The sequence below is a fragment of the uncultured Ramlibacter sp. genome (assembly GCF_936925435.1).
GTDB lineage: Bacteria > Pseudomonadota > Gammaproteobacteria > Burkholderiales > Burkholderiaceae_C > Ramlibacter.
This window is the reverse complement of the sequence record NZ_CAKZHQ010000002.1, coordinates 55,257-163,203: the sequence shown is the minus strand read 5'-3', so window position 1 is coordinate 163,203 and position 107,947 is coordinate 55,257. Positions and strand designations below refer to the sequence as shown.

Below are 107,947 nucleotides of genomic sequence, written 5' to 3'. Positions count from 1 at the left end.
CCGTGTCCACATCGGCGGCGCTGAGGCGGTGGTCGCCGACTTCGGCCGCCTCAAAGGCCATTGCGGCTTCATCGCCATGGTGCCGCAGTGGGAGTTCCTGGACTTCCTGCGCGATGAAGCTGAGCTATATCCCGGTTTTCGCCTGCTGCTGCAGGCCCAGGCGCTGAGCCTGATCGAGGACCAGGGCCGCGTCACCGGCCTGCGCGCGGGCACGCCGCAAGGCGCTCTGGAAGTGCATGCCGACCTGGTGATCGGCGCCGATGGCCGCCGCTCCACCCTGCGTGAAGCGGCCGGCCTGCAGGTGCGGGACCTGGGCGCGCCCATCGATGTTCTGTGGATGCGCGTGCCCAGGCTGGCCGGCGACCCGCAGGGCAGCGGCGGGCGCATTGGCACCGGCCGCTTCCTGGCCACCATAGACCGCGGCAGCTACTGGCAGTGCGCCTACGTCATCCACAAGGGCGGCATCGAGTCGGTGCGCTCGCGCGGCATCGAGGCCTTGCGCGGCGACCTGGTGGAGCTGATGCTGCTGGCCAGCCGGGAAGCGTCGGCCATGCCCTGGCAGCTCAAGCTGTTGGGCTGGTTCCCGGCCCTGCGCGCCTTGCCGGCCTATGCGGTCGGCGTGGGTGTGCGGCCCGAGCATGTGCGCTCGCCACTGGCCGCGCCGCGCCGCGTGCCCGCAACGGGCTAGGCTTTTTCCACCGGCCGCGCCGGATCGCTGCACCACTCGCTCCAGCTGCCGGCATACAGGGCCGTGGGGCCCAGGCCGGCGACTTCCATGGCGATCAGGTTGGGCAGGGCGCTGACCCCGCTGCCGCACTGGTGGACCACGCCGGCCGCATCGCGCCCGGCCAGCAACTGCTCGAACTCCGCCTTCAGTTGCGCGGCCGGCTTGAACTTGCCGTCGGCGCCGATGTTCTGGCCGAAGGGCCGGTTCAAGGCGCCGGGGATGTGGCCGGCCACCGGGTCCAGCGGCTCGACTTCACCGCGGTAGCGCGGCGTGGCGCGGGCGTCGACCACGGTCTGGGCCTGGCTGGCCAGGCCGGCCAGCACCGTCTGCGTGGTCGCCAGCGTGCGCAATGCGCGGCCCAGGGCGAAGTTGGACTGGAAATGCGAGGCTTGCACGCGGTCGGTCACGGCGCCGCCGGCGGCCTGCCAGGCCTGCAGGCCGCCATCGAGCACGGCCACCGCCTCGTGGCCGGCCCACTTGAGCATCCACCACAGGCGGCCGCAGTAATTGGCGCCCTGGCGGTCGTAGACCACGGCCTGCATGCCGTTGGCAAAGCCCACGCTGGACAGCCACACGGCGAACTTCTCGCGGCTGGGCAGGGGATGGCGGCCGCCTGAGGCGGCGTCGGCATGCGGATGGTGTTTGCCGTCGGCGCCGACCAGGCCCTTGTCGCTCAGCGCGCTGTCCAGATTGGCGTAGACCGCGCCGGGAATGTGGGCCTGGCGGTACTGCTGCTCGCCGGCGGCCGGGTTCATCAGGTCGAAGCTGCAGTCGAAGACCATCAGCGGCTGGCCGGCCGATTGCAAGGCCAGGAGCTGTTCGGGGGTGATCAGGGTGGTGTACATCGGTGGTGCCGTCCTTGCCCCGGATTATGTTGCGGCCGGCGGGCCCTTGCCTGTCTCAGTGGTCTTCGGCCGGCGCGCTCGGGGCCGCTTTCGTGCGCAGCACGGTGGCGGCAATGCCGCTGGCGCAGATCAGCGCCATGCCGGCCCAGCCCAGCGGCGGGATCTGGTCGCCAAACAGCAGCACGCTGTAGACGACGCCAAAGACGATGCCCGAGTACTGCAGGTTGGCCACGACCAGGGTGGCGCCGTGGCTGTAGGCGCGGGTCATGCACAGCTGGCCCAGGGCGGCCAGCAGGCCGATCGGCGCCAGCCACAGGGCGTGCTGCCAGTCCCAGGCCGAGAAGCCGGTCAGCAAGGTGGCCACCGCGCCGGCCACCGCTGAGCCCAGGGCGAAATAAAAGACGGTGCGCAGCTCGGGCTCGCCCAGCTTGCCCAGGGCCATGACCTGCATGTAGGCGAAGGCGGCCGTCAGCCCCGAGAGCAGGCCCACCACGCCGGCGAAGACCTGGTTCTGCTCGATGGTGGGCCGCAGCATCATCACCACGCCGGCAAAGCCGGCCAGCACCGTCAGCACCAGCGGCCCCTGCTGCAAGGCCTGGGCCGTGCCGGTGCGCGGGTTCCAGGCGATCAGCGCGCCGCCGATCAGGAAGGCCGCGACCCAGACGCTGCTCATGTAGTTGAGCGTCATGGCGGTGGCCAGCGGCAGGCCGGCAATCGCATAGAACCAGGCGCCCAGCGAGATCACGCCGACCAGGCTGCGCCAGGCATGCATGCCGGGGTAGGCGGTGGCCAGGGAGACGCGGCGCGAGCGGGCCAGGGCCCAGATGAAGGCCACGCCGATCAGGCCGCGGTAGAAGACCAGCTCGGAGCTGCTGAACCAGGTCGAGGCGTACTTGACGCACACGGCCATGGTGGAGAACAGGAATGCCCCCAGCAGCATCCAGAGGGCTTGCATCGGGGAGTCAGGGCTCGAGGCTGGTGCCGATGGTGCCGCGGTACCACTCGTGGAAGTGCTGCATGCCGTCTTCCATCGGGCTCTGGTAAGGTCCGGTCTCGTTGTCGCCGCGCTGCAGCAGGGCCTTGCGGCCGGCGTCCATGCGCTCGGCGATCTCGTCGTCCTCCACGCAGGTCTCCATGTAGGCAGCCTGCTGGGCTTCAACGAAACCGCGCTCGAAGGCCGCGATCTCCTCGGGGTAGTAGAACTCCACCATGTTCATGGTCTTGTCCGGGCCCACCGGGTGCAGGGTGGACACCGTCAGCACGTGGGGATACCACTCCACCATGATGTGCGGGTAGTAGGTCAGCCAGATCGCGCCGTACTTGGGCGGCTCGCCGCCGCGGTACTGCAGCAGCTCCTTGTGCCAGCGCTCGTAGACCGGGCTGCCGGCCCGGCCCAGGCGGTTGGCCACGCCCACGGTCTGCACCGAGTAGTTGTCCTTGAACTCCCACTGCAGGTCCTCGCAGCTGACGAAGCCCGACAGGCCCGGGTGGAAGGCGCCGACGTGGTAGTCCTCCAGGTAGACCTCGATGAAGGTCTTCCAGTTGTAGTTGCACTCGTGCATCTCGACGCGGTCCAGCACCATGCCGCCGAAGTCGAGATCGGCGCGCGGGCCCATGCCGGCCAGGTCGGCGGCCACATCACGACCGTTCTTTTCAAAGAGCAGCCCGTTCCATTCCTGCAGCGGGTAGTTGCGCAGGTTCAGGCAGGGGTCCTGGGCGAAATGCGGCGCACCCAGCAGGGCGCCGGCGGGCGCACCGTTGCCGGCGCTGTAAGTCCAGCGGTGCAGCGGGCACACCACATTGCCGCCGGCCGCCTGGGTCGAGCCGCGGCCCTTGAGGATCACGGCCTGGCGATGGCGGCAGACGTTGCTGATCAACTCCACGCCCTGGGGCGTGCGCAGCAAGGCGCGGCCCTCACCCTCCTGGGGCAGGGCGTGGTAGTCGCCGACGTCGGGGACCGAGAGTGCGTGCCCCACATAACGGGGCCCACCCTGGAAGATGGTGGCCATCTCGCGCTGGAAGAGCGCCTCGTCGAAGTAACTGGAAACTGGTAGTTGGCTTGCGGCCTGCTGCAGTTGAAGACTTAAATCAGACATGAACCTGACCTAGAGACTCCCCCTATGAAGGGGCAGGGTAAGCGCTTGATCTGGGACAGGCGCGGGAAAGGAAAGGGATTGTACCCTTGAGGTCAGCTGGGGTCGGGGGCAGGCTATGCAAGCGCGGGCGGGCCTAAAATCGGCGTTTTCCCCCACGAATTCACATGCCCAAGGCCATTCCGGCGACAGCGCCGATCAAGACTCCCGCCAGCTACGAAGCGGCCCTGGAGGAACTGGACCAGCTGGTCGGCGTCATCGAGTCGGGCCAGCTGCCGCTGGAGCAACTTCTGGCCGGCTACCAGCGCGGCGCGCAACTGCTGGCCTTTTGCCGCGACCGGCTGGCGGCGGTGGAAAACCAGATCAAGGTGCTGGACGAAGGCACGCTCAAGCCGTGGACGCAGGAGTGACCGTGCCCCAATTCGACCTGGGCGCCTGGAGCGCCGCGCGGCTTGCGCTGGTGGAGCAATGCCTGTCTGGCTGGGTGGTGGACGATGCGCCGGCCGGCCTGGGCGATGCCATGCGCTATGCGGTGCTCGATGGCGGCAAGCGGCTGCGGCCGCTGCTGGTGCTGGCCGCCAGCGAGGCTTTGCGCGGCAACGAGCACGCGGCGATGCGCGCCGCCTGCGCGGCCGAACTGATTCACGCCTATTCGCTGGTGCACGACGACATGCCCTGCATGGACAACGACGTGCTGCGCCGGGGCAAGCCCACGGTCCACGTCAAGTTCGGCCAGGCCCAGGCCCTGCTGGCTGGCGATGCCCTGCAGGCCCTGGCCTTCGAGTTGCTGGCACCCGACGACGACAAGGTGCCGGCAGCGATCCAGGCGGCGTTGTGCCGCCTGCTGGCGCGTGCGGCCGGCCATGAAGGCATGGCCGGCGGCCAGGCGATCGACCTGGCCAGCGTGGGCCTGCCGTTGGACGAAGGCCAGCTGCGCGAGATGCACAAGCGCAAGACCGGTGCGCTGCTGCAAGGCAGCGTGCTGATGGGCGCGGCTTGTGGCGGTGCCACCGGCCAGGCGCGTGACGCGCTGGCGCAGTACGGCGCGGCGATCGGCCTGGCCTTCCAGGTGGTGGACGACATTCTCGACGTCACGGCAGATTCGGCCACGCTGGGCAAGACCGCCGGCAAGGATGCGGCCCAGGACAAGCCGACCTATGTGTCGCTGCTGGGGCTGGAACGATCGCGCGCGCACGCGCAGGAACTGCTGGCGCTGGCGCTGGCCGCGCTGGAGGCCAGCGGCCTGCCGGACACGCGGGCCCTGCAGGCGCTGGCCCGCATGGTGGTGAACAGGGACAACTGAAGTATGGCCAGTCTGCTTGAATCGATCAATGAACCGGCGCAGCTGCGGCAGCTGCAGCGCACCGAACTGCCACAGCTGGCCGAGGAACTGCGCGCTTGGCTGTTGGACAGCGTCTCGCGCACCGGCGGCCACCTCAGCTCCAACCTGGGTACGGTGGAGCTGACCATCGCGCTGCATTACGTGTTCAACACGCCGCACGACCGGCTGGTCTGGGACGTGGGCCACCAGACCTATCCGCACAAGATCCTGACCGGCCGGCGCGAGCGCATGGCCAGCCTGCGCCAGTTGGGCGGCCTGTCGGGCTTCCCGCAGCGCAGCGAGAGCGAGTACGACAGCTTCGGCACGGCGCATTCGTCCACCAGCATCTCGGCGGCGCTGGGCATGGCGATGGCGGCGCGGCAAAAGGGCGAGGACCGCAAGGCCGTGGCCATCATCGGCGACGGCGCAATGACCGCCGGCATGGCCTTCGAGGCGCTGAACAACGCCGGTGTGGCCGACTGCAACCTGCTGGTCATCCTCAACGACAACGACATGTCGATCAGCCCGCCGGTGGGCGCGCTCAACCGCTACCTGGCCCAGCTGATGAGTGGCCAGTTCTACGCCGCCGCCAAAAGCGTGGGCAAGAACGTGCTGAAGGTGGCGCCGCCCCTGTTCGAACTGGCCAAGCGTTTCGAGGAGGGCGCCAAGGGCATGGTGGTGCCGGCCACGCTGTTCGAGAAGTTCGGCTTCAACTACATCGGCCCGATCGACGGCCACGACCTGAACTCGCTGGTGCCCACGCTGGAGAATATCCGCCACCTCAAGGGCCCGCAGTTCCTGCATGTGGTGACCAAGAAGGGCCAGGGCTACAAGCTGGCCGAGGCCGACCCGGTGGCCTACCACGGCCCCGGCAAGTTCGACCCGGCCGTAGGCATCACCAAGCCGGCCACGCCGCCCAAGACGACCTTCACCCAGGTGTTCGGCCAGTGGCTGTGCGACATGGCTGAACAGGACCCCCGGCTGGTGGGCATCACGCCGGCCATGCGCGAAGGCTCGGGCATGGTCGAATTCGAGAAGCGCTTCCCCGGGCGCTACCACGACGTGGGCATCGCTGAACAGCATGCCGTGACCTTCGCCGCCGGCCTGGCCTGCGAAGGCCTCAAGCCGGTGCTGGCGATCTATTCAACCTTCCTGCAGCGCGGTTACGACCAGCTGGTGCACGACGTGGCGCTGCAGAACCTGCCTGTGGTGTTCGCGCTGGACCGCGCCGGCCTGGTGGGCGCCGACGGCGCCACCCATGCGGGCGCCTATGACATCGCCTACCTGCGCTGCATCCCCAACATGAGCGTGGCCTGCCCGGCCGACGAGAACGAGTGCCGCAAGCTGCTGACCACGGCTTTCGAGCAGGACCATCCGGTGGCGGTGCGCTACCCGCGTGGCGCCGGCGCCGGCGTCGCCACCGACACTGGCCTGGCATCGCTGCCGTTTGGCAAGGGCGAGGTGCGGCTGGAGGGCAAGGGTGTGGCCATCCTCGCCTTCGGCACCCTGCTGCAGCCGGCGCTGGAAGCGGCAGCGCGTCTTGGCGCCACGGTGGTCAACATGCGCTGGGTCAAGCCGCTGGACACCGCGCTGCTGCTCGATGTGGCGGAGCGCCATGAGGCGCTGGTGACGCTGGAAGAGGGCGCCGTGATGGGCGGCGCGGGCGGCGCGGTGGCCGAGGCCCTGCATGCGGCCGGCGTGCTCAAGCCCCTGCTGCAACTGGGCCTGCGCGACGAGTTCATCGAGCACGGCGATCCGGCCAAGCTGCTGGCGCTGCAAGGCCTGGATGCCCCAGGCATCGAGCACGCGATCCGCACGCGTTTTGCCGGCCTCGTCGAGCGCGTTGTGCCCAGCCTGAAGGTCGTGGGCTGAGGCTTCATTCCTGAAGATTTTCTGACGACGCGCTGAGTACGAAAGTCCTGAGTGTTTTCCTCAAGGGAAAACCCCTGAATACCAAAGTGATGGCCTTCCTAGAATGGGCGGCAGATTGGTTCAACACTTAAGTTGTCTCGAATCGAACGTCCTCATTCTTTTCTCCAAATAACAAGGAGCGCCTTCATGGATCGTCGATCACTCATCAAAAACGCAGGCATCGCCGGGGTGCTGGCTGCCGGCATGGCCCCCGCCGTGCACGCGCAAGCGGCCATCCGCTGGCGCCTGGCATCGAGCTTCCCCAAGTCGCTGGACACCATCTTCGGCGGCGCCGTCACCTTCGCCGAGAAGGTCAAGGCCATGTCGGGCGGCAAGTTCGAGATCTCCGTCCATGCGGCCGGCGAGCTGATGCCCGCTTTCGGCGTGGTCGACGGCGTGCAGCAGGGCTCGGTCGAGTGCGCCCACACCGCCCCGTACTACTTCTTCGGCAAGGACGAGTGTTTCGCCCTGGGCTGCGCCATCCCCTTTGGCCTGAACAGCCGCCAGATGACGGCCTGGATGTTCGAGGGCAACGGCCTGAAGCTGATGCGCGAGTTCTACGCCAAGTACAACATCATCAACTTCCCGGCCGGCAACACCGGCTCGCAGATGGGTGGCTGGTACCGCAAGGAAATCAAGTCCCTCAAGGACATCAAGGGCATGAAGATGCGCATCGGCGGCTTCGGCGGCAAGGTGCTCGAGCGCATCGGCGGCGTGCCGCAGAACATCCCGGGCGGCGAAATCTACCCGGCGCTGGAAAAAGGCACGATCGACGCCGCCGAATGGGTGGGCCCGTACGACGACCAGAAGCTGGGCTTCAACAAGGTCGCGCCGTTCTACTACTACCCCGGCTGGTGGGAAGGTGGCCCGCAGCTGGACGTCTTCATCAACGACAAGGCCTTCAATGCGCTGTCGTCCGAGAACAAGGCCATCGTGCAGGCCGCGGCCGCCGAAGCCCACGTGGTGATGCAGGCCCGCTATGACGCGCTCAACCCGAACGCGCTCAAGCAGCTGGTCGGCGCAGGCACCAAGCTGCGGCCCTTCCCCAACGATGTGCTGAGCGCCGCCTTCAAGGCCGCCGGCGAGGTCTACGAGGAGCTCAACGCCAAGAACGAGAACTGGAAGAAGATCTACGCCGACTTCTCCAAGTTCCGCGCCGACCAGAACCTGTGGTTCCGCTTCACCGAAATGGGCTTTGACCGCTTCATGCAGGCCCAGAAGCTGTAAACAGCTTCCCGCCTTGCCGCAAACGCGCCTTCGGGCGCGTTTTGCATTGGGCGGCCACCTGCGCCTGTGTCAGTCGGCTGAAAGGCTTGGCGCGGCCGGCGCGGCATGCTGATGGCCCAAGGAGACAAAGAGCATGGACCGCCGTTCGATTCTGCGGCACGCCGGCATGGCCGGCGTCCTGGCCAGCGCCGCCGCGCCTGCCGTCCATGCGCAGGCCGCCGTCCGCTGGCGCCTGGCCTCGAGCTTCCCCAAATCGCTGGACACCATCTACGGCGCCGCCGAGGTCTTTGCCCAGAAGGTGCGCGAGCTGTCCTCGGGCCGCTTCGAGATCTCGGTGCATGCGGCCGGCGAACTGGTGCCCGCCTTCGACGTGGTCGACGCCGTGCAGAAGGGCCGGCTGGAGGCGGCCCACACGGCGGCCTACTATTTCTCCGGCAAGGACGAGACCTTCGCCATCGGCGGTGCCATCCCCTTCGGCCTGAACAGCCGGCAGATGAGCGCCTGGACCTTCGAGGGCAACGGCCTGAAGCTGATGCGCGAGTTCTACGCGCGCTACAACATCGTCAATTTCGCCTGCGGCAACACCGGCGCGCAGATGGGCGGCTGGATGCGCAGCGAGATCCGCAGCGCGCGCGACCTGGGCGGCCTGAAGTTCCGTGTCGGTGGATTCGCCGGCCAGGTGCTCGAGCGCATGGGCGTGGTGGCGCAGAACATCCCGGGCGGCGACATCTACCCGGCGCTGGAAAAGGGCACGATCGATGCGGCCGAATGGATAGGCCCCTACGACGACCTGAAACTGGGCCTGAACAAGGTGGCGCCCTATTACTACTACCCCGGCTGGTGGGAGGGCGGGCTGCAGCTGGACCTGTACATCCACCGGCGCGCCTACGAGGCGCTGCCGGCCGACTACAAGGGCATCGTCGAGACCGCCAGCGCCTATGCCCACGTGGTCACGCAGGCCCGCTACGACGTGAAGAACCCCGGCGCGCTCAAGCAGCTGGTGGCCGGTGGCGCCAGGCTGCGGCCCTTTCCGCCCGACGTGATGGCCGAGGCTTTCCGCCATGCCATGGCCTTGTACGCGGAGCTGGGCGTGCGCAACCCGAGCTGGCGCAAGGTCTACAGCGACTACGCGCGCTTTCGCTCTGACCAGAACCTGTGGTTCCGTTTTACCGAGGCCACCTTCGACCGCTTCATGCAGTCGCAAAAACTGTAATCGAAAGCAAACAGACAGGCCCGGCGCGCAGGCAGCGGCGCATGCTTTAGCGTTTCAGCGCTTCGTCTTAAGTACAAGCCCAGATGCGGATTGCCAGGGTCCTGCAAGCATTCGCTGTCGGGCCACAGCATCATCCACGCTTCCAAAACCATAACGGAGTCTTTCATCCATGGATCGTCGTTCCATCATCAAGAATACCGGCATCGCCGGCATTCTGGCCACCGGCATCGCCCCGGCCGTGCAAGCCCAGCAGGCCATCCGCTGGCGCATGGCATCGAGCTTCCCCAAGGCGCTGGACACCATCTATGGCGGCGGTGAGGTCTTCGCCAAGGCCGTCAAGGCCATGTCGGGCGGCAAGTTCGAGATCTCCGTCCATGCAGCCGGCGAGCTGATGCCCGCTTTCGGCGTGGTCGACGGCGTGCAGCAGGGCTCGATCGAGATGGCCCACACCGTGGGCTACTACTTCTTCGGCAAGAACGAGTGCTTCGCGCTGGGCGCAGCCATCCCGTTCGGCATGAACACCCGCCAGACCAACGCCTGGATGATGCACGGCAACGGCCGCAAGCTGATGAACGAGTTCTACGCCGGCTACAACATGGTCAGCCTGGCCGCCGGCAACACCGGCGCCCAGATGGGCGGCTGGTTCCGCAAGGAGATCAAGACCGTGGCCGACTTGAAGGGCCTGAAGTTCCGCGTCGGCGGCTTCGCCGGCAAGGTGCTGGAAAAACTCGGCGTGGTGCCGCAGAACCTGCCGGGTGGTGAGCTCTACGCCGCGCTGGAAAAGGGCACGATCGATGCCGCCGAATGGGTGGGTCCGTACGACGACCAGAAGCTGGGCTTCAACAAGGTCGCTCCCCACTACTACTACCCCGGCTGGTGGGAAGGTGGCCCGGAAGTGTCGGCCTACATCAACAAGGCAGCCTGGGACGGCCTGTCGCCCGAGAACAAGGCCATCCTGGAAGCCGCGTCGGCCCTGGCCACGCTGGACATGACCGCCAAGTACGACCAGCTCAATCCGACGGCCCTCAAGCAGCTGGTGGGCGCCAAGACCAAGGTCCTGCCTTTCAGCAAGGACATCCTGGACGCCTCGTTCAAGGCCGCCATGCAGACCTACAACGAGCTGGACACCAAGAACGCGGCCTGGAAGAAGATCTACGCCGACTACCGCACCTTCCAGAAGGACCAGATCCTGTGGGCGCGTTTCTGCGAGTCGCAATTCGACCGCTACATGCAAACCGTCAAGCTGTACTGAGCGTCCTGCGCTCCGCAAAAAAAGCCCCGCGCCGCGGGGCTTTTTTCATGCGCTCAACGCACCCCTTCGACGGGAGTCTTGATGGGTTCTCGCTGTCCGCCCGCCAGCCGCTCGGCCGTGCTCGGGACCAGCAGCATCTCGTGGGGGAAGCCGGCCGCAACGGTGCTCACGGCACTCAATCTCGCAAGCTGCTCCACCGACAGCGCCAGGTCGGCGGCCGCAAGGTTGTCCTCGAGCTGCTTCAAGGACTTCGGCCCGAGGATGGGAATGATGTCCTGTGCGCCCACCCAGGCGAGCGCAACCCGCCCCTGGTTCGTCTCCAGCTGCGCGGCCACCTTGTCCAACTCGTCGAGGATGGCGGCCTTCTGGGCACTGTCTTCCTGGTGAATCAGGAAGCCAAGTTGGGTGGCCCGGCCTTGCTCGCCACGGCGGTACTTGCCGGTGAGCAGGCCACCGCCCAGCGGTGACCATGCGACCGTCCCGAGTCCGTACGCGCGTGCCATGGGCATCAGCTCGCGGTCTGGTGTCCGCGCCACGAGGCTGTACTCGATCTGTTGCCCGGCAATCGGGAGCGTACCGCGAAGCTCGGCCAGCGTGGCCGCACGCGACGCCCGCCAGGCAGGAAAGTCCGAGAGCCCGGCGTACAGAATCTTTCCGGCGCGCGCCAGGTCATCGAGGCCTCGCACGATTTCGTCGATGGGCGTCACGCCATCAGGCATGTGGACCCACAGCAGGTCGATGCGATCGGTTCGCAAGCGCTTGAGGCTGCCCTCCACCGAGCGGCGCATGTTGAGCCGGCTGTTGCCGGTGACCAGCAGTCCGCCGGCCTGGTCTTGGCCCATCGTGTACTTCGTGGCCAGCACAAGGTGGTCGCGTCGTGCGCCGATGAACTCACCGAGCAGGGTTTCAGACTGCCCCGCCTGGTACTGGTCGGCCGTGTCAATGAAGTTGCCGCCTGCTTCGAGGTAGCACTCGAACATGCGGCGTGCTTCATCTGGCTCAGCGCCGTAACCCCAGGCCGTGCCGAAATTGCCGGTTCCCAAAGCGAGGGAGGACACGCGCAGCCCTGTGTGGCGACCGAATACCTGGTAGCGCATGCCGAGCTCCTTGGTGGTTGGAAGCTCAGGCTACCTGCCAATCACAAGTCGAAAACCTCTATTGGGTGCCAGGTTTGGCTATCCCTTTGGTCTCACGCGCATGGCGCATGCGATGCCCCGCGCCTCAGGCCAGGCGGCGCAGCCAGAGCAGGGACAGCAGGCCCGCTGCCAGCGTGAGCAGGGCCGAGCCCATGGCCAGCAGGCCGGTCAGCTCGGTCTCGCGCGCCTGCACCTGCAGGCGTGAGCCCAGGTTCTCGTAGACGCTGCGCAGCTTCTCCGCCGTGCCGGCGTGGAAGTACTCGCCGCCGGTCATGCGCGCGACCTCGCGCAGCGTGGGTTCGTCCAGTCGCAGGTAGATGGGCATGCCCTCGGCCGGGGTGTGCTCGCCCTCGATGGTTCCCAGTCCGACGACGTCGACGCGCACGCCGCGGTCGGCCGCCATCTTGGCTGCCTCCAGCGTGTCGATGCCGGTGGTGCGGCGGCCGTCGCTGAGCAAGATGATGGCGGCCGAGGTGTAAGAGGCTGGTGGCACCGGCGTGATCTGCCTGGGTGGCGGCTTGTCCTTGTCGTCCAGGCTGCGGCCCTGGCGCTTGCCGCCGAAAGTCATCTCGCCCACGTCGATGCCGTGGTCGGGAAACAGTTCGGCCAGGCACAGGGCGATGGCGTTGCCCACGGCTGTGCCCATCTGCATCTGGAAGCCGTCGATGGCCTCTACCAGGGCTGCGCGGTCCAGCGTCGCGCGCTGCGCCACCTGGCTGCTGCCGGCGAAGGTGATCAGGCCGACCTCGACGTTGCGCGGCAGGTCGCGCAGGAACAGCTTGGCTGCCTCCTGCGCGGCCACCAGGCGGGTGGGCTTGACGTCGCTGACGCGCATGCTCAGGGACACGTCCATGGCCAGCAGGACCGAGGAGCGGGCCCAGGGCAGTGGCACCCGGGCCACCGGGCGCGCCGCGGCGAACAACAGTGCCGAGCAGGCCAGCAGCAGCAGGGCCGGTGGAACGTGGCGCCGCCAGTGGCGACCGGCCGCTGCGGCGCGGACAACGCCCAGGCTGCTGTAGCGCACGGCCAGCTTGCCGCGGCGGCGCAGCAGCCAGACGTAGAGGGCCGGCAGCAGGGGCAGGGCCAGCATCAGCCAGAGGAACTTAGGCCAGACGAAAAACATCGGGATGCCAGGCGGGGCACGGTTTTCCCCGCAGTGCAGCAATATCCTGCCTGTGAAGCAGCGGCTTGGCAACCGCGCCGGTTCAGGCAGCGCCGGTGGACGCAGGGTCAGCCGGCTTGGCTGGGATGGCCTCGGTCCAGGAGGCGACGTCCTGGCCGGTCATGGTGCTGGCCGGCGTGAGGCGTCCGTCCACGTAGCCCAGCTTGGTCACGTCGTGCAGGTACTGCTCGCGCGAGAGCAGGGTGCCGGCGCAGACATGCGGGTCCTGCGCCGGCGGGCTGCGCGTTTCATCGGCCAGCCTGCCAGTGAGCGTGGCCATCACCCAGGCGGGGATGCGGTGCCGCTCGCCCGGGTAGATGTAGCCGAACAGGGTCAGGTGGGCCAGCAGAACGCGCCAGTGCGGCCCGAAGCGCTCCAGCAGCTGCGCCCAGTCCAGGCGCTCGGCGGTGGCCTGCAGCAGATGGGCGATGTCGCCGCCGTCATAGCGCTCGCGTTCCATGATGAAGGCCTTGGACAGCAGGCCGTCTTCGGCATTGGCGATGCGCACCGGCACGCCCAGCACATCGGCCTGGAAGTTGCCCTGGAACCAGCGTTCGTCCACCGGCGTCAGGCCGTTGCCGGAGTTGAAGATCAGATCGATGAACTCCCGGCCGTGGTAGACCTTGGCCAGCCAGTGGGGGTAGCTCATCTCGGTGCGCCAGCCGCGCCCCTGCATCAGCCGGGCGATGCGCTCGTAGTCCTGGCGCCGGATGAACAGGTCCAGGTCCTTGGTCGGGCGGCGGATGCCGGTGTAGCAGGCATGGGCAAAGGCCCCGCCCACCAGAAAGGGAATCTGCGCCTCGTTCAGGGCGCGCAGGGCCTGCCGGTAGAAGTCGGCGGTCAGCGGATCGACTTCTTCTTCCAGCGAGGGGGCAAGGGCGGTGGGCGGCGTCATGCATACAGGCTAGGGGCGGCTGGGCGCCGTGCGGTCGGGCCGACTGCCCCATCGCGCGTCGGCAAAGGCCTACAGCTCTTGCGGGAGCACTCCGATGGCACTGGTGCGCGCAATCGCCCACGATGGACCCCTGATCCGACCGGCTTCCATGTCCAGCCCCAAATCCCCCACCCATGTCCGCTTCGCCGCTGTTGGCGATATCCATGTCAACAAGGACTCCGCCGGCACGCTGCGCGGCTTTTTCGCGCAGGCCGCGGAGGCCGCCGACGCCTTGCTGTTGTGCGGCGATCTGACCGACTACGGCACGGCCGAGGAGGCGAAGATCCTGGCCGAGGAACTGGCTGCGGTGGCGGTGCCCGTCGTCGCGGTGCTGGGCAACCATGACTACGAATCGGGAACGCCCGAGGCGGTGGTCGAGGCGCTGGTCAAAGTCGGTGTGCGCGTGCTCGACGGCGAGGCCTGCGAGATCGAGGGCGTGGGCATCGCCGGCGTCAAGGGCTTTGCCGGCGGCTTTGGCCGCGGCTCGCTGGGTGCCTGGGGCGAGCCGGCGATCAAGCTGTTCGTGCAGGAGGCGCTGAACGAAGCGATGAAGCTGGAGTCCGCGCTGGCCAAGCTGCGCACGCCCCGGCGGATCGCACTGCTGCACTACTCGCCCATCGCGGGCACGGTGCAGGGTGAGCCGGTGGAGATCTTTCCCTTCCTGGGCAGCAGCCGGCTGGAAGAGCCGCTGTTGCGCTACCCGGTGGACGCGGTGTTCCATGGTCATGCGCACCGCGGCACGTTGCAGGCCCGCACCATCAACGGCGTGCCGGTCTACAACGTTGCCAAGCCCCTCTTGCAGCGCAGCCGGCCGGATGCGCCCCCGTTCTTCCTTTATGAGTTGCCGCGCGAGAGCGCGCAGTCGACGCTCAGCGAAATCCCCGAAACGCCTTGAGCTCGGCGACCAGGCGCTCGAACTCGACCAGCATCACCGGGTCGGCGGCATAGAAGACGGCGAACTTGCCCAGCAGGGTGCGCACGTACAGGCGCGGGGCGATCAGCCAGTCCAGGCCCTTGACGCGGATGATCTTGCCGTAGGCCAGCTCGCGCAGTTCCATCTTCTTGTCCCAGATCCAGGTCTGCGACAGGCCCTGGCTGTCCAGCCGCGTCACGCTGCGCACGGCGCACCACCATGTGTAGAGCATCATGGCCAGCGCGGCCATGAACCAGCTGAACACGCCGGGCAACGAGCCGCCCAGCCACAGCCGCACGAACCATGCGACGCTGCCAAAGACCACGGCCGTGACCAGCAGTTTGAAGGGCAGGGAGAAGGCCGGCCCCTGCAGCGGCATGCCCAGGGGCAGTTCGAAGCGAAAGGGCGGCGGGCCGGCGGGCTCGATCACTTCTTGGCTGCGTCTTTGTCAGGGGTGGGGTTGAACAACTCGTCCATCTTCTTTTGTTCGTCGTCCGACTTCTTCTGCTCGTCGTCCGCCGAGGGCTCGGCGCCGGGAATGCCCGGCGTGGCGGGCGGCGAGAGGTTGTCCACCGGCAGCTCGATCTGCACCTTGTCGATGTCGACCTTCTCTTCCTTGTCGAGGAAGGCGGTGACCGTCTCCGGCACGAAGATGACGATGGCCACCAGCACCAGCTGCATGATCACCCAGGGGATGGAGCCCAGGTAGATGTCGTTGGACAGCACCGGCTTGTCGATGCGCTTTTCCTTGTACAGCGTGTCGGCGATGCCGCGCAGGTAGAACAGCGCGAAGCCGAAGGGCGGGTGCATGAAGCTGGTTTGCATGTTCACGCACAGCAGCACGCCGAACCACACCAGGTCGATGCCCATCTTGTCGGCCACCGGGCCGAGCATCGGCAGGATGATGAAGGCGATCTCGAAGAAGTCCAGGAAGAAGGCCAGGAAGAAGATGAAGATGTTGACGACGACCAGGAAGCCGGTCTGGCCACCGGGCAGGCCGGTGAGCAGGTGCTCGACCCACTTGGCGCCGTCCACGCCCTGGAAGACCATGGAGAACACGCGCGAGCCGATCAGGATGAACACCACCATGGCCGTCAGGCGCATGGTGCTGACCATGGCTTCCCAGACCAGCGGGCGGTTCAGGCGCTTGTGGATGGCGGCCAGGATCAGCGCGCCCACGCAGCCCATGGCGCCGGCTTCGGTCGGCGTGCAGATGGCGGTGTTGATGAAGGGCAGGCCGCCCATGGAGCCGAGCACGGCGAAGATCAGCACGGCCGAAGGGATGATGCCGCGCAGGCATTTCAGCCACAGCTTGGCGCCGGACATGGTGCGCGCCGACTTGGGCACGCCCGGCACGTGGTGCGGCTTGATCCAGCTGAGCGCAAAGGTGTAGAGCGCGAAGATCAGCACCTGCAGGATGGAGGGGCCCCAGGCGCCCTTGTACATGTCGCCCACCGAGCGGCCCAGCTGGTCGGCCATGACCACCAGCACCAGGGACGGCGGAACCAGCTGGGTGATGGTGCCCGAGGCGGCCAGCACGCCGGTGGCGTAACGCATGTTGTAGCCGTAGCGGATCATCACCGGCAGCGAGATCAGCGCCATGGCGATCACCTGGCCGGCCACGGTGCCGGTGATGGCGCCCAGGATGAAGCCCACGATGATGACCGAGTAGCCCAGGCCGCCGCGCACCGGGCCGAACAGCTGGCCCATGGAGTCGAGCATGTCCTCGGCCAGGCCGCACTTCTCCAGGATGGCGCCCATGAAGGTGAAGAAGGGGATGGCCAGCAGCAGGTCGTTGGACAGGATGCCGAAGACGTTGATCGGCAGGTTGGCCATGAAGCTGGCCGGAAACCAGCCCATCTCGATGGCGAAGAAGCCGCTGGCCAGGCCCAGGGCGGCCAGCGAGAACGCGACCGGGAAGCCGATCAGCATCACGAAGATGAGCGCCCCGAACATGAAGGGGGCGAAGTTTTCCATTTGCATGGTGTGGGTCCGTCTATCTGGTGTTCTTGTTGTTCTTTATTGCACTGGCGCTTCGTAGTGCGTGTCCATCTGGTAAGTGCCCTGCAGGTAGCAGATGCGCTTGACGATCTCGGACAGGCCTTGCAGGAACATCAGGCCAAAGCCCAGCGGCAGCATCAGCATGGCGGGCCAGCGGATCAGGCCGCCGGCGTTGCTGGACATCTCGTTCATCACGAACATCTTGACCAGCAGCGGCCAGCTCAGGTAGGCCAGCAGGGCCATCACCGGCAGCAGGAAGAAGATCAGGCCGAACAGGTCGACGTAGACCGGGGCGTTGCCTTTGAGCTTGCCGTAGATCAGGTCGACGCGCACGTGCTCGTTCAGGCGCAGCACGACGGGCGCGCCCAGCATCACCACGGCGGCGAACAGGTACCACTGGATCTCGAGCCAGCCGTTGGAGCTGATGTCCAGGGTATAGCGGATGAAGGCGTTGCCCGCCGAGATCAGGGCCGCGGCCAGAACGGCCAGCGCGGCGACCCAGCCGAGCCGCTCGCTGATCCAGTCGACGCCCAGAGAGAGTTTGAGGAGTGCTGACACTGCTTGCTCCGTGTTTTCTTGAGAAAAGGACAGCGCGCTCTTTGACGCGCTTAAGCCCTAAATACTAACCCGCTGGCGCTGAAAGAAGCCTGACGGAGCCCGAGCGGGTTTTCCCGTAGCCACGTGGGCGGCGCCGGGCGGGGGTGAATAATAGGCCATGACCTTCCTCAGCCCCGAGGCTTTGCCGGCGGCGATCGACCAGCCGCAGATGCGCCGTGCCGGGCGGGAACTGCTGTCGCTGGCGCTGATGGATGCGCGCAACCACAGCCTGCACCTGCTGGGGTGCTTCGAGGAGGCCATGGCAGGCGCGTCCGCGCTGGCCGTGCCGCAGCGGGCCGACCTGGAGCTGCCGGTCTGGCTGGGCGGCCACGTCGCCTGGTTCGCCGAATACTGGATCAGCCGCAACCCGCAGCGCGCGCTGGGCCCGGCCTGCCCGGCCGACCCGGTGCGGCTGGCCTCCATCGATCCCATGGCCGACAGCTGGTTCAATCCGCTGCTGGCCCCGCACGCGGCGCGCTGGCAGCTGGCCTTGCCCGACATGCAGGCGGTGCGCGCCTACCTGCTGGAGACCCACGAGAGCGTGCTGGAACTGCTGGACAAGACGCCCGAGGACGACAGCGCCCTGCATTTTTTCCGCGCCGCGCTGTTCCACGAAGACCTGCGAGGCGAGCAGTTGCTGGCCCAGGCCCAGGCGCTGGGCCTGTCGGTGCGGCTGGCGCTGCCACCTGGCAGCGCGCCGCGCGAGCCGGTGCTGGTGCCGGCGGGCCGCTGGCTGCTGGGCATGGCCGAGAGCGGCTTTGCCTTTGACATCGAGCAGCCGGCGCACGAGGTCGAAGTGCCTGAGTTCGAGATCGACGCGCAGCCGGTGAGCTGGGCGCGGTACGTGGAGTTTGTCGACGACGGCGGCTACGACCGCCAGGAGCTCTGGCAGCCGGCGGGCTGGGCCTGGTTGCAGGTCGAGGCGCAGGGTGAGGGCCGGCGCGGCCCGCGCCATGTGGAGCAGATCGGCGTGGCCAGCGGCGCCGTGCTGCAGACGCATTTCGGCAAGTCCACCCGCATGGCCGGCACGCAGGCCGCCATGCACCTGAGCTGGTGGGAAGCCGATGCCTGGGCCCGCTGGGCCGGCCGGCGCCTGCCCACCGAGGTGGAGTGGGAGATGGCGGCGCACCAGGCGGGCCGGCGCGGCTTTCGCTGGGGCGATGTGCGTGAATGGACGGCCAGCACGCTGCGGCCCTGGCCCGGCTTCACGCCGGCTGCCTGGACGCTGGGCAGCGACCTCGAAGCCCAGCCCCACTTCGGTGTGGCGCGGGTGCAGCGCGGCGCTTCCTTTGCCGCCCGGGCCCGCATGAAGTCGCCGCGCCTGCGCCGCTTCGCCCTGCCCGAACGCGACGACGGCTTCGTCGGCTTTCGCAGCTGCGCGCTCTGAGCGCTCCTGATTTGCTAGCGGCTGAGGGCCATTGGGCGGGGGCTAGCGGGCTTTTTTGGCCTTGGGCCGGGCGAACTTCCACCACGGCAGCTGCTGGCTCAGGCTGAGCACCTGGCCGCTGTGCTCGGGCCGGTAGCCGGGCAGGGTGGCCAGTTGCGTCTGCCACCCGGCACTGCGCAGCAGCATGAGCAGGGCCTGCGTGGCCGGCTGCTCCAGCGCCGACTTCAGGCAGACCAGCCAGTAGTCCTCTTCCAGCAGGGGCACGAAGTCCAGGGCGCGGCCGCGCGCCGCTGCCTCGATGGCCAGGCCGGCATCGCCGGCGCCCGAGGCGATGGCCTGGGCCACCGCCGCATGCGAAGGCTCGCTGCTGTCCCAGCCTTGCAGGGCGGTGGGCTGCAACTGGGCCTGGGCCAGCAGCTCCTGGGCCAGCAGGCGGGTGCCCGTGCCCAGCGCGCGGTTGACATAGCGGGCCTTGCTGCGCGCCACGTCGGCCAGGCTGGCCAGGCCCAGGGGGTTGCCCGGCGCCACCAGCAGGCCCTGTCTGCGGCGGGCAAAGCCGATGATCTTGTGCAGGCCGGGCTGCAGCAGCGGCTGGTAGGTCTGCTGGGCCAGGGTGCCGGCCAGCGGCGAGGGCGGCGTGTGAAAACCCGCCATCGCGCAGCGCCCTTCGTTGAGCGCGCTGATGGCGTCGACGCTGCCGGTGAAGCGGATGTCCAGGTGCAGGCGCGACTGGGCGGCGTGCTCGCGCAGCAAGACCAGGGCGTCGTCGTGGCTGGCGTAGAAATTGAGCACATGGGCCTGGTCGTCGAAGGCCACGGCGAAGGCACGCTCCAGGTCGGCGTGCAAGGCCTCGATCTGCGGCGCGAGGCGGGCCTGGGCCTGGCGCTCGGCCCACAGCAGCTTCTGGCCGAACTCCGACAGGCGCGCGCGCTGGCCTTTCTCCCAGACGATGAGCTCGCGGCCCAGCTCGGCCTCCCAGCGTTTGAGCTCGCCCCAGACATGGCGGTAGGACTGGCCGACGGCCTTGGCGGCCGCCGAGATCGAGCCTTCTTCCTCGACCGCGTGCAGCAGGTCCATCAGCGCATTGCGGATCGCCGCGCCCGCCTGGCGGCGGCTGGACAGGGCATAGGACAGTTCGATCTTGTGCACGGTGCCCAAGTATCCAGCATGGCGCGCAGGCCGCTTCAGGGGCGCGGCCCACCTATGCAATGCGCTTCTTAGCTCGCCATCCCCGATGCGCCCATGCTGCGCCGCACCTAGCATCGCTGCCTGCATGAACACCTTTTCCGACAGCGCCGCGACGGCGCTGCAATTGATTGCGGGCGCAGATCCAGTGCTGCTGTCCATCGTCAGCCGCTCGCTGGCCGTCAGCGCCACGGCCTGCCTCCTGGCCTGCGGCGCCGGCATGCTGCTGGGCGCCTGGCTGGGCGTGGCCCGCTTTGCCGGCCGCGGCGCCGTGCTCACCGTGCTCAACACCTTGCTGGCCGTGCCTTCGGTGGTGGTCGGCCTGGTGGTCTACCTGCTGCTGTCACGCTCCGGGCCGCTGGGCTTTCTGGGCTGGCTGTTCGCCTTCCCGGCCATGGTGCTGGCCCAGGCCATCCTGGTGCTGCCGGTGGCCGCGGCCCTGACCCGCCAGGTGGTGGAGGACACGGACCGCGCCCACGGCGAGCAGCTGCGCTCGCTGGGTGCCGGCACCTTGCTGCGCGGCCTGCTGCTGGCCTGGGACGAACGCTATGCCCTGCTCACCGTGCTGATCGCCTGCTTCGGCCGTGCCATCTCCGAGGTGGGCGCGGTGATGATCGTCGGCGGCAACATCGACGGCTTCACCCGTGTGATGACCACGGCCATCGCGCTGGAGACCAGCAAGGGCGACCTGCCGCTGGCCCTGGCGCTGGGCATCGTGCTGCTGGGCGTGGTGCTGGTGCTCAATGCGCTGATCGCGGCCGTGCGGCGCTGGCGCGCCGGCGCCAGTGAGCAGCCGCTGCTGGTGGGGGCTGCGGGATGAGCGGCCAGATGCAGCTCAAGGCGGTGGACGTGCGTTTTGGCGCCGTTGCGGCGCTGACCGGCGTGGAGCTGCGCATCGCCGCCGGCGAGCGGGTGGCACTGATCGGCGCCAACGGCAGCGGCAAGAGCACGCTGTTGCGCGTGCTGCACGGCCTGGTCGCGCCCAGCCGCGGCTCGGTGCTGCGCGACAGCGCCATGCGCCAGGCCATGCTGTTCCAGCGGCCCTTCGTGCTGCGCACCAGCGCCCTGAACAACGTGGCCCTGGGGCTGTGGATCCGCGGCATGCGCTGGCGTGCGGCGCGCGAGCGGGCCCTGCTGGCGCTGGGCCGGGTCGGCCTGGGCGAGACGGCGCTGCGCAACGCGCGCGCGCTGTCGGGCGGCCAGCAGCAGCGCCTGGCGCTGGCGCGGGCCTGGAGCCTCAAGCCCGACATGCTGCTGTTGGACGAGCCCACGTCCAGCCTGGACCCGCATGCCAAGCGCGAGGTCGAGGCGCTGATGGCGGAGTTTGCGCAGACCGGCATGACCCTGGTCTTTGCCAGCCACAACCTGGGCCAGGTCAAGCGCCTGGCCACCCGCGTGGTCTACCTGGAGCACGGCCGCGTGCTGGCCGACCTGCCGGTGCAGGAATTTTTCAACGGGCCTCGCCTGGGCGAAACCTCGCGCGAGGCCGATCTGTTCGTCAAAGGGGAATCCGCATGAAGTTCAAGCCAGGTGCCAAGGTGTTTGGGGCTGCAGCCCGCATGGGATGGGCGCTGCTCGCTAGCAGTTTGATAGCGTCCACGGCCTGGAGCCAGTCCATCACCATGGCCTCGACCACTTCCACCGAGCAGTCTGGCCTGTTCGGCCTGCTGATCCCCGAGTTCAAGAAGGCCACAGGCATCGACACCAAGGTGGTGGCCGTGGGCACGGGCCAGGCCATCGACATGGCGCGCCGCGGCGATGCCGACGTGCTGTTCGTGCACGACACCGTGGCCGAGGAAAAATTCGTCGCCGAGGGCGGCAGCGTCAAGCGCTACCCGGTGATGTACAACGACTTCGTGCTGGTCGGCCCGAAGAACGATCCGGCCGGCACCAGGGGCAAGGACATCGTCGAGGCCTTGAAGAAGATTTCGGCCGCCAACGCGCCCTTCATCTCGCGCGGCGACAAGAGCGGCACGCATGCGGCCGAACTGCGCTACTGGACCCAGGCCGGCGTGGCCGACAAGAAGGGCGCGGGCTACAAGGAATGCGGCTGCGGCATGGGGCCGGCGCTGAACATCGGCGCATCGTCCAACGCCTATGTGCTGGCCGACCGCGGCACCTGGCTGAGCTTCAAGAACCGGGCCGACCTGGCCGTGCTGGTGGAAGGCGACGCCAGGCTGTTCAACCAGTACGGCGTGATGGTGGTCAACCCCGCCAAGTACCCGCACCTCAAGGCCGCCGAAGCGCAAAAGTTCGTCGACTGGATCGTCTCGCCGGCTGGCCAGGCCGTGGTTGCCAGCTACAAGATCAGCGGCGAACAGCTGTTCTTCCCCAACGCCAACAAGTGAGCCGCCGGTGCGCGCGTTCTTGCTGCTGGCGGGGCTGCTTGTGACGGCCGGTGCGGCGCAGGCGCAGGCCGTGCAGGTATACGCAGCGGGCAGCCTGCGCGAGGCGCTGACCGAGGTGGCCAGGCAGTACGAGGCGCAGAGCGGCCAGAAAGTGCAGCTGACCTTCGGCGCTTCCGGCCTGCTGCGTGAGCGCATCGAAAAAGGCGAGCCCGCCCAGGTCTTCGCTTCCGCCGATACCGACCACCCGCAGCGCCTGGCCCGCTCCGGCGGCTGGCAGGCGCCGCAGGTCTTCGCGCGCAACCAGATGTGCGCCCTGGCCGCGCCCACGCTGCGCGCCACACCCGAGACCTTGCTCGACACGCTGCTGCAGCCCGCGGTGCGTGTGGGCACGTCAACGCCCAAGGCCGACCCATCGGGCGATTACGCCTGGGCGCTGTTTCGCCGCGCGGAAGCGCTGCGCCCCGGCGCGTACGCAGCGCTGGATGCCAAGGCCCTCAAGCTCAGTGGCGGAGCGGATTCGCCGCAACCGCCGGCCGGCCGCGGCACCTATGCCTGGCTGATGGACGAGGGCAGGGCCGATGTCTTCCTGACCTATTGCACAGGCGCCGTGTCGGCCCAGCGCGAAGTGCCGCGCCTGCAGATCGTCCAGGTGCCGGTCGACCTGCAAGTGGCGGCCAGCTACGGCCTGACCGCACGCCAGGGCGATGCGCAGGCCGCGCAACTGGCGCAGTACATTCTCTCGCCGCCGGCCCAGGCCGTGCTGCGCCGCGTGGGTTTCGGTGCACCCTGAGGCCGCGATGATTTCCCGCGCCATCGCTTGCTTCTTGCTGGCCTTGTGCGTGGCGCTGCCGACCGCCGCGCAGGAGGCGCTGTTGCAGGTCACAGGCGCGGTGCAAAAGCCGCTGTCCTTGTCGCGCGCCGACCTGCAGGCCTTGCAACGGCGTGACTACAGCGAGCAGCGCAGCATCACGCAGGATGGCAAGCAGGTGCAGCTGGCCATCCGCTACCAGGGCGTTCCGCTGAAAGAACTGCTGGACCGCGCCGTCCTCACGCCCGACCGCCATGCCATCCGCAAGGCCGTGGTCTTGTTGACCGCCAGGGACGGCTACCAGGCCAGCTTCTCCTGGGGCGAGCTGTACAACAGCGGCCTGGGCGACGGCGTGGTCGTGGTGCTGCGCCAGGGCGAGAGCGAGCTGCTGGACTCCGAAGGCCTGCCCTCGCTGCGCTCGCTGCAAGACCTGCGGCCCGGTCCGCGCCATGTGCGCTGGCTCACGCGCATCGAGGTGCTGCTGCCGGACTCGCGCTGAGTGGCGTATTGCTCTGGGGTCTGCCCCGGGCCTCGTGGATGGCTTCGGTGATTTGCACCGCGCAGCCTGCCGCCAGGGTGAAGCCCAAGGCGCCATGGCCCACGTTCAGGAAGGCATTGGCAACCCGGGATTGCCGGACCACAGGCAGGGAGTCCGGTGTGGCGGGACGCAGGCCGGCCCAGGCGCCGGGCGCGTTGAAATCGCACAGCCCTGGATAGATGGTCTCCACAGTCCGCTGGATCTGCGCAAGCCGACGCGCCGGAATCTTCAGGTCCATGCGCCCCAACTCGGCGAACGCCGCGACGCGCAACTTGCCGCCCAAAGGGGCGAGGACCGTTTTCCTGGCCAGATCGGTGACGCTGGTGACAGGTGCGCGCTGGCCTGGATGCATCCCCAAAGTCAGGCTGAAGCCCTTGATGGGCTCAATCAGGAGTGACTCACCCAGTTGCCGGGCCAGCTGCGGCGCATCAATTCCCGTGGCCAGAACGAAGGCGTCTGCCGTGATCTCACCGGCGCTCGTGTGCAGACACACGACCCGCTGGTTCTCGATGACAAAGCTGCTTGCCGTGGTCGACCATTGCATCCGGATGCCGCGGGTGCTTGCGGTATGGAGCAGCGCATTGCAATAGGCACGTGGATCGGCTGCGCACTCACTGGGAGTCCAGACGCCGCCGACAAAGCCCGGATATGACGCGAGCGCCGGTTCCAGCGAGACGCAGGCATCCCGCGTCAGCAGCGTTTGCTCGGCACCACGCCCCGACTGCAGCTGGATCTGCCTGGCCTGGCTTGCAAGACTTTCGGCGTTAGGACAGAGAACCAGCTTGCCGTTGCGCTGGACTGCAAAATCCAGCCCATCTTCGGCCATCCATCGCTCGTTTGTCATCCGGCTCAGCGAAGCGCTTGCCAGCAAGGCCAGAGAGCCTCGGCGAGAGCGCTCCGGCGCGCAACTGCGCAAGAACGAAGCGATCCATTTCCATTGGCTGACACTCGGACGAAGGCGCAGTCCCAGAGGCGATTGGGGGTCCAGCAGCATCTTCGGGATGGACTTGAACGTGGCCGGATTGGCCAGGGGCTCGACGTAGCTGTAGCTCAACTGGGCGCCATTGGCGAAGCTCGCACCCGATGCGGGCTGCGGCGCGGAGTCCAGCAGCAGGACCTCGTGGCCAACGCGGGCCAACTGGTAGGCGCTCGCGCAGCCAACCACGCCTGCACCGATGACACAGACTTTCATGCTTGTGGCCTCAGACGCTGACCGGCGTGGGAGTTCAGCACATCGCCCTGCCACATCGCAATCAGGCCGTTGACGATGACCGCGTCGATGCCGATGGCCGGGTTGGTGGGATTTTCATAAGTCGATCCTTCACGGATGCGGTCCGGGTCGAAAACCACAAGGTCGGCCGCGTTCCCTTCCTTCAGCAGGCCCCGTCCGGTCAGGCCGTAGCGTTGCGCTGGCAAACCGGTCATCTTGTGCACAGCCGCTTCCAGCGCAAACAGCTTGCGCTCGCGGCTGTAGTGCCCCAGGACCCTGGGAAACGTGCCCCACAAGCGAGGATGCGGCCGCTGGTCATGGGGCAGGCCATCGGAGCCGATCATCGTGGCTGGATGGGACAGCACCCGCTCCACATCCTGCTGCGACATGGAGAAATAGATCGCGCCGCCGGGCATGAGCTTGGCTGCGGCTTCCTCCAGACCGATGCCCCACTCCTGCGCGAGTGACTTCAGCGTGCGGCCGCTCGCCAGGGGATGGGGGCTGCTCCAGGTGATCAGGACGTTGCCGGTGCGCGCTGCCTTTTGCGCGTCCAGCATCGTCGATGATGCTTCGTAGGGATAGCAGTCCAGGCAGACGTCCTGCGTGGAAGCGGCTGCATCGATCATCCGCAGCGTGTCCTGCGTGCGTCCGTGGTTGGCGGACCCCATGACCTTGTGGTGTGAAATCACCAGCCGGGCCTGGCTCCGCGCACCAACGAACAGCGCTTCTTGCAGCGCCGGGACGACAGCGTCCGCTTCGTCGCGGATGTGCATCGCGAGAATTGCATTGCGCCCCTTGAGCGCCGCGCAGACGCCCAGCAACTCCTCGGTGTTGGCGGCCCGGGCCGGCGGGTAGTACACCCCCGTGGACAGGCCAAAGGCGCCGGCCGCCAGCGCAGCTTCCACTTCCCCGCGCATCGCACGGGTCTCGCCTTCGGAAGCACTGCGCGTCAGGTCCGGAACATGTTTGATCCGGATGCTGATGTGCCCGACCAGGGGAACGACGTTGACGCAGGGCCTGGCTTCGTCGATGGCGCGGGCATAGTCGGCAAAACGGCTGAACCGGTAGGCGTCCTTGCCCAGGATGTCCAGCGGTGCCGGGGGGCTGTCTGTCGCCAGCGGGGGCAGGCTGATGCCGCAGTTGCCCGTGACCACAGTGCAGACGCCTTGCGACAGTTTGGGCTGAGCAAGGGTTTGCCTGAGCACCTGCACGTCATCGTGCGAATGGCTGTCGATGAAACCCGGGCAGACCACCCTGCCGTCGATCTGCAGGATGCGGTCCGCACGGCCTTCGCCAGGCGGCGTGATGGCGGCAATCCGGCCTTGCTCCACGACGACGTCTGCGGCAAAACGCACGGCCCCCGAACCATCGATGACCTCGCCGCCGCGCAGCACGAAGCTGCCAGGCCCATGTTCTGGATTGCTCATTCGACTTTGGCGCCCGAGCGCTTGATCACTTCCGCCCAACGCGGGGTTTCCATCATGGCCATGGTCATCAGCAGGTTGGCAGGGGATGCCATGGTCTCGAAGGCCATGGTGGCGTACTTGGCGCGCACGGCAGGCATGGCCAGGATCCGGTTGATCTCGACGTTCAGGCGGGTCACGATCTCGCCGGGAAGTCCCTTCGGGCCGACGATGCCGCCCCAGGCTGTGGTTTCGTAGCCCGGCACCCCGCTTTCCTGGATGGTCGGCAACTGGGGCAGGAGCGGCGCCCGGCGGGCGCCGCTGACGCCCAGCGCCTTGACGCGCCCGTCCTTGATGTGGGGCGCAATCGACGAGAGGTTGTCGAACATCAGGTCGATCTGGCCGCCCATCAGATCCTGGATCGCCTGCGGACTGCCGCGGTATGGGACGTGGGTGATAAAGGTGCCGGTCAGGCTTTTGAACAGCTCTCCCCCGAGGTGGCCGGTCGTGCCGTTGCCGGCAGACCCCATGGTCAGTTGCCCCGGCCGGGCCTTGGCGTAGGCGATGAGTTCCCTGACGTTGGCGACGGGAAGGTCTTTGCGCACGACAAGGGCGTTCTGCACCGTGCCAAGCAGCGCGACGCTTGTCAGCGCGTTCGGGTCGTAGGGGAGTTTGGCGTAGAGCGACTTGTTGATCGCCAGGGTGACGACATTGCCGTAGCCCAGCGTGTAGCCGTCGGGCGCGGCGCGGGCCACCTCGCTCATGCCGATGGCGCCGCCAGCGCCTGCCTTGTTGTCGATCACCACGGGCTGGCCCAAAGCCGTTGCGAGTTCGATGCCCATCACCCGGCAAATCGCATCGGGCGCGCCGCCAGCCGCCGAGGGAACCACCAGGCGGATGGGCCGCGCCGGGTATCCCGTGGCGGGCGTGGCCTGCGCCCATGCCAGGCGCGCGCTGCTGGCAACAGCACAGGCCGCAGCAATTCCACGCAGGACAAGACGGCGCTGGGCCGCGACACTGGCATCAATTGAACTCATGCTTTACTCCGGTCACAATCAGGTAGGAGCCGCAATGTAGGAGTGCCGACAGCAAGGTGGCAAGCGAATTGTTTTATTGCAAGCATTAATCGTGCTCATGACATGACCCCTCTTCCTTCGTTGATGGCGCTGCGCTGCTTCGACCTGAGCGCAAGCCACGCAAGCTTTACCAAAGCTGCATTGGAGGCCAACCTCACACAGGGTGCGGTGAGCCATCAGATCCTGGGGCTGGAGGCGCTGCTGGGCACCAGCCTCTTTGTGCGCAAGCGGGCAGGGCTGCAGCTGACGCCCGCCGGGCGCGCCTACTGGGTCGAGGTTGCAACCGCCCTGAGACAGCTGGAACGGGCGACACAGAACCTGGTTCTGAACAAGGGCGTCGGCGGCGTCTTGAACCTGTGTGTGGCTTCGAGCTTTGCCACCTACTGGCTGATGCCGCGGCTGGCCGGGTTTGTCAGCGCCCACCCGGAGATCACGCTGAACCTCTCGACCCACATCGGGCCGGTCGACTTTGCGACATCGCCGCACGATGGGGCCATCGAGTTCTGTGAAGGCGCACAACCCGGTCTTTGCGCCCGGCGGATTCTTCCGCTGGAGCTGCGGCCCTACTGCGCCGCGGGCCTGGCGCCCAAAGCGCGGCGCACCCCTGCGGGGCGCCTGGCCCTGTCCAAGGCGCAACTGACGAAGCTGCTCTGTGGTGCGCCCTTGATCCAGCACAGCACCGTGCCGCTCGCATGGGAGCGCTGGTTGCAGGAAGCGGGGCTGGATCTGGCGATGCCGTCGCTGCACCTGTCTGCGGGGCCGCGCTACGACCTGCTCTCGATGGCTCTCAACGGCGCCATCGCCGGGCTGGGGATTGCCTTGCTGCCCGACTACGTCGCTGCCGGCGCCGTGGAGGCGGGCCAGATTGTGGGTGTCTGTGATCTGGCGTGGACTTCGCAAAAGGCTTACTACCTGCGCTATCCGCAGTGGAAGTCCGAGCTGGTGGCGCTCAGCCGCTTTCAGCAATGGATCGAAGGGGTGCGGTGATGGATGCAGCGTGGAGGCCGCCATCGTGCCAGCAGGCCTGGACCGGCAGCGCCGCAGTCAGAATCTGTTCATGAGCGCTCTGCGTTTCACTGCAAAGATGGAGATCCGCGGCATCAATCCCTATGTGTTGGTGAGCGCCGCGCGCGCACGCAAGCTGCAACCCGATTGGCGCAAGCCCATGCCGGTGCTGGTGCGCATCGACGGCCAGCCGCGCGAGGCCTGGCGCATCAACATGATGCCGGCCGGCGACGGCAGCTTCTATCTCTATTTGAGCGAGGTTGTGCGCAAGGCGTCGGGCACTGTCGTCGGTGATCGCGTGGCGGTGGAAGTGGAATTCGACGCGGACTACCAGGGCGGCCCGGCAGGCGCGGGGCCTGCGTGGTTCCTCAAGGCCTTGAAAGCAAGCCCCGCCGCCAAGGCCCACTGGCAGGCCCTGCCGCCCAGCCGGCAAAAGGAAGTGCTGCGCAACATGGCCAAGCTCAAAACCGATGCGGCGCAGCAGCGCAACCTGGAGAAAGCCTTGCATGTGCTGTCCGGAAAGCCGGGGCGGTTTTTGGCACGGGAGTGGAGGGATGGGCGCTAGCCTGAAGTGGCAGTAGACCTCGCTTGCGGCGGACAGCATCCCGTGCGACTGGCGGGTCCCACGCGGACATGGTGAGCCCATGTCGTCACGCATATTCCATGCGCCCTGCAGGCCCAAAACGGCCCGCAAGCCGCGCGGATTCTTCCTGGCCGCAGTTTTGAAGTCACTTGGCATCTGGCCCCCGTCCATTGGCCTTGAGATGCTGTTGAAAAGATAGCGTCACGGCCCCCCGAAAGGGCGCGCAAGATCGGCGGCCGGCGCATGCGGCACGCGGCGCGCTCCTACGCCGCGCTCTGGCGGGCCGGCCTACCGTAGATCAATCGGGTCCAGCGTGTGCCGGCCCGCCCGACCAGCAAGGAGCCCCCAATGAACAAGATCCGCCTCGCGGCGCTGGCCGGCGCCATCGCAACGCTCACCGCCTGCGCCAGCGTGCCACCCGCCACCGACACCAGCACGGCCGGCGCGTCGCCCACCGCCCATGTGTGGAACGGCGGCGTCTGGAACAGCATGATCGGCTACAACGGCCCGTCCAATTCCATGGACGCCGGCGGCGGCCCCAACTAAAGGTCCGCCCGCCGCGTCGGCGCCGCGGCGGTTCAACCGGCGGTGGCGTCCAGGTCCTTGCGGATGGTTTCGCGGTCCCGGTGTTCGTGCCGGTCCAGTTTGCCCATGGTGTGGTCCAGCAGGTGGATCAGCCGCTGGGTGGCGCCGCGAAAGGCCTCGTCCTGCGTCAGGCCATGGTGGTTCACGGCCACCGGCTCTCGGCCGGTGATGCGCGCTTCGATCATGCACAGCGTGTCGGCCGCCCCCTTCTTGCCGCTGTTCTGGTCGCTCAACTGCACTTCGATGCGGGTGATGTCCTGGCGGAACCGGCTCAGTGTCTCGTTGAGGTAGTCGCCGGCCCAGCGCTCCAGCGATTCCTTGTTGTCGATGCCATTGCTTGTGTTGACCTGTACTTGCATGGAACTCCTTGGATGCAGCTGCCCAGTGTCGTTGGGCGACACCGGTTTTGGCTGTAGGACAATGGCCCAGGCCATGTCAGACAAGGAACAGCGATGAGCGTTTTGGAATGCATTGAGATTGAAACCGCCCCCAACCCCCGGTCCACCGTGATCGTGCTGCACGGCCTGGGCGCCGACGGCAACGACTTCGTGCCGATCGCCCGGGAACTGCAGCTCGACGCCGTGGGACCGGTGCGCTTCGTCTTCCCGCATGCGCCGGTGATGCCGGTGACCATCAACAATGGCCACCAGATGCGGGCCTGGTACGACATCCTGGGCTTCGACCGCGGCAGCCGCGAGGACGAAGCCGGGCTGCGCAAGTCGCAGGCCGCCGTGGAGCAGCTGATCGCCGGGCAGCAGGCGCGCGGCATTCCCGCATCGCGCATCGTGCTGGCCGGTTTTTCGCAAGGCTGTGCCATGTCGCTGCTCACCGGGCTGCGCTACAGCGAGCCGCTGGCCGGCATCGCCGGCCTGTCAGGCTACCTGCCGCTGGCCTTGCAGACGGCGGCCGAGCGCAGCCAGGCCAATGCAGCCACGCCCATCTTCCTGGCCCATGGCAGCGAGGACAACGTGGTGCTGATCGACCGTGCCCGGGCCTCGCTGCAGATGCTGCAGCAACTGGGCTATGGCGTTGAATGGGGCGAGTATCCGATGGGGCACTCGGTTTGCATGGAGGAGGTCGCCGACCTCAACCGCTGGCTGCTCAAGGTGCTGGCGCCGGCCTGACGCGGGCAAAGGCCAGCAAGAGGTTGTTGGCAGGCATGGCTAGGCGCACCGTGCGCTGCAGGCCGGCCAGGCCTGCCTGCTGCTCCACATCCGCCATGCGTCGGATGCCCCAGGCGGGGTCGCGCTCGCGCAGGCTGGCATCGAAGGCCAGGTTGCTGGGAGCGGGCGCCACGCCGTCTTCCCAGTAGGGACCATAGGTGAGCAGCAAGCCGCCCGGCGCGAGCACCCGCGCCGCGCCCTGCATCAAGCCGGCGCAGCTGGCCCAGGGCGAGATGTGCAGCATGTTGGCGCAAAAGACGGCGTCGAAGGCCTGGCCTTCCACCGGCCAGGGCCCAGACGCAACGTCCAGCTGCAGCGGTGCCAGCACATTGCCCACGCCGGCCTGCGCGCACCAGGCCGCGATGGACGCCAGCATTGTGGGGTCGGCGTCGCTGGGCTGCCAGCTCCAGCCGGGCAGGGCGGCCGCGAACCAGGCCACATGCTGGCCGGTGCCACTGGCGATTTCCAGTGCCTGGCCGCGTGCCGGCAGCAGTTGCCGCAGCGCCTGGGCGATGGGCTCCCGGTTGCGCTCGGCGGCGCCGCTGTGGCGGGCGTGCAAAGGCCCTACTTGGTCTTGATCTTGCCGCGCGGGATCACCGCGGTCTGCGGCGGCGGCGTTGGCCGGTCCGAGCTCACCTCCTTGGGAGGGGTGTTGTCCTTCTTGGGCTTTTTTGCCATCTTGTTGCTGCGCTGGTCGCCTTTTGCCATGGTTTTCTCCGCGAGAATGCGGCCTGCCGAACGGCAGGCCCAGGCGGCGATGTTAACTCTGCCGTCGGCCCTTGCCGAGCGCAGCAAGGCCCCGGCGGGTACAATGTGAGGTCGCACGCGTCTTGACGGACCCCTCTCACGGTCCGGTCCCCTGGCCAGCTGTCGGCCTCGATGACCCCGGACGCGCGTCCTGGACCTTCGCAAGAGGCCATGCCACCAGGACGCAGCGCATCGGCGCCAGAGCTTGCCGATTTCCCTTTTGCAGACAACGCGGCCAGCAATGGCGCTGCCGCACGAGACCAGATGAACCAAGACAATCCCAAACTGACCGTGGGCAAATACCTGATCACGCCCCTGGTCAAGCTGATGGAGGACGGGTGGTATGCCACCTCCGTGTCCATTCGCTCCGGCGTCGGCAGCGGCACGCATGACCGCGTGCTGCGCCTGACCCAGCTGTTCCGCGACCGTCTCGCGGCCATTCACTACGCAACCGGCGAAGGCCTGCAATGGGTCGGCAACAAGCCGGCCGCAGCCTCCGGGCTTGCGCTGTAAACACAGGAGAACCCATGGCGAAAGAAGAGCTGATCGAAATGAAGGGGCACGTCGATGAAGTGCTGCCCGACTCGCGTTTCCGCGTGACGCTGGAAAACGGCCACCAGGTGATCGCCTATACCGGCGGCAAGATGCGCAAGCACCACATCCGCATCATCGCCGGCGACAACGTGTCGCTGGAGATGTCGCCGTACGACCTGACCAAGGGCCGCATCACCTTCCGCCATATCGCGGGACGACCCGGTCCGGCGCCGCGGCGCTGACCCACAAAAAAGCCGGCACATGCCGGCTTTTTTATTGGGTGCGCGGCCGGTGGATCAGACTTCGCCGCCGAACTTTTTGATCAGGTTGGCGATGTACTTGTCGACCAGTTTCTCGAACTCGCCCTCGACCACCGGCGCCACCACCATCTTCATGAGAGCCGGCAACGGCAGCGTGAGCTCACCGTCGATCTGCAGCACCAGGGCGGTGGAGGTCTTGTTGTCGGTGATCTTCCAGCTGCCGCCCACCAGGGCGTTGCCGACACCGGGCACCGGCTTCCAGACCACCGTGCCCTTGGCCTTGTTGCTGCTGTACTTGCTGGCGTAGACGGTCTGGATGTTCACCTGGGCGGTGCCCACCTTCTCCATCTCCAACTGGTAGGCGCCATCGCCCAGGTCGGTGAGCTTGTCCACCTTGGGAAAGTGCGACACCGACGCCGGCACGTCCGACAGCAGCGCGAACACGTCGGCCGCTTTGGCCCTGACTTCCAGCTCGTAACCCAGGTCGATGTTGACGGTCACGGTCATGTGGTGTCTCCTGGTCTTCGGTGGTGGCGGGTGGCGCGATTCTGCCACCCGCGCCCCGCGGCGCTCAGGCAGTTTTGCGGCTGGCGGCGAAGCTGGCGGCGCGCTGCACCGCCGTGGCGGCGACCCGCGCCAGCACGTCGACTGCGGCATCGGCACCGGTGGACGATGCCTGCACGCCCTGGCGGTACAGGTTGCTCAACACCTGGTGCGCGTTGGCGGCGTTGCGGCGGGTCTCGGGCGACAGCCTGGGGCTGGCCTGCTCGAACGAGCGCTGCCAGCCGGCATCGGCCAGTTCGCCCAGGCGCTCGCCGCCGCTGCGGCAGACCCCGATGGCACCATGGGCGGCGCTGCTCAAGGCTTCGATGGTGGAGGCGGCGGCGGAGGAAAATTCGCTGGCTTGCATGGTCTTCCTTCAGAGGGGGGTGGGGCCATTGTGCGCAAGCTTTGCGCGTTTGGGCCAGGCCGAGGGCCCTAATGGGGCGCTGCCAGCGGGTTTTGCGCAAAGGTGTTAACTTTCGCCCCCAGAATCCCCGAAACGACCGGCGCCAGAACATCCCATGAGCAACCTGCAAGTCGCGCCCGCCGCCTTGAATCCCAGCCGCCTGCAAGCCATCCGACGCGGCATCGAAAAGGAAAGCCTGCGCGCGACAGCCGCCGGCGAACTGGCCCTGACGCCCCACCCCCTGGCTTTGGGTTCGGCATTGACGCACCCGAACATCACCACCGATTACAGCGAGTCGCAGCTGGAGCTGATCACCGGCGTGCATGCGTCGGCCGAGACCTGCCTGGAAGAGCTGCTGCAGGTGCACCAGTTCACCGCCCGCTCGCTGGGCGAGGAAATGCTGTGGGTCAGTTCCATGCCCAGCAACCTGCCGGCCGACGAGACCATTCCGATCGGCCGTTACGGGTCCTCCAACGTGGGCCGCGCCAAGAGCGTCTACCGCATGGGGCTGGCGCACCGCTATGGCCGGCGCATGCAGACCATCTCGGGCATCCACTACAACTGGTCGCTGCCCGAGGTGAGCAGCGAGCAGTACTTCGCGCTGATCCGCAACTTCCGCCGCCACGCTTTCTTGCTGCTGTACCTGTTCGGCGCCTCGCCGGCAACCTGTTCCTCCTTCGTGGCCGGGCGCACGCACGAGCTCCAGCAGCTGTCGGCCGGCACCATGTACATGCCGCACGGCACTTCGCTGCGCATGGGCCGGCTGGGCTACCAGAGCGACGCCCAGGCCAGCCTGGCAGTCAGCTACAACGGGCTGGACGGCTATGCCGCCTCGCTGCACGAGGCACTGACCCGTCCCTATGCGGCCTATGAGGCGGTGGGCGTGCGCAACCCGGGTGGCGACTACAACCAACTGGCCACCAGCCTGCTGCAGATCGAGAACGAGTTCTACGGCACCATCCGCCCCAAGCGCGTGATCAAGCCCGGCGAGCGGCCGCTGCATGCGCTGCGCGAGCGCGGCGTGGAGTACGTGGAAGTGCGGCTGATGGACCTGGACCCCTTCGTGCCCATCGGCATCAAGGCGCAGACCATCCGTTTCCTGGACATCTTCCTGCTGCACTGTCTCCTGGCCGACAGCCCACCGGACACGCCGCAGGAAATCGCCCGCATGGGGCGCAACCAGCACAAGACCGCCGCATACGGGCGCGAGCCGGGCCTGCGCCTGGAGCGTGGCGACGGCGAGGTGGGCCTCACGGCCTGGGGGGCTGAGCTGCTGCAGGCCTTCGCACCGGTGGCCGCTGCGCTGGACGCGGCGCACCAGACCAGCGACTACAGCGATGCGCTGCGCGGCGCCCAGGCCCTGCTGGACGAGCCCGACCTCCTGCCCTCGGCCCGGGTGCTGGCCGTGATGGCAAGGGACTTCGACAACTCCTTCCGCGAGTTCGGCATCGCGCAGTCGACGCAGACCCGCGCCAAGCTGCTGTCCCTGCCCATGGGCGCCGGCCAGCAGGCCCGGTTTGCGGCCATGAGCGCCCAGTCGATCGCCGACCAGAAGGAGATCGAGGCCGGCGACACCATGCCTTTCGAGATCTACCGTCAGCAGTACATCGCGCCCGAGCGGCTGGGGCTGTCGCGCGCTGCCGTGGCTCCAGCATTGGCTGCTGTCTAACGGAGCTTCGCGCGGTTCTCCTACAGCGTGGCCGCGGCCGCGGCGCGACAGTTCCGCTTGTCTTTATTCCAAGGATTCCCTATGTCTTGTGTTCTTCTGGTGCAACGCACCATCGCCATCGCCGCCGCGGTGTTGCTGGCTGCCGGCCCGGCGCTGGCTGAGAAGGGTGGCAATGGCAATGGCAATGGCAATGGCAAAGGCCACGACAAGCAGGGCAAGGCGGACAAGCACGCCAGCCACGATGTGAAGCAGGGCGCGTTCTTCAACGACCATGACCGGAATGTGGCCCGCACTTATTACGTCCAGGCTTACCCGCAGGGCAAGAGCTGCCCGCCCGGCCTGGCCAAGAAAAACAATGGTTGCCTGCCGCCCGGCCAGGCCAAGAAGTGGGCGATGGGCCAGCCGTTGGCGCACGACGTGGTCTGGTACTCGGTGCCTCAGCCGGTGCTGGTGCAACTGCAGCCCGTGCCGGTGGGTTACCGCTATGTGCGGGTGGGCAACGACATCCTCTTGCTGTCACCGCAGTCGGCGCTTGTTGTCGACGTGATCGCGGGCCTCTTCGGTTAAGCGCCGGCCGCCCGGCGCAGTTGCTAACCTGCGGGGCGATGAGCGTTCCCGCCCACCTTTCCCGCCGCAGCTTTCTGTGCCAGTCCCTGGCGGCCGCCGGGTTGCTGGCCGGGGCACCGGCGGCGCTGCTGGCCGTACCGCCGCTGCAGGTGGCCAACGTGACCGGCCTCTACACCGTCCAGGTGGCGCGCATCGCCGTGCCCACCAGCGTCATGGAGCTGGCTGCCCAGACCATCGCCTGGCGCGGCCAGGTGGCGGTGGGTGGCGGTCGCTACAGCATGGGCGGCCAGGTGGCCATCGAAGGCGGCCTGCACGTCGACATGCGCCGCATGAATGCACTGTTGTGGGTCCGGCCGGCGCAGCGCATGGTGCGGGTCCAGGCCGGCATGCGCTGGCGCGACCTGCAGGACGTTCTCGATCCGCTGGGCCTGGCCGTCGAGACCATGCAAAGCTATTCCAATTTCAGCATCGGCGGCTCGGTGTCGGTCAACGCCCATGGCCGCTATGTCGGCAATGGGCCGGTGGGTAACTCCGTCACTGCGCTGCAACTGATGCTGGTCGATGGCTCCCTGGTCGAGGCGACACCGCACAACAATACCGAATTGTTCCGTGCCGCTATCGGTGGCTACGGCGCCCTGGCCGTGATCACCGAGGTGGAGCTGCGGCTGGCGCGCAACGAGAAGATCGAGCGCCGGGTGGACCGGATGCCATTGCAGGACTATCTGGCCTTCTTCGACGCGCAAGTCGCCGCCGACAGCGCCGCGATTTTGCACAACGCCGACCTGGCGCCACCGCTTTTCGATGCGCCGGTCGCAGTCACCTGGCGCCGCTCGGACAAGGCGCTGACCGAGCCGGCCCGCCTGGTGCCGCGTGGCGTGGACTATGCGAAGGAGCGCACCGCGTTGTGGGCCATGACCGAATTGCCCAAGGGCAGCAAGCTGCGCCAGGCGGTGGTTGATCCCCTGGTGTACGGCAAGCAGGCCGTGGTCTGGCGAAACCACGAGGCCAGCCTGGATGTGGCGCAGCTGGAGCCGCGGTCACGGCGCCAGTCCACCTATGTGCTGCAGGAGTACTTCATCCCGCGGCGGCGCTTCGAAAGCTTCGCGCGCCAGATGGGTCCATTGCTGCAGCGGCGCCAGGTCGAGGCGGTCAATGTCTCGGTCCGGCATTCGCCGGCCGATGCGGTGGCCTTGCTGCCCTGGGCCCGGGAAGAGGTGTTCTCCTTTGTCCTGTACTACAAGCAACGCACGGACGATGCCGCCATGGCGGCAGTGGGCGAGTGGACCCGCGAGCTGGTCGAGCTGGCCCTGCTGCACGAAGGCCGTTACTACCTGCCGTACCAGATGCATGCCAGCAGGGAGCAGTTCGACCGTGCCTATCCCGAGGCCGCTGGGCTGCGCGCTCTCAAGCAGCGGGTCGACCCGGCCGGCAAGTTCTCCAACTCGCTCTGGCGCAAATACCTCTGAGGCTCAGGCCACGCGCGTGTGCTGCAGCGAGAAGTAGAAGGTGGCGCCTTCGCCAGGCCGGCCTTCGGCCCAGACGCGGCCGCCATGCCGCTCGACGATGCGCTTGACGATGGCCAGGCCCACGCCCGTGCCCTCGAAGCCGGCCGAGCCCGGCAGCCGCTGGAACGGGCCAAACAGCTTGTCGGCGGTATCGGGGTCGAAGCCCGTACCGTTGTCACGGACGCTGAACACGCACTCGGCCCCTTCGGTGCGGCAGCCGATGCGGATGTCCGGCACCGCCTGCCTGGCGCTGAACTTCACCGCATTGGAGACCAGGTTGGCCCACACCTGGCGGATGGTCGCGGCGTCGGCCGGCACCTGCGGCAGCGCCTCGATGACGATGCCCGGCGGCGAGCCCAGGGACTGGACGACGTCGCGCACCATGGCCTGCATGTCGACGCTCTCGTAGTCCAGGCCGCCGCGGCCGGAGCGGGCGAGCTTGAGCAAACCGTCGATCATCAGGCCCATGGAGCGCGTGTTCTGCACGATGCGCTGGGTGTAGGAGCTGGCCTTGTCCGCGTCGCCGGCGTTCACGGCCGCTTGCGCCAGCTGGGCGAAGCCGTTGACCGACATCAGCGGCGCGCGCAGGTCGTGCGCCACCGAGTAGCTGAAGGCGCCCAGCGCCTCGTTGGTGGCCTGCAGGTCTTCGGTGCGGCGGCGGATGCGCGTCTCCAGCAGCTCGTTGGCCAGCTGCAGGTCGCGCCTGGCCTCGTTGCGCGCCGTCACGTTGCGCAGGTGCGACTGCACCAGGATCTGTCCCTGCTGGCGCACCGAGCTGCCGGCGTGCTCGACCTCCAGCCGCTTGCCGTCGCTGCTGCGCATGACCAGCTCGACCGGGTCGGTGGTGCCTGGCTCGTCGCGCAGCTTCTCCAGCCTTGCGGCCAGCAGGTCGCGCGACGATCCCGGCTCGGCCAGGCCACGCAGCGTCAGGCCTTCCAGTGAGGCGTTCTGCGCCAGGCCGAACATGCGGCGAAAGCCCGGGTTGGCATAGACGATGCGCCCGACCTGTTGCACCAGGATGCCGTCGGGCGACAGTTCCACCAGGCTGCGGTGGCGCTCCTCGCTGTCGCGCAGCTCCTGCTCGATGCTCGGGATGCGGTCGAGCATGTCGTTGAAGCTGGCCGCCACCTCGGCGATCTCGCGCGGCCCGGCCACGGGCGCGCGATGGTGGAACTGGCCGCGGGCGACCTGCTCTGCGGTCTCGGTGAGTGCGCGCATCGGCAGGCTGATGCGACGGCCCACCAGCAGCACCAGCAGGCCCGACAGGCCCAGCACACCGATGGCCATCAAGCCCAGCTGCCAGGCCCGGCTGCGGGCCTGGGCGTAGACGGCCTCCAACGGCGCACCGGCAGCAGCGAACCAGCTTGTGCCGGGAATGGCCCGGAAGGAATACAGCCGTTCGATGCCATCCGGTCCGTGGGCAGTGGCCTGGCTGGCCTGGTGCTTCAGTGCGTGGCGGATGATGATGTTGTCGGGGAAGCGCTTGCCGACGAACTGTTCCTCGCCGGCGGACCGCGCCAGCACGTAGCCCCGGCTGTCGAAGATCAGGGCCACGGCGCCATCAGGCAGGTCCCTGCGCACGAGCGTGCGCAGGGCGCTCAGGCGCATCACCATCTGCACCGATCCGGCCAGCGCGCCGTTCGCATCCAGCAATGGGAACGCCCTGGGCACGGTGAGCTCTTCGCCATCGAGGTAGGTCTGCGGCGGTCCAATCACGTTGGTCTTGTTGCCGGCCAGGAGGGGCCAGTCGGCCTGCGCCAGCGGCGCCGGCGCGCCTGCCGGCTGATGGCCGCGGCAGACCAGTTGGCCCTTGGCGCCGGTGGTGACGATGTCCAGCAGGCCGGGCCGCACCGCCAGCGAGTCCTCAAACAGTCCCGTGCATCTGGCCGGATCGAGCTGCCTCAACGCGGGCCGGCGTGCCAGCATGGTGGCGGCACGGGCTTGCTCCGCCATGACGGTGTCTGTGTCCCTTGCCAGGTCATCGGCGGTGGACTGGATCAGGCGCTCGGCCATCTTCGCCTCATGCGCTGTGGCACGGTAGAGGCCCCAGCCGAGCAGGACGATCAGTGGCGCCGCCGAGGCCAGTACGAGCAGGGTCAGCATCGCGTTCATCGACAGCGTGTGGCGGCCGCGCAGCTTGGCGGTCGGAAACAGCGTTCGCCGGCGTCGGGGAGAAGGCGGGTCGGACTCGCTGGTATCGGTCGTTGCGGGCATGTTCCTGGGCCGGCGCCGACGCAGGGGTCGGCAAGGCCAGGGAATGATAAGTCACGGCATGGCGCAGGCCGATGCCGGTCCGGTGCCCGGCTTCAGCGCAGGCCGGCCGGCTCGGTGCTGGCGAACGCGGCGGTCGGGGCGGCGGTCGAAGCGCGGTCGGCATCGGCCTGGGCGAACAGGCGCTCGAGTTCGGCCCGGGCATCGCTGTCCGGGGCCGCCGCGGCTGTGGCCGGGACAGGCTCCACGGGCCTGTCGTGCGGCGTCGTGCTCCACAGCAGGGGATTGGGCATGTCGGGACAGGCCGATTCATCGCTCAGTGAGAACTGCCAGGACAGGCCGGAAAACCAGTTCAGCGCGGTCGGATCGAACACCGCGATGCGCTGGCGCAAACTGTTCTGGAAGGCCACGCTGTACGTCAGCAGACGCGGGTCCCAATGCCGCACCAGCAGGCGCAGGTGCATGCCCGGTTCGCGGCCGCCGCCGCTGGTGGCCAGCATCTCGGCGCCGATCCAGGTACTGGGAATGCCATGCTTGATGAGGGTGTCGCGCAGCACCACGCGCAGCAACTCCTTGCGCGTCGCCGATGGCGATGTCGCGGGCGCCTGCGATGGCCGCGCGTTCGGCGGCGGGGACGCGCCAGAGGCGGCGGAATGCGGCGTGCCAAACAGGCGGCTCATCAAGCTCATGAAGAATCCCCTTGCCCTGTCCCTGGGCGGTCTTATTGATTTTCTGGCAATTGCGGCGCAATAGTAACAAGAAGTTTCATATTTGCCTTCACCTCAATGGATGAGGAGTTAAGTGCTCAATTTCCGACCCGCGCCGTTCCCTGGCCAGGCGCTACACTTGGAGATGTTTAGCCCTCAAGCCCCCGTCAAATGGTCTTGAGTTGCTATTAAAAGAGTAGCAAATCCAATACCAAGGCGCCCATGCCCACCTCCTCCCCCCTTTTTGAAGTGCTGCCGCGCGACCTCTCGGCCTACCGCCAGGGCAACACCGGTGTCGACTATGTGCACCGCTTCGAGTCCGGCAAACCCGGCCCGCACGTGCTGGTCAATGCGCTCACGCACGGCAACGAGATCTGCGGCATGGTGGCGGCCACCCATATCCTGGACAGCGGTGTGCGGCCCAAGATCGGCACGCTGACGGTGAGCTTCGCCAACGTTGCGGCCTACGAGTCCTTCGACATCGAAGACCCCTTCAAGAGCCGCCAACTGGTGCACAACCTCAACCGCGTCTGGGGTGCCGAACAGCTCGAAGGCACTGAAGACAGCCCGGAGCTACAGCGCGCGCGTCTGCTGCGGCCGGTTGTCAGCGCTGCCGACCACATCCTGGACATCCACTCGACCTCGCAGGACGTCGTGCCCTTCTGGGTCTACCCGGCCTTTTCGCGCAATGCCCAGGTGGCGCTGGCCATCGGCCGCCCGCCGGTGCACCTGGTCATGCCCAATGGCCTGGGCTCGGGGACGCCGCTGGTGCAGCACGGCCGCCACGGCCTGGCCGACAGCGGCGCCGGCGCGGCCATGGTGGTCGAGTGCGGCCAGCATTTCCTGCAGTCGGCCGCTGACCTGGCGACCCGCGTGGCGCTGGACTTCATCGCCCACTTCGGCCTGATCGATGCCGACCCGGCCCGGCCGGCGCCGGGCCCGCAGCGCCGCTTCGAGTTGCTCGAGACCCACGTGATCCAGTCGCTGGACTTCCGCTTCGCGCGGCCGGTGGTCGGTTTCGAGACCTTCGCCAAGGGCGAGCTGATCGCGGTGAACGGCCCGGAGGAAATCCGCGCGCCAGTGGACGACTGCACCATCTTCATGCCCTCACAGAGCGTGGTGATCGGCAAGGAAGCGGTCTACCTGACCAAGCCCCTGGCCAACTGATTTTCAAAAAGACGGAGACTTTCCAATGGCTTTGGATTTCAAGGGCCGGGTGGCCATCGTCACCGGCGCGGGCGGCGGCTTGGGCCGGCAGCACGCATTGGCGCTGGCGGCACGCGGCGCGAAGGTACTGGTCAACGACCTGGGCGGCGGCCGGGACGGCTCGGGCGCTTCGGTGTCGGCCGCGCAAGCGGTGGTGGACGAGATCCGTGCCGCCGGCGGCCAGGCCATCGCCAATGGCGCTTCGGTCACAGACTTCGATGCCGTGCAGGCCATGGTGCGCCAGGCCGTGGATGCCTGGGGCCAGGTCGACATCCTGGTGAACAACGCCGGCATCCTGCGCGACAAGAGCTTTGCCAAGATGGACATCGCCGACTTCCGCCTGGTGCTGGACGTCCACCTGATGGGCGCCGTGCACTGCTGCAAGGCCGTCTGGCCGCTGATGCAGGAGCGCAAGTACGGCCGCATCGTCATGACCACATCGTCCAGCGGCCTGTACGGCAACTTCGGCCAGAGCAATTACGGCGCCGCCAAGATGGCCCTGGTCGGCCTGATGCAGACCCTGGCGATCGAGGGCGACAAGCACGGCATCCGCGTCAACTGCCTGGCGCCCACGGCGGCCACGCGCATGACCGAAGATCTGTTCCCGCCCGACATGCTGCAGGCCTTCGGCCCCGCTGCGGTCGTGCCCGCCATGCTGGTGCTGGCCAGCGAGGGCGCGCCCACGCGCACCACGCTGTGCGCCGGCGCCGGCGGCTTTGAAGCAGCCCATATCACGCTGACGCAGGGCGCCTTCATCGGCAGCGGGCCCGATGCCGACGAGCAGCTGGCTGCGCAGCTGGCGCAGGTGAGCGACCGCGTCGCCGAGCAGGTGCCCGGCAGCGGCGCCAGCCAGGGCAGCAATGAGCTGCGGCTGGCGCGCTCTGCGTGAAGAGAGCCCCCACGCGATCCCGCTACACCAGCCGCACGATCTTCTTCTTGCGCCAGACCAGCTGGTAGTAGGCGCCCTGCAGCACCAGCATGGCGACGAAGGTGATGGGGTAGGCCATCCATACGCCGTTGAGTCCGAAGTGGCCGCTCAGCAGCCAGGCCGAGGGCACTTCGATGGCGGCAATGCAGAAGATCGAGATCGCGGTGGGCACCAGCACCGTGCCGCTGGAGCGCATCACGCCGCCCAGCACCGAGGCGAAGCCGAACACCACGCTGCTCCACAGCATGATGTGCAGCAGGGTCTGCGCCAGCTCGAGCACCGGCGCGCTGGTGACGAAGGCGGAGATCAGGTGGCGCGAGAACAGGTAGCCCACCACCACCAGGGTGCCGGTGAGCACCAGGTTCATCTTCAGGCCGGTGCGCGTGATCGCGTCCAGCCGCTCAGGGTGGCCGGCGCCGATGGCCTGCGCGCCCAGGATGGAGGCGGTGATGGCGATCGACAGGGCCGGGAACTGCACGTAGTTGACCACCTGGTTGACCGCGCCATAGGCAGCCGTGGCGTCCGAGCCGAAGCCGTTGACCAGGGACAGCAGCACGATCTCGGCCAGCGAGATGACGATCATCTGCACCCCGGTGGGCAGGCCGATCCTGACCACCAGCTTGAGGATGGCCGGGTTGATGCGCAGCGCGCGCAGCAGTTCGCGGTCCGGCGCCAGTGCGTGGCCCCGGCGCAGCGTGCTCCAGGCCAGGAAGGCCAGGGCGGCGGCGAAGGCAATGATGGCCGCCACCGCGGCGCTGGTCACGCCCAGCTGCGGCAGGCCGAGCCAGCCGCGGATGAAGGCCGGCGTCAGCAGGCAGGAGATGGCGGTGGACAGCAGCAGCGCATACAGCGGCGTCAGCGTGTCGCCCACGCCGCGCAGCAGCTGCGTCACCAGGATGAACACCAGCAGACCCGGCATCGCCAGCATCATGGCGCGGGCGTAGCCGATGGCAATGGGCAGCACGTCCGCTGGCGTGCCCAGCGCGCGCAGCAGGGCCTCGGTGAAGGTGCCGCCGAACAGGGCCACCAGCAGGCCCAGACCCAGGCCCAGCGCGATGGCTGTGCCGGCAATCGCCTTGACCTTGTGCAGCTCGCGCGCGCCCCAGGCCTGGCCGATCAGCACCGAGGCGCCGGCGCCGATGCCGATCACCAGCGAGATGAAGAAAAAGACGATGGGGAACATGCCCGAGACCGCGGCCAGCGCCTGCGTGCCCAGCATCTGGCCGACGAAGACGTTGTTGATGGTGCCCGACAGGGCCTGCAGGATGTTGGCCAGCACCATGGGCACGAGAAAGGTCAGGAAGTTGCGCCAGAGCGGGCGCGCGGGTGGCGCAGCGGTGGTGGTTGTGGTGGTTGCGGTCATTGTGTTGTTGTGGTTTTCGGGAAGTCGTTCTGTTCAGCCTGCGAAAGCTGGGGCGGCGAGCTGGCGGGCATAGGCCTGGACGTCGGCGGGCCATGGCGCGGTGATGGCGGCGAAGCTCTCGCCCTTGCCGCCGAACAGCGCGCGCAGCGCTTCCTCGAAGCCGGGCAGGTTGCCTGCGATGGCGCTGAGGAAGCGGTAGCTGCGCTCCTGCGCGGCGCGCACGCTGTCCTGCGCAGCGCTGGTCCTGCGCGCTTCATCGATGAGTTTGCGCAAGGCCACCGAGGCGCCGCCTGGCTGCAGGGCCAGCCATTCCCAGTGGCGCGGCAGCAGGGTCACCTCCCTCGCCACCACCCCCAGTTGGGGGCGGCCCCGGCCGCGTGTGGCCGGGGCTGGCGCGGCGGCCTCGGGCGCGGGGCCTGCGGTGCTGTGTTGCTCAGCCCGTTGCGCCACTTCGTCTGGCGTGCCACGCAGGTCGAGCTCGGCCGTGCGGGCGCTGGCGTCGTCGAAGACCAGCAGCGGCGCATGGCCGGGGTCCTGCTGGACTGCCTGCGCCACGGCGCGCGCCACCTCGGCAAGCGAGCCGGTGGCCAGCCGGCGGCTGCCCAGGAAGGCGGTGTACGTGGAATCCATCCGGGCGATTATTACCCGGATGAAAATTGGATGTCAATAAAGCCCGGGTAAAAATCAGGCGGCGTGGCGGTCCGTCACGTCGACACCGTCGACAAAGATGCCCGTGACCTGGCCCTGTGAGTCCTTGATGGGCTGGTAGACGAAGTCCAGCGAACGTTCCACCGTCGGGCCGCCAGCCCCCTGCTGCAGCAAGAACTTGCTGCCCGTCGTGGTGTAGGCCTTGCCGCTGCGGTAGACCTCGTCGAGCAGCGCCACATAGCCCTGCTCGCTGGCTTCGGGCAGGACCTCGGCCACGGTCTTGCCCACCACCTGCCGGTTGCCCACCAGTTGCAGGTAGGCCGGGTTGGCCAGGTCGAAGCGGTGCTCGGGCCCGCGCAGCATGGCCATGAAGGAGGGCGCCTGCTCGAACAGCTGGGCCAACTGCTCGCGCTCCAGCGCCAGCCGCCGTGAGGCCTGCACGGTCTGCGTGGTCTCGGTGCACACCACCAGCACGCCGCCGACGCCGGTGGGCGCCAGCGGATCGTCGATGGGGCTGTAGCTGTAGGTCCAGTAGACGTCTTCGCGCCGGCCGTTGCGCGTGATGGGCACCAGGGCGTTCTCATGCCAGGTCGAGCCGCGACCGCTCATCACCTGCTCGATCTGCGGGCCGATGATGTGCCAGATCTCGTCCCAGCAGGCCCGGCCTTCCTGGCCCAGCGCGCCAGGGTGGCGCTCCGGCCCGATCGAGAGGCGGTAGGCGTCGTTGTAGAACTGGACCAGCCGCGGGCCCCACCAGATGAACATGGGGTGGCCGCTGGACAGCAGCAGCCGCACGGCGGTCTTCAGGCTTTGCGGCCAGTTGCGCGGCTCGCCGATGGGCGAGAGCCGCCAGTCGCGGATGCGCATCAGCGCACCCATTTCGCCGCCGCCGGCCAGGAAGTCCAGCGGGCGCAGGGGGGACAAGGTTGCCATGGTGGATTGGATGAATGCCTACCCCCATGGTAGCCGGGCAATGCGCCTGCGTGGCGCGTTGCCCGGCGGACTCAGTGCGCCGGGGCCAGGCGGAACACGCTGACGGTTTCGACCAGGCTGCCGGCCTGCTGCTGCAGCGAGCCGGTGGCCGCTGCGGCTTCCTCGACCAGGGCGGCGTTTTGCTGGGTGACCTGGTCCATCTGGGTAATGGCCTCGCTGACCTGATGGATGCCTTCGCTCTGCTCCTGGCTGGCCGTGGTGATGCTGGCGATGATGGCCGAGACGCGCTGGATGCCCTCGACGATCTCGCCCATGGTACGACCGGCCTCGTCCACCTGGTTGCTGCCGGTCTGGACCTTGTCCACGCTGTCGGTGATCAGTTCCTTGATCTCGCGCGCCGCCGCAGCGGAGCGCTGGGCCAGGCTGCGCACTTCGCTGGCAACAACCGCAAAGCCGCGGCCTTGTTCGCCGGCGCGCGCTGCTTCGACAGCAGCGTTGAGCGCCAGGATGTTGGTCTGGAAGGCGATGCCGTCGATCACGCCAATGATGTCGGCGATCTTGCGCGAGGAGGCATTGATCGATCCCATGGTGCCGACCACCTGCGAGACCATGTTGCCGCCGCGGCTGGCGATGTCGCAGGCGGAGGTGGCCAGCGTGCTGGCCTCGCGGGCGTTGTCGGCGTTCTTGCGCACCGTCGCCGTCAGCTGCGTCATGGAGGCGGCGGTCTGCTGCAACGAGCTGGCTTGCTGTTCAGTGCGGGACGACAGGTCCAGGTTGCCGCTGGCGATCTCGCCCGAAGCGGTGGCGATGGTGTCGGTGGCCTGGCGCACGTTGCCCACCACATGGGCCAGGCTCAGGCGCATAGCCTCGATGGCGCGGGTGATCACGCCCAGCTCGTCGCGGCGAGTGGAGGCGAACGCCTGGGTGAAGTCGCCCTTGCCCATGGCCTCCACCTTGACGCTGAGCGCGCTCAGCGGCTGCATGGTGCGGCGGATGCTGATGATCAGGCCGGCACCCAGCAGCACGGCGACTGCGGCGATCACGCCGGCCAGCCAGGCCAGCTGACGGACCAGGCCGGCCATGGCTTCGGCGCGGGGCATCTCGGCCACCACCAGCCAACCGGTGGAGGTGATCTTGGCCACCGAGGCGAAATGGCGCTTGCCGTCGGCGCTCAGCACCGCGGGGGCGTCTTCCAGCCAGAAGTTGTCGGCACCGGCCAGGCGCGTGGCCCAGTCGGCGGCCTGCGCGGCCGGCAGCACGTCGGCCAGCTTCTTGCCCGCCGCGCTGGGATGCAGCACCAGGGTGGCGGCCGCCGGCTCGCTGCCGGTTTGCACCACGTACAGGCCGCCGGTGTCGAAGACGCGGCTGCTGCTGACCGTCTCGGCAAAGAGCGCTTGTTGCTTGGAGATGTCCAGGCCGATGTAGAGCACGCCCACAACCTTGCCGGCCTGGTTGCGCACCGGGTCGTACAGGGTCATGAAGGGCTTGCCGAACAGGGTGACGCGGCCGACATAGCGCTTGCCGGCGCTCAGCGCGGCGTAGGCCGGGCTCTTGCGGTCCAGCAGCGTGCCGATGGCGCGCTCGCCGTTTTCCTTCTTCACCGAGGTGGTGACGCGGCGGAAGTCTTCGCCCTGGGCGACAAACACCGTGGCATTGCCGCCGGGGAAGTCGCGCGAGAAGCTGTCCACTTCCGCCAGTTTTTCATTGATGCGGCCGCCATTGCTGCTCAGGATGCCCTCGGCCGGGTCGGTCAGTTCCAGGGTGGCTGCGAACTGGGCACGGAAGAGGCCATAGGCGCTTTCGGCGAACTGGCGCATCGAGATGTCGAACACGTCCATCGACTGGGCGACCGCCTGGGCCTTGGCATTGGCGTACAGGGCGGCGCTGCGCTGCTGGGCGGCCGCGGAGATGACATAGAACACACCGACCAGCGCCAAGGTCACCACCAGGATGGCTGCACTGGCGCGAATGGTCATGGCGCGGGCCATTGGGACAAAACCCGGGCCTGCGGGCTTGGTGGAAGAGGTGGTGGACATGGAAACTCCTGCGCTGACAAACGGCGAGGTCGGAAAAACCCGGCCTGCACAGCCATTTCGGCAGGAAAAGCACCGACTTGAGGCGTTTTCCCGGGTTTACCCGGGATTGGGGTGGCGCCTCAGGGGCCGCGCGCGGCCAGTTGGGCCTTGAGTTGCAGGATTTCGCGGCGCGCGGTGACCCGCTCGGTGTCGTCGCGCACGCACAGGGTCAGGCCCTGTTCCGACGGCCAGATCTTCATCTGCAGCCAGATCGACAGCGGCGGGTAGAACTTGTTGAATTCCAGGGCCGTGCCGTCGCGCACCGCGTCCTGGCATTTCTGCAGGAAGCGCCCACTGGCCGTCTCGGGGAACTCGGTCAACAGGCAGCGGCCGATCAGCTCGCTGCGCTCGCGCCGCAGGATGCGCGCCGCCTCGGGATTGAGGTAGAGGAAGCACCATTCGTCGTCCAGCAGGATGTAGCCGTCGGCCATCGCTTCGAGCGTCTGGGTGAGACGCTCGGCCGCGCGGCGGGCCTCGTCGGCGACAGCGCGGAAACGGCTGATGTCCTGGATCGCGCCGCGCACATGGGTCACCCGGCCCGCGGCGTCGCACTCGGCCTCGCCGATGGCCCGGATCCAGACCTCACGCCCGCGGGCGGTGATCAGCTGCAGTTCCAGGTCGAAGGGCTGGCCCTGGCGGGCGCAGGCATCGAAGGCCTCGACCAGCAGGTCCTGCGAGGCGGGGGTGTAGAAGCTCAGGGCATCCGTGCCGCTGGGCTGGTAGTCCGCCGCCACCTCGTGGATGGCCTTGACCTCGTCGGACCAGACCCAGCTGGCGCCGGCCAGCTCCACCGACCAGGCGCCCAGCCGGCCGGCGGCGGCCGCCATGCGCAGCAGGGCCTGGGTTTCCTTGGCCTGCTGTTCCGACAGCCAGCTGTCGGAAACGCCGCCGTTGGCGCCCAGGTAGCCCCGGTAGGTCACGCCGGTGGTGAAGGCGGCGCCGGCTGCGGGCTCGCCTTCGGCACCGCGTTGGTGCCAGAGCCGGCGCCAGGCCCCAGCCACTGTGTCGCCGGGCCCGGGGGAGGACCGCAGATCGAAGGCATTTGCATGGCTCATGTGGTGTTTTCCTCTGTGTCCTGCGCCGATGGCGCAAAAACGAGCATCAAACGTGCCAGTGGCCCGTGTGCAATGTCACGCGAGCGATCGCTCCCTTAGGAAGGCGCTCCCAGGGTGAAGTAGAAGACCGCGCCTTCATCCGCGTGCGACTGGGCCCAGACCCGGCCGCCATGGCGGCTGACGATGCGCTGCACCGTGGCCAGGCCCACGCCTGTGCCGGGGAATTCCGTGCTCTTGTGCAGGCGCTGGAAGGCACCGAACAGCTTGTCGGCGTAAGCCATGTCGAAACCCGCGCCGTTGTCGCGCACCCAGTAGGCCGTTTCGCCATTGCTTGCGGTGTCGCGGCCGAACCCGATGCGCGCGCGCGGCTGGCGGGCGCTGAACTTCCAGGCGTTGCCCAGCAGGTTGGCCAGCACCTGGCGCAGCAGGTGGGTGTCGCCCTGGGCCACCACGCCCGGCTCGATCTCCACAGCCACCTCGCGCTGCGGCTCGCGCTCGCGCAGGGTCGCCAGCAGCGAGGCAGCCATGGCACTGAGGTCGACCTCTTCGCGCCGCAGGTCGGCGCGCGAGATCTGCGCCATCGCCAGCATGGAGTCGATCAGCTCGCTCATGTGCCGGGTGGCGGCGCGGATGCGGTCCAGGTAATGGCGGCCCGCGTCGCCTTCGGGGCCCGGCGGCCATTTGCCGCGCAGCAGATTGCTGAAGCCGTCAATGGTGCTCAGCGGCGAGCGCAGGTCATGCGAGACAGCATAGGAAAAGGACTCCAGCTCCTTGTTGGCGGCCTGCAGCTGCGCCGTGCGCTCGCGCACCCGGCCTTCCAGCGCCGCGTTGAGCTGGCGGATCTCCTCCTCGGCGCGCTGCAGATTGGCGTTGGCCTGTTGCTGGCGGTACAGCGAGGTCTCCAGCCGGCGCACTGTCATCGCGCTGGCCAGGGTGATCACGGCGTCGACGAAGCAGAAGTTCAGCGTGATGACGACCCACTTGAGCAGCGGCATGCCTCCCATGCCCGGGACCTGCATGTCCGCGTCGCTCAGGTAACCCACCGTCAGCAGGGTCACGCCGTTGAGGACCAGGGCCGCGATCGCCGGGCGCAGGCCCAGAAGCAGCGAGACCATGATGGGGAGGGCCATCAGGTAGATCAGGCTGACCGGCCCGACATGCAGGATGAAAAAGCTGCCCAGCAGATAGATGGCCGTGACCAGGCCGATCGAGCGCAGCCGGTAGGACCAGCCGTTATGGCTCCACAGGACGTAGACGGCGGCCAGCGCCAGCACGTCGGCCAACACCATGCCATAGCGACCTTCGCGGGTGGCGGCGTAGATGCTGACCAGGCCGACCGCGATGCCGACGAAGAACGCCGCCCGCAAGATGGTGTCCAGGAAGCGCTCGCGCCATTGCGCCATGTCTTCCTGGTGGACCTCAATGGCAGGACGGATGGATGGATACGGCTGGGACTGGGACTCTCCGGATGGCATGTCCGCAGCCTACAGCGCGCCAGCCTCGCAGGCAACGTCGCGTTTCGCGGTCAACCCGACAAATTGCCTGCGCTCAAGGCGGCGGCTGTGCGATAAATCCAACTTCCAGGCCCTGGCGTGTGACCGTGATGGCGCCGGGCTGCAGGCCCAGGCTGTCGGCCAGCGCCAGATCCTGCGGCCTCAATGTGTGCAAGACCAGCTCACCCACCGCCTGGCGCAGGACCTGCGGCAAGGCCGCTTGCAGCATCGCCAGGCCCTGCGCAGGCAGGCCCGGCAGGTCCAGGGCGCGCAGTTCCAGCTGGTGGGCCCGCAGGCTGCGGTCGCTGGCCTCGTAGCGCAGGCCGAACTCCAGCGCGAACCTTCCGTCGTAAGCGCGCTGCAACGCAGCACCGCTGGCGCCGAAAGACACGTCGGCTCCGAGCCGGTTGCGCTCTGGCAACAGGCTCAGCACTGGTGTGCGCAGTTCCAGTTCGAGCGCAGCACCGAACGAGCGGCGCAGCGGGAACCGCGCCGACAGTGCCTGCTGCAGCTGGCCGGCCGAGATGCGGTGGATGGGCACGCCGCCCGCGGAATGGGCGCAGCTTGCCACGGCCAGCGCAGCGCCCGCGCCCAGCGCGCGCAGCAGCCTGCGCCTGCCACCGTGCATGGGGTGCCCGGACTCAGTCCCGGGCTGGACGGATCTTGCCTTCCTTGACGTAGCGGTCGTAGTCGTCCCGCGGGATGGCGGTGGAGCCCAGGCTGCCGTCCTCGTCGGTCCAGCCCAGGGTGGCGCTCTCCGCGGTCAGTTCGATCTCCACCGGGCCGTCGGGAATGGGCAGCATGGCGCCGTCGCCGACGCGAAAACACACGTCGCCACGGATGAGGGCTTGCTGGGTCATGGCGCTGCTCCTGGAATGATGGAAGAGTTCATTGCACCTGCTGTGGCACGCTGTGGCTGTCAGCCAACTGCCCGTGCGCCTGCCGGAGCACGCGTCGGGCGGTACCATCTGAGCCCAAGGAAACAGATCGATGCGCAAACTCATCTTCATCAGCCTGCTGGCGGCCCTGTTGGGCGGCTGCACCATCACCTCGGAAGGCGTCTTCCGTACCTCCCCCGAGGACATGGGTGCCAGCCCCTACGGCCCCTGGATCGACGGCGGCGGACCGCGCGGGGCCTCGGGCGGCGGACCCTCCTGAGGCAGCAGCCCGGCGTGGGATGGGGTATCGTCGCGGCCACATGAGCGATGCCATCCTGTCCATCACCGGCCTGTCCAAGACCTACGCCAGTGGCTTCAGTGCCCTGCAGCAGGTCGACCTGCAGATCCGCCGCGGCGAGATCTTCGCCCTGCTGGGCCCCAACGGCGCCGGCAAGACGACCCTGATCAGCATCGTCTGCGGCATCGTCAACGCCAGTGCCGGCCAGGTCACGGTGGACGGCCACGACATCCGCGCCGACTACCGGGCGGCGCGCTCGCTGATCGGCCTGGTGCCGCAGGAACTGACCACCGACGCCTTCGAGACGGTGTGGAACACCACCTCATTCAGCCGCGGCCTGTTCGGCAAGCCGGCCGACCCGGCGCACATCGAGCGGGTGCTGCGCGACCTGTCGCTGTGGGACAAGAAGGACAGCCAGATCCGCGCGCTCTCGGGCGGCATGAAGCGGCGCCTGCTGATCGCCAAGGCCCTGTCGCACGAGCCCAGGCTGCTGTTCCTGGACGAGCCCACGGCCGGCGTCGACGTGACGCTGCGCCAGGAGATGTGGGCGCTGGTGCGTAAGCTGCGCGACACCGGGGTGACAGTCATCCTCACCACCCACTACATCGAAGAGGCCGAGGAGATGGCCGACCGCATCGGCGTCATCAGCAAGGGCCGCATCATCCTGGTGGAGGACAAGACCGAGCTGATGCGCAAGCTGGGCACCAAGCAGCTCACGCTGCAGCTGGCCCAGCCGCTGCAGGCGCTGCCGGCGGCGCTGTCGGACCTGCCCCTGGCCCTGGGCGCCGGCGGCAACGAGCTGACCTACACCTACGACGCCAACAGCGAGCACTCGGGCATCGCCGACCTGCTGCAGCGCCTGGACGCGGCCGGCCTGGCCTTCAAGGACCTCAAGACCAGCCAGAGCTCGCTGGAAGACATCTTCGTCAGCCTGGTGCGCGAGAAAGAAGCCTGAGCCATGAACCTGCACGCCGTCCGCGCCATCTACCTGTTCGAGATGGCCCGCAGCTTCCGCACCCTGGTGCAGAGCATCGTCTCACCGGTGGTCTCGACCTCGCTGTACTTCGTGGTGTTCGGCTCGGCCATCGGCTCGCGCATCCCCGAGGTGGGCGGCGTCAGCTACGGCGCCTTCATCGTGCCCGGCCTGGTGATGCTGGCGCTGCTGACGCAGAGCATCAGCAACGCCTCCTTCGGCATCTACTTTCCCAAGTTCACCGGCACCATCTACGAGCTGCTGTCGGCGCCCGTCTCCACGCTGGAGATCGTCATCGCCTATGTGGGTGCGGCGGCCACCAAGTCCATCCTGCTGGGACTGATCATCCTGGCCACCGCGGCGCTGTTCGTGCCGCTGCAGATCCAGCATCCGGGCTTCATGTTGCTGTTCCTGCTGCTGACCTCGCTGACCTTCAGCCTGCTGGGCTTCATCATCGGCATCTGGGCCGACGGCTTCGAGAAGCTGCAGTTCATCCCCACGCTGATCATCACGCCGCTGACCTTCCTGGGCGGCACCTTCTATTCGATCGACATGCTGCCGGCCTTCTGGCAGAAGGTCAGCCTGTTCAACCCGGTGGTCTACCTGGTCAGCGGCTTCCGCTGGAGCTTTTATGGCGTGTCGGACGTGGGCGTGGCGCTCAGCCTGGGCATGACCCTGCTGTTCATGGCCCTGTGCCTGGGTGGCGTGGTCTGGATCTTCAGGACCGGTTACCGGCTGAAAAGCTGAAAAGCTTGGTCTTGCGCACCGGCAGGGTGAAGTCGCAGGTCGGGTAGTCGACGCAGCCCCAGAAGGTGCGGCCGCGCCGGCGGGCGCGCCGCTCCACCATCTTGCGGCCGCAGTTGGCGCAGCTGGGGCGCCAATAGTCGCCCTCGTAGGCGACCTCCAGCAGCGCCTTTTTCTGCGAGGGCGTGCGCTGCGAGATCAGGGCCAGCAGGCCCAGGCTGTCCATCGCGCTGATGCCGTGCGCCTTGGCGAACTCGCGTGCGTCGGCGCTGAAGCTGCCGGTGGTGGCGAAGCTGGCGCGCAGCAGCTTGTTGCTGGTCATCAGCAGGTGCAGCGCGCGCAGTTCCTGGACATCCACCTGGCGCCCCGGCCAGTGGCGGCAACGCACCAGGCCGGCCGGCGCCTGGCCATGGCGGACCGACAGCCAGATGTCGGCGCCGCCTTCGGGCCCCTGCAGCTCGGTGCGGGTCTCGAAGCCGCCCTGGGCGAACAGGGCGGCGCAGACCGCCTCGAAGCGGCGCCATTCGATGTCGCGCAGGACCTGGCCGTTCCAGACCACGGCCGGCGGCGCCAGATCGCGGTTGGAGGGCTGCTCCATCGGTTCGCCCATGTGCGAGTCCATCTGCGAGGCGAACATGCTGGTGTTGCCCATCTGGGTGGAGTCCATGCGGGACACGCCGGGTTTGCCGCGCCGCACGCGGATGGCCACGGCCGCCACCAGCAGCAGCATGCCGCCGGCCACCAGCCACTGCACCGGGCCGCGCAGCGCTTGTGCCGGCGGAAACAGCGAAGCCAGCGCCAGCACGGCGCCCAGGCCCAGAAAGGAGGCGGCCATGCCCATCAGCTGCCGGGCGGGGTCTTGTCGTCTGCGTGGCTTGCGGTGTCCAGCCATGTCTGTTGAGTCTCCCAATGCCCGCCATTAGAGCAACGCCAGCCGCGCGGGGCAAGCGCGCCGCCTAGAATCCGGGTCCAGCAAGGAGCAAGATGGCGATTCAGTGGTTTCCCGGGCACATGCACCTCACGCGCAAGGCGATCACCGAGCGCGTCAAGGAGATTGACGTCGTCATCGAGGTGCTGGACGCGCGCCTGCCCGGCTCCAGCGCCAACCCGCTGCTGGCCGGCATGACCGGCCACAAGCCCACGCTGAAGATCCTCAACAAGCAGGACATGGCCGATCCGGCCCGCACGCAGCAGTGGCTGGCGCACTACAACGCCCAACCCGGCACCCGCGCCATCGCCCTGCAGGCCAGCAATGCCGCCGCCGTGGCGCCGCTGGCAGCTGCCTGCCACGAGCTGGCCCCCGGGCGCGGCGGCCTGGCCAAGCCCATGCGGGTGCTGATCTGCGGCGTGCCCAACGTGGGCAAATCGACCCTGATCAACGCCTTGTCCAACAAGCGCCACGCCAAAACCGGGGATGAGGCCGGCGTCACCAAGATGGAACAGCGCATCACGCTGGCCGACGACTTCTACCTCTACGACACGCCCGGCCTGCTGTGGCCGCGCATCATCGTCCGGCAAAGCGGCTTCCTGCTGGCGGCCAGCGGCGCCATCGGCCGCAACGCCTTCGACGAGGAGGAGGTGGCGCTGGAGCTGCTGGACATCCTGCGCCAGGACTACCCGGGCCAGGTCCAGGCCCGCTACAAGCTCGAGGGCGTGGCGGCCATGAAGGACGAGGAAGTGCTGGAGGCGATTGGCCGCAAGCGCGGCGCCCTGCTGGGCAAGGGCAAGATCAACACCCAGAAGGTCGCCGAGATCGTCCTGACCGAGTACCGCGGCGCCATCCTGGGCCGCATCACCCTGGAGACGCCCGAGCAGTTCGCCCTGTGGCTGGCGCAGGGCCAGGAGCTGGACGCCGAGCGGCTGGCCAAAAAGGAAGCCAGGGAGACGGCCAAGGGCAAGGGCAGGGGGAAAGGCAAAATAGCGCCATGACCGACGCCACCGCCACCCCTTCTCCCGCCAAGCCCGAACTGCCCGACCACCTGTCGATCGACCCGCGCAGCCCGCACCATGTCGCGGCCATCTTCGAGCACGACATCGGCATCCGCTTCAATGGCAAGGAGCGTTTCGACGTCGAGGAATACTGCGTCAGCGAGCGCTGGATCAAGGTGCCGGCCGGCAAGACGGTGGACCGCAAGGGCCAGCCCCTGATGCTCAAGCTCAAGGGCGAGGTCCAGGTCTTCTACAAGTAGGGCGCTGCGGCCGCAGGCGGTGGCCAGGCCGCCGGCCATGGAGCGGCCATTGCGCGGGAGGGGGTGAAACCGTCGCTCGACGACATGGTTGTCATATTTCCTTCGCAGAATCCTCTGCCATTCCCCACGAAACGCAGAGGACACCATGGCCAAGGACTTTTCCACAATGGAGGACAGCAACCGCTCGTCCAATCCCTCCATCCACGAGATTTCCAGCCCTGCGCGGCGCACGCTTCTCAAGGGCGGCCTGGGCACGGCCCTGGGCGGCCTGCTGGCCCCGCTGGCTGCCACGCTGCCAGGCTGCGCCGCCACCGGCGGCACAGGCCCGTTGCTGGGCTTCAAGAGCGTGCCCCTGTCCACGGCCGACCGGCTGGCCGTGCCCGAGGGCTACATCGCCGAGGTGATCGCCGCCTGGGGCGAGCCGGTGGGCCTGTCGGGGGAGAGCCCGGCCTTCAAGGAGGACGGCTCCAATACGGCCGCCGAGCAGGAAGCCCAGATGGGCATGCACCATGACGGCATCCATTTCTTCGCCCAGGACGGCAGCAAGAGCGGCCTGCTGGTGATGAACCATGAGTACGTGGACGACGGCTTGCTGCACCGCGACGGCCTCAAGACCTGGAGCGCTGAGAAAGTGCGCAAGGCCCAGGCCGCCCATGGCGTCTCGGTCATCGAGGTGGCCGACAAGGGCGGCAAGTGGGAGGTGGTGCGCCCCTCGCCCTGGGCACGCCGCATCACATCGCGCACGCCCATGGAATTCAGCGGCCCGGCGGCGGGCCACGCCCTGCTGCGCACCGCCGCCGACGCAACCGGGCGGCGTCCGCTGGGCACGCTGAACAACTGCGCCAGCGGCATCACGCCCTGGGGCACCTACCTGACCTGCGAAGAGAACTTCATCTTCTATTTCAACGGGCCCGAGCAGCCCAATGCGCACGAGCGCCGCTGGGGCCTGCGCAAGAACGGCGCGGGCTACCGCTGGCACGAGCACGACGAGCGCTTCGATGCGGTCAAACATCCCAACGAACCCAACCGCTTCGGCTGGATCGTGGAGGTCGACCCCTTCAACCCCAGTTCCACGCCCATCAAGCGCACGGCCCTGGGCCGGGCCGCCCACGAGGGCGCCACGGTGGCCGTGACGCGCGACGGCCATGCGGTCGTGTATTCCGGCGAGGACGCGCGCTTCGAGTACATCTACAAGTTCGTCAGCCGCGACAAGATCAAGCCCGGTGGCGGTCGCGCAAACGCCGACTTGCTGGACCACGGCACGCTGTATGTGGCGAAGTTCGACGCCGGCGGCGCCGGCCGGTGGATCGCGTTGACGCACGGCCAGGGGCCGCTGACAGCCGCCAACGGCTTTGCCGACCAGGGCGAGGTTCTGGTCAAGACGCGCCAGGCCAGCGACCTGCTGGGCGCCACCAAGATGGACCGACCCGAATGGATCGCGGTGGACAAGCAGGGCTGGGTCTACTGCACCTTGACCAACAACTCCGAGCGCGGCGCCGCCAACCGGCCCGGCACCGACGCGCCCAACCCGCGCGCCGACAACAGCATGGGCCACATCATCCGCTGGAAGGATGCGGGCGACTTCGACGCCACCAGCTTCCAGTGGAACCACTTCGTGCTGGCCGGCGACCCGGCCAATGCGCGGGCCGAGGCCAGGGGCAATGTCAAGGGCGACGCCTTCGGCTGCCCCGACGGCCTGTGGGTGGACGGCCGCGGCGTGCTGTGGATCCAGACCGACATGTCGACCTCGGCGATGGGCAAGGGCGACCTGGCCAAACTGGGCAACAACGCCATGCTGGCGGCCGATGTGCACACCGGCGAAACGCGGCGCTTCCTGGTCGGGCCTTCGGGCTGCGAGGTGACGGGCGTGACCGGCACGCCGGACGGGCGCACGCTGTTCGTCAACATCCAGCATCCGGGCGAAAGTCCGTCGGAAAAAAGCGATCCCGACCAGCCGCGGCGCTATTCGAACTGGCCCGACTTCCGCCCCGCCGGCCGGCCGCGTTCGGCCACCGTGGTGGTGCGCAAGGCCGACGGCGGCGTGATCGGAACCTGATCAGGCTTTCTCCCAGAACGGGCGCGCGGCAGCCAGCCGCTGCAGCGTCTTGCGGCAGGCCTTGGCTTGGGCCGGCCTGCGCTCCTGCAACCAGTGCACGGCAAACAGGGCGTCCGGATCGCTTTGCGCGAGTTCTTCGAACAGGCCCTGGGCCATGATCTCGTCGTTGAACTGCCCCAGGGCATCCTGCGCGGGCTTGATCCGCGCCATGGAGCGCCGCACGGCGCCGGCCGGGTACAGGGGCGCGGCAAATTCACCCAGGTAGCGCAGGCGCTTGAGGCGCTTGCGCACGCGGTGTTGGCGGTCCTGGTCCAGCTTGGGGAAGCGTTTGCCGTCTTGCGTGACCTGCTCGTGCAGCTCGCGCAGGTGGCTGCGCACGGTCTTGCGCACGCGCCCGCCTGCCGCACTGCGTTCCTGCTGCGCGCGCAGGATCAGGCCCAGCACGGCGTCCTGGAAGGCATCGGCGCGCACCAGGTCGGCCGGGTCGGCCCCTTCTTGGAATGCGCGCGGGATGCGCAGCGGCTTGCCGCCTGCGGCCTCGACCAGGGGCGCGACGGCCTGCAGCACATGGCTGCGATCGCGGCGCTCCCCCAGGGCGCGGAACACCTCGAGCAGGATGGGTTCCCGGCGTGCGCGCTCCCCGGCGAACCCGGGTAGTTCGCGCAGCGCCGTGCGCAGCCGGCGGATGCCGACACGCAACTGGTGGACATGTTCCTCCGACTGGCTGCCCGCCGCGATTTCACCTGCATTGCCGACGACCTGGTCCATGCAGGCATCGAGCACGGCGGCCGCGAATTCACCCATGCCGGGCTTGTCCGGCAAGCGCGGGGCACTGGCGCCCACGGCCGGCCCGTACAGTTCGCCCGCCACAAGCAGATGGCCGCGCGCGGCCTTGCTCGCGGTGGACAGGCACAGGCGCCATCGGCTGCGCCATTGGCGCGCCAGCACCAGCAGGTCCTGCATGCTGCCTTCCACCAGTTCCAGTTCCAGCTCCCGGATGGGGCGGCTGCAGCCCGCGGCCAGCACCTGTCCCTCGTCCAGGGCCAGTTCCACGACGGAGCGGCCGGCGTGCACGCGCACCGCATGCCTGCGGACCTTGACCTCGAACGCAGGCGGCAGCGCTGGCCAGGCGGCGTCCTGGTCCAGGCCCAGGGCTTGGCGCAGGGCCTCGCGTGCCGCCCTCGGCGTATGGCGCCCTGGATCGAGCACCGGCGGCTTGCCCCTGCGCACCGGCCCCAGCGGCACTTCGTCTTCGACCCGCTCAAACACCTGGCCGCCCGGCGCCTTCAGTGTCTGCACCCAGTGGCCGTGCTCGCGGCGCAGCCGCAGACTGAGCTTGGCGCGCGCCAGTAAGCCGTCGGCCGTGTCGTGGTAGATCGCGTGCAGGTCGGCAGCTTGCGCGCCCGCGGCCTTCATCTCCTTGCGCAAGCCGTCCCATGCGGCTGCGGGAACCTCGAACTTGAGCTCGCGCTCCGCGCCAGCCACGTCCTGCCCCTTGCTGGTGTTGCGTTGACCTTTTGCCATCGGTTTGCCTTTTCGTCGCGAAAGCGTCGCACAAATGCCCTACCGTGCCGCATGCGCCACGGTGAACGTTTCAACACAGCCAGCCATCTGCTGGGCCTGGCCGTGTCCGCAGCCGGCTCGGCGGTGCTGTTGCCGTGGGCCTTCCAGCATGCGGATGCGACGGCGTTCCTGGGCATCGCGCTGTTCGCATCGGCCACGCTCCTGCTGTATGCCAGCTCCATCGCTTTCCACAGCACCCACGGGCGGGCTCGCGCCATCCTGGAGCGGCTGGACCACGGCGCCATCTTCGTCCTGATCGCGGGCAGCTACACGCCCTTTGCCCTGGCGTCGCCGCGCCACGGGGTCCACCTGGGCCTGCTGGCCCTGTTGTGGCTGGCGGCCCTGGCCATCGCCGGCAGGGCCCTGGCAAGGCCTGCCGCGCCCGACCTGAGGAACTATGTGGTTCTGGGTTGGCTCGCTGTCGCTGCCGCGATTCCCGTTGCCTTGCGCGCCGGCACAGGCGCCATCACGCTGCTGCTGCTGGGCGCGCTGGTCTACAGCGGCGGGACGCTGTTCTACCGCAACCGCATGGGCTGGCGGCATGCGCATGGTTGCTGGCACCTGTGTGTGCTGGGTGGAACGGCTGCGCACTTCGCTGCCGTGAGCCATCTGGTCAAAATGCCATGACATAGGTGAAAAAGGCTCGCAGCCCCCGGAAAATGGACCTGGGCAGCTATCGAAAAATGAGCGTTCGCCGGCTCTCCCTGTGTCAGGCCTGCCCCAGGCTAGCCGCATTCAGCCCTCGCGTGGCCTCACTGTGACAAAGCGTTAGCCGGCCCTGCGACGGCCGCCAGCAGCCACTGCCGGAAAGCCTGCATGGCGGGCGACACCGGCCGCGATTGGAGCCGCGTCAGCCAGTAGCGGCCGGCAGCCACTTCCAGCGCAAAGGGCTGGGCCAGTCGCTCGTGGCGCAGATCGGCCGCGACCATGGCCGCCGGCAGCAAGGCCACGCCGGCGCCCTGCATGGCGGCTGCCGCCATGGCCAGCGACGAGTCGAACACCGGGCCGCGCAGCAGCGGCGGCGCCGCCACGCCCGCGGCCTCGAACCAGCGCGTCCATTCATCGGCGCGGTAGGAGCGCAGCAGGGGCTCGCCCAGCAGGTCGGCCGGCGCGCGCAGGCGCCGTGCCAGCGCCGGCGCACACACGGGCGACAGCGGCGCCGCCTGCAAGGCATCGGCTTGCGTGCCGTGCCAGGCGCCGTCGCCGAAGCGGATGGCGTAGTCCAGGCCTTCGCCGGCCAGGTCGACGCGGTTGTTGTTGGTCAGCAGGCGCAGGTCGATGAAAGGGTGCTCGCGCCCGAAGGCCTCCAGCCGCGGCATCAGCCAGCCCACGGCGAAGGTGCCCACCGCCGCCACCGTCAGCGGCTCGCGGTAGCGCCCGCCCTGGAACTGGCCCAGCACCGCGGCCATGCGGCCGAAGGCATCGGCCAGCGCGGGCAGCAGGGCCTGGCCTTCGTCGGTCAGGGCCAGGCCGCGCGGCAGGCGGCGAAACAGCGGCGTGCCCAGGCGCTCTTCCAGGTTCTTGACCTGGGCGCTGACGGCGGTCTGGGTGACGTTCAGTTCGATGGCCGCGCGGGTGAAGCTCAGGTGGCGGGCCGACACCTCGAAAGCGCGCAAGGCGTTCAAAGGCAGATGCATGGCCCATATTTTCTGTGGTTTCACCTTCGAAATCGCCGTTTGTACCGGCAACAAGGGGTTGCTATCGTTCGCCCGCTTTCACAACAACCGCACAGGAGAAATCAGGCAATGAACCGACGCAGCCTCATGCAAACCATCGTTTACGCCATCGCCGCCGGCAGCCCGCTGGCCGGGCTGGCCCAGCAGAAAAACTGGCAGGCCATCGAGGCCGGCGTGGGCGGGCGCCTGGGCGTGGCCGTGCTCGACACGGCCACCGGCCGCCTGGAGGGCCACAAGCTGGACGAGCGCTTTCCCATGTGCAGCACCTTCAAGTGGCTGGCCGCCGCCCACGTGCTGCAGCGTGTCGACCAGGGCCAGGAGCGGCTGGACAGGCGCATCCGCTACGGCCGCGAGGTGCTGCTGCCGCATTCGCCCATCACCGAAAAACATGTGGACGAGGGCATGAGCCTGGCCGGTCTGTGCGAGGCCACCGTCACCATCAGCGACAACGCCGCCGGCAACCTCATCCTGCAAAGCTTGGGCGGCCCCGAAGGCCTGACACGCTACGCCCGCAGCCTGGGCGACACGGTGACGCGGCTGGACCGCACCGAGCCCACGCTCAACGAAGCCAGGCCCGGTGACCCGCGCGACACCACCAGCCCGCGCGCCATGGTGCAACTGCTGCGCGCCACCATGGTCGGCGACGCGCTGTCGCCCACCAGCCGGGCCCAGCTGGTGCAGTGGATGGAAGCGACCAGCACCAACGGCGCGCGCCTGAAGGCCGGCCTGCCCGCCGGCTGGCGGCTGGGCAGCAAGACCGGGACGGGTGGGCGCGGCTCGACCAACGACGTGGGCGTCTACTGGCCGCCCGGCCGCGCGCCCATCGTGGTGGCGGTCTACCTCACGCAGTGCGAGGCGCCGGCGGCGGCGCGCGAAGCCGCCATCGCCGCCGTGGCCAGGACTGTCTTTGGCGGCTAGGCTCAGTCAGGCTGCTGCCACTGCGGGTTCCAGGCGATGGTCGCGGTAGAAGGCGACGGCGCGCTCCAGGTCGTCCACGCCCAGAGTGATGAGGGTGATGTGGGGTTTCATCAAGGCATCACTCCTTCACGCGGCCGTGCATCAGCAGCGTGTCGCCATCGCCATTGGCATACAGCAGTTCCAGCTTGCCGTCGCCCAGGAAGCGCGCGGTCCACTCGGCCACGAAAGCGGCTTCCAGGTGCTGGGTCTCGATGCGGAATGTGGTTTCGTCCACCCAGCGGCCGCGGCGCGCCCACAGCTTGTCATTCGCGCGGGTGGACTCCACATAGCGGCCGTCCAGTCCCATGGGGCCGCCCCGTGTGCTCTGGCCTGTGAATGCCTTGCTGTCGGCCTGCAGCAGGCGATAGGAGGGCTGGGATGCGCCCAGGTCCAGGGCGAACTCGCGGTAGCCCCAGGCGTTGGGTTCCAGCACATGGCTGCGGCGCGACTGCGCCAGGGCGGCGGGGGACGGTGTCTGCGACGACGGGTCGGCCCGCAGGGCAAAGCGCTGCATGGCCTGGGCCAGCTGCGCCTGGGCGGCGGAGTCTTCAGGCAAGGCTGCATCGCTCTTGACGGCATGCAACAGGTGGTTGCGCACCAACTCGCCGGCGCGTGGGCCGCGTGTGGTGTCGGCGGTCTTGCTGGTGAGGACCAGCATCATGTCCTGCTTGGGCAGCAGCACGATGGCCTGGTTGTGGCGTCCCAGGGCGGCGGCAAAGGGCACGGTGGTGTCCAGCCACCACAGGCTGCGGTAGGGCGGCGGTCCGGGCGGGGGCGCGCCCTCATTGAGCAGCGCTTCGGTCCAGCCAGCAGGCAGCAGCTGCTTGCCCTCCCACTGGCCACGCCGCAGGTGCAGCAGGCCGATGCGCGCCATGTCGCGCGGTGCCAGAAAGAGCGAGCTCTCGCCCACGCTGTGGCCCTGGCGGTCCGCAATCCAGCGGAAGTCGTTAATGCCCAGCGTCTTGAACAGGCCGCCGCGCGCGTAGTCCGCCGCGTTCGCACCGGTGCTGCGGCTGAGCACCACCGACAGCAGGTGCGGCGCGGCGCCGCTGTACAGAAAGCTCTCGCCCGGCGCCGCCACCGGCAGCGCCAGGATGTAGCCGGCCATGTCGGGTGCGCTCCACATCTTCACCGCGTCGGACTGCGCGTCGTAAGGCGTTTCTCGCCACTGGATGCCGGCGCGCATGTCCAGCAGGTGGCGCAGGGTCAGTGCCTCCTGGCCCGGGCCGTTGGCCGGGTGCTGGGGAAAGAAGGACAGCACTTTCTGCTGGTCGGAGGCCAGCTTGCCTTCTTGCAGGGCCGTGCCCACCAGGGTGGCGACCACGCTCTTGGTCACCGAGCGCAGGTCGTGCCGCAATCCTGCACGGAAGGGCGCGGCATAGGCTTCGGCCACGATGCGGCCGTGGCGCACGACCAGGACGCTGTCGGTGTTGAAGGCCGGCGTGGCCAGGTAATCGAACAGGCCGGCCAGCGCGCCCGGGTCCAGGCCCTGCGATTCCGGCGTGGCCGTGCTCCATTGCGTGGTCGGCCACGGTGTGGGGGCCGGCTGCGCGTGCCCCGCCAAGGAGCTGAGGATGAGGGCGCAGGCAAGGAGCGGGTGGCGCATCGGCGGATTGTGACGTGCCGCGGCCGCTGGCGGCGTTCTCAGAGGGGAATTCGCCCCTGGCCCGCGTCCATCGCGCGTCAATTGCTATGAAATCAGTAGCGAACTAGCGCACCTCGCAGTCGACGGCGGAGCTTTTGTTGCCGATGCCGGTGCCGGTGTTTGGTGAACTTCCGCCGGTCGCGGTGAACGTCGGCGGCAGGGTGAGCATCACGAAGGGATTGATGGGGACGATGACGGGAAGGCGGATGGGCGAGGGGGTGTAGCCGAACTGGCCGGCGTTGAAGCTCATGCTGCCCGCCTGGTTGGTGAGGTTGAGCATCCCGTCTTGCACGAACACGTGGAGCCCCGAAGGCCGGAACCCCGGGCCCGGCGACGGAGCGACCAATTGCGCCACCTGCCAGAGCGCGGCCTCGGTGGCGACATCGGTCACCGGGCCGGCCAGGGCCGCCATGGCCGCGCGCGCATAGGCGCGCTGCGCGACGGCGGCGCCGGGGTCAGGCACAAAGCTCACGTCGAAGGTCGCCGCCGTCGCCGTCAGACGGTTGTCGCCCGCTTCCAGTTCCAGCGGGACGCCCGGCGCCGCGGTCATCCGCACCTGGCCCTGCAACAGCACCAGCTTGCCGGCCTGCAGGCGCAGCCGCGTGTCCGGGCCCAGCAGGGCTTCGCCGCCGCCGGCCAGCGCGACGCGCATGTAAGTGGCGGGCTCGGTGGACAGGGTGTCGCCCTGTTCCACGGTGGACCGCGCGGCCAGCACCTTGACGGCGCCGCCGGCGCGCGCCGCCAGCACGAAGCCACTGAGTTGTTCCACCTGGCCGGCCGCGGGCGCGGCGTGGGCGGGCAGGGCAGCGCCGCACAGGGCGGCGACGAGAACGGTCAATGCAAAGGGATGGTGTTTCATGGTGGTCCTCAGTTGCAGTACATCTTCTTGGCGACGTCTTCTTTTTTGACGTCGCTCTTTTGGGTCACCAAGTCGCCCTTCTTCTCGACTGTCTTGCCTTCCTTGGCTGTGGCGGGGGACGATATTTTCTCGGCGGAGCCGGTGCCGACGCCGGGTGTCGCGTTGCTGCCGGAGGTGGCGGTGGTATTGATGATGTTCACGGTGCTGTTGAGGGCTTGCGCCACGGGCTCATTGGAACCGGCTTGCCCGCCCTGCGCTGCCGCAGCAGCGGCTTCGGCGGCCGCCTTGACCGCGGCCTCCATAGCCGCCTTGACCGCGGCCTCCATGGCCGCTCTGGCCGCTGTTTCCGCTGCAGCCAAGGCCGCGGCCTTGGCTGCAGCTTCGGTTGCCGCCTTCTCCGCCGCGGCCCTCGCGGCAGCCTCCGCGGCAGCCCTCAAAGCCGCGTCCGCCGCAGCCTTGGCCGCAGCCTCCGCAGCCGCCCTTGCAGCCGCTTGCGCGGCAGCCTGCGCCACCGCCTGTGCAGCAGCTTCTGCAGCCGCCTGGGCGGCAGCCGCTGCGGCTGCCGCCGCTGCGTCTGCCGCCGCCTGTTGTTCCAGCACATGGGTGCAGCCCGCCGTGGCGGGGGTGACCCGGCACACGGCCAGCGACGGCAGCACCACCGTGCATCCCGCGAGGGCCGGAGTCGTGACGCACTGCGCGATGCTTGGCAGCACGGCGGTGCAGCCCGGCGTTGCAGGTGCGGCGATGCAAGCGCCCAGCGTGGGCGGCGGCAGCACGACCGAGCAGCCGGGCGTGGCGGGGGCCGCCTGGCAGGCCAGCAGCGTCGGCAGCACGGCGCCGCAACCGGCCAGGCCGGCGGTGGCGATGCAGTCGGCCAGCGAGGGGCGCAGCACCACGTCCTGCACGGTGACGCGGCCGCTGGTGGACGACACGATGGAATTGTTCGTCATCGTGGTGTTGGCCTTCAGCGTCACATCGCCGCTGGTGGACGACACGATGGCATTGTTGGTCATCGTGGTGTCTGCCTTCAGGACGACTTCGCCCGCGGCCGAAGTGACATCGGACCGGATGGTCAGGCTGCCTGCCTGCACGTCGATGGGACCGGTGCCGGTGGCGGTGATGCCGCCTTCGCCGGGCAGGCTGCCGATATTCACGCCCGCGGCGCGGAACTTGAAGCCGTTGGCGCCGCCGGAGGAGCCGGCCACCTGGAAGACGTTGTTGTCAGCGTGGCGCAGATCGACCGAGCCGGTGGTCGCATGCGCCGCCAGCGAATACACCGAGAAAGCCGCGGTCTGCACGATGTCGCCGGTGGCGGTGCGCAAAATGAGCTCGCTGTAGTTCAGGCTGGAGATGCGGGCTTTGAGCTGGATGCCGGCGCTGGCGCTGAGCGTCAGCCTCTTCTCCTCCGGGATCATCACCGGGCTGAGGACGTAGATGATGCCGGCGCCGGTGGCGTTGGTGTTTGCGGTGTTGACCGTCACAGCGGCGTTCGTGGCCAGCGCGGAAGCGAGGGTGCTCACCAGCAACAGCGAATCGCGTTCCGTCTCCACGGGGCCGAATTGACCGGGGTCGAATGCCTCGGTGCCGACGGAGCCTTCCATGCCGGCACCGGTGGCAGTGGCCTGGTCGGCGGCGATGTAGATGTTGGTCGGGTCCAGCAGCAGCTGGCCGGGGCGGCCCTGGGGGGCGCGCGTGTCGACCAGGCCCTGCATGTCCAGCGTGCGGCCCGAGACTTCGACGAAGCCGCCGTCGCCCGAGGCGGCGCCGCCGCGGGCGCTGATGCTGCCGTGCATGCGGGTGCCGCCGTCCGACCAGGCGATGACCTTGCCGCCGTCGCCGCTGTCGATGGCATCGGCCTTGATGCTGGCCTCGCTGCCGACGCGCAATTGCTGCGCGTTGGCGATGGCCGGGTTGCCGCCCTGGTAGTCGCCGCCCGCCAGCACCGTGCCGCCGCCGCTGCGACCGCTGGCATCAACCTGGGCGTTGCCGCGCAGGGCCACGCGCTCGCCCAGCAGGTGGATGCTGCCGCCCTTGCTGTCGCCGGTGGCACTGGTCTTGCTGCCCGCTTCCAGCAGCAGGTCGCCGCTGGCCTTGAAAACGATCTTGCCGCCGGCACCGAGCACGGCGCTGTCGGCGTTGACCAGGCCGCGCTGGCTGACCAGGCCGCCATAGATGCCGACATTGCCGCCGCCGGCCACGATCTGCCCCAGGTTCAGGGCCTGGTCCTGCGGCGCGCTGACCACCACGTGCAGGTCGGGGTTGGACGAGTCCGCCAGCCGCACGCTGCGGCCGGCCGCCAGCACCACCTCGCCGCCGGGCGCATGGAGCAGGCCGCTGTTGTCGACCTGGGGCGCGATCAGCAGGATGCGCCCGCCCTGGGGCGTGCGGATCTCGCCCTGGCTGGCGACACGGCCTTCGCTGCCGTTGCCGCTGAAGTTGAGCCGGCCGGCCAGGAAGTCGGCGTTCGTCATCGCCAGGCTCGATGCCACCAGGCCGTTGACGTCCACCCGCGAGCCGGCGCCGAACAGCACGCCGTTGGGATTGAGCAGGAAGACCTTGCCGTTGGACTGCAGCGAGCCCAGGATGAGCGATGGGTCCTGCCCGGTGACGCGGTTGAGTACGCTGCTGGCGGCGCTTTGCTGGTTGAAGCGCGCGGTCTCGCCGGCCCCCACCGAAAAGCCCTGCCAGTGGAGGATGGCGCCCGGTGTGTTGGTGATGGTCAGGACGTTGCCGGCGCGCTGGACGCTGGCCTGGCCGTGGACCACCGTGGGCGCGGTCGGCAGCTGCGCCAGGGCGGCGCCGCTGCAGGCCAGGGCGATGGCAGCGATCGTGCGGCGCAGCGTGAGGGCGTTGCTTGTGTGCATGGTGTGTGCCTTGTCCATCTCAGTACGAAAGGGCCAGGCCCACGTGGAGCCGGGTGTCGCCGTTGGCGCGGTAGCCGCCGCCGTTGAGCACGCGGCCCAGGTCGACCTGCAAGCTGGCGTGGCGGTGGGCCAGACGCAGGCCCAGGCCCAGGCTGGAGATCGTGGTGCGCTCGTCTTCGCCGGGCTGCACGTTGTTGCGCGAGACCGTGGCCCCGTCGGCGAAGGCCAGCGCCCGGCATTGCAGCGCCGTCACGGCCGTGGCCGCGCACCAGTTGGGCGTCTGCACTTCCACGCTGGCAAAAGCGCCGCTGTCGCCGGCAATCTCGCGCTCGGTGAAGCCGCGCACCGAACCGGCGCCGCCGGCGCCGAACTGTTCGCCCGCCACCAGGGCGTCGCGGCTGGTCTGGCCGTTGCCGCGCACCAGCAGCTGCCATTGCTGCGGCAACTGGCGCTGGTAGAGGCCGCCCAGGCGCAGCAGCTTGTAGCTGGAGGTGGCGCCTATGCGCTGCGCGGCGAAGTCGGCGTCGCGCCCGCCGGAGCCGCCGGGCAGGTTGACCACGCCGGTCAGCTGGAAGTTGGCGAAGGCCTCGGCCAGGGGCAGCTCGGCGGCCCAGCCCAGCGACAGCGGATGCAGGGTGACATCGCCGCCCAGCTGGGTGCCGCTGTAACCGATGTCGTTGAGGTAGTTGCGGTGGTCGATGCCCAGCGTGAGCGCCGACGCCACGTCGCCCCACTGCGGCATGGTGTGGTTGTAGCGGGTGCCGAAGGTGGAGCCCTTGCCGCTGACCAGCAGGTTGAGCACGCCGGCGGTGACCGAGCCCGAATCCACGTCGGAATGGCTGGCGAAGAAGTCCATCGAGTCGCCCAGCGCGTACAGCGGCAGGTGGTAGCCCGCGGCGTAGACGCTGACCTGCGAGGGCTTTTCGACCGAGGTGCCGTACTGCAGGCTGGCCACGTGGTCACGGCCGAACAGGTTGGCGTGCTGGACCAGGGCGTTGATGCGGGTGCGGCCGGTGTCCGGGGTGCCGGTGTTGTCGGCGGTCAGGCCCAGGCGCCAGGGCTTTTCGTCGCGCACGCGCAGCGTGGCGTCGATGGTGCCGGCCGCCTCGCCGTCGGCCAGGGCCATGGTGACCTGCTTGGCGGGGTTGGTGTTGGCGATTTTCAGGCTGGCCGAGATGTCGCGCACATTGGGCACCGTGCCCTCGCGCAGGGCGGGCAGGCTGGCGCGGATGTTGGTGGTGTCGAAGTTCTCGTTGCCTTCGACCCGCACCGCGCCGATGCGCGCCTCGGTCACCTGCAGGCGCACCACGTCTTTGTCGAGCTCCTGCTCGGGCAGGCTGACCACCACGGCGTTGTAGCCGCGCTTGCGGTAGGCCGCCTGCAGGGCCTCTACAGCGCGGCGCACATCAGCAAAGCCTTGCCTGGTGCCGGTGTAGGGCGCCAGCAGGCTCAGAACCTCGGCGGCGCCCAGCAGGCTGTTGCCTTCCACAGCAAAGCTGTTGATGGCAAAGCGTGGGCCGGCATCGGTGGCCTGGGCGTGGGCACTGCCAACGGCGAATGCGCAATTGATAGCAAGGCCCAGGGCGAGAAGCTGTGCAGGCAGGCCTGGAGCGGCAGCGGGGTGCTGTCCATGGCGCTTGGAAAGGGTCATGTCGGTCCGACGTTGGGACGTCGCCGAGATGGTTACGCCATGTAAGCCGTTATACACAGCGACATGTGCATGGCAAGCGTTACGAAGTCACAAAAAGAATTACGCCAAAGGATAGAGCGGCTTTGGGGCGATCCGTTGTTTGCTGCCCACGGCGCCCTGTGGGCCAGCGCCTAGAAGCGGTAGCTGGTGAAGATGGAGAGCGTGGCCTGGCTCGCATCCTGGGTGATCGGGCTGCGGGCAGCGTCGCCTTGCAGCCTGGAGAACACGACCCGGCCGCCCAGGCCGAACTGGGGCGTGATGCCATAGTTGGCGCCCAGGGCCAGGCGCCAGGAATTGAGCCCGCCCTCGGGGTGGTATTGCGGCCGGCCGGAGCTTGCGCTCTGTTCGGCGTCGATGCCGAAGAAGGTCTGCTGGCGGTTGCGGTCGGCCAGGGTGAAGCCGGGCGCGGCGCTGACCCAGAAGCGGCTGCTCACGTGGTAGCGGCCTTCCAGGTCGACCAGGGCGAAGGTCCCATGGCCGTTGCCGCCCACATCGGTGGTAACTGCCGCCCTGGCGGTGAACCAGTCCTTGGCGTAACTGCCGAACAACGCCAGCTGCGCGGTGTTGTCGATGTCGCCCAGGCCAGCCAGCCGCGCGTCGTCGGACTCCTCACGCGGCTTGGCAAAGCCGCTGCCCCCGGCAATGCCGAAGCGCCAGGTCGGCGTGTCCACGAAATTGAAGCCGGCGCCGAAGGGCACGCCGGCATTGGGCAGCGCCCCGAAGAACCAGGGGCCCTTGCTGGCGATGAACAGCGGGGCCACCCGCGTCTTTTGCGAGTCGCTGCCCGGGTAGTCGGGCTGGCTGACCACGCCCAGGCCGACGTTGAAGTTCCAGGCGTCTTTGGCCGGTTCGGTCTGGGCATGGACGGGCGCGGCCGTTGCCAGCAAGGCCGCGAGGGGGGCGAGAAGACGAAAGAGTTGGGTCATTTACTGCGCTCAATGGTTGGAGCGCCATCGTGCCTGAATCCGGACGGCCGTTGGGGCAAGCGGGGCGCACTCCCTGGTTTTCCTGGTGGCGAATCTGGCTCCTCAGAACTGGGTAGATAGGGGCTTCGGTGCGGCGAAGGATGCCAGCGGTGCCTTAGGATGGCCGCAACAAGGGGAGCCAATGGCCGGACGCAGAAAACAGGGCGAGACGAAAGACTTGATGGACCTGGTGGCCACGCTGCCGTGGTGGGGGGGTGTCGCGTTGGCCGTTGTCGGCTACCTGGTGCTGCACCAGTTTGCCGTGCTGCCCACGCCCAGCGCGCAGCCCGGGCAGATGGCCGGCTTTGCAGGCCGGACCTTGCTGGCCACGTTTGCGTACTTCTTTCAGTACTTTTTCCCGTTGATGTGCCTGCTGGGCGCGCTGGTGTCTTTCCTCAAGCGCCGCAAACGCGCGGGTCTGGTCGATCAGGTGACACAAGGCAAAGGCCCGGAGATGCTCAATGGCATGTCCTGGCGCGAGTTCGAGCTGCTGGTGGGCGAAGCCTTCCGCCTGCAGGGCTATGCGGTGCGCGAGCAGGGCGGTAGCGGCGCGGACGGTGGGGTCGACCTTGTGCTGCAAAAGGACAGGGAAACCTACCTCGTTCAATGCAAGCAATGGAAGGCGTTCAAGGTGAGTGTGCAAACCGTGCGCGAGTTGTACGGTGTGATGGCAGCGCAAGGGGCGGCTGGGGGATTCGTCATCACCTCCGGCCGCTTCACGTCCGAGGCGGTGGAATGGGCGGAAGGCCGCAACATCGAGCTGATGGACGGCGACCAGCTGTTCGCTCTGATCCAGCAAGCAAAAGCTTCGCGCACGGGCGAGCCCACACATGCGGCCACCGCGGAGCCGGCCTGTCCTGTGTGCCAGCACGCCATGGTGCGCAGGAAAGCCGGTAAGGGCGCCAATGCGGGTGCGCAGTTCTGGGGCTGCTCGCAGTTTCCCGCTTGTCGCGGGACACGCTGAATCGCCCTATGCACCGCGTCCTCTTCATTTGCAGCCGCAATCGCCTGCGCAGTCCGACAGCCGAACAAATCTTCTCGGGCCGCAACGGCATCGAGACAGACTCCGGTGGGCTGGCGCCGGACGCTGATTCGCCGGTGACGCCGGACCAGGTGCAGTGGGCTGACGTGATCTTTGTGATGGAAAAATCGCACAAGGCCAGGCTGGGCAAGCGATTCCGTGCGCAGCTGAACGGCAAGCGCATGGTCTGCCTGGACATTCCCGACAACTACACCTTCATGCAGCCTGAACTTGTGGCACTGCTGGAGAAGAAGGTGGCGCCGCATCTGCGCTGAAACGCTGGGAAGGCCGCAGAGGCTGTCCAGGGACTTTTTTAAGCTGAATCGGCCTCTAGCCCCCGAAAAATGGGCCTGAGATGCTATAAAAATGGAAGCGTATCGGCCTGCCAGGCCTTCTTCATGGTGATCAGCGCATAGTCTTTGGCATAGCCGTCGATGCGTCCGCACTCGGTATACCCCTGCTTGGCGTAGAAGCCGGGGGCCTGCCATTCAAAGGTCTCCAGCGCTGCGCCGATGGCGCCCACGCCGCGCGCGTCGTGCTCTGCCTGCGCAAGCAGGCGCGAGCCCAGGCCCTGACCGCGGGCGGCATCGGCCACCCACAGCACCTCAACCCGCAGCCAGCGCAGGAACACGAAGCCGCGCAGCCCACCCAGCAATTGCCCATCAGCGCCTTTGGCGTTGAGGCGGATGGGGTGTGCTTGCGGGTACTCCCCGACAAACCGGTAGTTGAATTCGCGCAGCTGCTGGCCGAGGACGCCGGAGCGGACTTCCTCCTCGGTGGCGGCAACGATCAGGGGCAGTTCGGACGGCATGGGCGCGCAGCTTACTCCGGCGGCGGCCAGCGGGTGAGGGCGGCAGTCAAGCCCGGCTGATGGCGCAACGTGTCGGCGCCGGCTGACACTGTTGGCAAGCGTTTGGGCCTACGGTGGCACAACCCCAACCCAAGGACCTGCCATGCAAGAAAAATCTTCCGACCCCCATCCCTTGAGCGACCTGGCCTACGACTGGATCACGCTGATGCAGAACAAGGCCCAGGCCCTGCTGGCCTACGACCAGTACATCAAGGACGCCGAAGCCGCGGGCTCGCCCGAATGCGCAGCGTTCTTTCGCAAGGTGCACGACACCGACAAGGCCCAACTGGCCGAAGCCAAGGAGCATTTGGTGAAGGTGCTGCAGGGGAAGATGGGCAAGTAGTTGCCTCTAAACGGCTGGTGCGGCACCCCAGGGCGCTTTTGAGAGAGGAATCGGCCGCTAGCCCCCGGCCAATGGACCTGTGGCGCTATGAAAAGTGAAGCGCCACGGGTGTGGCGCAGGCTCAGGTCGGCGCCAGCGCGATGAAGTCTTCGCGCAACTTCTCATACGCCCCGGCCACGCGCAGCAGCAGGGCATCGGCGCTGTGGGCGGCGATCAGCTGCAAGCCCATGGGCCAGCGGCCGTTGGCGTGGAAGCCCGCCGGCACGCTGATGGCGGGCAGGCCGGCCAGCGTGGCGTAGAGGGTGGCTTCCATCCAGCGGTGGTAGGTGTCCATGGGCCGGCCGGCGATCTGCTGCGGCCAGCGCTGCTCGATCGCAAAGGGCCAGACCTGGGCCGAGGGAATGGCCACCACATCCCACTGCGAGAGCAGCTCGCGCATGTGCTGGTAGTAGCGCGTGCGCGCCTGGCTGGCACGCATGAAGTCCATGAAAGTGAGCGACAGCGACTGGTCGTACTCCCACAGCGCCTCGGGCTTGATCGCCTCGCGCGCGCTGGGCAGCTGGATCAGCGCATCGACACGCGGCCCCACCAGGGCACGGCGCCAGGTGAGCCAGCAGTCCCACAGTGCGGCCGGGTCCGTGCCCAGGGCAATGTCCTGCACCACGGCGCCCGCTGCCTCCATGTGGCCCAGCGCGCCGCGGCAGACATCGAGCACGCCCTCGTCCATCGCCAGGTAGCCATCGAGGTCGCCCAGCCAGCCGATCTTCAATCCTTTGAGAGTGACGGCGGGATCGATGTCTTCTTCATGCGACCAGTCCAGCGTGGACTGCAGCGACAAGGGCAGGCGTGCATCGTGCCCGGCCTGCGTGGCCAGCAGGCGGCCCAGGTCGCGCACGCTGCGCGCCATCGGGCCTTCCGTGCCCAGTTGGTCGGTCCACACATCGGGGCCCGGGCCCAGCGGCACGCGGCCCTGGGTGGGGCGCATGCCGAACACGTGGTTCCAGCCCGCAGGGTTGCGCAGCGAGCCCATGAAGTCCGAGCCATCGGCCAGCGGCAGCATGCGCTGCGCCAGGGCCACGGCCGCGCCGCCGCTGCTGCCACCGGCAGACACCGAGTCGTCCCATGCATTGCGCGTGGCGCCGAACAGATTGTTGAAAGTGTGCGAGCCCAGGCCCAGCTCGGGCAGGTTGGTCTTGCCAATGACGATGCAGCCCACCGCCTTCATGCGCGCCGTCATCAGGCTATCGCGCACCGGCATGTTGCGCGCCAGCAGTGTGCAGCCCTTGGTCGACGGAAAGCCCACCGCGTCCGCCGCATCCTTGATGGCAACGGGAATGCCGTGCAGCCAGCCGCGGCTGTGGCCTGCCGCGAGTTCCTTGTCGCACTGGTCTGCTTGGGCCAGGAGCTGGTCGTCAGGCGCCAGGTTGACGATGGCGTTGTAGTGCGGGTTGAGACTGTGGATGCGGGCGAGATAGGCCTGCATCACCTCCCGGCAGCAGAGGGCGCGGGAGTGGAGGAGGGAGGAGAGGGTGGATGCGTCTTGCTCGATCATGTGCGTTGAATCCTTGGCTTGGCGCGCATGAGAAGCTTTTTCTCTACTTCCCCCAACCATCCTTCATCCCCGCCACTCTGTTGAACACGGGCTTGCCTTCAACGTGGTCCACCCGATCCGCCACAAAGTACCCGTGCCGCTCGAACTGGAACTTGTCGTCGCCCTTCGCAGCAGCCAATGACGGCTCCACATAGGCGGTGACGATCTTCAAGCTGTCCGGATTGAGTTCTTCCAGAAAGTCCTTGTCGCCCGTGTCCGGCTGCGCCACCGCAAACAGGCGGTCGTACAGGCGCACTTCGGCCTGCACCGCGTCGCTGGCGCCCACCCAGGTGATCACGCCCTTGACCTTGATGGCGTCGGCGCCGGGGGTGCCGCTCTTGGTGTCGGGGATCAGGCTGGCGTGCACCTCGGTCACCTTGCCGTTGGCGTCTTTGCTGGCGCCGGTGCACTCGATCACGTGGCCGTACTTCAGGCGCACCTTGTTGCCGGGGTACAAGCGGTTGTAGCCCTTGGGCGGAACTTCTTCGTAGTCGGTGGTTTCGATCCACAGTTCCTTGCCGAACTGGAACTCGCGCTTGCCCAGCTCGGGATGGTGCGGATGCACGGGGGCACTGCACGCATCGAGCGTGCCGGCGCCATGCAGTTCGTCCCAGTTGGTGATCACCAGCTTGACCGGGTCCAGCACCGCCATGGCGCGCGGCGCCTTGGGGTCCAGGTCGTCACGCAGGGCGATGTCCAGTACGCTGTAGTCGATCCAGCCGTCGCTCTTGGTCACGCCGTTGCGGTCGTTGAACAGGCGGATGGCTGCGGCCGTGTAGCCGCGCCGGCGCATGCCCACCAGGGTCGGCATGCGCGGGTCGTCCCAGCCGCTGACATGGCCCTGGTCGACCAGCTGCTTGAGCTTGCGCTTGCTGGTGATCACATAGGTCAGATTCAGGCGCGCAAATTCATACTGGCGCGGGTGCGGCTGGCTGATCAGGCCGCCCTCGGCCAGCTTGTCCAGCAGCCAGTCGTAGAAGGGCCGCTGGTCCTCGAACTCCAGCGTGCAAAAGCTGTGGGTGATGTTCTCCAGCGCGTCCTCGATGGGGTGCGCAAAGGTGTACATCGGGTAGATGCACCACTGGTCGCCGGTGTTGTGGTGGGTGGCGCGGCGGATGCGGTACAGCGCCGGGTCGCGCATGTTGATGTTGGGGTGCGCCATGTCGATCTTCGCGCGCAGCACGGCGGCGCCGTCGGCCATCTGGCCGTCCTTCATGGCGCGCAAGCGGTTCAGGTTTTCGTCGATGCTGCGGGCGCGGAAGGGGCTGTCCGTGCCCGGCTTGCCGAAGTCGCCGCGGTTGGCGCGCATTTCCTCGGGGCTCTGTTCGTCCACATAGGCCAGGCCGGCCTCCACCAGGTATTCGGCGGCGCGGTACATGAAGCCGAAGTAGTCGCTGGCCTGGTAGGGCTTGTCGTTGCCCGGCTGCGTCCAGTCAAAGCCCAGCCAGCGCACCGAGTCGATGATGCTGTTGACGTACTCCGTGTCTTCTTTTTCCGGGTTGGTGTCGTCAAAGCGCAGGTGGCAGACACCGCCGTAGTCGGCCGCCAGGCCGAAGTTCAGGCAAATGCTCTTGGCATGGCCCACGTGCAGGTAGCCGTTGGGTTCGGGCGGGAAGCGGGTGCGGATCTTCGCCGCATCCAGCGGGCCTTGCAGCTGGGTGGCGCCGTCGGCCGGCTGGCCGGACCAGTGGCGCTGGGCGTACGTGCCCTGCTCCAGGTCGCGTTCGATGGCCTGGCGCAGAAAATTGCTGGGTTTAAGCGGTTCTTTGTCAGAAGCAGAGGTCATATAGCCCATTTTAGGGGTGGGTCTTCCCTGAGGTGGGGCGCCGGGGTTACTTCTGGCAACGGCTTTGACTGTGCATGCGGTAGTCCTTTCCCCTCCGGCGGCGTTAAATGAAGTCAAGGCGGGCCCATGGCCCGCCGCCACACCAGGAGAAAAACAATGCAGTACAGCCTTTCCCTGCTTCTCAAGGCAGCGGCAGCCGGCGCGGTGGCCCTGGCCGCCCTGCTCGCCGGCACGGCCGCCCACGCCGGCGGCGGCGTCAGCTGGTCGGTCGGCGTCCATGCCGCGCCGGGCGTCGTCTTCGGCGCCACCAACGCTCCGGTCTACGCAGCGCCGGTCTACCAGCCCAATTACTACGTGCAAGCCGTGCCCAACTACGTGCCGCCACCGATCTTGTATGTGCCGCCGGTGGTCTACCCCACGGCCTACTACGCGCCGCCGGTCTACTGGCGCGCCGGCGTCAGCCACTATGGCGGCGGGCATGGTCATGGGAAGGGTCATGGGAAGGGCCATGGCCACGGGCACGGCAACGGTCACCGCAGGTAAGCCACAGGTTGAATTGGCCCGCTGGTGCATCGCAAGGCGCCAGCAGGTTCTCCAAGCTGCCCCCGAAGCGCATGGCGCCCGGGGGTTTTTTTATGCAGTGTGTGGTTTCAGATGGGCGCCGTGTCGGCGCTGTCTTCCTCGGGCGCGGGCGGGAAGGTGGGGCGCAGCAGGTCCAGCATGCGCAGCTGGGCCCGCAGGTAGGGTCGGATGCTTTCCGTGCCTTGGCCGCTGTGGCCGCGCTTGAGGGCGCGCGCATAGAGCCGCTTGTCCTCGGGATCGTGGTTGGTGTTGTCTTTGCGGCCCATGCTGCCCATCTTGGGCCACTGGGTTTTTTGGCATGCCCTCAATGGGCCCCAGCGCCGGTAGGACAGTCCTGACCCCGTGCCTTCACACGCACAAAAAAAGGCCCCCAGGCTTTTGAGGCCTGGGGGCAATATGCCAGTCGCGGGACGGAGGGCCGGACCAGCTCACCCCGGAGGAGGAGGGGACTCAGAGGAGTCGGGGTGATTTCCGTGTGAAAGCGTGTCGTTGCTCTTGTGGGTTACGGGACACGCCTTTCGTTCAGTTCGGTGGTGGCTGCCAGCACTGCCGCCGTGGGCGACACCAGGGCACGTTCTGCAGCGCTCTGCATCACCACCTCGGCGGCGGTGATGCTCTGGCCGTCGGGCCCCAGCATCTGGAGGCCGTCGGGGCGCGAGAAAGCCATGATCAGCAAGGCCGTGCCCGCCACCATCAGCACCGCGTACGCCAGGGCGTAGGCCAGCTTGTGCACTGCATGTGCATCGTGGGCGGGGGTGGTGTGCAAAACCATGGAAGCAGTAGACATCTGGCCCACCGCCTGTGCTGTAGGACGCCGCCCACAAATGCTGCGGGACGGGTCTGAACTAGGGAATTATGAAAGCCTCGTGGACCGCGCTCTGGATGCCGCCGCCCATCACCGCGCCGCCGCCGGCCACATAGATGGTGTTGGCTATGGCGGCCGCGCCCAGGCCGTGGCGGGCCGTGGGCATGGGCGCCCATTGCTCCCAGCTGTCGCTGGCGATGACGTAGGCCTCGTTCTGGCCGAAGACGCGGTTCGTGCCCTCGCCGCCCATCACGTAGATACGGTCCTTGACCAGGCAGGCGCCGTGGCCCGAGCGCGCCGTGGGCAGCGGGTTGCGCGCCGCCCACTTGCCGCTGGCCGGCTCGTAGACATGGTGCAGGTTGCTGTTGGTGTGGAAGCTGTCCACCCGCCCGCCGATGACGTGGACCACGCCGTGGGCCGTCACCGCGCCGACGTGGTCGCGGGCCGTGGGCAGGGGCGTGGCGCGGCTCCAGCGGTCGGCCCTGGGGTCATAGACCAGGTGCCAGTCCACCGACTTCTTGGTCTCGAAGGTGTCGCCGATCGCGCCGCCGATGCCATGGACCTTGCCGTCAAGCACCACGCAGGCCACCGAGCCGCAGGCCTGCGGCAGGGGCGCGATGCGGCGCCAGCGGTCCTCACGGGCCGACCAGGCAAAGCATTCGGCGTGGGGCTTGCGGTTCTGTTCAGTGAAGCCGCCGATGGCCCACAGCGTGTCGCCCTCGGCCGCCACGCCCACGTGGTTGGCGCCCAGTGGCAGCGGCGCCGCGTCCTGCCAGGCGTTGCGCAGGGGGTCATAGACATGGTGGTAGGCGCGGTCCACGCGCTGCTCGCCGTAGCCGCCCACCAGGTGCATGCGGCCGTTCAAGGCCGTGGCCCAGGCCATCTCGCTGCGCGGCAGAGGCAGGGGGGCGCGCTCGGTCCACTTGCCGGCCGGGTTGACGCGCTTGGCCGGGCTGTCGTAGACGGCCTGCACCTCGGCCAGTTCCGGCTTGCCGACGCGGCCCGGTGCGTTGAGCCTCTCGTACATGCCGCCGTGGCCGGCGTGGGGATGGTCGGTCGGAGCAGGGCCGGCAAACCAGCTGCAGCCAGGCAGGGCAAGGGCGGAAGCGGTGCCGGCCAGCAAGGCCCGGCGGCGGTTGTTGTGCATGGTCTTTCCCGGCGGTCAAGACCGCAGGATAGACCATGGGCGCGCTCCATCGCCGCCCAGCAACACAGCGCGGCCATGCGCCGCTATCATGGCCTGATGCCTTCCGCCAGTGCCTTCCAGCCAGCCTCCGGCGAAGGCGACCGCTTTCGCCTGCTGGTCGATGCCGTCGTCGACTACGGCATCTTCATGCTGGACCCGCAGGGCCGCATCGAATCCTGGAACGCGGGCGCCCAGGCCATCAAGGGCTACACCGCCGATGAGGTCATCGGCCGCCACTTCTCCATGTTCTACCAGGAGGAGGCTGTGGCCAGGGGCTGGCCGGACGAGGAACTGCGCCGGGCCCGCGAGCACGGCCGCTTCGAGGACGAGGGCTGGCGCCTGCGCAAGGACGGCAGCCGCTTCTGGGCCAACGTGGTCATCACCGCCTTGCTGGCGCCCGACGGCAGCCTCAGCGGCTATGCCAAGGTCACGCGCGACCTGAGCGAGCGCCGGCTGCACGAGGAGGCGCTGCGCGAGAGCGAGCAACGCTTCCGGCTGCTGGTCGAGGGCGTGCAGGACTACGCCATCTACATGCTGGACCCGGACGGCTTCATCCGCAGCTGGAACACCGGGGCGCAGCAGATCAAGGGCTATAGCGCGGCCGAGGTGATCGGCCGCCACTTCAGCCTGTTCTACAGCGCAGGCGACGCCGCTGCCGGTCTGCCGCAGTCCGAGCTCGAGGAGGCCCTGAGCCGGGGCCGCGCCGAGCGCGAAGGCTGGCGCGTGCGCAAGGACGGCTCGGTGTTCTGGGCCAACGTGGTGATCTCGCCGCTGCGCGACACCGACGGCAAGCTGCGCGGCTTCGCCAAGGTCACGCGCGACATGACCGAGCGCCGGCGCCTGGAGGCGCTGGAAGATTCCAGCCAGCGCATGAACGAGTTCCTGGCCATGCTGGCGCACGAGCTGCGCAACCCGCTGGCGCCCATCCGCAATGCCGTCACCGTGATGCAGCTTGAGACCATGCACAGCCAGGTGCTGCGCAACAGCCGCGACGTGATCGACCGGCAGCTGTCGCACATGACGCGGCTGGTGGACGACCTGCTGGACGTGGGCCGCATGAGCACCGGCAAGATCCTCCTGCGCAAGGAGCGCGTGCTGTACGGCCAGGTGGTGGCGCGCGCCATCGAGGCGGTGCGCCCGCTGGTGGACGCGCGCCGCCACCAGCTGGAGGCCAGCCTGCCGCCGGCCGACATCTGGCTGGAGGCCGACCCCACCCGGCTGGCCCAGGTGCTGCAGAACCTGCTGGTCAACGCCGCCAAGTTCACGCCCGAGGGCGGCCGCATCGACCTGGGCGTGCAGCTCGATGGCAACCGCCTGATGACCACGGTGCGCGACAACGGCATCGGCCTGACGAGCGAGGCCATCGGCCAGATCTTCGAGCTGTTCTCGCAGGGCGACGGCCAGGCGGCGGCCAAGGAAAGCGGGTTGGGCATCGGCCTGACACTGGCGCGCTCGCTGGTGGAGATGCACGGCGGCCTGCTGGAGGCGTACAGCGACGGGCCCGGCCAGGGCGCGAGCTTCAGCTTCTTCCTGCCGCAGGCGCAGACGGTGGAGCTGGACGAGGACGTGGCCGGCGCGATGCGCTGCCTGATCATCGACGACAACCGCGACGCCGCCGACAGCCTGGCGCAGATCCTGCGCCTGATGGACTGCACGGTGCGCACCGCCTACGCTGGCGAGCAGGGCCTGGCCCTGGCCGCGCAGTTCGCGCCGCAGCTGGTGCTGCTGGACATCGGCATGCCGGGCATGGGCGGCTACGAGGTGCAGCGCGGCCTGCGCGCGCTGGGCCTGACCATGCTGGTGGCCGCCGTCACCGGCTACGGCAACGAGGAGGACCGGCGGCGCGTCACCGAGGCCGGCTTCGATGCCCATCTGGTCAAGCCGGTGGACTTCGGCCAGCTGCAGGAGGTGCTGGACCGCTCGCGCGCCCGGCTGTCCTCACATCGGCTTGAACAGGTGGGCGTAAAGCCGGCTGACCGGAAGTTTGTCGGGGTGGCCGCGCAGCGCCAGTGAGAGCTTGCCAGCCTCGTCGCGCAGCACGCTGTCGATGGCCTCGGCCCGCACCACCGTGCCGCGGTGCACTTGCCAGAAGACGGCGTCATCGAGTTGCGGCAGCAATTCCTTGAGCGGAGTGCGGATCAGGTACTCGTGGCCGGCGGTGAGCACGCGCACGTACTTGTCGGCGGCCTCGAAGGCCAGCACCTCGTCGATCGGCACCATGCGGATGGCGCTGCCCACGCTGGCCTGGATCACCTTCAGGCGCTGCGCCGCCGGCACTTGCCCGGCGCCCAGCAGATGGCGCAGCTGGGCCAGCGTGGTGTCGAAGCCATCGGCGCCCGTCTGCGTTCCTTGTCCTCGCCGGGTCAGCACATCCTGCAGCTTGGCCACGGTCTTGGCCAGGCGGGTGGCCTGCACCGGCTTGAGCACATAGTCCACGGCCTGCGCCTCAAAGGCCTGGACCGCGTACTGGTCGTAGGCGGTGACGAAGACCAGGGCCGGAAAGGGCGCGCCCTCGGGCCAGGCGTCGGCCAGCTCCGCCGCCGCCTCCAGGCCGCTGAGGCCCGGCATGCGGATGTCGAAGAACAGCACGTCGGGCCGCAACTCCAGCGCGCGCGTGACGGCCGAAGCGCCGTCGCCCACCGTGGCCACAAGCTGCAGCTGCGGCCAGGCGCGTGTGAGCTCTGCCGCCAGCGCCTGGGCCAGCAGGGGCTCGTCTTCGGCGATGAGGGCGCTTGGATTCATGTTTGAGATGGGAATCGAATGGTAGCCACCGTCCCTGCTGCCTGGAGTGCTAGCAATTCGATAGTGGCCGAGGGGCCGTACAGGGTCTCCAGGCGCTCGCGCACCTGGGCCAGGCCAAAGCCCCCGCCGTGGCGCGCTGCTTGCGCAAGGCCCACGCCGGTGTCGCTCACCTGCAGCACCACATCGCCGCCATCGCGCCAGGCGCGCACCGCGATGCTGCCGCCCTCGACCTTGGGCTCCAGGCCGTGCTGGATGCTGTTTTCCACCAGGGGTTGCAGCAGCAGGGTGGGCACGCTCTGCTGGGCCAGTGCCTCGGGCAGCTCCAGCGTGAAGGCCAGGCGCGGGCCCATGCGGATGGCCATCAGCTCCAGGTAGTCGCGCAGGCGCTCGAACTCCGCCGCCAGCGTGTGGGTGGTGGCGCGCGAGGCGCCCAGCGTGGCGCGCAGGTAGGCGATCATGTGGTCCAGCATGGTCTGGGCGCGCTGCGGGTCGGCGCCGATCAGCGCGCGCAGATTGGCCAGGGTGTTGAACAGCATGTGCGGCTCGAGCTGCGCTTCCAGCAGCTTGAGCCGCGCCTCGTTGGCATGCTGCGCCGTCTCGGCCATCTTGCGCTCCATCCAGGCGCTCTTGCCGCGGGTGTAGAAGTAGTAGATGCCGCTGATGCCGGCCAGCAGGCTGATCAGCAGCGAGGCGCGCCACTCGGCGGCGCGGTCGATGTAGACACCCGTCGGGTACAGGCCGAACTGCACGCAGATGCGGTCGGCCAGCCAGGTGCCTGCGACGTAGCCGCCGACGATGCCGCCCACCGCCAGCGCCAGGCCCTGCCAGCCCTGGGGCCAGCCGGTGTCGGAATGGAACAGCTCACGGCCCAGATCGACGATGGCCCAGATAAGGGTGCCGATCAGCAGCGAGTAGACGACGGGCGGGCCGTAGGGCCGGTCGGGCAAAAAGGCGTACTGCACGGTGGCGATGACCAGGGCAAAGGCCATCACCTGCAAGAGGTTGCGCAGCTTGTCGAGCCAGTCGGTCTTCATGGCGGCGGGCCGGCGCCGTCACGCTGGCGCAGCAGGCGCTCGCGCTCCTTTTGCACCATGCGCTCACGCAGGCCGCTGCCCGAGCCCAGCACGAAGACCGAGATGCCGTGGAAGGCCAGGCCCAGGCCCCACCCCAGCAGCGGTGCCATCGACCAGGGCCGCGTGCCGAAGCCATAGCGCGAGATGCTGAAGATGAACAGGTTCACCAGCACATAGACGGTGGCATGGATGTACCAGCCCAGCTTGGCGCCGGCGCGCTTGCGCGCCAGGGCATCGAGTTCCTCATTGGTCAGGGGCAGGTTGGAGTGGCGGCGGCGCATGCTGGGGAATTCTAGGGGAGCAGGTGGCGGGTGAAGAATGCCGTGATGCGGGCGTGGGCCGGCGCCACCAGGACACGGTCGAAGCCGGGCGGGTCGGTCAGCAGTTGCGCCGCCAGGCCGCTCAGGCCCGGGATCTGCGGTGACAGCAGCGAGGCATGGCCGGCCGTGGGCAGGTCGGCCACCAGCTCGCAGCTCTTGCAGGCCTGCAGAACCGGGCCGCTGTGAAAGCGCGCCGCCAGCCATTTGTCCTGGCCGGCCTGCACGATGCCCAGCGGCACGCGCGGCTGCGCCAGCGACTGCAGATCGAAGTCCACAGCAAACGGCACCTCGGCCACCACGGCGCGGATGCGCGGGTCGCTGTGGCTGTACCACTGGCTGTCGTCCAGCTTGTGGCGGATGACGGTGCGGGCAATGGTCTTCTTCAGTCCGTCCAGCCAGTTGCCTTGCAGCTGGGTGGCCAAGCCGACGCAGGTGGGGAAGTCGTCATCGAGGTGGGCCTCGCAGTGCTCCCGCAATTTCGCCGGTGACCAGCGGCCACCGGCGACGGTCAGCGCCGTGTGGCCGCCGGCCGACATGCCCCACAGGCCCACCTTGTCCAGCGCCAGCAGGGGCGCGAAGCGCGCGTCCGCGGCCACGGCGTCGATGGCGCGCGAGACCTCGGCGGGACGGATCTTCCAACTGGCGGGGCCGACCATGCCGTGGTCGCGGTAGTTGTCGCCGCGGTGCTCGGGCAAGGCCACCACGAAGCCGGCCGCGACCAGCTGCTGCGCCAGATCGGCCTGCGGCCAGGGCGCGCCGCCCGAGCCGTGCGACAGCACCACCAGCCTGCCATTGCCCCGCTGCGGCGCGCCGTTGGCGGCGAGACGGAAGTTGAAGGGGCCGCGGTTGACGGCGGCGTCGGGAGCGCTGGAGGGATAGAAGACCGTGACCGGGCCATCGCCCTCGCGGCCGGCCAGCTCGGTCAGGCCGGTGCCGGCCTGCGCTGCCGCGGCCAGCAGGGCCAGGGCGGCGACCAGGGCCCAACGTGTGAATGCCCAACGGGCCGAGGCCCGGGCCTGCGCCTGCACGGCGCTCACCAGGCGTCGCGGGCGGCCAGCCGCTCGCGCTCCTGTTTCACCAGCCGGTCCATCAGCCCGCCGCCGCCTGGCATGGCCAGCAGCACCACGGCGCCGTGCACCGCCAGGCCCAGGCCCCAGCCCAGGAAGGGGTAGATGGCCCAGTGGCGGCCGCCCAGCAGCGAGATGCCGGCCAGCAGCATGTTCACGCAGATGAAGACGGTGGCGTGGATCATCCAGCCCATGCGCATGCCGGCGCGTTTGCGGGCGATGCGTTCGAGTTCGGCGTCGGGCAGGGGTTGCGATGCATTCATGGCTTGCTCCTTGAGGTGGGACAGGAAAGAAAGGGCTTTAGGCGGCGCTGGCTTGCAGCGGCGCGGCGGCGGGCCGCAGGGCTTGGCGCCAGAGGCGGGCGGCGCGGCCGATGAACAGGCCGTTGAAGACGCCGTACAGGGCGCCAACGACCAGGGTGAACTGGCCGTCGTGGGCCAGCTGCGGCTGCATGGCCAGTTCCACGCCGACCACGTACCTGGTCAGGAAGATGCCCATGATCAGCAGCAGGGGAACGACGCTGCCGCGGGTGGCGAAGCTGCGCGTCGCGGCGTCGTAGGTGGCGGGGCTGCGGGTGGGGGCCACCAGGGCGGCCAGCACCGCGGCGCAGGCCAGCCAGGCCAGCAGCGAGCTGCCCAGGCTGGGCGAGGCGCTGAAGGCCGACCAGGTGCCCCAGGCCGAGAAGCCCGTCATGGCCACCGGCATGAGGGTCACGCGCACCAGGCTGGCCCTGCCGTCGCGCAGCTGGTTCAGGCCCAGGGCCAGCAGGCCGGTGAACAGGCCCCAGACCCAGCCGGGCGTGCCCTTGAGAACCTGCACGATGGCTTCGGGATGCTGCGTCAGCAGTTGGATCAGCATGGTGTTGCTCCGGATGAAGTGTTGGACAGGAAGGAAATTCAGACCAGGCCCAGCCACTGGCCCCAGACCAGCTGGCCCAGGTAGCGGCGCGGCAGCAGGGTGAAGGCGCCGGCGACGATGCAGGCGCCGAAGTACAGGTTCTGCATGGTCTTGCGGTGGCCGTTGACATTGCCGTGGGCCAGGAACCAGAAGGCGCCAAACAGGCCGAACAGGGTGACGGGCACCAGGATGTGGATGGGCGTGTAGCCGCCGATATTGGGCAGGCTGCGGTCGCGGATGAACATGGCCGAGACGGCGGTGACCACCATCAGCGTGACCCAGGCATAGCCGAAGGCCCGGTGCAGCTTGGGATGCTGGCTAGCGCTCTTGCGCGCCCACAGGGCGATGGGCCCGGTGAGGATGGCGCCGATGGCGGCGCTCATGTGGACGGCGATCAGTGGGGTCAGTTGCATGGTGTGCTCCCGGTTTGGGTGTGGAGCGGACTGTGCCGGCCGGCGCGGGGCTGCAACAGCGTTTTGCGACGGAATGCGCCCTGGCGGCGCGAAATGCAGGCCGGCCGGAGCGGTTGGCGGTCGGTCCGGCCCCCATGGCGTGACAGAATCACGCCACTTTTGAAGGAGCGCGTGTGGATCTCGTGATGCTGGCCAAGGCCGCGGTGATGGGGGTGGTGGAGGGGCTGACGGAATTCCTGCCGATCTCCAGCACCGGCCATCTGATCCTGGCGGGCGCCCTGCTGGGTCTGGACGACGACAAGGCCAAGGTCTTCGACATCGCCATCCAGACCGGCGCCATCTTCGCCGTCATCATCGTCTACTGGCAGAAGATCCGCGCCACCCTGGTGGGCCTGCCCACCGAGCGCAGCGCGCAAAAATTTGCCGTCAACGTGGTGATCGCCTTCCTGCCGGCCGTGGTGCTGGGCTTGCTGTTCGGCAAGTTCATCAAGGAGCACCTGTTCACGCCCTGGGTGGTGGCCAGCACCTTCATCCTTGGCGGCTTCATCATCCTGTGGGCCGAGAAGCGCCCGCAAGACGCCGCCACCGTCCACGATGTCGACGACATGAACTGGAAGGACGCGCTCAAGGTCGGCCTGGTGCAGTGCCTGGCCATGATCCCCGGCACCAGCCGCAGCGGCGCCACCATCATCGGCGGCATGCTGCTGGGCCTGTCACGCAAGACGGCGACGGATTTTTCCTTCTACCTGGCCATGCCCACCCTGGTGGGCGCCGGCGCCTACAGCCTGTACAAGGAGAGGGCTCTGCTGTCGCTGGCCGACCTGCCGGTGTTTGCCGTGGGCCTGCTGTTCTCTTTCCTCAGCGCCTGGGTCTGCGTGCGCTGGCTGCTGCGCTACATCTCCAGCCACAGCTTCACGCCCTTTGCCTGGTACCGCATCGGCTTCGGCATCCTGGTGCTGGTGACGTGGTGGACCGGCTGGGTCGACTGGCACGCCTGAGGCGCGCGGCTAGCGATCGAAGTCGAAGCCGTTGAGGGCTGCTTCGATGGCCGCCGCGGTGGCCAGGGGCTTTTCCATGGGGAACAGGTGGCTGCCGTCGAGCATCATGGTGCGGCCCTCGGTGAGCTTGCGCGTCATCTCCATGCCCACCTGCTGCATCTCGGCCGACTGCGTGCCGCCCAGGAAGGCCGCCTTGCACAACAAGGGGTGGCGCTTGAGCAGGCGGTCCAGGTTGTCGGGCAAAGTGTTGTAGATCGTGGTCTCGACCTCGCGCTCGAAGCTGAGCGCGCGCTGGCCGTCCTCGTCGTCATGCGTGCAATGCGTGACATAGTCGTTGAGCACCTGCGCGTCCCAGTTGGCAAAAGCCTTCTTGTGGCGAAAGTGTTCGACCGCCGCCTCGGCGCTGGGCCAGCGGTTGCGCCGCTGGCGGCTGACGCGGCCCGGCGAAATGGAACCCACCAGCTGCGTGGTCTTGGCCGCGCCCAGGGCCCGTGCCTTCCAGCCGCCCAGTACTGGTGAGTCGATCAACAGCACGCCGCGCGCCAGCTGCGGATGCCGCGCCGCGCACATCAGGCTCAGGAACCCACCCAGCGAATGGCCGACCAGGAAAGCCTCTTCACCGGCCTTGTCCACCTCGCGCTGCGCGAAGTCGGCCAGCTGCTGCACCAGATGCGGCCAGTTGTTGGTGACGGGGTAATCGGCATGGTGGCCGAACTTGTCGACCGCCTTGACGGTGAAGCCGCGCGCGCGCAGGCTCTTGAACAGCACGCCATAGGTCGCAGCCGGGAAGCTGTTGGCGTGGGAAAAAACGATCAGGGGCATGGGGGGATTGTCGCTTGGTGAGCGCCAACCACCCTTGTCATCCCGGGCTTGACCCGGGATCCATGCCCTGGCCGCCAACTACCCCGTTCGGGCCAAGCCGCAGCGCCTTCAGTCCTCTTCGCTGCCGATGAAGCGGTAGGCCGCTGCCCCGAGCAAGGCGCCGGCGATGGGGGCGAGCCAGAACAACCAGAGCTGGGCGACGGCCCAGTCACCGACGAAGAGCGCGACCCCCGTGCTGCGCGCGGGGTTGACCGAGGTGTTGGTCACCGGGATGCTGATCAGGTGAATCAGCGTCAGGGCCAAGCCGATGGCGATGGGCGCAAAGCCTGCGGGCGCGCGCTTGTCGGTCGCGCCGAGGATGATCAGGAGGAAGAACATGGTCATGACCACTTCGGTCACCAGCGCCGCCAGCAATGAATAGCCGCCAGGGGAGTGGGCGCCGTAGCCGTTGGAGGCAAAGCCTTTGGACACATCGAAGCCGGGCGCACCGCTGGCGATGACGTAGAGCACGCCGCCGGCCACGATGCCGCCAAGCACCTGGGCCACGATGTAAGGGACGAGCTGGCTGGCGGGAAAGCGGCCGCCGGCCCACAGGCCGATGGAGACGGCAGGGTTCAGATGGCAGCCCGAGATGTGGCCGATGGCGAAAGCCATGGTGAGCACGGTCAGGCCGAAGGCCAGCGAAACGCCGTGCAGGCCGATGCCCACGTCGGGGAAAGCGGCTGCAAGCACCGCGCTTCCGCAGCCGCCGAGGACCAGCCAGAAGGTTCCAAGAAACTCTGCACCGTATTGCTTCATTGCTTCTCCAGGGGATGAGTGGCTTTGTGCCCTTCTACATTCTCCTGCCCACAGTGGCAAGCAAAAGCTGGCTGCGTGCGCAGCGGGATGTCCAAAACCCAGGGTCAAGCCCGCAATGACAGAGAGATCAGATCAGCCGCTCGTCCGGCTTGGTGATCTTCTTGAGGGTCTTGCTGCGGCCCTCGACCTTCAGGGGCGTGTCGGTCTGGGCGTCGTCCCAGACAGGGTCTTCCAGGCTGTCGAAGACCTCGCGCAGCTTCTGGCCCCAGCTGCCGTGCAGCATGCGGTAGTAGGGGTTGTCGTGGTCCACGCAGGCGATCTTGTCGGAGGCGAAGCGGTTGGCCTCATAGACCACCAGGTCCAGCGGCGGGCCGACCGAGAGGTTGGACTTCATGGTCGAATCCATGGACACCAGGGCGCACTTGGCGGCTTCGTCCAGCGGCGTGTCGGGTGTGATGACGCGGTCCAGCACCGGCTTGCCGTACTTGGACTCGCCGATCTGGAAGTAGGGCGTCTCGGGCGTGGCCTCGATGAAGTTGCCGGCCGAGTACACATGGAACAGGCGCATGCCTTCGCCGCGGATCTGGCCGCCGAAGATCAGCGAGACGTTGAACTCCACGCCGGAGTACTTGAGCGATTCGGCATCGCGGTCGTAGACCCGGCGCACGGTCTGGCCCAGCACGCGGGCGGCATCGAACATGCTCCTGGCGTTCCAGATGGTGATGGGCTCGCTCTCGTCGCTTTCCTTCAACTGTTCCACCTGCAGCAGCTCGCGCACAGACTGCGAGATGCTCAGGTTGCCGGCCGACAGCAGCACCATGAAGCGGTCGTTGGGCCGCTCGTAGACGATCATCTTGCGGAAGGTGCTGATGTGGTCGACGCCAGCGTTGGTGCGCGAGTCCGACAAAAACACCAGGCCGGCGTTGAGTTTGATGCCGACGCAGTAGGTCATTTCTTTTCTCCCAGTTTCTTCAATGCATACAGCGCGTCCAGCGCTTCGCGCGGGCTGAGCGCGTCGGGGTTCAGTGCGCTCAGTGCGGCTTCCACCGCGCTGGGCCCAGTGTCCGCTGCTTCAGGGGGCGGCGCAAACAGGTCGACCTGCTCGCGGCTGAGGGTTTGCTGGGCTTCCAGTGCCTCCAGCGCATGGCGGGCGTGGTTGACAACCGCCACCGGCATGCCGGCCAGGCGGGCCACCTGGATGCCGTAGCTGCGGCTGGCCGGGCCGGCCTGGATCTCGTGCAAAAACACGATGTCGGCGCCCGATTCGGCGGCGCTGACGTGCACGTTCAGCGCCGCGTGGTGCCTGGCCGGGAATTCGGTCAGCTCGAAGTAGTGGGTGGCAAACAAGGTGAAGGCCTGGGTCTTGTCGTGCAGGTGGGCGGCAATGCCTGATGCAAGAGCCAGGCCATCGAAGGTCGAGGTGCCGCGGCCGATCTCGTCCATCAGCACCAGGGACTGCGCCGTGGCGGCGTGCAGGATCTGCGCGCCCTCGGTCATCTCCAGCATGAAGGTCGACTGGGCGTTGGCCAGGTCATCGGCCGCGCCGATGCGGGTGTGGATGGCATCCATGGGCCCCAGGCGGCAGGCCGCAGCCGGCACATACGAGCCCATGGCCGCCAGCAGGCTGATGATGGCCACCTGGCGCATATAGGTCGACTTGCCGCCCATGTTGGGGCCGGTGATGACCTGCATGCGCTGCTTGGGGCCCAGGCGTGTGTCGTTGGCGATGAAGGCGCCGCCGCTGGTCTCGGCCAGCCGCGCTTCCACCACCGGATGGCGGCCCTGCGTGATCTCGATGCCCGGTTCCTTCATGAAGGTCGGCCGGTCCCATCCCAGAGTCAACGAGCGTTCGGCCAGGGCGCACAGGGCGTCCAGCGAGGCCAGGGCGCGCGCCAGCCGCGTCAGGGCCGGCACATGGGGCTGCAACTGGTCCAGCACCTGCTCGTACAAATACTTTTCTCTGGCCAGCGCCCGCTCCTGCGCCGACAAGGCCTTGTCTTCGAAGGCCTTGAGTTCGGGCGTGATGAAGCGCTCGGCGTTCTTCAGGGTCTGGCGGCGCCGGTAGTCCTCGGGCACCTTGTCCAACTGGCCCTGGCTGACCTCGATGTAGAAGCCGTGCACGCGGTTGAACTGCACCTTGAGGTTGGCGATGCCGCTGCGGGCCTTCTCGCGCAGCTCCAGCTCCAGCAGGAAGCCGTCGCAGTTGTCCTGGATGGCGCGCAACTCGTCCAGGTCGGCGTCGAAGCCGCCGGCGATCACGCCGCCGTCGCGCACCAGGGCGGCGGGCTCGTCCTTGATGGCGCGGCCCAGCAGGCCGGCGCCATCGGGCGGCGCGGCCAGATCGGCCGAAATCGAAGCGAAATCGGCCTCCAGGCCGCGCAGAATGGCCCTGAGTTGCTCTGATTTCTGTAGCGACTGGCACAGGCCTACCAGCTCGCGCGGACGCACCTGGCGCAGGGCGATGCGCGCCGTGATGCGCTCCACGTCGCTCACGCCCTTGAGTTCGGCGCGCAGCGTCTGCCACAGGCCTTCGCGCAGGCGGGCGATGGAGGCGAGGCGCTGCTGGGCCTGGCTGCGCTCGCGGCGCGGCTCCAGCAGCCAGCTTTTGAGCATGCGGCTGCCCATGCCTGTCATGCAGGTGTCGAGCAAGGAGAACAGGGTGGGCGAATCTTCACCGCGCAGGGTCTGCACCAGCTCCAGGTTGCGCCGCGTGGTCAGCGGCAGGTCGATCAGCTCGTCGTCGCGCTGCACCTGCAGGTTCTGCAGGTGGGGCAGGGTCCGGCCCTGCGTGTGTTCGGCATAGGCCAGCAGGGCGGCGGCGGCGGCATGGGCTTGCGGCAGGCCTTCTGCACCCCAGGCCTCCAGGCTGGCGGCCTGCAACTGCTCGCACAGCTTGCGCTGGCCCAGGCCGGCGTCGAACTGGAAGGCCGGCCGCACCGTCAGGGCCGCGCCGGCGCGCTGGGCCTTCAGGCGCTGCTCGAAGGCCGGTGTGGCATCGGCGCTGTACAGCAGTTCGCTGGGGGCGATGCGGGCGATCCAGGTCTCGACGTCATCGCCGGCGCATTCGGCCAGGCGCAGGGCGCCCTGGGTCACGCTCAGCCAGGCCAGGCCGCAGCGGTTGCGCGGGCCTTGCTGCACGGCCAGCAGCAGGGCTTCGGACTTTTCGTTGAGCAGCTCGCTGTCGGTCAGGGTGCCGGGGGTGACGACGCGCACCACCTTGCGCTCCACCGGGCCCTTGGAGGTGGCGACGTCGCCCACCTGCTCGCAGATGGCAACCGACTCCCCCAGCTTGATCAGGCGCGCCAGGTAGGTCTCGACCGAGTGGAAGGGAACGCCGGCCATCACCACCGGCTCGCCGGCCGAATTGCCGCGCCGCGTCAGCGTGATGTCCAGCAGCCGCGCCGCCTTTTCGGCGTCGGCATAGAACAGCTCGTAGAAATCCCCCATGCGGTAGAACAGCAGGGTGCTGGGGAAGTCCGCTTTGAGGCCGTGATACTGCTGCATCATCGGCGTGTGGGAGGAGAGGTCGCTGGTGCTCATCTTGGGTGCGGGCCATCATACCCAGGGGCAGATCCAAATCCGGCGGGCCCGCGTACCAGGGCCATGGCACAACAAGCAACCGCCACGGCCCTGCGCTGGGTCGAACAGGGCCTGGCGCCCGACCCCCTGGTCCGCCTGGGCATCCGCCGCCTGCTCAAGGCCCGCCTGGCCGAACTTCGCAGCGGCGACGCCGAGGCGGCGGCGGCCCAGACCCGGGACTTCCTGGCCGGGATGCGGCAAGCGCCGCTGGCCCTGCTGCCCGAGAAAGCCAACGCCCAGCACTACGAGGTGCCGGCTGCCTTCTTCGCCGCGGTGCTGGGGCCGCACCGCAAGTACAGCGCCTGCTGGTGGCCCGAAGGCGTGCACACGCTGGAGCAGGCCGAGGCAGCGGCCCTGGACCTGAGCTGCCAGCGCGCCGGCCTGGCCGACGGGCAACACATCCTGGAGCTGGGCTGCGGCTGGGGCTCGCTGAGCCTGTGGATGGCCCAGCACTATCCCGCCAGCACGGTCACCGCCTTGTCCAACTCGCAGTCGCAGCGCCAGTACATCGAGGCCGAGGCGGCGCGCCGCGGCCTGGCCAACCTATGCGTGCTCACCAGCGACATCAATGCCTTCGACACGTCCGAGCGTTTCGACCGCGTGGTCTCGGTGGAAATGTTCGAGCACCTGCGCAACTGGCCGCGGGCGTTCGCCGGCGTGGCGCGCTGGCTGCGGCCCGGAGGCCTCTTCTTCATGCATGTGTTCGCGCACCGCGAGGCCCCCTATGCCTTCGTCGAGCGCGATGCCAGCGACTGGATGAGCCGCCACTTTTTCTCGGGCGGCATGATGCCCAGCGACGATCTCGCCCTGCATTGCCAGGACGACCTGCAGCTGCGGCAGCACTGGCGCTGGGACGGCCGCCACTACCAGCGCACCGCCGTGGCCTGGCTGCAGAACATGGACGCCGGCCGCGAGACGCTGATGCCGCTGTTTGAGGCGACCTATGGCGCCGCCGACGCCGACCTGTGGTGGACCCGCTGGCGCCTGTTCTTCCTGTCGGTGCAGGAGCTGTTCGGCTTCGGCGCCGGCCAGCAGTGGTGGGTCAGCCACTACCTGTTCGAGCAACGCGAGGCGGCATGACGCAGGCGGCGCTCGCCGGGCTGGGACTGGCGCTGTTGCTGGCGCTGCCGGTCTGGCTGGCCAGCGTGCTGCGGCGCGACGCCAGCCTGGCCGACCGCGCCTGGCCGCTGTGGATCGCGGCACCGTCCTGCCTCTATGCCTGGCTGCTGGGCGCGGATTGGCGCGGCCCGGCCGGCGCCATGCTGGCCCTGTTGATCGCCTGGGCGCTGCGCCTGTGCGCCTACATCAGCCGGCGCAACTGGGGCCATGGCGAGGACCGGCGCTACCAGGCCATCCGGGCCCGCAACCACTCCGGCTTCGCATTCAAGAGCCTGTACCTGGTGTTTGGCCTGCAGGCGGTGCTGGCCTGGCTGGTGTCGGCGCCCCTGCTGGCCGGCCTGGCGGGCGGTGCCGACTGGAACGCGCTGGGCTTGCTGGGCCTGGCGGCGGGCGTGGCCGGCCTGCTGTGCGAGGCAGCGGCTGACGCGCAGATGGCGCGTTTTCGCGCCGACCCGGCGCTGCGCGGCCAGGTCATGGACCGCGGCTTGTGGCGCTATTCGCGCCACCCCAACTACTTTGGTGAGGCCTGCGTCTGGTGGGGCCTGTGGCTGATGGGCCTGGGCGCGGCCGGCTGGGCTGCTGCCTGGAGCGTGGTCTCGCCGGCGCTGATCACGTTCTTGCTGCTGCGCGTCTCCGGCGTCGCGCTGCTGGAAAAGGACCTGGCGCAGCGCGGTCCCGCCTTCCGCGCCTACATCGCCCGCACCAGCGCTTTCGTGCCCTGGCCGCCGCGCGCGCCGCGCCCCGTTGCCGATGCCGATGCCGATGCCGATGCCGATGCCGATGCCGATGCCGATGCCGATGCTTAAAACCCTGTGGGTTCTTGCCCTGGCCTGCGCCGCCGCGCCGTCCTTGCGCGCCCAGGCGCCGCCGCTGCCGCCCAGGGAATGGCGCTTCGAGGCCCGGCTGGATGGCGAGCCCATCGGCGAGCATGTGTTCCGCCTGAGCGCAGGCGCCCAGGGCCTGCAGCTGGCCAGCGATGCGCGCTTCACGGTGCGCGTGCTGGGCATCCCGGTCTATCGCTACCGCCACCAGGCCCATGAGCAGTGGCAGGGCGGCTGCCTGGCCAGCCTGCGCTCCGACACCGAAGACGGCGGCAAGCCCAGCAGCGTGCGTGCGGCCCCCGCCGAGGGTGGGCTGCGCGTCGATGCGCCCGCGCCCGGCCGGCTGCTGCCGGGCTGCGTCATGGGCTTTGCCTACTGGCATCCCGCCATGCGCCGGCAGGCCCAGCTGCTGGACCCGCAGACCGGCCAGCTCGAGCCGGTGCGCATCCAGCAACTCGAGGCCGGCACGGTGGACGTGCGCGGCGCGCCGGTCGCGGCGGTGCGATGGCGCATCGCGCTGCGCGATCAGGCGATCGACGTCTGGTACGCGGCAGCGGGAGACGACTGGCTGGGACTGGACTCCAGCCTGGCGGGCGGCCGCAGGCTGTCCTACCGGCTGCGTTGAGCGCGCAGTGATCCAGCGGCGGGCGCCGCGCGTACCCTGGCCATGTTTTCTCCGCAGGAGCCTGCCATGTCCCTCGCCCAGACCGCCATCGCCTACCTGCTGGCCGCCGTCGTCTTCCTTGGCCTCGATGCGGTCTGGCTCAGCACCATGGCCGACAGGCTGTACCGGCCGGCCATCGGCCACTTGATGGCCGAGCGTTTCGCGCTGGCGCCGGCGGCGCTGTTCTATGGGCTCTATGTGGCCGGCATCCTCTGGTTCGCCGTGGCGCCGGCGGTCGCCTCGCGGCGGCCGCCGGCCGCGCTGTGCGCGGGCGCGCTGCTGGGCCTGCTGGCCTACGCCACCTACGACCTGACCAACCAGGCGACGCTCAAGAACTGGCCCTGGCATCTGACCCTGGCCGACATGGCCTGGGGCGCTTTCGTCACCGGCGCGGCCGCATGGGCCGCCTGCCATGGCGCGCTGTGGCAGGCGGCCAGGGCCTGAAGCGCGGCCCGCTCACATGCCGACGACCGAGCCGGCAATGCGGGCCAGCCAACCGTCGAACACCAGCTTGCCCTCGACCGAGGCCAGGCAGATGCATTCGCAGCCCGTCTGCACCACTGGCTGGTGCCGCACGCTGCCGTCGGCCTCGTCGAAGTCGCCGGGACCGAACAGGGCGCGGCCGTCGTGGAAGGTGCCGTGCAGGATTTGCGTCAGCTCCTGGCCGCTGTGGGTGTGCTGCGGCAGGTACTTGCCGGCGCCGATGCGCAGCAGGAAGACGTTGGCGCTGGCGTCCCAGGGCACGGTGACGCGGCTCCAGTGCATGCCCGGCCCCATCCAGCGCCAGGGCGTGGCCGGGCAACCGGCCAGGGCGGAGGGCCAGGCCGTGCCCTGGGGCAGGGGCGGGTGCGTGGCGGCGGCCTGTGCCCTGGCGGGTGCGCTCGCGGGCGCATCGAGGGCGGCCAGCGCGCGCGCCAGGGCCTGCGGGTCCAGTCCGGCTGCGGGCAGTTCTTCCAGCATCACGCCGCCGGCGGCTTCCAGCACAGCCAGCCGGGAGCGGCAATGGGCGCAGCCTTCCATATGGCTGGCCACCAGCAGGCAGGGGCCGGTGGGCAGGCTGCCGGCAGCGTGCTCCAGCAGCAAGGCGTCATCGGGGTGGTGTTGAATCGTCATTCGGATTCGTCCAGCAGGCGGCGCAGGCGGGCCACCGCCAGCCGCGAGCGCGACTTGACGGTGCCCAGCGGGATGCCCAGGTGGTGCGCGATCTGCGCGTGGGGCTGGTCCTCGTAAAAAGAAAGGCGCAGGACCTGCGCCTGCTCGGCCGGCAGCCGCGCGATGGCGTTGCGCACGCTGGCCTGCATGCGTGCAGCATGCAGGCGTTCTTCGGGCGGTGGGGCGTCGGCCGGCAGGGTGTCGAAGTCCGTGCCGTCGGCGACGGCGCCGGCCGTGCCGCCCTGGCGGCGGAAGCGGTCGACGCGCAGGTTGCGGGCGATGGTGAAGACCCAGGTGGCGACGCCGGCCTGGCCGCCGTCGAACAGGGCGGCCTTGCGCCAGAGCGCGACCATCGCCTCCTGCGTCACTTCCTCGGCCAGCCCATCGTCCGCGCCGGCGCGCACCAGGTAGCTTTTGACGCGCGGCGCGAAATGCTTGAACAGCACGGCGAAGGCCTGGCGGTCGCCCGACAGGGCCACCGCGCGCACCAGGTCGGCCAGGTCGTCGGCGGAAGGCAGCGCGGTGTTGGCGTCAGGGTGCTTCACGATGCTCAGGTGGGCCGGCCTGGTCCTCGCGGGCCTGGCTGCAGCTGCAAGCGGCTGGGCGATGGGGTCCATGCCGCTGTTACGCAGCGGCCGGGAAATTAGATCACAGGGGCAGCAATCCAAACCGGCAGGGCCTGCGTAGACAGAGCACACCGCCACGTGGAGACACCGAATGAGCCTTGCCCCCGCCACCCAGATGCCCCCCGGGCAGCACGCCGATGGCATGCCCCTGGACATCGCCGTGGTCGGCAGCGGCATCTCCGGGCTGTCGGCCGCCTGGCTGCTGGCGCGGCGCCACCGCGTGACCCTGTTCGAGGCCGGGCGCCGGCCCGGCGGCCACAGCCACACGGTCGACGTGCCCGTGCACGGCGTGGCGGTGGACACCGGCTTCATCGTCTACAACGAGCCGGCCTATCCCAACCTGACGGCGCTGTTCGCCCACCTGGGGGTGCGGACCCAGCCCACCGACATGTCGTTCGGCGTCAGCCTGGACGGCGGCGCGCTGGAATATTCGGGCAGCGGCCTGCGCGGCCTGTTCGCCCAGCCCGCCAACCTGGTGCGCCCGCGCTTCTGGTCCATGCTGCGTGACCTCGTGCGCTTCTACCGCAACGCGCCGGGCGAGGCCGCGCAAGCCGGGCTGCTGCCGCTGGACGAGTACCTGGACCGGCGCGGCTACGGCAGGGCCTTCCGCGAAGACCATCTTTACCCGATGGCCGCGGCGATCTGGTCAACGCCGGCGGCGCAGGTCGGCCGCTACCCGACCGAGGCCTTCGTGCGCTTCTGCGAGAACCACCACCTGCTACAACTGAGCGGCCGGCCGGCCTGGCGCACGGTGCAAGGCGGCAGCCGCCGCTATGTGCAGCGCATGCTGGAAGCGCTGCAGGGACAGGTGCACCTGGCCAGCGGCGTGCTGGAGGTGCGCCGCGGCGCGCAGGGCGTGCAGCTGCGCGTGGCCGGCGGCTGGCTGCCGCAGCGTTTCGACGACGTGGTGCTGGCCACGCACGCCGACCAGGCGCTGCGCCTGCTGCCCGATGCCAGCGAGGGCGAGCGGCGCCTGCTGGGCGCTTTCGGCTACAGCCGCAACCATGCTGTGCTGCACAGCGATCCCGCGCTGATGCCAAGGCGCCGCGCCGTCTGGTCCAGCTGGAACTACAGTGCCGACCGCAGCCGGCCGCAGGCGCTGTCCGTCACCTACTGGATGAACCAGTTGCAGGGCATTGACCCGCGGGTCCCGCTCTACCTCACGCTCAATCCGGTCACGCCGCCGCGGCCGCAGCACATGATCCGCACCGACATCTACGAGCACCCGGTGTTCGACGCCGCCGCCGTGCGCGCGCAGCGCGAGCTGTGGTCGCTGCAAGGCACGCGGCGCACCTGGTTCTGCGGCGCCTACTTCGGCGCCGGCTTCCATGAGGATGGCTTGCAGTCCGGCCTGGCGGTGGCCGAAGCCCTGGGCGGCGTGCGCCGGCCCTGGACGGTGGCGAACGAATCCGGCCGCATCCATGTGCAGGCGCCGGCGATGGTGGCGCCGTGAGGCAAGCAGGGATGCACAGCGCCCTTTACACCGGGCACGTGATGCACCAGCGCATGCGGCCCTTGCGGCACGGCTTGCGCTACCGCGTCTTCTCGCTGCTGCTGGACCTCGACGAGCTGCCCGCGCTGTGCAAGCGCCTGCGCTGGCTCTCGCTGGACCGCTTCAACCTGTTCAGCATCCACCAGCGCGACCACGGCGCGGGCGAGGCCGGGGGCTTGCGCAGCCATGTGGAGCGCCAGCTGCTGGCGGCGGGCTTGCCCACCGGCGGCGCGATCCGCCTGCTGACCATGCCGCGCATCCTGGGCCATGCCTTCAATCCGCTGTCGGTGTACTTCTGCCACGCGGTGGACGGCCGGCTGGCAGCCCTGCTCTATGAGGTCAACAACACCTTCGGCGACCGCCACAGCTACCTGATCGAAGTGGAAGAGGGCGCGTCAGCGGGGGGCGGACCCATCCTGCAGCGCTGCGCCAAGCGGATGCACGTCTCGCCCTTCCTGGGGCTGGAGATGGACTACCGCTTTCGCATCCGGCCGCCCGACGGCGCGCAGCCCATCGCCATCGGCGTGGATGTGCACGACGTAGCTGGCGCCGTGCTGGTTGCCCGTCTCGATGCGCGGCACCGGCCGCTGGGCGATGGCGCGCTGCTGGCCGCCTTTTTCGGCCATCCCCTGCTCACCTTCAAGGTGGTCGCCGCCATCCATTGGGAAGCCCTGCGCCTTTGGCTCAAGGGCGTTCCCCTGCAGGCGCGTCCGCCGCCGCCGCCCGACACCGTCACCGTCATCACCAAGGCCCGTACCCCATGAGCAGCAGCACCGATTCCCCCACCGGCTTCGCGGTGGACCTGGCCCGTCCAGCGCCCTCGCGGGGCCTTGCGCGCGGCCTGCTGACCCGCTGGGCGCGCTGGCCCTTGCGCCGCCTGGTCGGCCGCCTGCTCGAAGGCGTGCAATGCGGCTCCATCTCGGTGGAACTGCCCAATGGCCAGCGCCTGGAGGCACGCGGCGCGGCGCCGGGGCCGCAAGCGGCCATCGTGCTGCACCGCTGGCGCGCCATGGCGCAGCTGGCGCTGCAGGGCGACCTGGGCCTGGCGCAGGCCTACCGCGACGGCCACTGGTCCTCGCCCGACCTGGTGGCGCTGCTGGAGTTCGGCAGCCGCAACGAGGCCGCCTGGGGCGGCGCGCTGGAAGGCAGCGGGCCGGCGCGCTGGCTGGCCCGGCTGACGCACCTGCGCCGCGCCAACACGCGCAGCCGAAGCCGCGACAACATCGCCTTCCACTACGACCTGGGCAACGCCTTCTATGCGCAATGGCTGGACCCCAGCATGCTGTATTCCAGCGCGCTGTATGCCAGCGGCGATGAGTCGCTGGAGCAGGCCCAGGCGGCGCGCCTGCAACGCATCCTGGAACTGATGGACACACCGGCCGGCGCGCGGGTGCTGGAGATCGGCTGCGGCTGGGGCGCGCTGGCCACCGAGCTGGCGCAGCGCCACGGCGCCCATGTCACCGGACTGACCCTGTCGAGCGAGCAGCTGGCCCATGCCAACGCGCGCGGCCAGTCGCTGGGTGTGCAGTCGCAACTGGACCTGCGCCTGCAGGACTACCGCGACGTGCAGGGCGAGTACGACCGCGTGGTCTCCATCGAGATGATCGAAGCGGTCGGCGAAGACTACTGGCCCGGCTACTTCGCCACCTTGCGCCGCAGCCTGCGCGGCGGCGGCACGGCGGTGCTGCAGGCCATCACCATCGAAGAGGCCTATTTCGACCGCTACCGTCGCGGCGCCGATTTCATCCAGCGCCACATCTTTCCTGGCGGCATGCTGCCCACGGTGCAGGCCATGCGGGAGCACGCCGCGCGCGAAGGACTGGTGCTGCAGCAGGACCTGGGCTTTGGCATGAGCTACGCGCGCACGCTGGCCGAATGGCGCAGCCGCTTCCTGGCGGCCTGGCCCCGCATCGCCGCGCAGGGCTTCGACGAGCGCTTCCGGCGCCTGTGGGAGTACTACCTGTGCTACTGCGAGGCGGGCTTCCGCTCGGGCCGCGTCAACGTTGGTCTGTACAGCCTGCGTCACGCCGGTCCGGCCGATCAGCCAGCTCAGTAAAACACGCTGACGGTGATCTCGTCGCTGTAGCTGCCGTCCCGCACCCGTTGGCTGGCCGGAATTTTTCCGTAGATCGTCAGCGTCTGGACATTCCCCGAGGTCGGCACTTCGACCGTATCGTTGCCCGAGCGGTCGCCCCAGTGGACGGTGCGGCCGGCGTCCTGGTACAGATCGTAGTCGAGCTTGTCGCCGCCCGGCTCCTGGCGCATCCTGCGCCGCGTCGTGCCCCCGCCGATCCCGGTGCCGGAATCCAGCGCGATTTCCGCGACCTGCCCGGCACTGCAATGCAGTTCAAGCGTGGTCTGGCCGAGCACCGCTGCCGCCGAATTGGAGCGGTAGGCGCCGAAGTCCAGGTCGGAAGCTCTCACCACACAGCTCTGGACAATCTCCATCGTGACCGGCATGACCGCGTTGGTGGTCAAGATCGTCTGGGCACCGGCGAACACAGCCGCGCACGCCATGAACGTGGCGACCGCCTGTTTCCATCTGCCCGGCAAGACCCTCATGGCCTATGATAGTTCGTCATCTGACACGAACGTGGGAGAAGCAGGCATGAAGCGAAGTCTTCCTTCGAACGACGCGCAGGGAGTGTTGGCATGCCGATGAAGCGCCTTGTGGTTGTCCTGTTGCTGTGCGGCGCACAGCTTCCATGCTGGGCCCAACTGAACCCCTTGTTCTCGCGGAAACCGCGACCGCCGTCGCAGATTGATTGCCCCTTGCGCCCGGCCGAATGCCAGATCCATGTGCAGGTCTTCAATTTCGGCCGTGGCACCACGGCGGACACCGGCCAGGAGCCGGCCCATGCCCACTCGATGATCAGTGTCACCTGCACCAGGGCGCCCCTGGATGGTCTGGACGTCGACGTGAACTTGGAGTTGAGCGCGCTGCCGGCGTCGTCTGCGCGCGAGATGCGCGAACAGGTCAGCGGAGAGTTCCTGCGCTATGACCTGTACCTCGATCCGGCGCGCACGCGCGTCTGGGGCGATGGCAACAATGGCACCTTCGCGATCGTGAACGCCCTGGGCCTTAACGACCGCAACCGGGTCGGCTCCCTGGCCTTTCCGATCTATGGCACGGTGCCCGCAGGGCAGTACGCGGTCCCGCCCGGTCAATGGCGCGGCGCCGTGCTCACCCGGCTGGTCTACAACCCGGTCTGTCACTAGTGACTGCCGGACTGATGCCTGCCCTTCGGAGTCTCGCTTGATCCCGGCCATCCGCGGCTGGACGGCGGTCGAGCGCGCGCCTCTGGCCAACTTCCGGCTCGGTTGCGCCCTGGCCTTTGTCGCTGGCGCCGCCAACGCCGGGGGCTTTCTGGCCGTGGGGCAGTACACCTCCCACATGACGGGGGCTGTGTCCATGGTGGCCGACCATCTGGTCATGGGGAGCGTGGGCATGGCGCTGGCCGCTGCTGCCTCGGTCGTGGCCTTCGTGATGGGCGCCGCGACGACCGCGGTCCTGGTCAATTGGGGCCTGCGCAACGGGCTGTTCGGCGCCTACTGCCTGCCCCTGGCCCTGGAGGCGGCCTTGCTGCTGGTGTTTGGCATCTTCGGAGCGGCCATCGCCGCCTTTCCCGCGTTCTTCGCGCCGGTGACCGTGCTGCTGTTGTGCTTTCTGATGGGGCTGCAGAACGCCGTGATCACCAAGATCTCGAAGGCGGAGATCCGCACGACCCATGTGACGGGGCTGGTCACCGACATTGGCATCGAGCTGGGCAAGGCCCTGTTCGTCAACTGGGACACGGGCAAGCCGGGTGTGGCCGCCGACCGCCGCAAGCTGCACGTGCATGCCTGGCTGGCCGGCTGCTTCTTCGCCGGCGGGCTGATCGGCGCCCTGGGTTTCAAGCACCTGGGCTATGTCGCCACCGTCCCCCTGGCCCTGATCCTTGCGGTGCTCGTTGCCAGGCCCATCGCCCAGGATCTGGCGCGGCGGCGCGCCCCCTAGCTCGGGCCAAAAGGGCACCGCGCTGGTGCGTTGGGTGAGAATCGCTGCACAGAACAACATCAGACAGCCGCCCATGCCGCCCCAGACCTCTGTTTCCTCCGCCACTCCCGCTGCCGCCGCGCAGAGCGCTTCCCGGCTGCGCGCCTGGCTGGCGCGCCTGTGGCCCGCGCCTGTGCGGGTGGACAGCAAGGAGCGCATCCGTGCCTTCGTGGGTGCGGCGGTGGGCGTGGCGGTGGCCGGCCTGGTGTGCCGCTGGCTCGGCGGCTTCTTCCATTTCGATCCCTGGCTGGTGGCGCCCATCGGCGCCAGCGCGGTGCTGGTCTTTGCCGTGCCGGCCAGCCCGCTGGCCCAGCCCTGGGCCGTGGTGGGCGGCAACACGGTCTCGGCCCTGGTAGGCATCGCCTGCGTGCTGGCCATCCCCGATCCGGCCCTGGCCGGGGCGGTGGCCGTGGGCCTGGCAATTGCCGCCATGTTCCAGCTGCGCTGCCTGCACCCGCCCGGCGGCGCCTCGGCCCTGCTGGTGGCGCTGACCCACACCGGCGACTTCCACTTTGCTGCCTTCCCGGTGCTGGCCAACTCCATTCTGCTGGTGGCCGCCGGCATGGCCTACAACAGCCTGACCGGTCGCGCTTACCCCCACACCCAGGCGCCCGCCGCCACGCCGCCCAAGCCCGGCTCGCGTTTCACCGAGGCCGACCTGGACACCGCCCTGGCCCGCTACAACCAGGTGCTGGACATCAGCCGCGACGACCTGGCGGCCCTGCTGTACGACGCGGAGATGGCCGCCTACGGCCGCAACCTGGGCTCGCTGCGCTGCAGCGACGTGATGAGCCGCGAGCCGGTGGTGGTGGAGTTCGGCGCCTCGCTGGAAGAGGCCTGGGCGCTGATGCGCCAGCGCCGCATCAAGGCCTTGCCGGTGGTGGACAGGGCCCGGCGCATCGTGGGCATCGTCACGGTGGCGGACTTCATGCGCAATGCCGACCTGGACCGCCATGAAGGCATAGGCGAACGCCTGCGCGCCGTGGTGCGGCGCATGGGCGTGACCCACAGCGACAAGCCGGAGGTGGTGGGCCAGATCATGACGCGCCAGGTGCGCGTGGCCAGCGCCGACCGGCCGCTGGTGGACCTGATTCCCTTGTTTTCCGAAGGCGGCCACCACCACCTGCCCATCATCGACCACGAGCAGCGGCTGGTGGGCATCATCACCCAGACCGACCTGGTGCGCGCGCTCTACCGGACCGTCGTGGGATCTGCCGGCTGAGCGGCCCGCTCTTCGCTCTGGGCACGGAAGTCGCCCAGCGAGCGCACCAGCGGCAGGCACTGCGGGTACTCACGCGCGAGGAAGGCATAGAGCGCCTCGCGCACCTTGCAGCCCAGGTCGAAAGCCGGGCCGGCGGCACGGGCCGAGACCAGGGCACGCAGCTTCATGGCCCGGTCGGTGGCGTCCACCACCACCAGCTGCGCCGTGCGCTGGTCCCACTCGGGTGCCGCCTCCACCACCCGCTGCAGCTCGGCGCGCAGGGGCTCCAGCGGGGCGCTGAAATCGACGAAGAGGTAGACCGCCTGGTGGATCTGCGAGTTGCTGCGGGTCCAGTTCTCGAAGGGGTTTTCGATGAACCACTGCAGCGGGATGATCAGGCGCCGCTCGTCCCAGATCTTCAGGACCACATAGGTGCCGTTGATCTCCTCGACCCGGCCCCATTCGCCCTTGACGATCAGCACGTCATCCAGCCGGATCGGCTGGGCCAGGGCCAGCTGCAGGCCGGCGATCAGGTTGGAGAACACCGGCCGGGCGGCGATGCCGGCGACGATGCCGAGCACGCCGGCCGAGGCCAGCAGGCTGGCGCCCAGCTGGCGCGCGCCGGGGAAGGTCATCAAGGCCATGGCCGTGCCGGCCAGCAGCACCAGCACCATGGCGCAGCGCGCCAGCACCTTGGTCTGGGTCTGGATGCTGCGGGCCTGCAGGTTGTCGTCGACGTCGACCGGATGGCGGGCGATGATGCCGTTGGCCACGCCGCCGATGAAGGCCATCACGCCCCAGGTCAGGGCCGCGATCAGGGCCAGGCCGTTGAAGTGGCGGATGCCGTCGATGAAGCGCAGGTCGTTGGGCGCGGCCTGCCAGACGGCTTGCAGGGCCAGAAGGGGGAGGATGGCGCTGGCCGGCTGTTCACCGGCGGCCACCAGGGCGCTGAGCATGCGCGAATGGCCGGTGGTGCGCAGCAGCATGGCCCGGCCCATGCGCAGAACCACCAGGGCGGCCAGCACCGCAAGCACGGCGGCCACCAGGCAGGTGGCCCAGGGAGAGTGGTCCAGCAGGCTCAAGGCGCCTTGCGCACGCGCATGGTCTTGCGCGGTGCGGCAGGGGCCTGCTCAGCGGGGGCTTCCTCGTCTGCGGCGGCCGTGGTGGTGCGGGCGTACAGGTCTTCGGGGGCGGTCGCTGCCCGCGCCACGGCCATCTTGTCGGCGACGCCGGCGAACTTGGAGTACTTCGCCAGCAGCGGCACGAGCTGGGCATAGATGCGCGGGCTGCCGGCCAGGCATTCCTTCTGTTCCAGGAAGTCGGGCTCGCCGGTGAAGTTGCCCACCAGGCCGCCGGCCTCGGTCACCAGCAGCGAGCCTGCAGCCACGTCCCAGGGCGACAGGCCGGTCTCGAAGAAGCCGTCGGTAAAGCCTGCTGCCACATAGGCCAGGTCGAGCGCGGCGGCGCCCGGGCGGCGCAGGCCGGCGGTGCGCTGCATGACGTCGGCCATCATGCGCATGTAGTTGTTGAAGTTGTCGCCTGGGCGGAAGGGAAAGCCGGTGGAGATCAGGCAGCCGCGCAGGTCGACGCGCTTGGACACGCGCAGGCGCCGCGCGTTCATGTAGGCGCCGCGCCCCTTGGTGGCGGTGAACAGGTCGTTGCGGCTGGGGTCGTAGATGACGGCCTGTTCGACCTTGCCCCTGACGGCCAGCGCGATGCTGACGCAGTAGACAGGGAAGCCGTGGATGAAGTTGGTGGTGCCGTCGAGCGGATCGATGATCCAGATGAAGTCGGAATCCCGGTTGCCGTGCTCCCTGCCCGACTCTTCGGCCCAGATGCCGTGGCTGGGGTAGGCCGTCAGCAGGGTCTCGATGATGGCTGCCTCGCTGGCGTGGTCGACCTCGGTCACGAAGTCGTTCACCTGCTTTTGCGAGATGCGCACGGACTCCACATCCAGCGCGGCGCGGTTGATGATGGCGCCGGCGGCGCGTGCGGCCATGATGGCCACATTGAGCATGGGATGCAGGTTGGGAGACGACATAAGTTTTTGAGGAGCTGGCTGGACAGACTGCCCGGCGATGCGGACAGCGACAATACGCCCATTTTACCGCCCTCTGTGTGAATACACGTTTCATCCTCCTGAACACCAGCCACGCCGGCAATGTGGGCGCGGCCGCCCGCGCCATGAAGACCATGGGTTTTTCCGACCTGGTGCTGGTCGCCCCCCGCTGGGCCAATGTGCTGCGCCGCGAAGAAACCATCCAGCGTGCCAGCGGCGCCCTGGACGTGCTGGAGAACGCCCGCATCGTCGAGACCCTGGACGAGGCGATTGACGGCATGGGCTACCTGTGCGCCACGGCCATGACGCCGCGCGACTTCGGCCCGCCCACCTCGACCCCGCGCGAGCACCTGCCGGGCCTGGCCGCCACGGCGCAGAACGTGGCCTTCCTGTTCGGGTCCGAGCGTTTCGGCATGCGCAACGAGGATGTCTACCGCTGCCATGTGGCCCTGAGCATCCCGACCAATCCGGGCTTTGGCTCGCTCAACCTGGGTGCCGCCTTGCAGCTGGTGGCCTATGAATGGCGCATGGCCCTGGGTGGCTATGCGGTGCAAGCGGCCGCCCCCGAGGCCGTGCCGGCCGATGCCCAGGCCCTGGCGGGCATGCTGGAGCACTGGGAGCGGGCCCTGGTGGACATCGAGTACCTCGACCCCGCCGTGCCCAAGAAGCTGATGCCGCGCCTGAACCAGCTGTTCAACCGGGCCCAGCCCACGGTCGAAGAGATCCACATTCTTCGCGGTGTGGCCAAGGCCATGTCGCAAGCAGCGAAAAAGCCGAAGCTTTAGACTTCCAGCCATGTTCAGCCGCCTTCGTTCCGACATCCAGTGCATCCTCGACCGCGACCCTGCCGCGCGCAGCACGTGGGAGGTGATCACCTGCTACCCGGGCCTGCATGCCCTGGTGCTGCACAGGCGCGCGCACTGGTGCTGGAACCATGGCCTCAAGTGGCTGGGCCGCTTCATCTCGCACATCTCGCGCTGGCTCACCGGCATCGAGATCCATCCGGGCGCCAAGATCGGCGAGCGGGTCTTCTTCGACCATGCCATGGGCGTGGTGGTGGGCGAGACCGCGGAAATCGGCGACGGCTGCACCATCTACCAGGGCGTGACCCTGGGCGGCACCTCGCTGTACAAGGGCGCCAAGCGTCATCCCACGCTGGGCAAGGACGTGGTGGTCAGCGCCGGCGCCAAGGTGCTGGGCGGCTTCGAGGTGGGCGACGGCGCCAAGATCGGCAGCAATGCGGTGGTCATCAAGCCCGTGCCTGCGGGCGCCACGGCCGTGGGCATCCCGGCACGCATCATCCCGTCGCGCACCGGCGAGAGCGCCGACCTGGCCACCCAGGCAGCCAAGAAGTTCTCGGCCTACGGCATCACGCTGGACGATGATCCGATCGGCCAGGCCATGAAGGGCCTGATCGACAGCGCCTCCTCGCAGGACCACCAGATCGCCCTGCTGTGGCAGGCCATCGAGAAGCTCTCGGCCTCTTCCCGCAGCAGCGACGATTGCGTGCCCGAGGACGCGGCGCTCAAGGAGTGTTTCGAGGCCGCCAAGCTCACCCAGCTGGTGGGCAAATAGCTCAGGGCTTCAGCGGTCGCACGGCCGACTTGGGCCGGAAGGCCTTGCAGACGGCGTCGTTGGTTTCCAGGTAGGGCCCGCCGATCAGGTCCACGCAATAGGGCACGGCCGCGAAGATGCCGTTGACCAGTTGCTCGCCTTGTTCCGACTTCAGGCCCTCCAGCGTCTCCTGGATGGATTTGGGCTGGCCGGGCAGGTTGATGACCAGGCTCTTGCCGCGGATGACGGCGACCTGGCGCGACAGGATGGCCGTGGGCACGAAGCGCAGGCTGATCTGGCGCATCTGCTCGCCAAAGCCCGGCATTTCCTTGTCGGCAATCGCCAGGGTGGCCTCGGGCGTGACGTCGCGCGGCGCCGGGCCGGTGCCACCGGTGGTCAGCACCAGGGCGCAGCCGGCGTCCACCAGCGAGACCAGGGCGGCGCTGATGCCGGCCTGCTCGTCGGGGATCAGGCGCTCGTCGAATGTGATGGGGTTCTTCAAGGCCCTGGACAGCCAGTCTTTCAGGGCCGGCAGGCCCTTGTCCTGGTAGACGCCACTGGAGGCGCGGTCGCTGACCGAGACGATGCCGATGCGCACGGCATCGAACTCACTCATCGTCATTGCGATGTTCCAGGTGCTCGCGGACCAATTGGAAGATGTCCCGGTAGGCCCGGCCATGGCGCGGCGCCAAGCCCTGCGACTCGGCGGCCTTGTCGGGCGGGTTGTCCTTGCGCGCCTGGCGCACCAGGGCGCGCAGCTGCTGGACGTCGGTGCGCGGGTGGGCGGCCAGCCACAAGGCCAGGGCCTCGTCGTCGGCGATCAGTTTGTCCCGCCATTGCTCGGCCTGGTGCAGGGCCAGCCGCTCGGCGGCCGAGCCCCTGTGCTGGTCTTCCAGTGCATCGCGCACCGATTGCAGGGTCTCGGGATCGAGCAGGCGCATGAGCTTGCCGATGAACTGCATCTGGCGGCGCTTGCCCTCGAAATTGGTGATGCGGTTGGCCTCGACCAGGGCGTCCTGGAGCTTTTCGGACAGGCCGATGCGCTCGAGCAGGTCAGCGCGCAGGGTCAGCAAAGCCTCACCGAGCTTTTGCAGTTCGGTGCTCTCGCGCTTGAGGTCGGTCCTGCTGGCGTCGGCTGTGCCGCGAAGCTCGGCCTTGAGCTGCAGGTCGAGTTCGCTGCCTTCGGCGACGAACTCGCCGCGTACGAAGTAGCCTTTTTTGGGTTTGCGTGACATCTGGGGATCCGGGGGAGTGGCGCTGCGGGTGAGCGGCCGCCGGTATCATAGCCCCGGTATGAACAAACCCGATCCCCGAGCCGACCGCGGCTTCAGCTACAGCCGCGCCTATTTTGAAGAACTGGTCGACTCGGCCCTGGCGCACGCCAGGAAGCTTGGCGCCAGCGATGCCGGCGCCGAGGCCTCCGAAGGCTGCGGCCTGTCGGTCTCGGTGCGCAAGGGCGAGCTGGAGAACGTGGAGCGCAACCGCGACAAATCGCTGGGCGTGACCGTCTACATTGGCCACCGCCGTGGCAATGCGAGCACCTCAGACTTTTCCAAGGCGGCCATCGCCCAGACCGTGCAGGCGGCCTACGACATCGCCCGCTTCACCGCCGAAGACCCGGTGGCCGGCCTGCCCGACGCCCAGGACATCGCCGGCCCCAAGGAGCAGCCCGACCTGGATCTGTTCCACCCCTGGGACATCGACAGCGAGCGGGCCGCCCAACTGGCGCTGGCCTGCGAGGCCGCGGCCTTCCAGACCAGCAAGCGCATCACCAACAGCGAGGGCGCCGGTGTCTCGGCCCAGCAAAGCCATTTCTTCAGCGCCCATTCGCGCGGTTTTCGCGGTGGCTACGCCAGCTCGCGCCACTCGCTCTCGGTGGCGCCGATTGCCGGCAAGGGCGACGGCATGCAGCGCGACGCCTGGTACAGCTCGATGCGCTCGGCCGACGAACTGGCCTCGCCCGAAGCCATCGGCCGCTATGCCGCCGAGCGGGCGCTGTCGCGCCTGAAGTCACGCAAGATCAGCACCCGCGAATGCCCGGTGCTGTTCGAGTCGCCGCTGGCCGCCGGCCTGCTGGGCGCCTATGTCCAGGCCACCAGCGGCGGCGCGCTGTACCGCAAGAGCAGCTTCCTGCTCGATTCGCTGGGCAAGAAGGTCTTCCCCAAGCACATCGACATCCATGAAGACCCGACGCTCAAGCGCGGCAAGGGCAGCGCCGCCTTCGACGAAGAGGGCGTGCGCACCAGTGCGCGCAAGGTGGTGGACGGCGGCCGCGTCGAGGGTTACTTCCTGAGCAGCTATTCGGCCCGCAAGCTGGGCATGAAGACCACCGGCAACGCCGGCGGCTCGCACAACCTGACCATGCGCTCGCGCCAGACGAAAAATGGCGACGACCTGGACGCCATGCTGCGCAAGCTGGGCACGGGGCTGTTCGTGATCGAGCTGATGGGGCAGGGCGTCAACTACGTGACGGGCGACTATTCGCGCGGCGCCAGCGGCTTCTGGGTGGAGAACGGCCGCATCGCCTACCCGGTCCAGGAGATCACCATTGCCGGCAACATGAAGGACATGCTGGCCGGCATCCAGGCCATCGGTGCCGACACCTACAACTACGGCGCCAAGACCGTGGGCTCCATCCTGGTCAACAGGATGAAGCTGGCAGGAAGTTAAGGCCCCCACGCTCGCTCACTGCGTGTAGCTCGCTGCCCCCGAGGGGGCCTTCGCGCCTTGGGGCGGCCCAGCGGCGCTCAAAACCTCAAGGGGCCAGTGCTGCCTTCACAGCGGCGCTGACCTGGCCCATGTCGGCCTTGCCGGCGAGCTTGGCCTTGACGGCGCCCATGACCTTGCCCATGTCGGCGGGGCCTGCGGCTCTTCCCAATTCCACGCCGAGTTCGGCGACGATGGCTTTGACTTCAGAGGCCACTTCTTCGGCCGACAGGCGCGCCGGCAGGTAGGCCTGCAGCACGAGGGACTCGGACTTCTCCTTGTCGGCCAGGTCCTGGCGACCGGCCTTCTCGAAGGCCTCGATGCTGTCCTTGCGCTGCTTGAGCATCTTGTCGACGATGGCGATGACGGCCACGTCGTCCAGCTCCACGCGCTCGTCCACTTCCTTTTGCTTCATCGCGGCGGTCAGCAGGCGGATTGTGCCCAGGCGCTCGCTGTCCTTGGCGCGCATGGCGTCCTTCATCTCATTGGTGATGCGTTCTTTGAGGGACATGGTTGTTCTTTCTGGTTCAGGAATGAAAAAAGCCTGCTTGAGCGTCCCCAGCAGGCTTTTTTCGGTGCCGCGAGGGCAGCAGCTTAGAACAGCTTCTTGGGAAGCTGCATGCTGCGCACGCGCTTGTAGTGGCGCTTGACGGCGGCTGCCTTCTTGCGCTTGCGCTCGGCGGTGGGCTTTTCGTAGAACTCGCGGGCGCGCAGTTCGGTCAGCAGGCCCAGCTTTTCGATGGTGCGCTTGAAGCGGCGCAGAGCCACGTCGAAGGGCTCGTTTTCTTTAACACGGATGGTCGTCATTCGAATG

The 107,947-nt window shown here is 68.4% G+C and carries 115 protein-coding genes and 1 pseudogene (1 of these 116 running past the window's edge); 53 read left to right on the top strand and 63 right to left on the bottom strand.

The annotated features are described in order from the left end of the window. Positions 1-688, top strand: the 3' portion of a protein-coding gene (locus Q0632_RS00875) for an FAD-dependent monooxygenase (protein ID WP_298923367.1). The gene continues 236 nt to the left of window position 1, outside the view; the window shows 688 of its 924 coding nt (coding positions 237-924); the start codon falls outside the window, past its left edge; it ends in the stop codon at positions 686-688. Here the strand turns inward: Q0632_RS00875 and Q0632_RS00870 are convergent. From Q0632_RS00870 to Q0632_RS00860, 3 genes are read right to left on the bottom strand one after another with little or no spacing between them, the layout of a single operon-like run. Further along, on the bottom strand, positions 685-1,572 hold the full coding sequence (locus Q0632_RS00870; protein ID WP_298923365.1) for a sulfurtransferase: 888 nt from the start codon (positions 1,570-1,572) through the stop codon (positions 685-687). The genes Q0632_RS00875 and Q0632_RS00870 overlap by 4 nt on opposite strands. Before the next feature lie 55 nt (positions 1,573-1,627). Continuing rightward, entirely contained in the window at positions 1,628-2,527 is a 900-nt protein-coding gene (locus Q0632_RS00865; RefSeq protein ID WP_298923363.1) for a DMT family transporter, read from the bottom strand. A gap of 7 nt (positions 2,528-2,534) precedes the next feature. Beyond that, a complete protein-coding gene (locus tag Q0632_RS00860) occupies positions 2,535-3,668 on the bottom strand; it encodes an aromatic ring-hydroxylating dioxygenase subunit alpha (protein WP_298923361.1) in 1,134 nt (377 codons plus the stop codon). Positions 3,669-3,832: 164 nt separating this feature from the next. Here Q0632_RS00860 and xseB point away from each other — a divergent pair, with 164 nt between their 5' ends. The 6 genes from xseB to Q0632_RS00830 all read left to right on the top strand — a co-directional run bounded on the left by xseB (position 3,833) and on the right by Q0632_RS00830 (position 10,589). Continuing rightward, positions 3,833-4,075 carry an exodeoxyribonuclease VII small subunit gene (gene xseB, locus Q0632_RS00855; protein WP_298923359.1) on the top strand — a complete coding sequence of 81 codons (243 nt, stop codon included), beginning with the start codon at positions 3,833-3,835 and terminating at the stop codon, positions 4,073-4,075. Further along, positions 4,060-4,968, top strand: a complete 909-nt coding sequence (locus tag Q0632_RS00850; RefSeq protein WP_298923357.1) for a polyprenyl synthetase family protein — start codon at positions 4,060-4,062, stop codon at positions 4,966-4,968. The genes xseB and Q0632_RS00850 overlap by 16 nt, the downstream gene beginning before the upstream one ends. Positions 4,969-4,971: 3 nt before the next feature. Next, the gene (gene dxs / locus Q0632_RS00845) at positions 4,972-6,858 is read left to right on the top strand and encodes a 1-deoxy-D-xylulose-5-phosphate synthase (RefSeq protein ID WP_298923355.1); all 1,887 of its coding nucleotides are present in this window, start codon (positions 4,972-4,974) and stop codon (positions 6,856-6,858) included. Between the two features lie 186 nt (positions 6,859-7,044). Continuing rightward, the gene (locus tag Q0632_RS00840) at positions 7,045-8,124 is read left to right on the top strand and encodes a TRAP transporter substrate-binding protein (RefSeq protein ID WP_298923353.1); all 1,080 of its coding nucleotides are present in this window, start codon (positions 7,045-7,047) and stop codon (positions 8,122-8,124) included. Positions 8,125-8,257: 133 nt separating this feature from the next. Beyond that, the gene (locus tag Q0632_RS00835; RefSeq protein WP_298923351.1) at positions 8,258-9,337 is read left to right on the top strand and encodes an ABC transporter substrate-binding protein; all 1,080 of its coding nucleotides are present in this window, start codon (positions 8,258-8,260) and stop codon (positions 9,335-9,337) included. Positions 9,338-9,506: 169 nt separating this feature from the next. Continuing rightward, positions 9,507-10,589 carry a TRAP transporter substrate-binding protein gene (locus Q0632_RS00830; RefSeq protein ID WP_298923349.1) on the top strand — a complete coding sequence of 361 codons (1,083 nt, stop codon included), beginning with the start codon at positions 9,507-9,509 and terminating at the stop codon, positions 10,587-10,589. Between the two features lie 53 nt (positions 10,590-10,642). On the opposite strand, the gene Q0632_RS00825 is transcribed toward Q0632_RS00830, so the two are convergent. The 3 genes from Q0632_RS00825 to Q0632_RS00815 all read right to left on the bottom strand — a co-directional run bounded on the left by Q0632_RS00825 (position 10,643) and on the right by Q0632_RS00815 (position 13,782). Beyond that, entirely contained in the window at positions 10,643-11,686 is a 1,044-nt protein-coding gene (locus tag Q0632_RS00825; RefSeq protein ID WP_298923346.1) for an aldo/keto reductase, read from the bottom strand. Between the two features lie 124 nt (positions 11,687-11,810). Further along, a complete protein-coding gene (locus tag Q0632_RS00820; protein ID WP_298923345.1) occupies positions 11,811-12,848 on the bottom strand; it encodes a VWA domain-containing protein in 1,038 nt (345 codons plus the stop codon). An 82-nt stretch (positions 12,849-12,930) separates the two neighbouring features. Beyond that, complete coding sequence (locus Q0632_RS00815) at positions 12,931-13,782, bottom strand: nucleotidyltransferase (protein WP_298923343.1); 852 nt, start codon at positions 13,780-13,782, stop codon at positions 12,931-12,933. Positions 13,783-13,930: 148 nt separating this feature from the next. Here Q0632_RS00815 and Q0632_RS00810 point away from each other — a divergent pair, with 148 nt between their 5' ends. Further along, positions 13,931-14,716 (top strand): metallophosphoesterase, encoded by a 786-nt coding sequence (locus Q0632_RS00810; protein ID WP_298923342.1) that lies wholly within the window; start codon positions 13,931-13,933, stop codon positions 14,714-14,716. Here Q0632_RS00810 and Q0632_RS00805 read toward each other — a convergent pair. The 3 genes from Q0632_RS00805 to Q0632_RS00795 are packed head-to-tail and all read right to left on the bottom strand — an operon-like array spanning position 14,691 to position 17,293. Then, entirely contained in the window at positions 14,691-15,164 is a 474-nt protein-coding gene (locus Q0632_RS00805; protein ID WP_298923341.1) for a hypothetical protein, read from the bottom strand. The two genes, Q0632_RS00810 and Q0632_RS00805, sit on opposite strands and share 26 nt — an antisense overlap. Next, positions 15,161-16,717, bottom strand: a complete 1,557-nt coding sequence (locus Q0632_RS00800; RefSeq protein ID WP_298923340.1) for a TRAP transporter large permease subunit — start codon at positions 16,715-16,717, stop codon at positions 15,161-15,163. The genes Q0632_RS00805 and Q0632_RS00800 overlap by 4 nt, the downstream gene beginning before the upstream one ends. A gap of 36 nt (positions 16,718-16,753) precedes the next feature. Next, the gene (locus Q0632_RS00795) at positions 16,754-17,293 is read right to left on the bottom strand and encodes a TRAP transporter small permease subunit (protein WP_298923339.1); all 540 of its coding nucleotides are present in this window, start codon (positions 17,291-17,293) and stop codon (positions 16,754-16,756) included. 157 nt (positions 17,294-17,450) lie between these two features. Between Q0632_RS00795 and Q0632_RS00790 the strand changes: the two genes are divergently transcribed. Then, the gene (locus tag Q0632_RS00790; RefSeq protein WP_298923338.1) at positions 17,451-18,719 is read left to right on the top strand and encodes an SUMF1/EgtB/PvdO family nonheme iron enzyme; all 1,269 of its coding nucleotides are present in this window, start codon (positions 17,451-17,453) and stop codon (positions 18,717-18,719) included. 42 nt (positions 18,720-18,761) lie between these two features. Here Q0632_RS00790 and Q0632_RS00785 read toward each other — a convergent pair whose 3' ends face one another. Next, positions 18,762-19,868, bottom strand: coding sequence for a substrate-binding domain-containing protein (locus Q0632_RS00785; RefSeq protein WP_298923337.1), 1,107 nt, complete (start codon positions 19,866-19,868; stop codon positions 18,762-18,764). A 124-nt stretch (positions 19,869-19,992) separates the two neighbouring features. Between Q0632_RS00785 and Q0632_RS00780 the strand changes: the two genes are divergently transcribed. Genes Q0632_RS00780 through Q0632_RS00760 form a run of 5 tightly spaced genes read left to right on the top strand, consistent with a single transcriptional unit; the run spans position 19,993 to position 23,559 of the window. Then, positions 19,993-20,724 carry an ABC transporter permease gene (locus tag Q0632_RS00780; RefSeq protein WP_298923336.1) on the top strand — a complete coding sequence of 244 codons (732 nt, stop codon included), beginning with the start codon at positions 19,993-19,995 and terminating at the stop codon, positions 20,722-20,724. Then, complete coding sequence (locus Q0632_RS00775) at positions 20,721-21,422, top strand: phosphate ABC transporter ATP-binding protein (RefSeq protein ID WP_298923335.1); 702 nt, start codon at positions 20,721-20,723, stop codon at positions 21,420-21,422. Before Q0632_RS00780 ends, Q0632_RS00775 begins: the two co-directional genes overlap by 4 nt. A 41-nt stretch (positions 21,423-21,463) precedes the next feature. Then, positions 21,464-22,252: an extracellular solute-binding protein gene (locus Q0632_RS00770; protein WP_298923881.1), complete on the top strand. Its 789-nt coding sequence runs from the start codon at positions 21,464-21,466 to the stop codon at positions 22,250-22,252. Positions 22,253-22,259: 7 nt separating this feature from the next. Continuing rightward, positions 22,260-23,042 carry a molybdate ABC transporter substrate-binding protein gene (locus Q0632_RS00765; RefSeq protein WP_298923334.1) on the top strand — a complete coding sequence of 261 codons (783 nt, stop codon included), beginning with the start codon at positions 22,260-22,262 and terminating at the stop codon, positions 23,040-23,042. Between the two features lie 7 nt (positions 23,043-23,049). Beyond that, a complete protein-coding gene (locus Q0632_RS00760; RefSeq protein WP_298923333.1) occupies positions 23,050-23,559 on the top strand; it encodes a molybdopterin-dependent oxidoreductase in 510 nt (169 codons plus the stop codon). Here the strand turns inward: Q0632_RS00760 and Q0632_RS00755 are convergent. The 3 genes from Q0632_RS00755 to Q0632_RS00745 are packed head-to-tail and all read right to left on the bottom strand — an operon-like array spanning position 23,522 to position 27,248. Then, positions 23,522-24,790, bottom strand: coding sequence for an FAD-dependent oxidoreductase (locus Q0632_RS00755; RefSeq protein ID WP_298923330.1), 1,269 nt, complete (start codon positions 24,788-24,790; stop codon positions 23,522-23,524). The genes Q0632_RS00760 and Q0632_RS00755 overlap by 38 nt on opposite strands. Then, positions 24,787-26,202 (bottom strand): amidohydrolase family protein, encoded by a 1,416-nt coding sequence (locus tag Q0632_RS00750; protein ID WP_298923328.1) that lies wholly within the window; start codon positions 26,200-26,202, stop codon positions 24,787-24,789. Before Q0632_RS00750 ends, Q0632_RS00755 begins: the two co-directional genes overlap by 4 nt. 29 nt (positions 26,203-26,231) lie before the next feature. Beyond that, on the bottom strand, positions 26,232-27,248 hold the full coding sequence (locus tag Q0632_RS00745; RefSeq protein WP_298923326.1) for a tripartite tricarboxylate transporter substrate binding protein: 1,017 nt from the start codon (positions 27,246-27,248) through the stop codon (positions 26,232-26,234). 102 nt (positions 27,249-27,350) lie between these two features. On the opposite strand from Q0632_RS00745, the gene Q0632_RS00740 reads away from it, so the two are divergent. The 3 genes from Q0632_RS00740 (at position 27,351) to Q0632_RS00730 (ending at position 29,421) form a co-directional block, all read left to right on the top strand. Continuing rightward, the gene (locus tag Q0632_RS00740) at positions 27,351-28,274 is read left to right on the top strand and encodes a LysR substrate-binding domain-containing protein (protein WP_298923324.1); all 924 of its coding nucleotides are present in this window, start codon (positions 27,351-27,353) and stop codon (positions 28,272-28,274) included. Between the two features lie 70 nt (positions 28,275-28,344). Next, entirely contained in the window at positions 28,345-28,857 is a 513-nt protein-coding gene (locus tag Q0632_RS00735) for a YdeI/OmpD-associated family protein (RefSeq protein WP_298923322.1), read from the top strand. A 366-nt stretch (positions 28,858-29,223) separates the two neighbouring features. Continuing rightward, positions 29,224-29,421 carry a hypothetical protein gene (locus Q0632_RS00730; RefSeq protein ID WP_298923320.1) on the top strand — a complete coding sequence of 66 codons (198 nt, stop codon included), beginning with the start codon at positions 29,224-29,226 and terminating at the stop codon, positions 29,419-29,421. Positions 29,422-29,453: 32 nt separating this feature from the next. Here Q0632_RS00730 and Q0632_RS00725 read toward each other — a convergent pair whose 3' ends face one another. Continuing rightward, the gene (locus Q0632_RS00725) at positions 29,454-29,819 is read right to left on the bottom strand and encodes an HPF/RaiA family ribosome-associated protein (RefSeq protein ID WP_298923318.1); all 366 of its coding nucleotides are present in this window, start codon (positions 29,817-29,819) and stop codon (positions 29,454-29,456) included. A gap of 93 nt (positions 29,820-29,912) precedes the next feature. Here Q0632_RS00725 and Q0632_RS00720 point away from each other — a divergent pair, with 93 nt between their 5' ends. Then, positions 29,913-30,584 carry a carboxylesterase gene (locus Q0632_RS00720; protein ID WP_298923316.1) on the top strand — a complete coding sequence of 224 codons (672 nt, stop codon included), beginning with the start codon at positions 29,913-29,915 and terminating at the stop codon, positions 30,582-30,584. On the opposite strand, the gene Q0632_RS00715 is transcribed toward Q0632_RS00720, so the two are convergent. Next, positions 30,562-31,182: a DUF938 domain-containing protein gene (locus tag Q0632_RS00715; protein ID WP_298923314.1), complete on the bottom strand. Its 621-nt coding sequence runs from the start codon at positions 31,180-31,182 to the stop codon at positions 30,562-30,564. The two genes, Q0632_RS00720 and Q0632_RS00715, sit on opposite strands and share 23 nt — an antisense overlap. A gap of 5 nt (positions 31,183-31,187) precedes the next feature. Further along, the gene (locus tag Q0632_RS00710; protein WP_298923312.1) at positions 31,188-31,331 is read right to left on the bottom strand and encodes a hypothetical protein; all 144 of its coding nucleotides are present in this window, start codon (positions 31,329-31,331) and stop codon (positions 31,188-31,190) included. A gap of 303 nt (positions 31,332-31,634) precedes the next feature. On the opposite strand from Q0632_RS00710, the gene Q0632_RS00705 reads away from it, so the two are divergent. Both Q0632_RS00705 and infA read left to right on the top strand, forming a co-directional pair. Beyond that, entirely contained in the window at positions 31,635-31,883 is a 249-nt protein-coding gene (locus tag Q0632_RS00705; RefSeq protein WP_298923310.1) for a hypothetical protein, read from the top strand. 14 nt (positions 31,884-31,897) lie between these two features. Next, entirely contained in the window at positions 31,898-32,146 is a 249-nt protein-coding gene (gene infA, locus Q0632_RS00700; RefSeq protein ID WP_298923308.1) for a translation initiation factor IF-1, read from the top strand. Positions 32,147-32,200: 54 nt separating this feature from the next. Here the strand turns inward: infA and Q0632_RS00695 are convergent, their stop codons facing one another. Both Q0632_RS00695 and Q0632_RS00690 read right to left on the bottom strand, forming a co-directional pair. Beyond that, positions 32,201-32,671, bottom strand: coding sequence for an SRPBCC family protein (locus tag Q0632_RS00695; protein ID WP_298923306.1), 471 nt, complete (start codon positions 32,669-32,671; stop codon positions 32,201-32,203). A gap of 64 nt (positions 32,672-32,735) precedes the next feature. Then, positions 32,736-33,074 carry a hypothetical protein gene (locus tag Q0632_RS00690; protein ID WP_298923304.1) on the bottom strand — a complete coding sequence of 113 codons (339 nt, stop codon included), beginning with the start codon at positions 33,072-33,074 and terminating at the stop codon, positions 32,736-32,738. Between the two features lie 154 nt (positions 33,075-33,228). Here Q0632_RS00690 and gshA point away from each other — a divergent pair, with 154 nt between their 5' ends. From gshA to Q0632_RS00675, 3 genes are all read left to right on the top strand, one after another. Continuing rightward, positions 33,229-34,782, top strand: a complete 1,554-nt coding sequence (gene gshA / locus Q0632_RS00685; protein ID WP_298923302.1) for a glutamate--cysteine ligase — start codon at positions 33,229-33,231, stop codon at positions 34,780-34,782. A gap of 81 nt (positions 34,783-34,863) precedes the next feature. Continuing rightward, positions 34,864-35,349, top strand: coding sequence for a hypothetical protein (locus Q0632_RS00680; RefSeq protein ID WP_298923300.1), 486 nt, complete (start codon positions 34,864-34,866; stop codon positions 35,347-35,349). 38 nt (positions 35,350-35,387) lie between these two features. Then, a complete protein-coding gene (locus tag Q0632_RS00675) occupies positions 35,388-36,815 on the top strand; it encodes an FAD-binding oxidoreductase (protein ID WP_298923298.1) in 1,428 nt (475 codons plus the stop codon). A gap of 3 nt (positions 36,816-36,818) precedes the next feature. Here Q0632_RS00675 and Q0632_RS00670 read toward each other — a convergent pair whose 3' ends face one another. Next, positions 36,819-39,068 carry an ATP-binding protein gene (locus Q0632_RS00670; protein WP_298923296.1) on the bottom strand — a complete coding sequence of 750 codons (2,250 nt, stop codon included), beginning with the start codon at positions 39,066-39,068 and terminating at the stop codon, positions 36,819-36,821. A 92-nt stretch (positions 39,069-39,160) separates the two neighbouring features. Next, positions 39,161-39,754, bottom strand: a complete 594-nt coding sequence (locus Q0632_RS00665; protein ID WP_298923294.1) for a hypothetical protein — start codon at positions 39,752-39,754, stop codon at positions 39,161-39,163. Positions 39,755-39,994: 240 nt separating this feature from the next. Here Q0632_RS00665 and Q0632_RS00660 point away from each other — a divergent pair, with 240 nt between their 5' ends. Together Q0632_RS00660 and Q0632_RS00655 are read left to right on the top strand one after the other, a co-directional pair. After that, the gene (locus Q0632_RS00660; protein ID WP_298923293.1) at positions 39,995-40,939 is read left to right on the top strand and encodes a succinylglutamate desuccinylase/aspartoacylase family protein; all 945 of its coding nucleotides are present in this window, start codon (positions 39,995-39,997) and stop codon (positions 40,937-40,939) included. Positions 40,940-40,964: 25 nt separating this feature from the next. Beyond that, positions 40,965-41,867 carry an SDR family NAD(P)-dependent oxidoreductase gene (locus tag Q0632_RS00655; protein ID WP_298923291.1) on the top strand — a complete coding sequence of 301 codons (903 nt, stop codon included), beginning with the start codon at positions 40,965-40,967 and terminating at the stop codon, positions 41,865-41,867. Between the two features lie 22 nt (positions 41,868-41,889). Here Q0632_RS00655 and Q0632_RS00650 read toward each other — a convergent pair whose 3' ends face one another. The 8 genes from Q0632_RS00650 to Q0632_RS00615 all read right to left on the bottom strand — a co-directional run bounded on the left by Q0632_RS00650 (position 41,890) and on the right by Q0632_RS00615 (position 50,333). Further along, positions 41,890-43,269 (bottom strand): MATE family efflux transporter, encoded by a 1,380-nt coding sequence (locus Q0632_RS00650; protein WP_298923289.1) that lies wholly within the window; start codon positions 43,267-43,269, stop codon positions 41,890-41,892. A gap of 33 nt (positions 43,270-43,302) precedes the next feature. Beyond that, positions 43,303-43,899, bottom strand: coding sequence for a DUF2239 family protein (locus Q0632_RS00645; RefSeq protein ID WP_298923287.1), 597 nt, complete (start codon positions 43,897-43,899; stop codon positions 43,303-43,305). 54 nt (positions 43,900-43,953) lie between these two features. Next, positions 43,954-44,850 carry a PAS domain-containing protein gene (locus Q0632_RS00640; protein WP_298923286.1) on the bottom strand — a complete coding sequence of 299 codons (897 nt, stop codon included), beginning with the start codon at positions 44,848-44,850 and terminating at the stop codon, positions 43,954-43,956. A gap of 71 nt (positions 44,851-44,921) precedes the next feature. Further along, the gene (locus Q0632_RS00635; protein WP_298923284.1) at positions 44,922-46,886 is read right to left on the bottom strand and encodes a methyl-accepting chemotaxis protein; all 1,965 of its coding nucleotides are present in this window, start codon (positions 46,884-46,886) and stop codon (positions 44,922-44,924) included. Between the two features lie 119 nt (positions 46,887-47,005). Then, positions 47,006-47,980, bottom strand: coding sequence for a PAS domain-containing protein (locus Q0632_RS00630; protein ID WP_298923282.1), 975 nt, complete (start codon positions 47,978-47,980; stop codon positions 47,006-47,008). Between the two features lie 95 nt (positions 47,981-48,075). Continuing rightward, positions 48,076-49,383: an ATP-binding protein gene (locus Q0632_RS00625; protein ID WP_298923280.1), complete on the bottom strand. Its 1,308-nt coding sequence runs from the start codon at positions 49,381-49,383 to the stop codon at positions 48,076-48,078. Positions 49,384-49,528: 145 nt separating this feature from the next. Beyond that, entirely contained in the window at positions 49,529-50,101 is a 573-nt protein-coding gene (locus Q0632_RS00620; protein WP_298923278.1) for a DUF1439 domain-containing protein, read from the bottom strand. A gap of 13 nt (positions 50,102-50,114) precedes the next feature. Continuing rightward, positions 50,115-50,333: a hypothetical protein gene (locus tag Q0632_RS00615; RefSeq protein ID WP_298923276.1), complete on the bottom strand. Its 219-nt coding sequence runs from the start codon at positions 50,331-50,333 to the stop codon at positions 50,115-50,117. Positions 50,334-50,463: 130 nt separating this feature from the next. Between Q0632_RS00615 and Q0632_RS00610 the strand changes: the two genes are divergently transcribed. The 3 genes from Q0632_RS00610 to Q0632_RS00600 are packed head-to-tail and all read left to right on the top strand — an operon-like array spanning position 50,464 to position 52,369. Then, positions 50,464-50,631 carry a hypothetical protein gene (locus Q0632_RS00610; protein ID WP_298923274.1) on the top strand — a complete coding sequence of 56 codons (168 nt, stop codon included), beginning with the start codon at positions 50,464-50,466 and terminating at the stop codon, positions 50,629-50,631. Positions 50,632-50,671: 40 nt separating this feature from the next. After that, entirely contained in the window at positions 50,672-51,604 is a 933-nt protein-coding gene (locus Q0632_RS00605; RefSeq protein WP_298923273.1) for an ABC transporter ATP-binding protein, read from the top strand. 3 nt (positions 51,605-51,607) lie between these two features. Then, positions 51,608-52,369, top strand: coding sequence for an ABC transporter permease (locus Q0632_RS00600; RefSeq protein WP_298923271.1), 762 nt, complete (start codon positions 51,608-51,610; stop codon positions 52,367-52,369). On the opposite strand, the gene Q0632_RS00595 is transcribed toward Q0632_RS00600, so the two are convergent. Continuing rightward, positions 52,341-53,201: a restriction endonuclease gene (locus tag Q0632_RS00595; protein WP_298923269.1), complete on the bottom strand. Its 861-nt coding sequence runs from the start codon at positions 53,199-53,201 to the stop codon at positions 52,341-52,343. The genes Q0632_RS00600 and Q0632_RS00595 overlap by 29 nt on opposite strands. Before the next feature lie 149 nt (positions 53,202-53,350). On the opposite strand from Q0632_RS00595, the gene ylqF reads away from it, so the two are divergent. The 3 genes from ylqF (at position 53,351) to Q0632_RS00580 (ending at position 56,611) form a co-directional block, all read left to right on the top strand. Next, positions 53,351-54,295: a ribosome biogenesis GTPase YlqF gene (ylqF, locus tag Q0632_RS00590; protein ID WP_298923267.1), complete on the top strand. Its 945-nt coding sequence runs from the start codon at positions 53,351-53,353 to the stop codon at positions 54,293-54,295. Then, a complete protein-coding gene (locus Q0632_RS00585) occupies positions 54,292-54,555 on the top strand; it encodes a DUF3297 family protein (RefSeq protein ID WP_298923265.1) in 264 nt (87 codons plus the stop codon). Before ylqF ends, Q0632_RS00585 begins: the two co-directional genes overlap by 4 nt. Positions 54,556-54,700: 145 nt before the next feature. Then, entirely contained in the window at positions 54,701-56,611 is a 1,911-nt protein-coding gene (locus tag Q0632_RS00580) for a PhoX family phosphatase (RefSeq protein ID WP_298923263.1), read from the top strand. On the opposite strand, the gene Q0632_RS00575 is transcribed toward Q0632_RS00580, so the two are convergent. After that, on the bottom strand, positions 56,612-58,135 hold the full coding sequence (locus Q0632_RS00575) for a CYTH and CHAD domain-containing protein (protein WP_298923261.1): 1,524 nt from the start codon (positions 58,133-58,135) through the stop codon (positions 56,612-56,614). Positions 58,136-58,186: 51 nt separating this feature from the next. Between Q0632_RS00575 and Q0632_RS00570 the strand changes: the two genes are divergently transcribed. Further along, a complete protein-coding gene (locus Q0632_RS00570; protein ID WP_298923259.1) occupies positions 58,187-58,801 on the top strand; it encodes a hemolysin III family protein in 615 nt (204 codons plus the stop codon). Between the two features lie 125 nt (positions 58,802-58,926). Here Q0632_RS00570 and Q0632_RS00565 read toward each other — a convergent pair whose 3' ends face one another. Further along, complete coding sequence (locus Q0632_RS00565; RefSeq protein ID WP_298923257.1) at positions 58,927-59,811, bottom strand: LysR family transcriptional regulator; 885 nt, start codon at positions 59,809-59,811, stop codon at positions 58,927-58,929. Positions 59,812-59,919: 108 nt separating this feature from the next. On the opposite strand from Q0632_RS00565, the gene bla reads away from it, so the two are divergent. Next, the gene (bla, locus tag Q0632_RS00560) at positions 59,920-60,768 is read left to right on the top strand and encodes a class A beta-lactamase (protein ID WP_298923255.1); all 849 of its coding nucleotides are present in this window, start codon (positions 59,920-59,922) and stop codon (positions 60,766-60,768) included. Between the two features lie 39 nt (positions 60,769-60,807). On the opposite strand, the pseudogene Q0632_RS00555 reads toward bla, so the two are convergent. The 6 genes and pseudogenes from Q0632_RS00555 to Q0632_RS00530 form a co-directional block, all read right to left on the bottom strand. After that, positions 60,808-60,879 (bottom strand): annotated as a pseudogene (locus tag Q0632_RS00555) (VOC family protein); the annotation flags it as partial. A 7-nt stretch (positions 60,880-60,886) separates the two neighbouring features. Then, positions 60,887-62,413 carry a serine hydrolase gene (locus Q0632_RS00550; RefSeq protein WP_298923253.1) on the bottom strand — a complete coding sequence of 509 codons (1,527 nt, stop codon included), beginning with the start codon at positions 62,411-62,413 and terminating at the stop codon, positions 60,887-60,889. Between the two features lie 103 nt (positions 62,414-62,516). Next, on the bottom strand, positions 62,517-63,311 hold the full coding sequence (locus Q0632_RS00545) for a hypothetical protein (protein WP_298923251.1): 795 nt from the start codon (positions 63,309-63,311) through the stop codon (positions 62,517-62,519). Between the two features lie 8 nt (positions 63,312-63,319). Next, entirely contained in the window at positions 63,320-66,175 is a 2,856-nt protein-coding gene (locus Q0632_RS00540; RefSeq protein WP_298923250.1) for a filamentous hemagglutinin N-terminal domain-containing protein, read from the bottom strand. Positions 66,176-66,194: 19 nt separating this feature from the next. After that, positions 66,195-67,826 (bottom strand): ShlB/FhaC/HecB family hemolysin secretion/activation protein, encoded by a 1,632-nt coding sequence (locus Q0632_RS00535; RefSeq protein WP_298923248.1) that lies wholly within the window; start codon positions 67,824-67,826, stop codon positions 66,195-66,197. A gap of 170 nt (positions 67,827-67,996) precedes the next feature. Further along, positions 67,997-68,791, bottom strand: a complete 795-nt coding sequence (locus Q0632_RS00530; RefSeq protein ID WP_298923246.1) for a MipA/OmpV family protein — start codon at positions 68,789-68,791, stop codon at positions 67,997-67,999. Between the two features lie 85 nt (positions 68,792-68,876). On the opposite strand from Q0632_RS00530, the gene Q0632_RS00525 reads away from it, so the two are divergent. Together Q0632_RS00525 and Q0632_RS00520 are read left to right on the top strand one after the other, a co-directional pair. Next, positions 68,877-69,794 carry a restriction endonuclease gene (locus tag Q0632_RS00525; protein ID WP_367181162.1) on the top strand — a complete coding sequence of 306 codons (918 nt, stop codon included), beginning with the start codon at positions 68,877-68,879 and terminating at the stop codon, positions 69,792-69,794. Positions 69,795-69,802: 8 nt separating this feature from the next. Continuing rightward, positions 69,803-70,126, top strand: coding sequence for a low molecular weight protein tyrosine phosphatase family protein (locus Q0632_RS00520; RefSeq protein ID WP_298923244.1), 324 nt, complete (start codon positions 69,803-69,805; stop codon positions 70,124-70,126). A gap of 83 nt (positions 70,127-70,209) precedes the next feature. Here Q0632_RS00520 and Q0632_RS00515 read toward each other — a convergent pair whose 3' ends face one another. Beyond that, on the bottom strand, positions 70,210-70,662 hold the full coding sequence (locus tag Q0632_RS00515; protein WP_298923242.1) for an N-acetyltransferase: 453 nt from the start codon (positions 70,660-70,662) through the stop codon (positions 70,210-70,212). A 142-nt stretch (positions 70,663-70,804) separates the two neighbouring features. On the opposite strand from Q0632_RS00515, the gene Q0632_RS00510 reads away from it, so the two are divergent. Next, the gene (locus Q0632_RS00510; protein ID WP_298923240.1) at positions 70,805-71,044 is read left to right on the top strand and encodes a hypothetical protein; all 240 of its coding nucleotides are present in this window, start codon (positions 70,805-70,807) and stop codon (positions 71,042-71,044) included. A gap of 121 nt (positions 71,045-71,165) precedes the next feature. Here the strand turns inward: Q0632_RS00510 and Q0632_RS00505 are convergent, their stop codons facing one another. Both Q0632_RS00505 and Q0632_RS00500 read right to left on the bottom strand, forming a co-directional pair. Then, entirely contained in the window at positions 71,166-72,656 is a 1,491-nt protein-coding gene (locus tag Q0632_RS00505) for an amidase (protein WP_298923236.1), read from the bottom strand. Next, positions 72,640-74,421 carry a glutamine--tRNA ligase/YqeY domain fusion protein gene (locus tag Q0632_RS00500; protein WP_298923234.1) on the bottom strand — a complete coding sequence of 594 codons (1,782 nt, stop codon included), beginning with the start codon at positions 74,419-74,421 and terminating at the stop codon, positions 72,640-72,642. Before Q0632_RS00500 ends, Q0632_RS00505 begins: the two co-directional genes overlap by 17 nt. Positions 74,422-74,577: 156 nt before the next feature. Between Q0632_RS00500 and Q0632_RS00495 the strand changes: the two genes are divergently transcribed. Continuing rightward, on the top strand, positions 74,578-74,964 hold the full coding sequence (locus tag Q0632_RS00495) for a hypothetical protein (protein ID WP_298923232.1): 387 nt from the start codon (positions 74,578-74,580) through the stop codon (positions 74,962-74,964). Positions 74,965-75,071: 107 nt separating this feature from the next. On the opposite strand, the gene Q0632_RS00490 is transcribed toward Q0632_RS00495, so the two are convergent. The 3 genes from Q0632_RS00490 to Q0632_RS00480 all read right to left on the bottom strand — a co-directional run bounded on the left by Q0632_RS00490 (position 75,072) and on the right by Q0632_RS00480 (position 76,955). Then, positions 75,072-75,269, bottom strand: a complete 198-nt coding sequence (locus Q0632_RS00490) for a hypothetical protein (RefSeq protein WP_298923230.1) — start codon at positions 75,267-75,269, stop codon at positions 75,072-75,074. Between the two features lie 236 nt (positions 75,270-75,505). Further along, positions 75,506-75,775, bottom strand: a complete 270-nt coding sequence (locus tag Q0632_RS00485) for a hypothetical protein (protein WP_298923228.1) — start codon at positions 75,773-75,775, stop codon at positions 75,506-75,508. Between the two features lie 73 nt (positions 75,776-75,848). Further along, complete coding sequence (locus tag Q0632_RS00480) at positions 75,849-76,955, bottom strand: kelch repeat-containing protein (protein ID WP_298923226.1); 1,107 nt, start codon at positions 76,953-76,955, stop codon at positions 75,849-75,851. A gap of 96 nt (positions 76,956-77,051) precedes the next feature. On the opposite strand from Q0632_RS00480, the gene Q0632_RS00475 reads away from it, so the two are divergent. Then, entirely contained in the window at positions 77,052-79,007 is a 1,956-nt protein-coding gene (locus Q0632_RS00475; protein ID WP_298923223.1) for a PAS domain S-box protein, read from the top strand. On the opposite strand, the gene Q0632_RS00470 is transcribed toward Q0632_RS00475, so the two are convergent. From Q0632_RS00470 to Q0632_RS00440, 7 genes are read right to left on the bottom strand one after another with little or no spacing between them, the layout of a single operon-like run. Then, positions 78,933-79,736, bottom strand: coding sequence for a LytTR family DNA-binding domain-containing protein (locus Q0632_RS00470; RefSeq protein WP_298923221.1), 804 nt, complete (start codon positions 79,734-79,736; stop codon positions 78,933-78,935). The two genes, Q0632_RS00475 and Q0632_RS00470, sit on opposite strands and share 75 nt — an antisense overlap. Next, positions 79,733-80,770 (bottom strand): sensor histidine kinase, encoded by a 1,038-nt coding sequence (locus tag Q0632_RS00465; RefSeq protein ID WP_298923219.1) that lies wholly within the window; start codon positions 80,768-80,770, stop codon positions 79,733-79,735. Before Q0632_RS00465 ends, Q0632_RS00470 begins: the two co-directional genes overlap by 4 nt. Further along, on the bottom strand, positions 80,767-81,090 hold the full coding sequence (locus Q0632_RS00460; protein WP_298923217.1) for a 2TM domain-containing protein: 324 nt from the start codon (positions 81,088-81,090) through the stop codon (positions 80,767-80,769). The genes Q0632_RS00465 and Q0632_RS00460 overlap by 4 nt, the downstream gene beginning before the upstream one ends. An 11-nt stretch (positions 81,091-81,101) precedes the next feature. Further along, on the bottom strand, positions 81,102-82,157 hold the full coding sequence (locus Q0632_RS00455; protein ID WP_298923876.1) for a dienelactone hydrolase: 1,056 nt from the start codon (positions 82,155-82,157) through the stop codon (positions 81,102-81,104). A gap of 5 nt (positions 82,158-82,162) precedes the next feature. Further along, a complete protein-coding gene (locus Q0632_RS00450) occupies positions 82,163-82,459 on the bottom strand; it encodes a 2TM domain-containing protein (protein WP_298923215.1) in 297 nt (98 codons plus the stop codon). 37 nt (positions 82,460-82,496) lie between these two features. Continuing rightward, positions 82,497-83,054, bottom strand: coding sequence for a DUF6622 family protein (locus Q0632_RS00445; protein WP_298923213.1), 558 nt, complete (start codon positions 83,052-83,054; stop codon positions 82,497-82,499). Positions 83,055-83,092: 38 nt separating this feature from the next. Then, complete coding sequence (locus Q0632_RS00440; RefSeq protein WP_298923211.1) at positions 83,093-83,506, bottom strand: DUF2306 domain-containing protein; 414 nt, start codon at positions 83,504-83,506, stop codon at positions 83,093-83,095. Positions 83,507-83,679: 173 nt separating this feature from the next. Between Q0632_RS00440 and Q0632_RS00435 the strand changes: the two genes are divergently transcribed. Beyond that, positions 83,680-84,504 carry an undecaprenyl-diphosphate phosphatase gene (locus tag Q0632_RS00435; protein WP_298923209.1) on the top strand — a complete coding sequence of 275 codons (825 nt, stop codon included), beginning with the start codon at positions 83,680-83,682 and terminating at the stop codon, positions 84,502-84,504. A 9-nt stretch (positions 84,505-84,513) separates the two neighbouring features. Here Q0632_RS00435 and Q0632_RS00430 read toward each other — a convergent pair whose 3' ends face one another. From Q0632_RS00430 to mutS, 4 genes are all read right to left on the bottom strand, one after another. Further along, positions 84,514-85,326: an alpha/beta hydrolase gene (locus Q0632_RS00430; protein ID WP_298923207.1), complete on the bottom strand. Its 813-nt coding sequence runs from the start codon at positions 85,324-85,326 to the stop codon at positions 84,514-84,516. A gap of 108 nt (positions 85,327-85,434) precedes the next feature. After that, positions 85,435-86,124 (bottom strand): aquaporin Z, encoded by a 690-nt coding sequence (gene aqpZ, locus Q0632_RS00425; protein WP_298923205.1) that lies wholly within the window; start codon positions 86,122-86,124, stop codon positions 85,435-85,437. 127 nt (positions 86,125-86,251) lie between these two features. Further along, positions 86,252-87,076, bottom strand: a complete 825-nt coding sequence (locus Q0632_RS00420; protein ID WP_298923203.1) for a proteasome-type protease — start codon at positions 87,074-87,076, stop codon at positions 86,252-86,254. Then, a complete protein-coding gene (gene mutS / locus Q0632_RS00415) occupies positions 87,073-89,664 on the bottom strand; it encodes a DNA mismatch repair protein MutS (protein WP_298923201.1) in 2,592 nt (863 codons plus the stop codon). Before mutS ends, Q0632_RS00420 begins: the two co-directional genes overlap by 4 nt. A gap of 63 nt (positions 89,665-89,727) precedes the next feature. Between mutS and Q0632_RS00410 the strand changes: the two genes are divergently transcribed. The 4 genes from Q0632_RS00410 (at position 89,728) to Q0632_RS00395 (ending at position 92,751) form a co-directional block, all read left to right on the top strand. Then, positions 89,728-90,783: a cyclopropane-fatty-acyl-phospholipid synthase family protein gene (locus Q0632_RS00410; protein WP_298923200.1), complete on the top strand. Its 1,056-nt coding sequence runs from the start codon at positions 89,728-89,730 to the stop codon at positions 90,781-90,783. Next, a complete protein-coding gene (locus tag Q0632_RS00405; RefSeq protein WP_298923198.1) occupies positions 90,780-91,628 on the top strand; it encodes a DUF1295 domain-containing protein in 849 nt (282 codons plus the stop codon). The genes Q0632_RS00410 and Q0632_RS00405 overlap by 4 nt, the downstream gene beginning before the upstream one ends. Continuing rightward, positions 91,615-92,268, top strand: a complete 654-nt coding sequence (locus Q0632_RS00400; protein WP_298923196.1) for a DUF6134 family protein — start codon at positions 91,615-91,617, stop codon at positions 92,266-92,268. Before Q0632_RS00405 ends, Q0632_RS00400 begins: the two co-directional genes overlap by 14 nt. A gap of 66 nt (positions 92,269-92,334) precedes the next feature. Continuing rightward, the gene (locus Q0632_RS00395; RefSeq protein ID WP_298923194.1) at positions 92,335-92,751 is read left to right on the top strand and encodes a DUF2177 family protein; all 417 of its coding nucleotides are present in this window, start codon (positions 92,335-92,337) and stop codon (positions 92,749-92,751) included. Between the two features lie 12 nt (positions 92,752-92,763). Here Q0632_RS00395 and Q0632_RS00390 read toward each other — a convergent pair whose 3' ends face one another. Then, positions 92,764-93,420, bottom strand: a complete 657-nt coding sequence (locus tag Q0632_RS00390) for a ChrR family anti-sigma-E factor (RefSeq protein WP_298923192.1) — start codon at positions 93,418-93,420, stop codon at positions 92,764-92,766. After that, on the bottom strand, positions 93,417-94,004 hold the full coding sequence (locus tag Q0632_RS00385; protein ID WP_298923190.1) for a sigma-70 family RNA polymerase sigma factor: 588 nt from the start codon (positions 94,002-94,004) through the stop codon (positions 93,417-93,419). Before Q0632_RS00385 ends, Q0632_RS00390 begins: the two co-directional genes overlap by 4 nt. A 172-nt stretch (positions 94,005-94,176) precedes the next feature. On the opposite strand from Q0632_RS00385, the gene Q0632_RS00380 reads away from it, so the two are divergent. Genes Q0632_RS00380 through Q0632_RS00370 form a run of 3 tightly spaced genes read left to right on the top strand, consistent with a single transcriptional unit; the run spans position 94,177 to position 97,633 of the window. Continuing rightward, on the top strand, positions 94,177-95,538 hold the full coding sequence (locus Q0632_RS00380) for an NAD(P)/FAD-dependent oxidoreductase (RefSeq protein ID WP_298923188.1): 1,362 nt from the start codon (positions 94,177-94,179) through the stop codon (positions 95,536-95,538). Positions 95,539-95,549: 11 nt separating this feature from the next. Further along, on the top strand, positions 95,550-96,341 hold the full coding sequence (locus Q0632_RS00375) for a DUF1365 domain-containing protein (protein WP_298923186.1): 792 nt from the start codon (positions 95,550-95,552) through the stop codon (positions 96,339-96,341). Next, positions 96,338-97,633, top strand: coding sequence for a cyclopropane-fatty-acyl-phospholipid synthase family protein (locus Q0632_RS00370; protein WP_298923184.1), 1,296 nt, complete (start codon positions 96,338-96,340; stop codon positions 97,631-97,633). Before Q0632_RS00375 ends, Q0632_RS00370 begins: the two co-directional genes overlap by 4 nt. Here the strand turns inward: Q0632_RS00370 and Q0632_RS00365 are convergent. Next, on the bottom strand, positions 97,627-98,037 hold the full coding sequence (locus Q0632_RS00365; protein ID WP_298923182.1) for a spore coat U domain-containing protein: 411 nt from the start codon (positions 98,035-98,037) through the stop codon (positions 97,627-97,629). The two genes, Q0632_RS00370 and Q0632_RS00365, sit on opposite strands and share 7 nt — an antisense overlap. Between Q0632_RS00365 and Q0632_RS00360 the strand changes: the two genes are divergently transcribed. The 4 genes from Q0632_RS00360 to Q0632_RS00345 all read left to right on the top strand — a co-directional run bounded on the left by Q0632_RS00360 (position 98,027) and on the right by Q0632_RS00345 (position 100,835). Next, entirely contained in the window at positions 98,027-98,239 is a 213-nt protein-coding gene (locus Q0632_RS00360) for a hypothetical protein (RefSeq protein ID WP_298923180.1), read from the top strand. The genes Q0632_RS00365 and Q0632_RS00360 overlap by 11 nt on opposite strands. Then, positions 98,230-98,796 carry a spore coat U domain-containing protein gene (locus Q0632_RS00355; protein WP_298923177.1) on the top strand — a complete coding sequence of 189 codons (567 nt, stop codon included), beginning with the start codon at positions 98,230-98,232 and terminating at the stop codon, positions 98,794-98,796. Before Q0632_RS00360 ends, Q0632_RS00355 begins: the two co-directional genes overlap by 10 nt. A 37-nt stretch (positions 98,797-98,833) precedes the next feature. Continuing rightward, positions 98,834-99,574 (top strand): YoaK family protein, encoded by a 741-nt coding sequence (locus Q0632_RS00350; RefSeq protein ID WP_298923175.1) that lies wholly within the window; start codon positions 98,834-98,836, stop codon positions 99,572-99,574. A gap of 73 nt (positions 99,575-99,647) precedes the next feature. Beyond that, positions 99,648-100,835 carry an HPP family protein gene (locus tag Q0632_RS00345; protein ID WP_298923171.1) on the top strand — a complete coding sequence of 396 codons (1,188 nt, stop codon included), beginning with the start codon at positions 99,648-99,650 and terminating at the stop codon, positions 100,833-100,835. Here Q0632_RS00345 and Q0632_RS00340 read toward each other — a convergent pair. Together Q0632_RS00340 and Q0632_RS00335 are read right to left on the bottom strand one after the other, a co-directional pair. After that, positions 100,805-101,896, bottom strand: coding sequence for a mechanosensitive ion channel domain-containing protein (locus tag Q0632_RS00340; RefSeq protein ID WP_298923169.1), 1,092 nt, complete (start codon positions 101,894-101,896; stop codon positions 100,805-100,807). The two genes, Q0632_RS00345 and Q0632_RS00340, sit on opposite strands and share 31 nt — an antisense overlap. After that, entirely contained in the window at positions 101,893-102,855 is a 963-nt protein-coding gene (locus tag Q0632_RS00335; protein WP_298923167.1) for an inositol monophosphatase family protein, read from the bottom strand. The genes Q0632_RS00340 and Q0632_RS00335 overlap by 4 nt, the downstream gene beginning before the upstream one ends. 77 nt (positions 102,856-102,932) lie before the next feature. Here Q0632_RS00335 and Q0632_RS00330 point away from each other — a divergent pair, with 77 nt between their 5' ends. Together Q0632_RS00330 and cysE are read left to right on the top strand one after the other, a co-directional pair. After that, positions 102,933-103,658 (top strand): RNA methyltransferase, encoded by a 726-nt coding sequence (locus tag Q0632_RS00330; RefSeq protein WP_298923165.1) that lies wholly within the window; start codon positions 102,933-102,935, stop codon positions 103,656-103,658. 10 nt (positions 103,659-103,668) lie between these two features. Next, positions 103,669-104,448 (top strand): serine O-acetyltransferase, encoded by a 780-nt coding sequence (cysE, locus tag Q0632_RS00325; RefSeq protein ID WP_298923163.1) that lies wholly within the window; start codon positions 103,669-103,671, stop codon positions 104,446-104,448. A gap of 1 nt (position 104,449) precedes the next feature. On the opposite strand, the gene mog is transcribed toward cysE, so the two are convergent. Together mog and yjgA are read right to left on the bottom strand one after the other, a co-directional pair. Then, entirely contained in the window at positions 104,450-105,043 is a 594-nt protein-coding gene (gene mog, locus Q0632_RS00320) for a molybdopterin adenylyltransferase (RefSeq protein WP_298923161.1), read from the bottom strand. Beyond that, positions 105,036-105,662, bottom strand: coding sequence for a ribosome biogenesis factor YjgA (gene yjgA, locus Q0632_RS00315; RefSeq protein ID WP_298923159.1), 627 nt, complete (start codon positions 105,660-105,662; stop codon positions 105,036-105,038). The genes mog and yjgA overlap by 8 nt, the downstream gene beginning before the upstream one ends. A 58-nt stretch (positions 105,663-105,720) precedes the next feature. Here yjgA and pmbA point away from each other — a divergent pair, with 58 nt between their 5' ends. Beyond that, positions 105,721-107,097: a metalloprotease PmbA gene (pmbA, locus tag Q0632_RS00310; protein WP_298923157.1), complete on the top strand. Its 1,377-nt coding sequence runs from the start codon at positions 105,721-105,723 to the stop codon at positions 107,095-107,097. Positions 107,098-107,182: 85 nt separating this feature from the next. Here pmbA and Q0632_RS00305 read toward each other — a convergent pair whose 3' ends face one another. Both Q0632_RS00305 and rpsU read right to left on the bottom strand, forming a co-directional pair. Further along, complete coding sequence (locus tag Q0632_RS00305; protein ID WP_298923156.1) at positions 107,183-107,644, bottom strand: GatB/YqeY domain-containing protein; 462 nt, start codon at positions 107,642-107,644, stop codon at positions 107,183-107,185. Positions 107,645-107,727: 83 nt separating this feature from the next. Then, positions 107,728-107,940, bottom strand: coding sequence for a 30S ribosomal protein S21 (gene rpsU / locus Q0632_RS00300; protein WP_056196873.1), 213 nt, complete (start codon positions 107,938-107,940; stop codon positions 107,728-107,730). Between the last annotated feature and the right edge of the window lie 7 nt (positions 107,941-107,947).

Bases quoted from the DNA above. Each gene is read 5' to 3' on its own strand.
- Q0632_RS00610 (WP_298923274.1), top strand. From the start codon at position 50,464: ATGCGCAAACTCATCTTCATCAGCCTGCTGGCGGCCCTGTTGGGCGGC.
- Q0632_RS00605 (WP_298923273.1), top strand. From the start codon at position 50,672: ATGAGCGATGCCATCCTGTCCATCACCGGCCTGTCCAAGACCTACGCC.
- Q0632_RS00485 (WP_298923228.1), bottom strand. From the start codon at position 75,775: ATGGTTTTGCACACCACCCCCGCCCACGATGCACATGCAGTGCACAAG.
- Q0632_RS00615 (WP_298923276.1), bottom strand. From the start codon at position 50,333: ATGACCCAGCAAGCCCTCATCCGTGGCGACGTGTGTTTTCGCGTCGGC.
- Q0632_RS00835 (WP_298923351.1), top strand. From the start codon at position 8,258: ATGGACCGCCGTTCGATTCTGCGGCACGCCGGCATGGCCGGCGTCCTG.
- Q0632_RS00760 (WP_298923333.1), top strand. From the start codon at position 23,050: ATGATTTCCCGCGCCATCGCTTGCTTCTTGCTGGCCTTGTGCGTGGCG.
- pmbA (WP_298923157.1), top strand. From the start codon at position 105,721: ATGAACAAACCCGATCCCCGAGCCGACCGCGGCTTCAGCTACAGCCGC.
- Q0632_RS00585 (WP_298923265.1), top strand. From the start codon at position 54,292: ATGACCGACGCCACCGCCACCCCTTCTCCCGCCAAGCCCGAACTGCCC.
- Q0632_RS00375 (WP_298923186.1), top strand. From the start codon at position 95,550: ATGCACAGCGCCCTTTACACCGGGCACGTGATGCACCAGCGCATGCGG.
- Q0632_RS00570 (WP_298923259.1), top strand. From the start codon at position 58,187: ATGCGCCACGGTGAACGTTTCAACACAGCCAGCCATCTGCTGGGCCTG.
- Q0632_RS00660 (WP_298923293.1), top strand. From the start codon at position 39,995: ATGCCCACCTCCTCCCCCCTTTTTGAAGTGCTGCCGCGCGACCTCTCG.
- Q0632_RS00735 (WP_298923322.1), top strand. From the start codon at position 28,345: ATGAGCGCTCTGCGTTTCACTGCAAAGATGGAGATCCGCGGCATCAAT.
- Q0632_RS00550 (WP_298923253.1), bottom strand. From the start codon at position 62,413: ATGCGCCACCCGCTCCTTGCCTGCGCCCTCATCCTCAGCTCCTTGGCG.
- Q0632_RS00620 (WP_298923278.1), bottom strand. From the start codon at position 50,101: ATGCACGGTGGCAGGCGCAGGCTGCTGCGCGCGCTGGGCGCGGGCGCT.
- Q0632_RS00650 (WP_298923289.1), bottom strand. From the start codon at position 43,269: ATGACCGCAACCACCACAACCACCACCGCTGCGCCACCCGCGCGCCCG.
- Q0632_RS00630 (WP_298923282.1), bottom strand. From the start codon at position 47,980: ATGAGCCATGCAAATGCCTTCGATCTGCGGTCCTCCCCCGGGCCCGGC.
- Q0632_RS00810 (WP_298923342.1), top strand. From the start codon at position 13,931: ATGTCCAGCCCCAAATCCCCCACCCATGTCCGCTTCGCCGCTGTTGGC.
- Q0632_RS00770 (WP_298923881.1), top strand. From the start codon at position 21,464: ATGGGATGGGCGCTGCTCGCTAGCAGTTTGATAGCGTCCACGGCCTGG.
- Q0632_RS00545 (WP_298923251.1), bottom strand. From the start codon at position 63,311: ATGAAACACCATCCCTTTGCATTGACCGTTCTCGTCGCCGCCCTGTGC.
- Q0632_RS00405 (WP_298923198.1), top strand. From the start codon at position 90,780: ATGACGCAGGCGGCGCTCGCCGGGCTGGGACTGGCGCTGTTGCTGGCG.
- Q0632_RS00695 (WP_298923306.1), bottom strand. From the start codon at position 32,671: ATGACCGTGACCGTCAACATCGACCTGGGTTACGAGCTGGAAGTCAGG.
- Q0632_RS00445 (WP_298923213.1), bottom strand. From the start codon at position 83,054: ATGCTGATCCAACTGCTGACGCAGCATCCCGAAGCCATCGTGCAGGTT.
- Q0632_RS00515 (WP_298923242.1), bottom strand. From the start codon at position 70,662: ATGCCGTCCGAACTGCCCCTGATCGTTGCCGCCACCGAGGAGGAAGTC.
- Q0632_RS00490 (WP_298923230.1), bottom strand. From the start codon at position 75,269: ATGGGCCGCAAAGACAACACCAACCACGATCCCGAGGACAAGCGGCTC.
- xseB (WP_298923359.1), top strand. From the start codon at position 3,833: ATGCCCAAGGCCATTCCGGCGACAGCGCCGATCAAGACTCCCGCCAGC.
- Q0632_RS00470 (WP_298923221.1), bottom strand. From the start codon at position 79,736: ATGAATCCAAGCGCCCTCATCGCCGAAGACGAGCCCCTGCTGGCCCAG.
- Q0632_RS00420 (WP_298923203.1), bottom strand. From the start codon at position 87,076: ATGACCTACTGCGTCGGCATCAAACTCAACGCCGGCCTGGTGTTTTTG.
- Q0632_RS00720 (WP_298923316.1), top strand. From the start codon at position 29,913: ATGAGCGTTTTGGAATGCATTGAGATTGAAACCGCCCCCAACCCCCGG.
- Q0632_RS00665 (WP_298923294.1), bottom strand. From the start codon at position 39,754: ATGAGCTTGATGAGCCGCCTGTTTGGCACGCCGCATTCCGCCGCCTCT.
- Q0632_RS00745 (WP_298923326.1), bottom strand. From the start codon at position 27,248: ATGAGTTCAATTGATGCCAGTGTCGCGGCCCAGCGCCGTCTTGTCCTG.
- Q0632_RS00355 (WP_298923177.1), top strand. From the start codon at position 98,230: ATGCCGATGAAGCGCCTTGTGGTTGTCCTGTTGCTGTGCGGCGCACAG.
- Q0632_RS00535 (WP_298923248.1), bottom strand. From the start codon at position 67,826: ATGACCCTTTCCAAGCGCCATGGACAGCACCCCGCTGCCGCTCCAGGC.
- Q0632_RS00820 (WP_298923345.1), bottom strand. From the start codon at position 12,848: ATGTTTTTCGTCTGGCCTAAGTTCCTCTGGCTGATGCTGGCCCTGCCC.
- Q0632_RS00635 (WP_298923284.1), bottom strand. From the start codon at position 46,886: ATGTCCACCACCTCTTCCACCAAGCCCGCAGGCCCGGGTTTTGTCCCA.
- infA (WP_298923308.1), top strand. From the start codon at position 31,898: ATGGCGAAAGAAGAGCTGATCGAAATGAAGGGGCACGTCGATGAAGTG.
- mog (WP_298923161.1), bottom strand. From the start codon at position 105,043: ATGAGTGAGTTCGATGCCGTGCGCATCGGCATCGTCTCGGTCAGCGAC.
- Q0632_RS00690 (WP_298923304.1), bottom strand. From the start codon at position 33,074: ATGCAAGCCAGCGAATTTTCCTCCGCCGCCGCCTCCACCATCGAAGCC.
- bla (WP_298923255.1), top strand. From the start codon at position 59,920: ATGAACCGACGCAGCCTCATGCAAACCATCGTTTACGCCATCGCCGCC.
- Q0632_RS00475 (WP_298923223.1), top strand. From the start codon at position 77,052: ATGCCTTCCGCCAGTGCCTTCCAGCCAGCCTCCGGCGAAGGCGACCGC.
- aqpZ (WP_298923205.1), bottom strand. From the start codon at position 86,124: ATGAAGCAATACGGTGCAGAGTTTCTTGGAACCTTCTGGCTGGTCCTC.
- Q0632_RS00640 (WP_298923286.1), bottom strand. From the start codon at position 44,850: ATGGCAACCTTGTCCCCCCTGCGCCCGCTGGACTTCCTGGCCGGCGGC.
- dxs (WP_298923355.1), top strand. From the start codon at position 4,972: ATGGCCAGTCTGCTTGAATCGATCAATGAACCGGCGCAGCTGCGGCAG.
- Q0632_RS00565 (WP_298923257.1), bottom strand. From the start codon at position 59,811: ATGCATCTGCCTTTGAACGCCTTGCGCGCTTTCGAGGTGTCGGCCCGC.
- Q0632_RS00870 (WP_298923365.1), bottom strand. From the start codon at position 1,572: ATGTACACCACCCTGATCACCCCCGAACAGCTCCTGGCCTTGCAATCG.
- Q0632_RS00400 (WP_298923196.1), top strand. From the start codon at position 91,615: ATGCCGATGCTTAAAACCCTGTGGGTTCTTGCCCTGGCCTGCGCCGCC.
- Q0632_RS00410 (WP_298923200.1), top strand. From the start codon at position 89,728: ATGGCACAACAAGCAACCGCCACGGCCCTGCGCTGGGTCGAACAGGGC.
- Q0632_RS00305 (WP_298923156.1), bottom strand. From the start codon at position 107,644: ATGTCCCTCAAAGAACGCATCACCAATGAGATGAAGGACGCCATGCGC.
- Q0632_RS00480 (WP_298923226.1), bottom strand. From the start codon at position 76,955: ATGCACAACAACCGCCGCCGGGCCTTGCTGGCCGGCACCGCTTCCGCC.
- Q0632_RS00520 (WP_298923244.1), top strand. From the start codon at position 69,803: ATGCACCGCGTCCTCTTCATTTGCAGCCGCAATCGCCTGCGCAGTCCG.
- Q0632_RS00450 (WP_298923215.1), bottom strand. From the start codon at position 82,459: ATGAATGCATCGCAACCCCTGCCCGACGCCGAACTCGAACGCATCGCC.
- Q0632_RS00755 (WP_298923330.1), bottom strand. From the start codon at position 24,790: ATGAAAGTCTGTGTCATCGGTGCAGGCGTGGTTGGCTGCGCGAGCGCC.
- Q0632_RS00780 (WP_298923336.1), top strand. From the start codon at position 19,993: ATGAACACCTTTTCCGACAGCGCCGCGACGGCGCTGCAATTGATTGCG.
- Q0632_RS00505 (WP_298923236.1), bottom strand. From the start codon at position 72,656: ATGGTTGGGGGAAGTAGAGAAAAAGCTTCTCATGCGCGCCAAGCCAAG.
- Q0632_RS00335 (WP_298923167.1), bottom strand. From the start codon at position 102,855: ATGTCGTCTCCCAACCTGCATCCCATGCTCAATGTGGCCATCATGGCC.
- Q0632_RS00540 (WP_298923250.1), bottom strand. From the start codon at position 66,175: ATGCACACAAGCAACGCCCTCACGCTGCGCCGCACGATCGCTGCCATC.
- Q0632_RS00395 (WP_298923194.1), top strand. From the start codon at position 92,335: ATGTCCCTCGCCCAGACCGCCATCGCCTACCTGCTGGCCGCCGTCGTC.
- Q0632_RS00465 (WP_298923219.1), bottom strand. From the start codon at position 80,770: ATGAAGACCGACTGGCTCGACAAGCTGCGCAACCTCTTGCAGGTGATG.
- cysE (WP_298923163.1), top strand. From the start codon at position 103,669: ATGTTCAGCCGCCTTCGTTCCGACATCCAGTGCATCCTCGACCGCGAC.
- Q0632_RS00460 (WP_298923217.1), bottom strand. From the start codon at position 81,090: ATGCGCCGCCGCCACTCCAACCTGCCCCTGACCAATGAGGAACTCGAT.
- Q0632_RS00500 (WP_298923234.1), bottom strand. From the start codon at position 74,421: ATGACCTCTGCTTCTGACAAAGAACCGCTTAAACCCAGCAATTTTCTG.
- Q0632_RS00815 (WP_298923343.1), bottom strand. From the start codon at position 13,782: ATGACGCCGCCCACCGCCCTTGCCCCCTCGCTGGAAGAAGAAGTCGAT.
- Q0632_RS00575 (WP_298923261.1), bottom strand. From the start codon at position 58,135: ATGGCAAAAGGTCAACGCAACACCAGCAAGGGGCAGGACGTGGCTGGC.
- Q0632_RS00530 (WP_298923246.1), bottom strand. From the start codon at position 68,791: ATGACCCAACTCTTTCGTCTTCTCGCCCCCCTCGCGGCCTTGCTGGCA.
- Q0632_RS00345 (WP_298923171.1), top strand. From the start codon at position 99,648: ATGCCGCCCCAGACCTCTGTTTCCTCCGCCACTCCCGCTGCCGCCGCG.
- Q0632_RS00430 (WP_298923207.1), bottom strand. From the start codon at position 85,326: ATGCCCCTGATCGTTTTTTCCCACGCCAACAGCTTCCCGGCTGCGACC.
- Q0632_RS00705 (WP_298923310.1), top strand. From the start codon at position 31,635: ATGAACCAAGACAATCCCAAACTGACCGTGGGCAAATACCTGATCACG.
- Q0632_RS00495 (WP_298923232.1), top strand. From the start codon at position 74,578: ATGCAGTACAGCCTTTCCCTGCTTCTCAAGGCAGCGGCAGCCGGCGCG.
- Q0632_RS00680 (WP_298923300.1), top strand. From the start codon at position 34,864: ATGTCTTGTGTTCTTCTGGTGCAACGCACCATCGCCATCGCCGCCGCG.
- Q0632_RS00655 (WP_298923291.1), top strand. From the start codon at position 40,965: ATGGCTTTGGATTTCAAGGGCCGGGTGGCCATCGTCACCGGCGCGGGC.
- Q0632_RS00840 (WP_298923353.1), top strand. From the start codon at position 7,045: ATGGATCGTCGATCACTCATCAAAAACGCAGGCATCGCCGGGGTGCTG.
- Q0632_RS00800 (WP_298923340.1), bottom strand. From the start codon at position 16,717: ATGCAAATGGAAAACTTCGCCCCCTTCATGTTCGGGGCGCTCATCTTC.
- Q0632_RS00725 (WP_298923318.1), bottom strand. From the start codon at position 29,819: ATGCAAGTACAGGTCAACACAAGCAATGGCATCGACAACAAGGAATCG.
- gshA (WP_298923302.1), top strand. From the start codon at position 33,229: ATGAGCAACCTGCAAGTCGCGCCCGCCGCCTTGAATCCCAGCCGCCTG.
- Q0632_RS00595 (WP_298923269.1), bottom strand. From the start codon at position 53,201: ATGGCCGCCTCCTTTCTGGGCCTGGGCGCCGTGCTGGCGCTGGCTTCG.
- Q0632_RS00580 (WP_298923263.1), top strand. From the start codon at position 54,701: ATGGCCAAGGACTTTTCCACAATGGAGGACAGCAACCGCTCGTCCAAT.
- Q0632_RS00440 (WP_298923211.1), bottom strand. From the start codon at position 83,506: ATGCAACTGACCCCACTGATCGCCGTCCACATGAGCGCCGCCATCGGC.
- ylqF (WP_298923267.1), top strand. From the start codon at position 53,351: ATGGCGATTCAGTGGTTTCCCGGGCACATGCACCTCACGCGCAAGGCG.
- Q0632_RS00600 (WP_298923271.1), top strand. From the start codon at position 51,608: ATGAACCTGCACGCCGTCCGCGCCATCTACCTGTTCGAGATGGCCCGC.
- Q0632_RS00390 (WP_298923192.1), bottom strand. From the start codon at position 93,420: ATGACGATTCAACACCACCCCGATGACGCCTTGCTGCTGGAGCACGCT.
- Q0632_RS00865 (WP_298923363.1), bottom strand. From the start codon at position 2,527: ATGCAAGCCCTCTGGATGCTGCTGGGGGCATTCCTGTTCTCCACCATG.
- Q0632_RS00830 (WP_298923349.1), top strand. From the start codon at position 9,507: ATGGATCGTCGTTCCATCATCAAGAATACCGGCATCGCCGGCATTCTG.
- Q0632_RS00825 (WP_298923346.1), bottom strand. From the start codon at position 11,686: ATGCGCTACCAGGTATTCGGTCGCCACACAGGGCTGCGCGTGTCCTCC.
- yjgA (WP_298923159.1), bottom strand. From the start codon at position 105,662: ATGTCACGCAAACCCAAAAAAGGCTACTTCGTACGCGGCGAGTTCGTC.
- Q0632_RS00670 (WP_298923296.1), bottom strand. From the start codon at position 39,068: ATGCCCGCAACGACCGATACCAGCGAGTCCGACCCGCCTTCTCCCCGA.
- Q0632_RS00625 (WP_298923280.1), bottom strand. From the start codon at position 49,383: ATGGCGCAATGGCGCGAGCGCTTCCTGGACACCATCTTGCGGGCGGCG.
- Q0632_RS00740 (WP_298923324.1), top strand. From the start codon at position 27,351: ATGACCCCTCTTCCTTCGTTGATGGCGCTGCGCTGCTTCGACCTGAGC.
- Q0632_RS00775 (WP_298923335.1), top strand. From the start codon at position 20,721: ATGAGCGGCCAGATGCAGCTCAAGGCGGTGGACGTGCGTTTTGGCGCC.
- Q0632_RS00365 (WP_298923182.1), bottom strand. From the start codon at position 98,037: ATGCCGGTCACGATGGAGATTGTCCAGAGCTGTGTGGTGAGAGCTTCC.
- mutS (WP_298923201.1), bottom strand. From the start codon at position 89,664: ATGAGCACCAGCGACCTCTCCTCCCACACGCCGATGATGCAGCAGTAT.
- Q0632_RS00790 (WP_298923338.1), top strand. From the start codon at position 17,451: ATGACCTTCCTCAGCCCCGAGGCTTTGCCGGCGGCGATCGACCAGCCG.
- Q0632_RS00860 (WP_298923361.1), bottom strand. From the start codon at position 3,668: ATGTCTGATTTAAGTCTTCAACTGCAGCAGGCCGCAAGCCAACTACCA.
- Q0632_RS00730 (WP_298923320.1), top strand. From the start codon at position 29,224: ATGAACAAGATCCGCCTCGCGGCGCTGGCCGGCGCCATCGCAACGCTC.
- rpsU (WP_056196873.1), bottom strand. From the start codon at position 107,940: ATGACGACCATCCGTGTTAAAGAAAACGAGCCCTTCGACGTGGCTCTG.
- Q0632_RS00675 (WP_298923298.1), top strand. From the start codon at position 35,388: ATGAGCGTTCCCGCCCACCTTTCCCGCCGCAGCTTTCTGTGCCAGTCC.
- Q0632_RS00370 (WP_298923184.1), top strand. From the start codon at position 96,338: ATGAGCAGCAGCACCGATTCCCCCACCGGCTTCGCGGTGGACCTGGCC.
- Q0632_RS00645 (WP_298923287.1), bottom strand. From the start codon at position 43,899: ATGGATTCCACGTACACCGCCTTCCTGGGCAGCCGCCGGCTGGCCACC.
- Q0632_RS00710 (WP_298923312.1), bottom strand. From the start codon at position 31,331: ATGGCAAAAGGCGACCAGCGCAGCAACAAGATGGCAAAAAAGCCCAAG.
- Q0632_RS00510 (WP_298923240.1), top strand. From the start codon at position 70,805: ATGCAAGAAAAATCTTCCGACCCCCATCCCTTGAGCGACCTGGCCTAC.
- Q0632_RS00380 (WP_298923188.1), top strand. From the start codon at position 94,177: ATGAGCCTTGCCCCCGCCACCCAGATGCCCCCCGGGCAGCACGCCGAT.